Source organism: Pseudomonas sp. (assembly GCF_046581935.1).
Lineage (GTDB): Bacteria > Pseudomonadota > Gammaproteobacteria > Pseudomonadales > Pseudomonadaceae > Aquipseudomonas.
In genome coordinates this window covers 57,180-172,522 of sequence record NZ_JAYGFK010000014.1, presented here as the reverse complement: position 1 = coordinate 172,522, position 115,343 = coordinate 57,180, and the positions used below count along the sequence as shown (strand labels likewise).

Annotated in this window: 104 protein-coding genes, 5 tRNA genes and 1 pseudogene (2 of these 110 cut by a window edge); 40 read left to right on the top strand and 70 right to left on the bottom strand. The window is 58.5% G+C overall.

All coding sequences use genetic code 11. From position 1 onward, the window contains the following. Positions 1-297: the 5' portion of a chemotaxis protein CheV gene (locus VCA57_RS11615; protein ID WP_411185178.1), read on the bottom strand. 639 nt of this gene lie to the left of the window's left edge; only the first 297 of its 936 coding nucleotides appear in the window; its start codon is at positions 295-297; the stop codon falls past the left edge of the window. 104 nt (positions 298-401) lie between these two features. Further along, on the bottom strand, positions 402-1,298 hold the full coding sequence (yegS, locus tag VCA57_RS11610) for a lipid kinase YegS (protein WP_411185177.1): 897 nt from the start codon (positions 1,296-1,298) through the stop codon (positions 402-404). A gap of 188 nt (positions 1,299-1,486) precedes the next feature. On the opposite strand from yegS, the gene VCA57_RS11605 reads away from it, so the two are divergent. Next, positions 1,487-2,185 (top strand): pirin family protein, encoded by a 699-nt coding sequence (locus tag VCA57_RS11605; RefSeq protein WP_411185176.1) that lies wholly within the window; start codon positions 1,487-1,489, stop codon positions 2,183-2,185. A 52-nt stretch (positions 2,186-2,237) separates the two neighbouring features. Here the strand turns inward: VCA57_RS11605 and VCA57_RS11600 are convergent, their stop codons facing one another. The 3 genes from VCA57_RS11600 to VCA57_RS11590 form a co-directional block, all read right to left on the bottom strand. Beyond that, positions 2,238-3,797, bottom strand: coding sequence for an FGGY-family carbohydrate kinase (locus VCA57_RS11600; RefSeq protein ID WP_411185175.1), 1,560 nt, complete (start codon positions 3,795-3,797; stop codon positions 2,238-2,240). Between the two features lie 83 nt (positions 3,798-3,880). Further along, the gene (locus VCA57_RS11595) at positions 3,881-5,464 is read right to left on the bottom strand and encodes an FAD-dependent oxidoreductase (RefSeq protein WP_411185174.1); all 1,584 of its coding nucleotides are present in this window, start codon (positions 5,462-5,464) and stop codon (positions 3,881-3,883) included. Between the two features lie 2 nt (positions 5,465-5,466). Beyond that, entirely contained in the window at positions 5,467-7,062 is a 1,596-nt protein-coding gene (locus VCA57_RS11590; protein ID WP_411185173.1) for an FAD-binding oxidoreductase, read from the bottom strand. A gap of 120 nt (positions 7,063-7,182) precedes the next feature. Between VCA57_RS11590 and VCA57_RS11585 the strand changes: the two genes are divergently transcribed. Beyond that, complete coding sequence (locus VCA57_RS11585) at positions 7,183-8,208, top strand: AraC family transcriptional regulator (protein WP_411185172.1); 1,026 nt, start codon at positions 7,183-7,185, stop codon at positions 8,206-8,208. Between the two features lie 168 nt (positions 8,209-8,376). Here the strand turns inward: VCA57_RS11585 and glp are convergent, their stop codons facing one another. Beyond that, on the bottom strand, positions 8,377-9,591 hold the full coding sequence (gene glp / locus VCA57_RS11580; RefSeq protein WP_411185171.1) for a gephyrin-like molybdotransferase Glp: 1,215 nt from the start codon (positions 9,589-9,591) through the stop codon (positions 8,377-8,379). Next, positions 9,588-10,127, bottom strand: coding sequence for a molybdenum cofactor biosynthesis protein B (gene moaB / locus VCA57_RS11575; RefSeq protein WP_411185170.1), 540 nt, complete (start codon positions 10,125-10,127; stop codon positions 9,588-9,590). The genes glp and moaB overlap by 4 nt, the downstream gene beginning before the upstream one ends. Positions 10,128-10,194: 67 nt before the next feature. Here moaB and mobA point away from each other — a divergent pair, with 67 nt between their 5' ends. Both mobA and VCA57_RS11565 read left to right on the top strand, forming a co-directional pair. Continuing rightward, entirely contained in the window at positions 10,195-10,773 is a 579-nt protein-coding gene (gene mobA / locus VCA57_RS11570; RefSeq protein ID WP_411185169.1) for a molybdenum cofactor guanylyltransferase MobA, read from the top strand. A gap of 79 nt (positions 10,774-10,852) precedes the next feature. Beyond that, the gene (locus VCA57_RS11565) at positions 10,853-11,074 is read left to right on the top strand and encodes a YgdI/YgdR family lipoprotein (protein ID WP_411185168.1); all 222 of its coding nucleotides are present in this window, start codon (positions 10,853-10,855) and stop codon (positions 11,072-11,074) included. 299 nt (positions 11,075-11,373) lie between these two features. Here VCA57_RS11565 and VCA57_RS11560 read toward each other — a convergent pair whose 3' ends face one another. From VCA57_RS11560 to VCA57_RS11545, 4 genes are all read right to left on the bottom strand, one after another. Then, positions 11,374-12,258: a chemotaxis protein CheV gene (locus tag VCA57_RS11560; RefSeq protein WP_411185167.1), complete on the bottom strand. Its 885-nt coding sequence runs from the start codon at positions 12,256-12,258 to the stop codon at positions 11,374-11,376. Positions 12,259-12,307: 49 nt separating this feature from the next. Then, a complete protein-coding gene (locus VCA57_RS11555) occupies positions 12,308-12,550 on the bottom strand; it encodes a glutaredoxin family protein (RefSeq protein ID WP_411185166.1) in 243 nt (80 codons plus the stop codon). Positions 12,551-12,600: 50 nt separating this feature from the next. Continuing rightward, positions 12,601-13,758 (bottom strand): DUF5610 domain-containing protein, encoded by a 1,158-nt coding sequence (locus tag VCA57_RS11550; RefSeq protein WP_411185165.1) that lies wholly within the window; start codon positions 13,756-13,758, stop codon positions 12,601-12,603. Positions 13,759-13,955: 197 nt separating this feature from the next. Beyond that, a complete protein-coding gene (locus VCA57_RS11545; protein WP_411185164.1) occupies positions 13,956-15,164 on the bottom strand; it encodes an ammonium transporter in 1,209 nt (402 codons plus the stop codon). A 367-nt stretch (positions 15,165-15,531) separates the two neighbouring features. Here VCA57_RS11545 and VCA57_RS11540 point away from each other — a divergent pair, with 367 nt between their 5' ends. The 7 genes from VCA57_RS11540 to VCA57_RS11510 all read left to right on the top strand — a co-directional run bounded on the left by VCA57_RS11540 (position 15,532) and on the right by VCA57_RS11510 (position 23,403). Next, positions 15,532-15,849, top strand: a complete 318-nt coding sequence (locus tag VCA57_RS11540; RefSeq protein ID WP_411185163.1) for a YqjD family protein — start codon at positions 15,532-15,534, stop codon at positions 15,847-15,849. A 13-nt stretch (positions 15,850-15,862) separates the two neighbouring features. Continuing rightward, positions 15,863-16,246: a phage holin family protein gene (locus VCA57_RS11535; RefSeq protein WP_411185162.1), complete on the top strand. Its 384-nt coding sequence runs from the start codon at positions 15,863-15,865 to the stop codon at positions 16,244-16,246. A 2-nt stretch (positions 16,247-16,248) separates the two neighbouring features. Further along, positions 16,249-16,575, top strand: a complete 327-nt coding sequence (locus VCA57_RS11530) for a hypothetical protein (protein ID WP_411185515.1) — start codon at positions 16,249-16,251, stop codon at positions 16,573-16,575. Between the two features lie 84 nt (positions 16,576-16,659). Then, positions 16,660-17,823 carry an EAL domain-containing protein gene (locus VCA57_RS11525; protein ID WP_411185161.1) on the top strand — a complete coding sequence of 388 codons (1,164 nt, stop codon included), beginning with the start codon at positions 16,660-16,662 and terminating at the stop codon, positions 17,821-17,823. Positions 17,824-17,918: 95 nt separating this feature from the next. After that, complete coding sequence (locus tag VCA57_RS11520) at positions 17,919-19,250, top strand: deoxyguanosinetriphosphate triphosphohydrolase (RefSeq protein WP_411185160.1); 1,332 nt, start codon at positions 17,919-17,921, stop codon at positions 19,248-19,250. Positions 19,251-19,253: 3 nt separating this feature from the next. Beyond that, complete coding sequence (locus VCA57_RS11515; protein ID WP_411185159.1) at positions 19,254-20,312, top strand: FUSC family protein; 1,059 nt, start codon at positions 19,254-19,256, stop codon at positions 20,310-20,312. A 133-nt stretch (positions 20,313-20,445) separates the two neighbouring features. Further along, positions 20,446-23,403 carry an HD domain-containing phosphohydrolase gene (locus tag VCA57_RS11510; RefSeq protein WP_411185158.1) on the top strand — a complete coding sequence of 986 codons (2,958 nt, stop codon included), beginning with the start codon at positions 20,446-20,448 and terminating at the stop codon, positions 23,401-23,403. Positions 23,404-23,462: 59 nt separating this feature from the next. On the opposite strand, the gene VCA57_RS11505 is transcribed toward VCA57_RS11510, so the two are convergent. Beyond that, a complete protein-coding gene (locus VCA57_RS11505; protein ID WP_411185157.1) occupies positions 23,463-23,804 on the bottom strand; it encodes a YggL family protein in 342 nt (113 codons plus the stop codon). A gap of 234 nt (positions 23,805-24,038) precedes the next feature. Between VCA57_RS11505 and dacB the strand changes: the two genes are divergently transcribed. Next, on the top strand, positions 24,039-25,487 hold the full coding sequence (gene dacB / locus VCA57_RS11500; RefSeq protein ID WP_411185156.1) for a D-alanyl-D-alanine carboxypeptidase/D-alanyl-D-alanine-endopeptidase: 1,449 nt from the start codon (positions 24,039-24,041) through the stop codon (positions 25,485-25,487). A gap of 28 nt (positions 25,488-25,515) precedes the next feature. Here the strand turns inward: dacB and VCA57_RS11495 are convergent, their stop codons facing one another. Further along, positions 25,516-25,989 carry a MarR family winged helix-turn-helix transcriptional regulator gene (locus VCA57_RS11495; protein ID WP_411185155.1) on the bottom strand — a complete coding sequence of 158 codons (474 nt, stop codon included), beginning with the start codon at positions 25,987-25,989 and terminating at the stop codon, positions 25,516-25,518. A 113-nt stretch (positions 25,990-26,102) separates the two neighbouring features. Here VCA57_RS11495 and VCA57_RS11490 point away from each other — a divergent pair, with 113 nt between their 5' ends. From VCA57_RS11490 to VCA57_RS11470, 5 genes are all read left to right on the top strand, one after another. Beyond that, positions 26,103-27,872: an N-acetylglutaminylglutamine amidotransferase gene (locus VCA57_RS11490; RefSeq protein ID WP_411185154.1), complete on the top strand. Its 1,770-nt coding sequence runs from the start codon at positions 26,103-26,105 to the stop codon at positions 27,870-27,872. Positions 27,873-28,023: 151 nt separating this feature from the next. Next, on the top strand, positions 28,024-29,763 hold the full coding sequence (ngg, locus tag VCA57_RS11485) for an N-acetylglutaminylglutamine synthetase (protein ID WP_411185153.1): 1,740 nt from the start codon (positions 28,024-28,026) through the stop codon (positions 29,761-29,763). Positions 29,764-29,860: 97 nt separating this feature from the next. Further along, entirely contained in the window at positions 29,861-31,051 is a 1,191-nt protein-coding gene (locus VCA57_RS11480) for an osmoprotectant NAGGN system M42 family peptidase (RefSeq protein ID WP_411185152.1), read from the top strand. A gap of 80 nt (positions 31,052-31,131) precedes the next feature. Next, positions 31,132-33,885, top strand: a complete 2,754-nt coding sequence (locus VCA57_RS11475; RefSeq protein ID WP_411185151.1) for a 7TM diverse intracellular signaling domain-containing protein — start codon at positions 31,132-31,134, stop codon at positions 33,883-33,885. A gap of 107 nt (positions 33,886-33,992) precedes the next feature. Then, positions 33,993-34,238, top strand: a complete 246-nt coding sequence (locus VCA57_RS11470; protein ID WP_411185150.1) for a YheU family protein — start codon at positions 33,993-33,995, stop codon at positions 34,236-34,238. A 25-nt stretch (positions 34,239-34,263) separates the two neighbouring features. Here VCA57_RS11470 and VCA57_RS11465 read toward each other — a convergent pair whose 3' ends face one another. The 5 genes from VCA57_RS11465 to VCA57_RS11445 form a co-directional block, all read right to left on the bottom strand. After that, on the bottom strand, positions 34,264-34,692 hold the full coding sequence (locus VCA57_RS11465) for a hypothetical protein (RefSeq protein WP_411185149.1): 429 nt from the start codon (positions 34,690-34,692) through the stop codon (positions 34,264-34,266). A gap of 154 nt (positions 34,693-34,846) precedes the next feature. Further along, positions 34,847-36,019 (bottom strand): CynX/NimT family MFS transporter, encoded by a 1,173-nt coding sequence (locus VCA57_RS11460; protein ID WP_411185148.1) that lies wholly within the window; start codon positions 36,017-36,019, stop codon positions 34,847-34,849. A 128-nt stretch (positions 36,020-36,147) separates the two neighbouring features. Beyond that, a complete protein-coding gene (locus VCA57_RS11455; protein WP_411185147.1) occupies positions 36,148-36,954 on the bottom strand; it encodes an SDR family oxidoreductase in 807 nt (268 codons plus the stop codon). 344 nt (positions 36,955-37,298) lie between these two features. Further along, the gene (gdhA, locus tag VCA57_RS11450; RefSeq protein WP_411185146.1) at positions 37,299-38,636 is read right to left on the bottom strand and encodes an NADP-specific glutamate dehydrogenase; all 1,338 of its coding nucleotides are present in this window, start codon (positions 38,634-38,636) and stop codon (positions 37,299-37,301) included. A gap of 338 nt (positions 38,637-38,974) precedes the next feature. Then, positions 38,975-39,049 (bottom strand) — tRNA-Arg (locus tag VCA57_RS11445). Positions 39,050-39,168: 119 nt separating this feature from the next. Between VCA57_RS11445 and VCA57_RS11440 the strand changes: the two genes are divergently transcribed. After that, entirely contained in the window at positions 39,169-39,648 is a 480-nt protein-coding gene (locus tag VCA57_RS11440) for a GNAT family N-acetyltransferase (protein ID WP_411185145.1), read from the top strand. 55 nt (positions 39,649-39,703) lie between these two features. On the opposite strand, the gene VCA57_RS11435 is transcribed toward VCA57_RS11440, so the two are convergent. After that, complete coding sequence (locus VCA57_RS11435) at positions 39,704-43,171, bottom strand: indolepyruvate ferredoxin oxidoreductase family protein (protein WP_411185144.1); 3,468 nt, start codon at positions 43,169-43,171, stop codon at positions 39,704-39,706. A gap of 200 nt (positions 43,172-43,371) precedes the next feature. Between VCA57_RS11435 and VCA57_RS11430 the strand changes: the two genes are divergently transcribed. Continuing rightward, positions 43,372-43,839, top strand: a complete 468-nt coding sequence (locus VCA57_RS11430; protein WP_411185143.1) for an Lrp/AsnC family transcriptional regulator — start codon at positions 43,372-43,374, stop codon at positions 43,837-43,839. A 355-nt stretch (positions 43,840-44,194) separates the two neighbouring features. Here VCA57_RS11430 and VCA57_RS11425 read toward each other — a convergent pair whose 3' ends face one another. From VCA57_RS11425 to phnC, 14 genes are all read right to left on the bottom strand, one after another. Beyond that, on the bottom strand, positions 44,195-45,415 hold the full coding sequence (locus tag VCA57_RS11425) for an MFS transporter (RefSeq protein WP_411185142.1): 1,221 nt from the start codon (positions 45,413-45,415) through the stop codon (positions 44,195-44,197). Between the two features lie 202 nt (positions 45,416-45,617). Further along, complete coding sequence (phnP, locus tag VCA57_RS11420) at positions 45,618-46,367, bottom strand: phosphonate metabolism protein PhnP (RefSeq protein ID WP_411185141.1); 750 nt, start codon at positions 46,365-46,367, stop codon at positions 45,618-45,620. Beyond that, a complete protein-coding gene (phnN, locus tag VCA57_RS11415) occupies positions 46,358-46,921 on the bottom strand; it encodes a phosphonate metabolism protein/1,5-bisphosphokinase (PRPP-forming) PhnN (protein WP_411185140.1) in 564 nt (187 codons plus the stop codon). The genes phnP and phnN overlap by 10 nt, the downstream gene beginning before the upstream one ends. Beyond that, entirely contained in the window at positions 46,921-48,066 is a 1,146-nt protein-coding gene (locus tag VCA57_RS11410; RefSeq protein ID WP_411185139.1) for an alpha-D-ribose 1-methylphosphonate 5-triphosphate diphosphatase, read from the bottom strand. Before VCA57_RS11410 ends, phnN begins: the two co-directional genes overlap by 1 nt. Continuing rightward, positions 48,056-48,775 carry a phosphonate C-P lyase system protein PhnL gene (gene phnL, locus VCA57_RS11405; protein WP_411185138.1) on the bottom strand — a complete coding sequence of 240 codons (720 nt, stop codon included), beginning with the start codon at positions 48,773-48,775 and terminating at the stop codon, positions 48,056-48,058. Before phnL ends, VCA57_RS11410 begins: the two co-directional genes overlap by 11 nt. A gap of 88 nt (positions 48,776-48,863) precedes the next feature. Continuing rightward, the gene (gene phnK / locus VCA57_RS11400; RefSeq protein ID WP_411185137.1) at positions 48,864-49,673 is read right to left on the bottom strand and encodes a phosphonate C-P lyase system protein PhnK; all 810 of its coding nucleotides are present in this window, start codon (positions 49,671-49,673) and stop codon (positions 48,864-48,866) included. Then, a complete protein-coding gene (locus tag VCA57_RS11395; RefSeq protein ID WP_411185136.1) occupies positions 49,670-50,548 on the bottom strand; it encodes an alpha-D-ribose 1-methylphosphonate 5-phosphate C-P-lyase PhnJ in 879 nt (292 codons plus the stop codon). The genes phnK and VCA57_RS11395 overlap by 4 nt, the downstream gene beginning before the upstream one ends. Beyond that, on the bottom strand, positions 50,545-51,636 hold the full coding sequence (locus VCA57_RS11390; RefSeq protein WP_411185135.1) for a carbon-phosphorus lyase complex subunit PhnI: 1,092 nt from the start codon (positions 51,634-51,636) through the stop codon (positions 50,545-50,547). Before VCA57_RS11390 ends, VCA57_RS11395 begins: the two co-directional genes overlap by 4 nt. Further along, positions 51,636-52,247, bottom strand: a complete 612-nt coding sequence (gene phnH, locus VCA57_RS11385) for a phosphonate C-P lyase system protein PhnH (protein WP_411185134.1) — start codon at positions 52,245-52,247, stop codon at positions 51,636-51,638. Before phnH ends, VCA57_RS11390 begins: the two co-directional genes overlap by 1 nt. Further along, a complete protein-coding gene (phnG, locus tag VCA57_RS11380) occupies positions 52,247-52,693 on the bottom strand; it encodes a phosphonate C-P lyase system protein PhnG (RefSeq protein WP_411185514.1) in 447 nt (148 codons plus the stop codon). Before phnG ends, phnH begins: the two co-directional genes overlap by 1 nt. A gap of 43 nt (positions 52,694-52,736) precedes the next feature. Then, positions 52,737-53,441: a phosphonate metabolism transcriptional regulator PhnF gene (phnF, locus tag VCA57_RS11375; protein WP_411185133.1), complete on the bottom strand. Its 705-nt coding sequence runs from the start codon at positions 53,439-53,441 to the stop codon at positions 52,737-52,739. Positions 53,442-53,477: 36 nt separating this feature from the next. Beyond that, positions 53,478-54,272: a phosphonate ABC transporter, permease protein PhnE gene (gene phnE, locus VCA57_RS11370; RefSeq protein ID WP_411185132.1), complete on the bottom strand. Its 795-nt coding sequence runs from the start codon at positions 54,270-54,272 to the stop codon at positions 53,478-53,480. 66 nt (positions 54,273-54,338) lie between these two features. Continuing rightward, positions 54,339-55,343: a phosphonate ABC transporter substrate-binding protein gene (gene phnD, locus VCA57_RS11365; protein WP_411185131.1), complete on the bottom strand. Its 1,005-nt coding sequence runs from the start codon at positions 55,341-55,343 to the stop codon at positions 54,339-54,341. A gap of 57 nt (positions 55,344-55,400) precedes the next feature. Next, positions 55,401-56,237 carry a phosphonate ABC transporter ATP-binding protein gene (gene phnC, locus VCA57_RS11360; RefSeq protein WP_411185130.1) on the bottom strand — a complete coding sequence of 279 codons (837 nt, stop codon included), beginning with the start codon at positions 56,235-56,237 and terminating at the stop codon, positions 55,401-55,403. 394 nt (positions 56,238-56,631) lie between these two features. On the opposite strand from phnC, the gene VCA57_RS11355 reads away from it, so the two are divergent. Continuing rightward, entirely contained in the window at positions 56,632-56,949 is a 318-nt protein-coding gene (locus VCA57_RS11355) for an Arc family DNA-binding protein (protein ID WP_411185129.1), read from the top strand. Positions 56,950-57,115: 166 nt separating this feature from the next. On the opposite strand, the gene VCA57_RS11350 is transcribed toward VCA57_RS11355, so the two are convergent. The 4 genes from VCA57_RS11350 to mgtE form a co-directional block, all read right to left on the bottom strand. Further along, complete coding sequence (locus VCA57_RS11350; RefSeq protein ID WP_411185128.1) at positions 57,116-58,252, bottom strand: sodium ion-translocating decarboxylase subunit beta; 1,137 nt, start codon at positions 58,250-58,252, stop codon at positions 57,116-57,118. 12 nt (positions 58,253-58,264) lie between these two features. Then, positions 58,265-60,040 carry a sodium-extruding oxaloacetate decarboxylase subunit alpha gene (gene oadA / locus VCA57_RS11345; protein ID WP_411185127.1) on the bottom strand — a complete coding sequence of 592 codons (1,776 nt, stop codon included), beginning with the start codon at positions 60,038-60,040 and terminating at the stop codon, positions 58,265-58,267. A 25-nt stretch (positions 60,041-60,065) separates the two neighbouring features. Next, positions 60,066-60,320, bottom strand: coding sequence for an OadG family protein (locus VCA57_RS11340; RefSeq protein WP_411185126.1), 255 nt, complete (start codon positions 60,318-60,320; stop codon positions 60,066-60,068). Positions 60,321-60,544: 224 nt separating this feature from the next. Beyond that, on the bottom strand, positions 60,545-61,987 hold the full coding sequence (gene mgtE, locus VCA57_RS11335) for a magnesium transporter (protein ID WP_411185125.1): 1,443 nt from the start codon (positions 61,985-61,987) through the stop codon (positions 60,545-60,547). A gap of 322 nt (positions 61,988-62,309) precedes the next feature. On the opposite strand from mgtE, the gene VCA57_RS11330 reads away from it, so the two are divergent. Then, complete coding sequence (locus tag VCA57_RS11330; RefSeq protein WP_411185124.1) at positions 62,310-62,810, top strand: DUF4124 domain-containing protein; 501 nt, start codon at positions 62,310-62,312, stop codon at positions 62,808-62,810. An 80-nt stretch (positions 62,811-62,890) separates the two neighbouring features. Here the strand turns inward: VCA57_RS11330 and VCA57_RS11325 are convergent. The 17 genes from VCA57_RS11325 to VCA57_RS11245 form a co-directional block, all read right to left on the bottom strand. Further along, a tRNA-Arg gene (locus tag VCA57_RS11325) sits at positions 62,891-62,967 on the bottom strand. 72 nt (positions 62,968-63,039) lie between these two features. Next, positions 63,040-63,116: transfer RNA gene (locus VCA57_RS11320), tRNA-Arg, on the bottom strand. A gap of 72 nt (positions 63,117-63,188) precedes the next feature. Further along, positions 63,189-63,265 (bottom strand) — tRNA-Arg (locus VCA57_RS11315). A gap of 53 nt (positions 63,266-63,318) precedes the next feature. Then, a tRNA-Ser gene (locus VCA57_RS11310) sits at positions 63,319-63,409 on the bottom strand. A gap of 62 nt (positions 63,410-63,471) precedes the next feature. Then, positions 63,472-63,657, bottom strand: coding sequence for a carbon storage regulator CsrA (csrA, locus tag VCA57_RS11305; RefSeq protein ID WP_025165378.1), 186 nt, complete (start codon positions 63,655-63,657; stop codon positions 63,472-63,474). A 183-nt stretch (positions 63,658-63,840) separates the two neighbouring features. Then, positions 63,841-65,079, bottom strand: coding sequence for an aspartate kinase (locus VCA57_RS11300; protein ID WP_411185123.1), 1,239 nt, complete (start codon positions 65,077-65,079; stop codon positions 63,841-63,843). A 114-nt stretch (positions 65,080-65,193) separates the two neighbouring features. After that, complete coding sequence (alaS, locus tag VCA57_RS11295) at positions 65,194-67,818, bottom strand: alanine--tRNA ligase (RefSeq protein ID WP_411185122.1); 2,625 nt, start codon at positions 67,816-67,818, stop codon at positions 65,194-65,196. 121 nt (positions 67,819-67,939) lie between these two features. Then, entirely contained in the window at positions 67,940-68,944 is a 1,005-nt protein-coding gene (ltaE, locus tag VCA57_RS11290; protein WP_411185121.1) for a low-specificity L-threonine aldolase, read from the bottom strand. 243 nt (positions 68,945-69,187) lie between these two features. After that, the gene (astE, locus tag VCA57_RS11285) at positions 69,188-70,198 is read right to left on the bottom strand and encodes a succinylglutamate desuccinylase (RefSeq protein WP_411185120.1); all 1,011 of its coding nucleotides are present in this window, start codon (positions 70,196-70,198) and stop codon (positions 69,188-69,190) included. 9 nt (positions 70,199-70,207) lie between these two features. Beyond that, complete coding sequence (locus tag VCA57_RS11280) at positions 70,208-70,495, bottom strand: topoisomerase II (protein WP_411185119.1); 288 nt, start codon at positions 70,493-70,495, stop codon at positions 70,208-70,210. A gap of 93 nt (positions 70,496-70,588) precedes the next feature. After that, positions 70,589-71,953, bottom strand: a complete 1,365-nt coding sequence (gene astB, locus VCA57_RS11275; RefSeq protein WP_411185118.1) for an N-succinylarginine dihydrolase — start codon at positions 71,951-71,953, stop codon at positions 70,589-70,591. Next, complete coding sequence (astD, locus tag VCA57_RS11270) at positions 71,950-73,413, bottom strand: succinylglutamate-semialdehyde dehydrogenase (protein WP_411185117.1); 1,464 nt, start codon at positions 73,411-73,413, stop codon at positions 71,950-71,952. Before astD ends, astB begins: the two co-directional genes overlap by 4 nt. Positions 73,414-73,505: 92 nt before the next feature. After that, a complete protein-coding gene (gene astA, locus VCA57_RS11265) occupies positions 73,506-74,522 on the bottom strand; it encodes an arginine N-succinyltransferase (protein ID WP_411185116.1) in 1,017 nt (338 codons plus the stop codon). A gap of 10 nt (positions 74,523-74,532) precedes the next feature. Next, positions 74,533-75,564, bottom strand: coding sequence for an arginine/ornithine succinyltransferase subunit alpha (gene aruF, locus VCA57_RS11260; RefSeq protein WP_411185115.1), 1,032 nt, complete (start codon positions 75,562-75,564; stop codon positions 74,533-74,535). 172 nt (positions 75,565-75,736) lie between these two features. Next, a complete protein-coding gene (locus tag VCA57_RS11255; RefSeq protein ID WP_411185114.1) occupies positions 75,737-76,957 on the bottom strand; it encodes an aspartate aminotransferase family protein in 1,221 nt (406 codons plus the stop codon). Between the two features lie 283 nt (positions 76,958-77,240). Continuing rightward, entirely contained in the window at positions 77,241-78,443 is a 1,203-nt protein-coding gene (locus tag VCA57_RS11250) for a patatin-like phospholipase family protein (RefSeq protein WP_411185113.1), read from the bottom strand. Positions 78,444-78,555: 112 nt separating this feature from the next. Further along, positions 78,556-79,482, bottom strand: coding sequence for a lipid A biosynthesis lauroyl acyltransferase (locus VCA57_RS11245; RefSeq protein WP_411185112.1), 927 nt, complete (start codon positions 79,480-79,482; stop codon positions 78,556-78,558). A gap of 158 nt (positions 79,483-79,640) precedes the next feature. Between VCA57_RS11245 and minC the strand changes: the two genes are divergently transcribed. The 4 genes from minC to VCA57_RS11225 all read left to right on the top strand — a co-directional run bounded on the left by minC (position 79,641) and on the right by VCA57_RS11225 (position 82,225). Beyond that, positions 79,641-80,366 (top strand): septum site-determining protein MinC, encoded by a 726-nt coding sequence (gene minC, locus VCA57_RS11240; RefSeq protein ID WP_411185111.1) that lies wholly within the window; start codon positions 79,641-79,643, stop codon positions 80,364-80,366. Positions 80,367-80,466: 100 nt separating this feature from the next. Next, positions 80,467-81,282: a septum site-determining protein MinD gene (minD, locus tag VCA57_RS11235; protein ID WP_411185110.1), complete on the top strand. Its 816-nt coding sequence runs from the start codon at positions 80,467-80,469 to the stop codon at positions 81,280-81,282. Then, on the top strand, positions 81,279-81,533 hold the full coding sequence (minE, locus tag VCA57_RS11230) for a cell division topological specificity factor MinE (protein ID WP_025165363.1): 255 nt from the start codon (positions 81,279-81,281) through the stop codon (positions 81,531-81,533). The genes minD and minE overlap by 4 nt, the downstream gene beginning before the upstream one ends. Positions 81,534-81,589: 56 nt before the next feature. After that, on the top strand, positions 81,590-82,225 hold the full coding sequence (locus VCA57_RS11225; protein WP_411185109.1) for an RluA family pseudouridine synthase: 636 nt from the start codon (positions 81,590-81,592) through the stop codon (positions 82,223-82,225). Between the two features lie 89 nt (positions 82,226-82,314). Here VCA57_RS11225 and VCA57_RS11220 read toward each other — a convergent pair whose 3' ends face one another. After that, a complete protein-coding gene (locus VCA57_RS11220; RefSeq protein ID WP_411185108.1) occupies positions 82,315-83,916 on the bottom strand; it encodes an ATP-binding protein in 1,602 nt (533 codons plus the stop codon). A 19-nt stretch (positions 83,917-83,935) separates the two neighbouring features. After that, positions 83,936-84,658 (bottom strand): response regulator, encoded by a 723-nt coding sequence (locus tag VCA57_RS11215; protein WP_411185107.1) that lies wholly within the window; start codon positions 84,656-84,658, stop codon positions 83,936-83,938. Between the two features lie 717 nt (positions 84,659-85,375). Between VCA57_RS11215 and VCA57_RS11210 the strand changes: the two genes are divergently transcribed. From VCA57_RS11210 to VCA57_RS11200, 3 genes are all read left to right on the top strand, one after another. Beyond that, complete coding sequence (locus VCA57_RS11210; RefSeq protein ID WP_411185106.1) at positions 85,376-88,282, top strand: ribonucleoside-diphosphate reductase subunit alpha; 2,907 nt, start codon at positions 85,376-85,378, stop codon at positions 88,280-88,282. Between the two features lie 371 nt (positions 88,283-88,653). Then, positions 88,654-89,904: a ribonucleotide-diphosphate reductase subunit beta gene (locus tag VCA57_RS11205; RefSeq protein ID WP_411185105.1), complete on the top strand. Its 1,251-nt coding sequence runs from the start codon at positions 88,654-88,656 to the stop codon at positions 89,902-89,904. 115 nt (positions 89,905-90,019) lie between these two features. Next, the gene (locus VCA57_RS11200) at positions 90,020-91,321 is read left to right on the top strand and encodes a hypothetical protein (protein WP_411185104.1); all 1,302 of its coding nucleotides are present in this window, start codon (positions 90,020-90,022) and stop codon (positions 91,319-91,321) included. A 1,273-nt stretch (positions 91,322-92,594) separates the two neighbouring features. Here VCA57_RS11200 and VCA57_RS11195 read toward each other — a convergent pair. Further along, complete coding sequence (locus VCA57_RS11195) at positions 92,595-92,894, bottom strand: putative quinol monooxygenase (protein WP_269382175.1); 300 nt, start codon at positions 92,892-92,894, stop codon at positions 92,595-92,597. Between the two features lie 407 nt (positions 92,895-93,301). Between VCA57_RS11195 and VCA57_RS11190 the strand changes: the two genes are divergently transcribed. Both VCA57_RS11190 and VCA57_RS11185 read left to right on the top strand, forming a co-directional pair. Then, positions 93,302-93,838, top strand: a complete 537-nt coding sequence (locus VCA57_RS11190) for an REP-associated tyrosine transposase (RefSeq protein ID WP_411185103.1) — start codon at positions 93,302-93,304, stop codon at positions 93,836-93,838. 292 nt (positions 93,839-94,130) lie between these two features. Beyond that, positions 94,131-95,093: a hypothetical protein gene (locus VCA57_RS11185; protein WP_411185102.1), complete on the top strand. Its 963-nt coding sequence runs from the start codon at positions 94,131-94,133 to the stop codon at positions 95,091-95,093. A 386-nt stretch (positions 95,094-95,479) separates the two neighbouring features. On the opposite strand, the gene VCA57_RS11180 is transcribed toward VCA57_RS11185, so the two are convergent. Beyond that, positions 95,480-96,286, bottom strand: coding sequence for a PilZ domain-containing protein (locus VCA57_RS11180; RefSeq protein WP_411185101.1), 807 nt, complete (start codon positions 96,284-96,286; stop codon positions 95,480-95,482). A gap of 503 nt (positions 96,287-96,789) precedes the next feature. On the opposite strand from VCA57_RS11180, the gene VCA57_RS11175 reads away from it, so the two are divergent. Next, positions 96,790-97,536, top strand: a complete 747-nt coding sequence (locus VCA57_RS11175; RefSeq protein ID WP_411185100.1) for a substrate-binding periplasmic protein — start codon at positions 96,790-96,792, stop codon at positions 97,534-97,536. Between the two features lie 49 nt (positions 97,537-97,585). Here VCA57_RS11175 and VCA57_RS11170 read toward each other — a convergent pair whose 3' ends face one another. The 8 genes from VCA57_RS11170 to VCA57_RS11135 all read right to left on the bottom strand — a co-directional run bounded on the left by VCA57_RS11170 (position 97,586) and on the right by VCA57_RS11135 (position 104,937). Then, complete coding sequence (locus VCA57_RS11170; RefSeq protein ID WP_411185099.1) at positions 97,586-97,774, bottom strand: DUF1289 domain-containing protein; 189 nt, start codon at positions 97,772-97,774, stop codon at positions 97,586-97,588. Beyond that, positions 97,758-98,093 (bottom strand): hypothetical protein, encoded by a 336-nt coding sequence (locus VCA57_RS11165; RefSeq protein WP_411185098.1) that lies wholly within the window; start codon positions 98,091-98,093, stop codon positions 97,758-97,760. Before VCA57_RS11165 ends, VCA57_RS11170 begins: the two co-directional genes overlap by 17 nt. A gap of 189 nt (positions 98,094-98,282) precedes the next feature. Further along, entirely contained in the window at positions 98,283-99,275 is a 993-nt protein-coding gene (locus tag VCA57_RS11160; protein WP_411185097.1) for a GGDEF domain-containing protein, read from the bottom strand. A 546-nt stretch (positions 99,276-99,821) separates the two neighbouring features. Next, on the bottom strand, positions 99,822-100,565 hold the full coding sequence (locus tag VCA57_RS11155; protein ID WP_411185096.1) for a class I SAM-dependent DNA methyltransferase: 744 nt from the start codon (positions 100,563-100,565) through the stop codon (positions 99,822-99,824). Between the two features lie 161 nt (positions 100,566-100,726). Then, positions 100,727-102,427, bottom strand: coding sequence for an ABC transporter ATP-binding protein/permease (locus VCA57_RS11150; protein ID WP_411185095.1), 1,701 nt, complete (start codon positions 102,425-102,427; stop codon positions 100,727-100,729). Positions 102,428-102,514: 87 nt separating this feature from the next. Further along, entirely contained in the window at positions 102,515-103,387 is an 873-nt protein-coding gene (locus tag VCA57_RS11145) for a metal ABC transporter substrate-binding protein (RefSeq protein WP_411185094.1), read from the bottom strand. An 11-nt stretch (positions 103,388-103,398) separates the two neighbouring features. Further along, positions 103,399-104,217 (bottom strand): metal ABC transporter permease, encoded by an 819-nt coding sequence (locus VCA57_RS11140; RefSeq protein WP_411185513.1) that lies wholly within the window; start codon positions 104,215-104,217, stop codon positions 103,399-103,401. A gap of 42 nt (positions 104,218-104,259) precedes the next feature. Beyond that, positions 104,260-104,937, bottom strand: a complete 678-nt coding sequence (locus tag VCA57_RS11135; RefSeq protein ID WP_411185093.1) for a metal ABC transporter ATP-binding protein — start codon at positions 104,935-104,937, stop codon at positions 104,260-104,262. A 113-nt stretch (positions 104,938-105,050) separates the two neighbouring features. Here VCA57_RS11135 and VCA57_RS11130 point away from each other — a divergent pair, with 113 nt between their 5' ends. From VCA57_RS11130 to VCA57_RS11120, 3 genes are all read left to right on the top strand, one after another. Then, the gene (locus VCA57_RS11130) at positions 105,051-106,250 is read left to right on the top strand and encodes an N-acetylmuramoyl-L-alanine amidase (RefSeq protein WP_411185092.1); all 1,200 of its coding nucleotides are present in this window, start codon (positions 105,051-105,053) and stop codon (positions 106,248-106,250) included. A gap of 140 nt (positions 106,251-106,390) precedes the next feature. Beyond that, entirely contained in the window at positions 106,391-107,086 is a 696-nt protein-coding gene (locus VCA57_RS11125) for a GNAT family N-acetyltransferase (RefSeq protein ID WP_411185091.1), read from the top strand. A 30-nt stretch (positions 107,087-107,116) separates the two neighbouring features. Further along, positions 107,117-107,518 carry an NUDIX hydrolase gene (locus VCA57_RS11120; protein ID WP_411185090.1) on the top strand — a complete coding sequence of 134 codons (402 nt, stop codon included), beginning with the start codon at positions 107,117-107,119 and terminating at the stop codon, positions 107,516-107,518. A 33-nt stretch (positions 107,519-107,551) separates the two neighbouring features. Here the strand turns inward: VCA57_RS11120 and VCA57_RS11115 are convergent, their stop codons facing one another. Together VCA57_RS11115 and VCA57_RS11110 are read right to left on the bottom strand one after the other, a co-directional pair. Then, the gene (locus VCA57_RS11115) at positions 107,552-108,160 is read right to left on the bottom strand and encodes a DJ-1/PfpI family protein (RefSeq protein WP_411185088.1); all 609 of its coding nucleotides are present in this window, start codon (positions 108,158-108,160) and stop codon (positions 107,552-107,554) included. Between the two features lie 115 nt (positions 108,161-108,275). Continuing rightward, positions 108,276-108,533, bottom strand: a complete 258-nt coding sequence (locus VCA57_RS11110) for a DUF2798 domain-containing protein (protein ID WP_411185512.1) — start codon at positions 108,531-108,533, stop codon at positions 108,276-108,278. A gap of 293 nt (positions 108,534-108,826) precedes the next feature. On the opposite strand from VCA57_RS11110, the pseudogene VCA57_RS11105 reads away from it, so the two are divergent. From VCA57_RS11105 to VCA57_RS11080, 6 genes and pseudogenes are all read left to right on the top strand, one after another. Continuing rightward, positions 108,827-109,387: pseudogene (locus tag VCA57_RS11105) on the top strand (MCP four helix bundle domain-containing protein); the annotation flags it as partial. A 246-nt stretch (positions 109,388-109,633) separates the two neighbouring features. Beyond that, the gene (locus VCA57_RS11100) at positions 109,634-110,473 is read left to right on the top strand and encodes a methyl-accepting chemotaxis protein (RefSeq protein ID WP_411185511.1); all 840 of its coding nucleotides are present in this window, start codon (positions 109,634-109,636) and stop codon (positions 110,471-110,473) included. A 278-nt stretch (positions 110,474-110,751) separates the two neighbouring features. Next, positions 110,752-111,099: an ArsC family reductase gene (locus VCA57_RS11095; protein WP_411185087.1), complete on the top strand. Its 348-nt coding sequence runs from the start codon at positions 110,752-110,754 to the stop codon at positions 111,097-111,099. Positions 111,100-111,138: 39 nt separating this feature from the next. Further along, on the top strand, positions 111,139-112,173 hold the full coding sequence (dapD, locus tag VCA57_RS11090) for a 2,3,4,5-tetrahydropyridine-2,6-dicarboxylate N-succinyltransferase (protein ID WP_411185086.1): 1,035 nt from the start codon (positions 111,139-111,141) through the stop codon (positions 112,171-112,173). 126 nt (positions 112,174-112,299) lie between these two features. Further along, complete coding sequence (locus VCA57_RS11085) at positions 112,300-113,505, top strand: aminotransferase class V-fold PLP-dependent enzyme (protein WP_411185085.1); 1,206 nt, start codon at positions 112,300-112,302, stop codon at positions 113,503-113,505. Continuing rightward, a complete protein-coding gene (locus VCA57_RS11080; protein ID WP_411185084.1) occupies positions 113,502-113,933 on the top strand; it encodes a SufE family protein in 432 nt (143 codons plus the stop codon). Before VCA57_RS11085 ends, VCA57_RS11080 begins: the two co-directional genes overlap by 4 nt. Here VCA57_RS11080 and VCA57_RS11075 read toward each other — a convergent pair. Both VCA57_RS11075 and tcdA read right to left on the bottom strand, forming a co-directional pair. Beyond that, positions 113,912-114,643: a substrate-binding periplasmic protein gene (locus VCA57_RS11075; RefSeq protein WP_411185083.1), complete on the bottom strand. Its 732-nt coding sequence runs from the start codon at positions 114,641-114,643 to the stop codon at positions 113,912-113,914. The two genes, VCA57_RS11080 and VCA57_RS11075, sit on opposite strands and share 22 nt — an antisense overlap. A gap of 139 nt (positions 114,644-114,782) precedes the next feature. After that, on the bottom strand, positions 114,783-115,343 hold the 3' portion of the coding sequence (gene tcdA / locus VCA57_RS11070; RefSeq protein WP_411185082.1) for a tRNA cyclic N6-threonylcarbamoyladenosine(37) synthase TcdA. 249 nt of this gene lie beyond the right edge of the window; only the last 561 of its 810 coding nucleotides appear in the window; its start codon lies beyond the right edge, outside the window — the gene reads right to left on this strand; it ends in the stop codon at positions 114,783-114,785.

The following is a 115,343-nucleotide window of genomic DNA, read 5'->3' as shown; positions in this document are numbered from 1 at the left end:
GCGGTTGTACTCAGTCACGATGATGGTGCTGCGCTCATCTGGCACGATGGGCCGCATGCCTATGGCCTGGGACAGATCAATCACTGGCAAGGTCTGGCCACGCAGGTTAACCACGCCACAAACAAACCGATGACGCTGTGGCATCAAGGTCAGCTTGGGCATTTGCAGGACTTCCTGCACCTTAAACACGTTGATCGCAAACAGCTGCCGCCCCGTCAGGCGAAACATCAAAATTTCCAGGCGATTCTCGCCCACCAGTTGGGTGCGTTGGTTCACCGAGTCGAGAATGCCAGCCATCATGCGCTCCTGTTCACTTATCGATCTAGCCTAGCTCAAATAGCTACGCTTGATATATCGGCCATAAGCCACCCATCTGAAGGCAGCCGGCATCCTTCTACCCGTTATTCTTTTAGAAGCGGTGAGTGCACCGGCAGATGTACACGCAAAGCCGCCGGTAACGCAGTAAAACGCAGCTGCCGACTCGCCAGCGGCTCACCATCAATGTTGACATCTAACCCTGCAGGCGCATCCACCTCCAACCAGGGTAACCGCACGCTCAATGCAGCAGTCTGCAGCCCTTTGATACCACCCGATAACAGCGCGCCCAGGGTGCTCACTACATCGATCGAAGCAGGAACAATACACACATCCAGCAAGCCATCATTAACCCGCGCCTGCGGGCATAATATGTGACCGCCACCGGCTTGACGGCCATTACCGATACCGAGGGCAAGAAACTCACCTTGCCACTCGAAGTCAGGCCCACTGAAACGGCCAAAGGATGAGCGCACTTCGGCGAAACGGCTCAGACCGGTCAGTAAATACGCCGCGCCACCGAGCACACGCTTGAGCTCTTCCGGGGTATTGGCCGTGACATTAGAACCAAAACCGCCCGTGGCCATATTGAGAAATAGCTGGCCATCCACTTCGCCCAGGTCTATCGGCTGCGCTGGCTCATCCAGCAGGCCTAATGCCGCTAAGGGCTCAAGCGGTACTCCGGCAGCATGAGCGAAATCATTGGCGGTGCCCAATGGCAACAACGCCAAACTGGCGCTGGTTTTTGCTAGCGCCATGGCTTCAGCCACATCACGCAAGGTGCCATCTCCGCCGCCGGCGATCAGGGTCGGATAGCCCGCCTGCAGCGCCTCCTTAACCAGGCGCTGCGCGTCACCGCCCTCCCAAGTGAGGCGCACATCCAGTTGCCAACCGTCTTGACGCCGCGTGTTCACGGCATTTCGCACCTCATCATTGAGGGCTTGCTTGCCGTGCAGGATCAATAGCGCTTTACGTTCTTGCATTCCCGACATCCTCGTCACACCTCAGGCAGATATTCGACAGCATGGCCTGCCACGATTAATCATCTATTAATCTGATAATTAAACACAGAAATTACGCATTTTTAATCGTATTGATTTATTAGATCATCTATCCATCGACAACGAGCACACGCCATCAGGCGCTGGTGTTCATCAAAGAGGATACGCAGATGATCGAAGTACGCCCCTTCGCCGAACTCGGCGGTGCCCATCACGGCTGGCTGAATGCCCGTCATCACTTCTCCTTTGCCGAATACTATGATCCGGCACGGATGAACTGGGGCCCGCTGCGCGTTTGGAACGATGATGAAATCGCCCCGCACACCGGCTTTCCGACCCACCCGCACCGCGACATGGAGATCATCACCTATGTACGCCAAGGCGCCATCACCCACAAGGACAACCTGGGTAACCATGGCCGTACCGAAGCCGGTGATGTACAGGTAATGAGCGCCGGCACAGGGATTGCCCACAGTGAATACAACCTGGAAGACGACACCACGAAAATCTTCCAGATCTGGATTCAACCCAACCAGTCAGGCCTGCCGCCATCCTGGGGGGCCAAGCCGTTCCCTAAAGGTGAGCGCACCGGTGCCTTTGTAACACTGGCCAGCGGTTTTGCCGAAGACACGGATGCTCTGCCGATTCGCAGCAACGCACGGATGGCAGCGGCTACCTTGCAGGCGGGACAAAGTGCCGAGTACCCAATTGGCGCAGCACGCAAGGCCTACCTGGTTGCGGCCAGCGGCAGCATCGAGGTGAACGGCATTACCGCTCAGACCCGTGATGGTGTGGCAGTCAGCGATGTTGAAGTAATTCGCATAACAGCCATCGAAGACAGTGAAATAATCCTGGTGGATGTGGCCTGACCGGCAGCAGTGGCTTCGCGGCGTAGCAGTTTATGTGCGCCGCGAAATCGCGTTAAGCCGGGTAACCGGTGATTTTGCGGATGGTCTGGTACAGCGGTTTGAGCTGCTTGTACATGTGTTGATAAACCCGCGTGTAGAGCTGCTGATAGATGCGCTGCGCCTCAGGATTTGGGGTGAATACCTGACCAACCCGGGTCATCGCCGCAAGTGCTGTGGGGTAGTCCGGGTACAGGCCTAGCCCTACCGCACAGTTGATGGCCGCACCCAAACCACTGGTTTCATACAAATGTGGCCGCTCGGCCGGTAGCCCGAAGATATCGGCTGTCAGCTGCATGGCTGCATCGCTTTGCGAGCCACCACCTGAAACCCGCAGGCGAGTGATGCGTGTACCCGAACGTTTCTCGATTTTTTCCCTGCCCTGGCGCAGGGCGTAAGCCAGCCCTTCTAGAATGGCCCGGTAGATGTGCGCGCGGGTGTGTACGTCGCCAAAACCGATGATCGAACCTTTGGCTTCCAACCCTGGTTCGCGTAGCCCCGGCGTCCAATAAGGCTGCAATATTAAGCCCATGGACCCGGCAGGCACGCTGTTGACCAATTCATCGAACAACACTTCGGCCTCAACGCCCAGTTCCTTGGCACGCTGCATCTCACGCAGACCAAACTCCTGCTTGAACCAACTGACCATCCAAAAGCCGCGATAGATCATCACTTCGCTGTTGAAGTGATCGGGAATGACCGACGGATACGCTGGCAACAGTGGCGTTATCTCCAAGTAGCGACTGCGAGTGGTGTTGATCGTCGCTGTCGTGCCATAAGACAGGCAGGCCATATTTTCCGCCTGCCCGCCTGCCCCCAGCACTTCGCAGGCTTTGTCAGCGCCGGCAGCAATCAACGGCAACCCTTCAGGAATGCCGGTGTGGCGGCTGGCCGTCGCACTGATATGGCCCAGCAACGCCCCTGGCTTGCGCAGCTCCGGCAACTGCTCGCGACGCACCGACAGGGCCTGCCATTTCCAATCGCGCGGTTTAGCCCAGCGCAAATGCCTGTAATCAAATGGCAGATAGGCCACACAAGCGGCCAAGGAGTCGACAAATTGTCCGCACAGACGATGTGTAAGAAAGCCCGAGAGCAGCAGCACCTTATGGGTTTTGGCCCAGACCTCTGGCTGGTTTTGCGCGATCCAGTTGACCTCGGCCTGGCCACGAAAATGGTCCACCGCCGCCCGTAGCCCAGTCAGTTTGAACAGCCAACCCCAAGGCCCCTTGATGGGCTCGCGCACATCAGCTTGCCGTTGATCCAGCCAAAGTATTGCCGGGCGTAGCGCTTGGCCTTGCTCATCAACATTGATCACTGTGCCGCGCTGAGTTGTCAGCGATACACCTTTAATCTGCCGACGGTCGATGTCCACCTGCTGCCACAGTTGCGCACAGGCCTGCCCCAGGCTGTTCCAGTAATACTCTGGGTCCTGTTCAGCCCAGCCAGGCTGTTTCGAGTAATAGGCTTCAAGCTCCACCTTGCCCTTGCCAAGCAGATTGCCGTGAAGATCGAACAGCAGCGCCCTGATGCTCTGGGTGCCGTTATCGATGGCCAGCAGGTAGTTTTTATCGCTCAAGGCACAACCCTTTCTGTAAATACACGCTGTAGCCGGATGTAATCCGGGGTAGCCGCTCCCGGATTGCATCCGACTACTGTTAATCAGCTATCTGCTGGCAGGCTGTAGCAACGCTGCCACAACTGCAGGTAAGCCTGCTGCTCCTGCTGCCAGCGCGCGTCATCCCAACCTAAACGGGCTTGGCATAACGCACGAATACGCGGCAATTCGGCTACGCCCCCACACGCCAGTAACAACCCCAAGCGCGTGCGCCGAAGCAGCAAGTCATCCAGGTGCAACACCAGCTCCTGCTCGGCGGCCCAGGCCAGCTCAGCCCAGAGCGTGTTCGTGCCGACCACCGGTTCAGCACCCAGCTGATCGAGCAATACCAGCAACGCCGGCAGCGCCCGGCCATAGCGGCCCAGCAGGCGTTTGTACTGGGCGGGACTTAGTTGTGGATGCGGCTGACAGGAGAGCAAAGCAAAAGTCGCAGCGCCATGATCCTCCACCGTACGCCCGACCATCGGCGCACAAGCCTGCAACACCTCCAGCGCCAGCAAACGGAAAGTCGTCAGCTTGCCCCCGGCCAGCGTGACGCAACCCGGCTCAACCCACAGCGCATGCTCGCGTTTTTCATCAGACGGTTTGCGCCCCTCGCTGCCATCACTGACCACTGGACGCACCCCGGCCCAGCTCGACAACACATCCGCAGCACCAATCGCAGCGGCTGGGAACTGCTGAGCGCAGGCCGTCAGCAGATAATCCACCTCATCGGCACTGATCCGCGCCTCCTCACTCAGCGGCGCGGGGTGATCGAGATCAGTGGTGCCGATGACGGTCGCGCCCTCCCAGGGGAAAACAAACACCGGCCGCTTATCGCTGGCGTGGATAAAGCTAAAGGCATGCGCCACCGGTAACCGCCAGGCCGGAACCAGCAGATGGCTGCCGCGCAACGGGCGAATATGTTCAAGCCCGTTCTTGTTGCGCAGTTGATCAGCCCACGCGCCGGTTGCCTGGGCCACAGCGCGGCTGTTGAAGGTATAACGCCGGCCGGTTTCACGGTCCTCAGCGAGCAAGCCGACAACCCGCCCCTCCTCACGCAGCAAATCGACCACACGCATGCCGTTCAACGCTTCGCCGCCCTCGGCGCGGGCCTCACCGAGCACCCGCTGCACCAGCCGCGCGTCGTCAGTCACCGCATCAAAAAACTGCGTACCGCCTTGCAAGCCTGCGGTTTTCAAACCAGGTGCCAAATACCGTAACTGCTGCAGCGGGTAATACAGGTGGTTGCGCTTACCCGCCAGGGCGTCATACACCGTCAATAGCCCGCCAAAAACCCGTGGGCCAGGAAAGCCGCCCTGGTAATGAGCCATGATAAAACTCAGCGGATCGACCAGCCCCGGCGCTTCGCGCAGCAGGCGCTCGCGCTCACGCACCGAGTCACGGGTCAGGCCAAACTGGCCCTTGGCGATATAGCGCAGCCCACCGTGGACCATCTTCGACGAGCGGCTGGAAGTGCCCCAGGCGAAATCGCGCTGTTCCAAAAGTAGGCATTTCCAGCCGCGCCGCGCCGCTTCACGCAGAATGCCGGCACCGCTGATGCCGCCGCCCACAACGATCAGATCCCAGTCGCGCGCGGCCAGTTCAGGCAGTGCCTGCTCGCGCCAGACGGCGTTCCACTGAGTCATCATCAATCCTGAATCAACACGCCAGGGGCCAGGCGCTGCTCAGGGTCGAAGTGCCCGGCCAACGCCTTGAGCGTGGCCATGCCCAGCTCGCCCTTCTCTACCGGTAGGTAAGGCGCATGATCACGACCCACTCCGTGCTGATGGCTAATGGTGCCACGGTTCTCGGCGATGGTCAGGCAGGCAGCATGTTTGAGCTTCTGCCAGCGCGCCATGGCCTCTGCATAACTGCTGCCAGGGCGAAACACATAGGTGGTGTAGATGCTCGACCCTTCGTTGTAGACATGCGACAGGTGAGTAAACACATGCACCTGCTCGCCCTCTTCACTCAGGCCGTTGCGCAGGCTGGCTTCGAGCTTGTTCAGCAGGCTATCGACGTTGCTCCAGTCGGTGGCGGTTTCCAGGGTATCGACCGCGTAACCAGCAGCCCACAGGCCGTGGCGCAGGTAGGGGAAACGGAAACGGTTTTCTGCCCATTTTTTACCGAGCAGAGTGCCGGTAAACACCCCGCCGAAACCCTTGAGCAGTTGCTTCGCCTGTTTTAACGACGCGGCGTTCTGTGTACGGCTACCGGTGACGCCAAAGGTCAGCATGCATTTGCCATCGCGCGCGCCGCGTAAGGCCAGGTATTTCTCCAACCAGGCGATCTGCTGCGGATGGCCGGCCAGGGCCAGCTGGGTTTTGGTTTCGATGGCATTCGACAGGCGCAGCATCGACAGCGGCACCCGCGCCTGGGCCAGGTTGCGAATAGCGCTCAGCGCCTGCTGCCAGTTGGGCAGGAATACGGCGTAGAAATGCTCCTGTTCGGCCAAGCGAGTGATACGCACCTTGACCTCGGAAATGATGCCGAAGCGCCCTTCCGAGCCCATCAGGATTTCCCGCAGGTCCGGCCCGGCTGCAGATGCCGGGAAGGTCGGAATTTCCAGGGTGCCGGCGAAGGTCTCAACCTTACCACCGGCAAACAGTTGCTCAATGCGCCCGTAACGCAGCGACTGCTGGCCGCTGGAACGGCTGGCTACCCAACCGCCAAGCGTCGATAACTCCCAGGACTGCGGAAAATGCCCAAGGGTATAACCCTGAGCGCGCAACTGGTTTTCCACCTGCGGGCCATTGGCGCCAGGACCGAAGGTGGCGATCAGGCTGTCGTGGTCGATTTCGACCAGCTTGCTCATACGTTCAAGCGACAGGGTCAGCACCGGTTTGCTGCCAGCCTGCGGGTTGATATGCCCAGCCACCGAGGTGCCGCCACCATAGGGAATCACGATCAGGTCCTGCTGGCTGGCCCAGGCCAGCAACTCGCGGATCTGCGCGGCGCTCTCCGGGTAGGCCACACCATCGGGGAATACGCCAAAATCACCCGAGCGCATCGCCAGCCAGTCCGCCAGGCTCTGGCCACGCGCGTGCCGCACACGGTCTTCGGCGTTCAGGCAAATCAGCGGATGCGCCTGCAGTCGCGAGGCCGGCACCTGCGCCAGCACCTGCTCCAGGCTGGCATCGGCAAGCGGCTGACCGGGGCCGATCAGCTCGGCTAGAAAACGCTCGCCATGGGCAGGCAGCTCCACCACGGTCGCCTCATCACCCCAGCCATTCCAACGTCGCATCTGTTGCCCCCGGATATTTCAGTCAACCTCAATGGCTGCCTATACTAGCTGGCCGCTCAAGAGCGTCACTGTCGAATCAAGCCAGGCGCTATCGCTAATCAAGACATTCAGAATAAGAAAATGACCGACAACCTCGGCTACACCTCTGTCCCTGCACTGCTGAAATACCTGCGCCATGCCGAACAGTTGGGCCTAGATACCGAGCAAACACTGACGGCAGCCGGCATCAACGCCAACGACTTAGCCGACAACAGCAAACGCCTCCCCAGCGAAACCCACGAACGCCTGCTCGCGCACTTGCTACGGGTGTCCGGCGACCCGCTGTTCGGCCTGCACAGCGCGCGCTTTGTGCTGCCGGGCTCTTGGAGCGTGCTGGGATATATCACCATGAACTGCGCGACCTTGGGCGAGGCCATGGGCCGCATCGCACCCTATGAAAAGCTGGTGGGCGACATGGGTGTCAGCCGGATCGAGGCGGCGAACGATCACGTCATGATGATCTGGACCTGCCGGCATCAGGCTGAACCGATCCGCCGACATATGGTGGAGGACGTACTGGCCTCATGGCTGCTGTATGCCCGCTGGATCGCCGACATGGACCGCTCGCCCCGGGAAGTCTGGTTCGAGCATGCGCAGCCAGAAGGCGTGGCGCTGGATGAGTATCAAGCAGTGTTCGGCTGCCCAATCCACTTCGAGCAAAGCTGTAATGCGTTGATTGTGCCGCTGGACTACCTCAAGGCGCCGCTGCGTCAGGCCGACGCCAGCCTGCTGCGCACGCTGGAAGAACATGCGCTGACCCTGATGGCCGGATTGGACGACAACGAGCCGCTGCCACAACGGGTGAAGAACGCCCTGCGCTTATTGCTCAAGGACGGCTTGCCACGCAAAGAGCGCGTGGCGGAAAAATTCAATATGACGGTGCGCACCCTGCAGCGTCATCTGCAGTTGGCCGGCACCAGCTACCAGCAGATTCTCGATGAGTTGCGCCAGGAGCTGGCCGAGCACTACCTGCTGCGCAGCGACCTGGCCATTCAGGATATCGCCAGCTACCTGGGCTTTACCGAATCGCGCTCGTTCCACCGCAGCTTCAAGGCCTGGACCGGGCAGACCCCGGGCGAATTCCGCGAGCGCCAACGCAATACGTAGGATGGGTCGGGGCACGCTGGTTGAGCTTGCGATACCCATAGGCGCGATCTGGCAACGTCCGTTGATGGGTATCGCTGTGCTCCATCCATCCATCCTACCTAGCCCATCCTTGAAAACCGTAGGATGGATTAGCAGCGCAGCGGCGTAGCCCATCAATGCTCAGGTGACTTACCCCAGAATTTCGCTCAACGGAATGAACCTCAGGCTATCGCCCTCGGCCAGCGTCGTATCTTCCAATACCTCGGCAAAACCCTCAGCCCAGGCGGCGCTGCGCAGCACCCCGGAGCTCTGGTTCGGATAAGGCACAACCCGGCCATTTTCCAGACGCGCGCGCAGGTACTCGCGGCGCTTGCCCGGTTTGCTCCAGACAAAGCCCGCTGGCATCGGGAAACCCAGCGGCTCAACCCGCTGAACACCCAAACGACGCAACAGATAAGGCCGTGCGAGCAGACCAAAGGTCACCAGGGTCGACGCCGGGTTGCCCGGCAGACCAATAACCGGCACACCACGGAACTGCCCACAGGTCAGTGGTTTGCCCGGTTTAATCGCCAATTTCCACAGCGCCAGCTCGCCCTCTTCACGCAGGGCCATGCCGAGGAAATCCGCCTCCCCCACCGACACACCGCCCGTGGAGAGAATCAGGTCAACGTGGCTCAACGCACCCAGCGCTGCACGCGTCAGCTCTAGGTCATCAAGCAGAATGCCGCCATCAATGACCTCGCAGCCCAAACGCTGCAGCCAGGCGATCAGTAAACGTCGGTTGCTGTTGTAGATCTGTCCAGGGCCCAGCGGCTGACCCGGCTCAACCAGCTCATCACCCGTAGACAGCACAGCCACGCGCGGCCGACGGCGTACCGTCAACTCGGCACAGCCCAGTGAAGCGGCCAAACCCAGCTCAATCGGCCCAAGGCGGGTGCCTACGGGTAATACGCTATCGCCCACACGGGTTTCCTGTCCCTGCGGCCGCACGTTCTGCCCCAGTTTCAGTGGCTCGCTAAAAGACACGCGACCCTCTTCATCAAGTACCGCGTTTTCCTGCATTTCCACCGTGTCGGCACCGGCCGGTAAGGGCGCGCCGGTAAAAATTCGCGCGCAAGTGCCTGGCTGCAATGCTGCCGGCGCGCTGCCAGCCTGAATCCGCTGACTCACGAGCAGCGGCTCGCCGCTCCAATCGCCTAGCCGCAGGGCATAACCGTCCATGGCACTGTTGTGCCAAGGTGGCAGATCCAGGGTGGCAATCAGCGGCGCGGCCAAAACCCGGCCAGCGGCCTCGCTCAAGTTAACCAGCTCGGTTTCAACAATCGCGCTGGCCTCGGCCTGCACCAGCAAACGCGCCAGCGCCGTTTCAACCGGCATCAAACCAGGCTTATCGCAGCCGCTCATCCACGGCTCTCGCAGGCGGCCACAGGCTTCAGGTGCGGGACAAAATTGCACGGCCGATGACGGTTATCCAATTGCTCACTAAGAATGCCATCCCAAGCAGTACGACAGGCATTGGTCGAACCCGGCAGGCAGCACACCAGCGTGCCATTGGCCAAGCCGGCCAATGCGCGCGACTGGATAGTGGAGGTGCCGATATCCGCCACAGAAATCTGCCGGAATAGCTCGCCAAAACCGTCGACGTGTTTGTCCAACAAGCAGGCCACCGCTTCCGGGGTGCTGTCACGGCCGGTAAAACCTGTGCCGCCCGTAACCAGCACCACCTGCACCTGATCTTCGGCAATCCAGGTCGCTACCTGAGCGCGAATCTTGTACAAATCGTCCTTCAGCAAAGCCCGTGCAGCGAGCTGATGGCCAGCGGCCTGCAAACGATCCACCAACAACTGGCCAGAGGTATCGGTAGCTAGACTACGAGTGTCGCTGACGGTCAAAACCGCGATATTCAAGGGCACGAAATGTGCGTCGGCCTTGTGGCTCATGGCAGGCTTCCAGTTATGGGCAATAATGCCCGCCGTTATATCACAGGCCCGCTTTAGGAGGCTCTGCATGCCCGCCCCCAGCAACCCATACAACTGTTCAGTTCTGCTGCTTGCAGGCGGCCGCGGGCAACGCATGGGCGGTGCCGACAAGGGCCTGCTCGACTGGCAAGGGCGACCAATGATTGCCTGGTTGCACGACCTTGTGCGGCCACTGACTGATGATCTGATCATCTCCTGCAACCGCAACGCCGAGTGTTATGCGCCGTTTGCCGATCAACTGGTTGCCGATGATGACGCTGGTTTTCTCGGCCCATTGGCCGGTATCCGTGCAGGCCTACGTGCAGCACGCCGGCCCAACCTGCTAGTCCTGCCGTGTGACGCCCCGCAACTCGACAGCGCACTGTTACACAGCCTGCTGAGCCATGCTGGTGAGCGCGTGGTGGTGATTCGTCAGGGCGAATTTATCGAGCCGCTATTCAGCATTATCCCGAGTGCACTGCAAGCCGATCTGCAACGGGCCTGGCAAGCGGGTGAACGCAGCCCCCAGCGCTGGTTGCGTAGCCTGTCACCACTGACCGTAGAATGTCCGGCCGACGACCCTCGCTTGGCCAACCTCAATACGCCAGAACTGCTTACCCGGCACTGATCAACATTTACCAGGGAACTTGGCAGGCAAAGTTCCGTCACAAGCTGGGTAAAACATCTATTTAATCAAGGAGAACCTTATGAATCAGCGGATCATTCCAGCATTGCTGCTTACCTTGGGCCTGGCTGCGCTGACAGGTTGCGCATCACCAACGGTGATCACTCTCAATGACGGCCGCGAGATCCAGACTACAGACGAGCCAAGCTTTGATGAGGATTCGGGCTTCTACGAGTTCGAACAACTCGATGGCAAGCGCGCCAAGGTCAACAAAGATCAGGTACGCACCGTCAAAGAGCTTTAAGCCAAGCACCAGGCGTCGCCCGTTTTTTTACCGCGCCGCCTGGGTTAAGCCATACGCATTTCTAGCGCCTGGCTGATAGAGATCTGAAGGGTCGAACCTTCGAGCGGTAAAAACTTCAGTACGGAATAAGCCCACTTGCTGTGCAGCACCGCTTGGTAAAGAGCCTCGTTCGGGACGAGAAGGTCGCTGGTTAGCCCCCTGTTTCTCGGCCACTTTCAAGTTCACATTGTTTATGAAAAGCAATCGCAACCCACAAAAAAGCCCGCTAAACGCGGGCTTTTTTGTGGGTATTGCAAAACCTAGTGCAAACTTTCGAATGCGCGCACCAGAGCCTTGCTCAGGTCGACTGTTGAGAACTTGGTCAGCACGTCATTAGCACCCACTGCATTGGCTTTTTCAGTGTTCATGGTGCTGTCGAGCGAAGTGTGCAGAAGTACATAGATCTGCCCGATATCGGGCTTCTTACGCAGCGTGCGAACGAGATCGTAGCCGTCCATTTCCGGCATTTCGATATCCGACACCAGTACCTCAATGGGCTTTCCAGCGTCATGCTGTGCCTGCAGTAATTCAAGTGCACCCGCGGCGCTACGCACCATCTGACAATCCAGCTCGAGCTTGCGCAGAGTAATCATTGTCTGATGCAAGGCCACGTGGGAGTCGTCTACTACTAGCACACGCCGGCCCTTGAGCAGCTCTCGCTCACTCTCAGAGAGCAATTGCTCGTCAAGCTCCTCGACAATCACAGGCGCGAGTTCGTGAAGTACTTTTTCAATATCGAGAATTTGCACGATCTTGCCATCGATCTGCGTTACCCCAGTGATAAAGGCTTTGCTGCCAGAACCTGCCGGCGGCGGACGGACATCACGGGTGTAACACTGCACGATGCGCTCCACGCTTTGTACGTGCAGGCCCTGACGCGAGCGGCTGAGTTCAGTAACGATCAGGCAACCATCATTACTACCAGGCACCCCTTGCTCGCCTATAGCTTTGGCCAGGTCAATAACTGTCAATGCCGAACCACGCAAAGTGGCCACGCCACGTACATGAGGATGACGACTCGGCAGTTTGGTCAGTACTGGGCACGGAATGATTTCCTGAACCTTGAGCAGGTTGATCCCCAGCAAGCGGCCGCTGTGCAAACGAAACAGCAGTAGCGACAAGGCGTCTCCAAGCACCACGCTCATCAATCATCTTCCTTATATAAATCAGTGACCATCGTGCGCCCGCTGAACATCAGGCACTACGCAGGAATTCGACAATTTGTTCGGACTCGAACGGCCAATTCAACTCGGCCCCAGTATCGCTGCGACGCAATACCGGAATACGTAGAGCGTAGTCGTCGACCAAGTGTTCATGCTCGGCAATATCGATCAGTTCGACCAGCAGGCCGTGCTCGACAAAAGGCATCAGCTGCGCCTCTGCCACTTCACACAAGTGGCAGCCGAGCGTACCGAGTAGCTGACATTCCGGGAGCATCTGTGCACCTCCATTGACGACTGGCGATGCAGTTTAGCACTGCCCCCGACTTAGGCGTCGGCCGGCTTGCTGCTATCTAGCGCGGGATTTAGCAGGTTTTGTAGGCCATCAAGCAAGCGACTATTGAGCTGCTCGGCTTTGTCCAAACGGCCACTGTCAAAGCGCTCATCCAGCGAGAAGCCACCCTTGAGTAAATCCAGCAGGCTGCTCTTGGCACTGCCTTCCTCAGTAACTTGATTGGCACTGCGCAAGGCGTCGAGCAACCCCTGGGCGTAGTCGAGCAATGAACTATTGACTGCACTAGCAGCCTGTCCGCCACTCTGCGCCACGGCGCTGTAGGCATCAGTGGCCTGGCGAACGGTGGTTTGCGTCAAGCTCAGGGACATGGACGCCAACTGCTCACCGTCCATGTCCAGAGCCATGGCACGGTCAAAGGCACCGGACAGATCACCGGCATAGAACTTATCGGACAAGTCCTGCACCTGACTGAAGAGTTTCTCTAGCGCACTGCGCTCTTCTTCATCCAACTCACCCTCAACGCTAACCTGCCAGCCAGCAATCTGCAGGCTACCGGATTGGCTACTGGCAGCCACAGAACTGCCGTTCGCATTACTGCTAGCAGCAACGCTTGTTTGCGACCAGTTGGCCGAAGCCTGAGCGATAGAAATTCGCAGGCGATCACCATCACGGGTGGTCACTTCCATATCGAAGGTTTCTGCCTGGGCGGCAAAGCGCTCACTGTAGGCCGCTACCGCCAAGCTGTCGCTGCTGGACGGTGTAGTGGGGTTGAAGCGTTTATCCAACGCATCAAACCCGTCCTGGATTTTCTGGTAGGTGTCGTCTACATCACTTGCCACTTTGCCTTGCAGGACACCCATACCGTCGAGAATTTTACGCGCCTCGGCAAAGCCCTTTTCCACGCCACTACGCGCCTGCTCCAACAACCCCTTCAGTTTCTCTGAATCAGCGCCACCGGCCTGTTCGCTCTGCAGGCGCTGATCAATAAAGTCGAGAATCCGTCCTGCGACTTTCTCAGGGGTGTAATCGTTACTTTTACCCGCCAACGCACCGGGCTCAAGGCCAAGGCGCTCGGCAAGACGATTAGCCAAGGTTGCCTGTGCGTCGGCGGCAGTGTTGCGCGAGGCAGACTGAGCATTCGTGGCAGCCGTGCGGGATGGGGAGGATGACAGCGAGGCCAAAGGATTCATAACAAAGTACCTGGGCGGTGTATCTGATTGGTTGGCGGCTGCTAGTAGAGAAACTTTAATGCTGCGGAAAATTAACTGATCAACGGCGTAGAAAGTCACCTGTTCATTAGTTCTAGCAGGTTGCTGAGCGCGCTTTAGCGGTTGAAATAAAAAAGCCCGAACATTTTGTCCGGGCCTTTTGCATTCACTGCACGCCATCAGTCCTGACTGACAGCACCGATCTTGTGTATCGACAAGTCGGCACCGTAATATTCCTGCTCCTGGCTCAGGCGAATACCGACGGTAACTTTCAGTACGCCATACACCAGCACACCGCCAATCAAGGCCACCACCACGCCGAGCGCCGTGCCGGCAAACTGGCTAGCCAGACTAACGCCGCCCAGGCCGCCCAGTGCCTGCTGGCCGAAGATGCCACAGGCAATCCCACCCCATACGCCACATAGGCCATGCAGCGGCCACACACCGAGCACGTCGTCGATTTTCCACTTCACCTGGGTTGCGGTGAACGCCCAAACAAACAGCGCACCGGCAATCGCCCCAGTAATCAAGGCCCCGACCGGATGCATAAGATCAGAGCCGGCACACACCGCTACCAACCCTGCCAATGGGCCGTTGTGCAAGAAACCTGGGTCGTTACGCCCTACCAGCAACGCAGCCACAGTGCCGCCGACCATCGCCATCAGGGTGTTGACCGCCACCAGACCGCTGACGCTGCCCAGGGTTTGCGCACTCATCACGTTAAAGCCAAACCAGCCAATGATCAGAATCCACGAGCCCAGCGCGAGGAACGGAATATTCGACGGCGCAAAAGCCACCAAACGGCCATCGCGATAACGCCCATTACGCCGCCCCAACAGGATCACCGCGCCGAAGGCCAGCCAGCCACCTACCGCATGCACCACAACAGAGCCGGCAAAATCATGAAAGGCTGCACCAAACTGCGCCTCCAACCAGCCCTGCACACCATAGTTGCCATTCCAGATAATCCCCTCAAAAAACGGATAGACGAACGCAACAATCAGCAGCGTTGCGCATAACTGCGGGCCGAACTTGGCGCGTTCAGCGATACCACCGGAAATAATCGCCGGGATAGCAGCAGCAAAGGTCAGCAGGAAGAAGAACTTCACCAGGGCATAACCATTGCCCTCGGTTAGCACACTGGCTGGTTCAAGGAAGGTCACGCCGTAGGCGATCCAATAACCGACAAAAAAATAAGCCAGGGCCGATACCGCAAAGTCCGAGATGATCTTCGATAAGGCGTTAACCTGATTTTTCTGCCTGACCGTACCCACCTCAAGAAAGGCAAAGCCGGCGTGCATGGCCAGGACCATGACCGCACCGAGCAGGATAAACAGAGTATTGGAGCCGTGAATCAGGGTTTCCACAGCACTGTTGATGTTGTCCATCTGCGAAGAAAACTCCGTCGAGGAAAAAGCACCAAAGCAGACCACAAGGCAACAAAAGCGCACCAATCAGCAGCATTTATCACGATCAGCTTTGCAAGCACTCAGTTCCCAGCACACCAAGGAGGTGCCGCCTTCACCTTGTGCAGAAGCACTAATTCCATAGTTATTAATAAGTTATTGCAACACCACAGCTTCCCGGCCAAGCATCCATTAGCCCCACAAAAGAGCATTTCACCAAAGGCGCGCACCAGCGCAATGCAAGCGCTATACCAGCCATTGCACCCGCTACGCCGTGAAATAAAAGGAACCACCACCCCAATGAGGACTCGAACCCCTACACTGTTGTTATCTACAAAGGAGAGTCACCATGCCCCGCAAAGCCCCAGCACCCGCTAACAAGGATCAGCTACTCGAAGAATTCCAGGCCCTGGTCAGCGATACCGAGCGCCTGCTGCAACACTCCGCCAGCCTGGCCGGCGATCAAGCAGAAGAACTGCGCGAACAAATCCGCAGCAGCCTAGGCCGCGCACGCGGCACCCTGCATAACGCCGAAGAGGCCCTGCATGCACGCGGCAAAGCTGCTATTGATGCCACTGAAGGCTATGTGCAGACTCACCCTTGGCAAACCCTTGGCATTGCTGCGGCCATTGGCATGCTGTTCGGCATACTGATTTCCCGGCGCTAGATAGAGAACCCTAATGGATGCAACACCGCCTAACCCAACGAGTCGCGGTAATTCGCCACAGCGATTTGCCGGCGCCTTGCTGGGCTTATTGCAAGGCCATATCGCACTGTTCGCTGAAGAATTCAAAGAACAGCAAGGACGCACTCTGAGCTTGCTGGTGCTGACCAGTTTGAGCCTGCTATTCGGCCTACTGCTGATCATCGGTTTGTCGGCCGCATTAGTGATTGTCTTCTGGGAAAACCACCGCCTGCTGATCATCAGCGCGCTCTGCGTTTTCTATGCAGTGGGCCTGTTGAGCGCCCTTATCACCTTGCTGCTGCATGTACGCAATGCACCCTCCCCCTTCAGCGCCAGCCTTGAAGAACTGGCCCGCGACCGTGAGCAACTACTGCCATGAGTATGTCCGAGCTACCCGCCAATGCTTCGCGTCGCGAACTGCGCAAAACCCTACTGCGCATGCGCCTGGAAATGCATCGCCAGGAACTGCGCCACGAAACACTGGTAATACTCCAACCGCTGCGCCAGGCACAGCACTGGCGCAAGGAGTTGGGCAACAGCAACGCACCGCTTTGGGTCGCAGGCAGTGCACTGCTATTGGCCACACTGGGTATTCGCAAAGGACATTGGCGGAGCTGGCTGCGTATCGCACTGATTGCCTTCCCATTACTGCGGCGCAACCCGCCCCGCGATGCGGACGTTGCAAGCCCCCCAACAAAAGATACGTAAGCAGGGGATCGATCTGGCCAAAATCTTGCTTAGCCACTTGGCTTAGCCGCCCGCATGGGCGTTGCCTGCCTAAGGAACTGCGCAGTGTTCAATGGCCAACCGCTTGCTGTTTTCCAACCGTTCATCGATACCGCTACCGGACGCATTGCCGGCGTTGAAGCATTGGCGCGCCTGCGCAGTGATGATGGCCAACTGCATTCGGCAGGCCCGCTGTTCAGCGACCCGAAAACCCCACCTACAGCCTTGCGCCGCCTCGACCGCGAGGTCCGTGAACAGGCCCTCACGCGCTTTCATGAAGCGCCAGAGGACTGGTTCCTCAGCCTAAATATTTCCCCGCGCTGGATAAGCCGCCTGCGCCCTGAACAAGCATTGCCCAGCCTCAAGCAACTGCACCACAGCGGCATCGACCCGACACGCATCGTTTTCGAGATCACCGAGCTAGGCGGTGCCAGCACGCGCCTGCCTGGAGTAGTGGAGCGTTACCGGCAGGCTGGCGCACGGATCGCCATTGATGACTTCGGGGCGGGCTATTCACAACTCGACCGCGTACTGGCCTTACAACCGGACATCCTCAAGCTAGACATGCGCCTGTTTCAGCAGGCCGCTCGCGGCGGGCCAAGCAGTGAAGTGGTCAAAGCCCTCGCGCAGATGGCGGAGAAAACCGGCTGCTGGATCATTGCCGAAGGGGTGGAAACCGAGGCTGAGCTGGACTTTGCCCTGGAATGTGGTGCGCGTTATGTTCAGGGTTACTTGTTTGCCAAACCCGAACAGAGTTTTTTCAACAGCGATGCCTTCGTCAAACGCTTTGCCCAGCTGCGTGACCACTATGTGCAACAGAAGCTCGCAGAGCGGGCGCGACTGATGACCCTGCGCCAGCAACTGGGTACGTTGATGAACAGCTTCAAAGCTTGGATTGAAGGCGGCGCGCAGCCCGAACAATTGCCACAACCGCATGCTTACCCCTGGCTACTGCGCATCTTCCTGTGTGACCGCCACGGCACCCAGTTAACCGCTAATTTGGAGTGGCGCGAGCATACCTGGCACAGCGATAGCCGCTATGTCGGGCACAACTGGTCATGGCGACCGTACTTTTACCAGCTACTGGCCGAGGGCTGGGAAGAACGCCGATTGATTCTCTCCAGCACCTACCGCGATGCCACCACCAACCAGTACTGCCTGACTGCCGGGCAATTTATCGACAACGGTAAACAACTGCTGCTGATTGATATCGACGCCGTTGGCTTTTAACACCACGACTTATAGATCCGCCGCTGTACCTTGCATGATCGGCCTATAACCCCGAAGCTAGCCCTAAAATAGCCAGGTAACGGCGAGGACACCCCTTGGATTGGCAAACCCTGCTCAACCGTGAGCGACTTGGTAAGCCGACGCACAGCGTCGCTGAACTGGGCCGCACGCCCTTTCACAAAGACCATGACCGCATCATTTTCTCCGGCGCGTTCCGTCGCCTGGGGCGTAAAACCCAGGTGCATCCGGTTTCCAGCAATGACCATATCCACACGCGCCTGACCCACTCCCTGGAAGTCAGTTGTGTGGGTCGCTCCCTGGGCATGCGCGTTGGCGAAATGATCCGCGACGCCCTACCGGCTTGGTGTGAGCCAAGCGACCTGGGCATGGTCGTGCAGTCCGCCTGCTTGGCCCATGACATCGGCAACCCACCGTTCGGCCACTCTGGTGAAGACGCTATTCGCCACTGGTTCCAGCAAGCAGCGGGACGCGGCTGGCTGGACTCAATGAGCGCCGCCGAACGCAGTGATTTCCTCAGCTTCGAGGGCAATGCGCAGGGCTTTCGCGTACTCACGCAACTGGAATATCACCAGTTCGACGGTGGCACTCGGCTGACCTACGCAACGCTGGGCACCTATCTGAAATACCCCTGGACCGCACGCCATGCCGAGGCGCTTGGCTATAAAAAACACAAATTCGGCTGTTACCAAAGCGAACTGCCCTTACTTGAGCAAATCGCCAGCAAACTGGGCCTGCCACAAATCGAAGAACAACGCTGGGCGCGCCACCCACTGGTCTATCTGATGGAGGCGGCAGACGACATCTGCTACGGCCTGATTGACCTGGAGGACGGCCTGGAGATGGAGCTGCTCGATTACAGCGAAGTCGAGGGGCTACTGCTTGATCTGGTTGGTGAAGACCTACCGGAAACCTACCGCCAGCTCGGTCCACAGGACTCGCGCCGACGCAAACTGGCCATCCTGCGTGGCAAGGCCATCGAACACCTGACCAACGCCGCTGCCGAAGCATTTGTCGAACAGCAGGATGCTCTGCTGGCCGGCACGCTGCAGGGTGATCTGGTCGAGCACATGCACAGCACTGCCAAGCGCTGCGTGCAAAGCGCCAAAGACATGGCTCGGCAGAAAATTTTCCAGGACAAGCGCAAAACCCTGCACGAGATCGGCGCATACACCACGTTGGAAATCCTCCTCAATGCCTTTTGCGGTGCAGCCTTGGAGCAACATGGAGGACGCACGCCATCCTTCAAGAACCGCCGAATTCTTGACCTGCTCGGCAATAGCGCCCCAGACCCGAGCGGGCCACTGTACCGCTCGTTCTTGCGCATGATCGACTTTATAGCAGGCATGACCGACAGCTACGCTACGGAAATGGCCCGCGAGATGACTGGCCGCTCAAGCCCGGTATAAGTGATGAACAACCTGCTGCACAAAACCTTCAGTTGGCACGCCGGCCCTCCTGCCTGGGGCTCGGCTATGGTCGCCGGCCTGGGTTGCGCCCTGCCCCTGCTGCTGGGATTGTTCAGTGGCCATCCGGGGTTTCTGTGGGCCTCGGCAGGTGCGTTCCAGGCCGCCCAGGCGAATCCACTGCATCGCCTTGGCATGTTGCGCATGCTGATGCTCTGTTGCCTCGGCGCCTGCAGCGCCGGCCTGGGCTTTTGGTCAGCCAGCTACCCCTATGCAAGTCTGCTGATCTTCGCCCTGTTCGGTTTTCTCCTGGCCTGGCTACAGCGCTTTGGCAGCGAAACCGGAAAGCTGGGCATTGGCCTGGCAATTTGCCTGTGCCTAGGCCAGGGCCAGCAAGGCCTGGGCACGTTGAATAACCCTTACGCCATAGCCATGTTGTTTATCCTCGGTGGTCTCTGGGTGATGCTGCTGGCCTTTGGCCTGCGCGGCATGCATGGCTTACGCATGTGGCCGTACATGCCGCGCTTTATGAGCATCCTGAAAGTGCTCAGACGCCACGCTAAGCGCCTACCGCAACAGAAATGGCGCCTGCATGCACTGGGTTGCACCCTGGCCTTTGCTCTCTCCGGCTTGATCGTCAACCTCGCCGAACTGCACCGTGGTTACTGGCTGACGCTGACCGTGGTGACCACCTTGCAGCTGGAATTCCAGGGCAGCTTGGTGCGCGCCGTACAATCGATTCTTGCCAGCCTAGGCGCTGCAGCGCTACTGATTTTACTCGGCCATAGCCTGCAAAGCCCGGCACTGATGGTCGCAACACTACTGCCGTTGATCACCCTAAGCCGCGCCCTGCAGGCCAACCATTACGGGCTGTTCGTGATGCAGACCACCGTGTGTTTTGTGCTCTTGGCAGAAAGCCTGGCGCGCGACTGGCAGCTACCACAGGTACGCCTGTTCAACAGCCTGATTGGTGTGGCTCTGGCCCTCTTGGTAGCACTGCTGGTCTATGGCTTGGAGAGCTGGCTACAACATCGGCAACTGCTGCGTAACCCACGTTCCCACTAAACCGCCATGGCGGTGTGATGCGGCACATATCCTGCTAGCAAAAAACCTGAAAAAACCTACCACTCATGCGGGGCAAAGCTTGTCAGGCTTCACTATGCTTGGCGCATGGCTATGGCACTCAAGGATGCGCGGGATGCAGCAGAAATCTGGCTTAAGAGAACGGCGCTTCCCCCTCCATATCCACATCAGTGTGCTATTCACCCTGCTGCTGCTCGGCTCGGGGATCGTGCTGGGGATTTTCAACTACCAACAAACCAGCAAGATTATCCTCACTAGCAGCAATCAGCTATTCACCCAGATGCGCAAAGACGTGCAGGCTGACCTGCGCAATACCTATCAGCCCATTCGCTACATGATCAACCTGCTGGCGCGCAACGAGCAGATCAACGGCCGTAATCGCCATGAACGCATGATCATGTTGCCGATCTTCGCCCAAGCCCTGCATGACAACCCCAAGCTGGCGTCGATCTATGTCGGCTATGGCGATGGCGGTTTTTTCATGGTGCGACCGCTGCGCAGCGAACACCTACGAGAAGTGTTCTTCGCCCCCGCCAATGCGGCGTATCAGGTGTGGAGCATTGACCGCATCAGCGAGCAACGCCTGGACTCCGAATACCAATTCTTCGACGCCCAACTACAACCCATCAACCGCAGGCAAAACCTCAAGGAAACCTACGACCCGCGTAACCGCCCTTGGTACAAGGGCGCACTGCAAAGCCAAGAGCACTTCACCACCGCGCCTTATGCGTTTTTCTCTAGCGGGGAAATCGGCACCACCATTGCGCGAAAAAGTGCAGCGACAACCGTTGTTGCCGCCGACCTGACCCTTAATGATCTCTCAGCCACCCTGGCTGAGCATCGCCTGACGCCTTCCACCGAAGTGGTGCTGTACAGCCCAGACGGCAGCGCCGTTGCCTACCCCGACAGTTCACGCCTGCTTATCCCGGGAGAGTCGCTGCAACTGGCACAGGTGAAAACACTCAGCCCGGTATTGGCGCAATTCCTCGACCTTGGCCTAGAGCATGATCGCCAGGGCGCTGTGCTGCTGAATAAACAACGTTGGCAGATTTCCTATTCCCAGCTGAGTGAAGGCGGCCCCGATGGTTTGCGCCTGGCACTGCTGGCCCCAGAGCAGGAGTTGCTGGCCGATGCCTACCGCATCCGCTGGCAAGGGGCCGTGCTAACGCTGTTTATTCTATTGCTGTGCATTCCCATTGGCTGGCTGCTCTCCAACATTCTGGTCAAGCCGCTGCGCATACTGGTGAGCGAGGCAGAAGCCATCCGCAGTTTCAACTTCGACCACCCAGCCAGCGGGCGCTCGCTGGTCAAAGAAGTCGACCAGTTGGCTGTGTCGATGAACCATATGAAGGAGACCATCTCCAGCTTCCTCGACATCGCGGCCAGTTTGTCGGCAGAAACCCGCTTTGACGCCCTACTGCAACGCGTATTGCGCGAAACCATTGGCCTTAGTGACGCCAACGGCGGCTTACTCTACCTTCGCGACAGCAGCAGCGGACGCCTGGAGCCACACGCCCTGTTTATCAACGAGCAACAGCAGAATCTGCAACAACACCGCATCCCCAGCTTCAATCAGGACGATGCCGCCCTTCCCGACTGGCTCGCGCAAACCGCCACGGGCGGCGGCAGTGTCACCGTGGCCCTCGGCTTCGATCAAGCGCAGGGCTTCCAGGGGCTGCTGCACCACCTCAATAGCCCACGCATACACCTGGTCTGTACCGGCCTGCACAATCGTCAGGGACAAACCCTGGGCGTGCTGTTACTGCTGCACCGCGACACCGGCGACGATGCCGACCTAGCCATGCTCAGCCCGGCGCGGATTGCCTATGTCGAAGCGGTATCTGGCGTCGCGGCACTGTGCATCGAGAGCCAGCGCCTGCTCGATCAACAGAAGAAATTGCTCGATGCCTTTATTCAATTGATCGCGGGGGCCATCGACGCCAAGAGCCCCTATACCGGTGGTCACTGCCAGCGCGTGCCGGAAGCCACCCTGATGCTCGCCCGCGCAGCAGCCGCCAGCGAGGAGGCAGCGTTTCGCAGCTACCAGCCCACCGAGGAAGAGTGGGAAGCCCTGCATATTGCTGCCTGGCTGCACGACTGCGGCAAGGTCACCGTGCCCGAGTACGTGGTCGACAAAGCCACCAAACTGGAAACCATCTGCAACCGTATTCATGAAGTCCGCATGCGTTTCGAAGTACTCAAACGCGATGCATGGATCGCCTACTGGCAGGGGCTGAGTCAGGGCGGTGAGGCCAGCAGCCTCGGCCAGGCGCGCGATGAGCTGCTGAGCACCCTGGATGATGAATTTGCCTTTGTCGCCCGCTGTAACCTGGGCGGCGAAGCCATGGCCGAGGCAGACCTTGAACGGCTACGCAGCATTGCCGGGCGCACCTGGATGCGCACCCTGGATGATCGTTTAGGCGGTTCTTGGGAAGAAAACCTGCGCCAGTCACGCACTCCCGAAGCGACATTACCGGTGCAGGAATCTTTGCTCAGCGACAAACCCGAGCACCTGATCGAACGCCCCGACAGCGAGCTGATTGCCGAAGACAATCCCTGGGGCTTCAAACTGGATGTCCCCACTTACAAATACAACCGTGGCGAGCTGTACAACCTGAGCATTGGCCGCGGCACCCTGACCAACGAGGAGCGTTTCATCATCAACGGTCATATGGTGCAAACCATTCGCATGCTCAGCCACCTGCCCTTCCCGCCGCACCTGGCCAACGTTGCCGAAATAGCCGGCGGCCACCACGAAAAAATGGATGGTAGCGGCTACCCAAAACGCCTGAAGCGCGAAGAAATGAGCCTGCCCGCACGCATGATGGCGATTGCCGACATCTTCGAGGCACTAACGGCCGTAGATCGCCCGTATAAAAAGGGCAAGATGCTCTCTGAGTCGCTGAACATCATGGCGAACATGTGCAAAAACGCGCACATTGACCCAGACCTATTCGGCCTGTTCATACGGGAAAAGATTTACCTGGACTATGCGCAACGGTTTATCCGCAAAGAGCAAATAGACAATGTCGATTTAGCGGCGCTGCTGGCCAAGGCCGGGCTAAGCGAATAAGGCGGGGGCACGCGGGGAACAACAACGGGGCATGCCTGATGCACACCCCGTTTACAGCATTAAGCCTGATTGATCTGATTATCTGGATACCAGACATCAATCAGCGGGCTGGCGGTGAAATCAACCAGCTCATCACGGCCCTTGAGCCAGGCTTCAACAGCAGTGCGCTGCTCTTCGTTGACCGAGCCACGCTTGGACAGGCACACCAGACCGAAGTCATCGCCGCCAACATAGCCCAGGCCATTAGCGGTCATGGCGTCATGCAGAAACGCTTCAAGGAACGAGTCGATGGCTGCATCAGCCAGGCCTTCCTTGAAGTTCAGGTTCAGCTCAAAACCCAGCTCCTGGAATTCATCCACGCAGAGTTTTTTGCGCAGACGGCGGGAACGGTTAGTAGCCATGGAACAATCCTCAAAAGTGATAACGCGCGGCACTCTAGCAGTTTCACCGCCGGCGCGCCCGCTTCGAAGACGACAGGTCAGCCGACACCTCATAGAAAAGCCCAGCAAACGACCTCTGCCGGCACTCAGCCGAGCCTGGAATGAGGCATAATCGCGGCCATCATTTCACGCCGCGACGAGCGCTCATTGCATGTCTCGCTTTATCGTTTCCCCTCAGCTGGAAGGTAGCCGTCCATGATCATATTTTTGCGCCGCCTAGCCCTTGCTGGCCTGCTTCTGCCTGTTTGCCTGCCGCTGGCCGCCGCCAATGCCGGGCTGTCGAACAAAGTTCAACAATCGCTGAAAGCCAACAAGATCAACAGCCAGTCGTTGTCCGTGGTGACCGTGCCGCTCAACGGCCCTGGCAGCAGCACTTATTTCAATGCCGATGTTTCCGTCAACCCGGCTTCCACCATGAAGTTGGTCACCACCTTTGCCGCGCTGGAACTGCTCGGCCCAACCTACCAGTGGAAAACCGAGTTTTTCACCGACGGTCAGCTAAAGGATGGCGTGCTTAACGGCAACCTGTACCTCAAGGGCGGCGGCGACCCCAAGCTCAACATGGAAAAGCTCTGGCTGATGATGCGCGACCTGCGCGCCAACGGAGTACTGCAGGTCAACGGCGACCTGGTGCTCGACCGCAGCCACTTCGTGCAGCCGCAACTGCCGAGCTTTAATGACGACGGTGGTGAGTCCAACAAGCCGTTCCTGGTAACCCCCGACTCGCTGCTGGTCAACCTCAAAGCCCTGCGCTTTATCGCCCGCACCGAAGGCGGCAAGGTACGTATCGCCGCCGAGCCGCCCATTGCCAACATCCGCATCGACAACCAAGTCAAAGCACTGCCGGCGGGCAAATGCCCAAGCTGGCCGGATGTGCGCTACAACCCGGTAACCGAATTTGACGGCACCACGGTGATTGTCACTGGCAAGCTGGCCGAAGGCTGCAGTTCACAAACCTACCTGTCGCTGCTTGATCATCCGAGCTACGCTGCGGGTGCCATCCGCGCCATTTGGAAGGAACTGGGCGGCAGCATCATGGGCAAGGATCGCCTTGCCCCAGTGCCAGACGATGCGCGCCTGCTGGCCCGCGCCTACTCCCCGGACCTGGCAGAGATCATTCGCGACATCAATAAATACAGCAACAACACCATGGCCCGGCAGCTGTTTCTGAGCATCGGTGCGCAATTCCGCACCTCCGCCGATGAGGACGACAGCAAGGCCGCGCAACGCGTAATTCGTAGCTGGCTGGCGCGTAAAGGCATCACCTCACCGCACTTGGTCATGGAGAACGGTTCCGGCCTTTCGCGCGCTGAGCGCGTCAGTGCGCGGGAAATGGCGGCCCTGTTGCAAGCCGCCTGGAAAAGCCCTTACGCCGCTGAATTCATGACCTCACTGCCACTGGTCGCGCTGGACGGCACCATGCGCAAACGCCTGCACCGCACGCCACTGGTGGGCGAGGCGCGGATCAAGACCGGCACCCTGAACAACGTGCGCGCTATCGCTGGGTTTAGCCGCGACAGCAACGGCAACAGCTGGGCAGTGGTGGCAATTCTCAACGACCCGCGCCCCTGGGGCGCATCGTCGATTCTCGACCAGGTGTTGCTGGATTTGTATAAGCAGCCCAAGCCCAGCGTCAAACGCTAACCCGCCGCGCCAACCAGGCACGGCGTTGCTACTCCATCTCGCCACACAACTGCGCCGCGCGTAACAGCGCGGCGGTCAGGTTATGCCGCTCCCACTCCTCCAGCCCGGCAAAGTGCTCGACAAATGCCGGCGGCAACAAGCTCGGTGCCTGTTTTAGCAGTTCGCGCCCCGACTCACTGAGCAGCAACCACTGCTTGCGACGATCCTGATCATCGCGCTGGCGTTGCAATAAACCACGCTCTTCCAGCCGATCAAGCATGCCCGACAGCGTCGCAGCCGTGAGGCTGACACGACCACTGAGGTCGCTGGCCGTCAGGCGCCCTTCCCCAGCCAACACCTGCAAAATCATCAACTGCATTGGCGTCAGGCCACCAAAGCGGCTGAGCCGTTTTGCATGCACCTCACCCGCCTGCTGCAAACGCCGCAAGGCCTGAAAAAGCGGCAATTCGAAGAGCTGAATTGATGACAATTCTATTTCAGTAGAAACCTTTTTATCAGCCATATAAGCCTTTATATTCGATATAAAACTTTGACATGAAAGCATTATTTTGTTTTCGTGTAAAAGGTTCGGAGCATCCGAGCCACTCCCCAACGGCAATACCGGTAAGGAAAACTATGTGCGGAATAGCTGGAGAACTACGCTTTGATCAACGACCAGCCGACCTGGCTGCAGTCGAGCGGATCACCCATCACCTAGCCCCACGCGGCCCAGACGCGCATGGCTTTCACAGCCAAGGGCCGATTGCCCTTGGCCATCGCCGCCTGAAGATCATGGATCTCGCCGAAGCCTCAGGCCAACCGATGATCGACAGCGATCTGGGCCTGTCCATGGTGTTTAACGGCGCCATCTACAACTACCCGGAACTGCGTGAAGAGCTAAAGACTCTGGGCTATCGGTTTTTTTCCGGCGGCGACACCGAGGTGCTGCTCAAGGGCTATCACGCCTGGGGCAAAGACCTGCTGCCCAAGCTCAATGGCATGTTCGCATTTGCCATCTGGGAACGTGACAGCCAGCAGCTGTTTATTGCCCGTGACCGTCTTGGGGTAAAACCGCTGTACTTGTCACGCACGGCTGAACGCCTGCGTTTTGCCTCCAGCCTGCCGGCGCTGATGGCCGGTGGCGATATCGGCAAAACCCTCGACCCCGTCGCCCTCAATCACTACCTGAACTTCCACGCCGTAGTGCCCGCGCCACGCACGCTGCTGGCCGGCGTTGAGAAACTGCCGCCGGCGACCTGGATGCGCATCGACGCCAAAGGTAACTGTGAGCAGAAAACCTGGTGGAGCCTGGAGTTTGGCCCGCAGGGCGAGGAAGTCGGCTTTGGCTTGGACGAATGGCGCGAGCGCGTGCTGGACGGCATGCGTGAAGCCGTGTCGATCCGTCAGCGAGCTGCCGTGGATGTCGGCGTGCTGCTCTCCGGCGGCGTCGACTCAAGCATGCTGGTTGGCCTGTTGCGTGAGGCCGGCGTGGAAAACCTCTCGACCTTCTCGATTGGTTTTCAGGATGCCGGCGGCGAGCGTGGCGACGAATTCCAGTATTCCGACCTGATCGCCGAGCGCTTCGCCACCCAGCATCATCAATTGCGTATCGGCGAGCACGAGATTCTCGAACAGTTGCCCGCCGCCTTCCGCGCCATGAGCGAGCCGATGGTCAGCCACGACTGCATCGCCTTCTACCTGCTGTCGCGTGAAGTGGCCAAGCACTGCAAAGTGGTACAGAGCGGCCAGGGCGCAGACGAACTGTTCGCCGGCTACCACTGGTATCCGCAGGTGGACGCCGCCGACGATGCCTTTGCCGCCTACCGTGCAGCATTCTTTGACCGGGATTACGACGAGTACGCCGCCTGCGTGCAGCCGGCCTGGCTGACCGGCGACGCCGCTGGCGACTTCGTCCGCGAACACTTCGCCCTGCCCGGCGCAACCGCCGCTGTCGACAAAGCGCTGCGCCTGGACAGCACGGTGATGCTGGTCGATGACCCGATTAAGCGCGTCGACAACATGACCATGGCCTGGGGCCTGGAAGCGCGTACGCCATTCCTTGATTACCGCCTGGCCGAACTCTCGGCGCGTATTCCAGGGCGCTTCAAGCTGCCGGACGGCGGTAAGCATGTCCTCAAAGAAGCCGCGCGCCAGGTCATTCCCAGCGCAGTGATTGACCGCCCGAAAGGCTACTTCCCGGTCCCTGGCCTCAAACACCTGGAAGGGGCAACCCTCGGCTGGGTGCGTGATCTGCTGCTCGACCCAAGCCAGGATCGCGGCCTGTTCAACCCGGCCATGCTCGACCGCTTGCTCAGCGATCCACACAACCAACTGACGCCGTTGCGCGGCTCCAAGTTATGGCAGTTGGCGGCGCTCAATCTTTGGCTCAACGAGCACGGCTTATAACAACCTGCAGTGCCTAGGGCGGTCATGCGCAGCACAACCACCCTAGGCCAATCGCCGTACAGTCGTAGCCCGGAGCAATCCGCAGTTTTCACGACTCAACCCACGCCCCGGCACAGAACGGGCGTAGAGATAGAGGACGAGAGACATCCCCATGCGCGCAACTGCCATCAACCAACGCCTGTTACGCGGCCAAACGCCCTCCTACGAGCGCCTGCAAGCCCGCCTTGCCGAAACGCCAGGCAGCCAACCGGGCCAGCCGAAGGCCGTGCACTGTGGCTGGGGCCGCCTGCTGCTCGGGCACACGTATCCAGATGCCAGCGCCCTGGCCAGCGATTTGCTCACCGAGCAATCTGGCGAGCGCGATATCGCCCTGTATGTCGCCGCGCCGCACCAAGTGTTGGCGCAGGCGCCGCAGCAACTGTTCCTTGATCCGTCCGACACCCTGCGCCTCTGGTTCAGCGACTACCGCCAGGCCCGCCGAGGCTTTCGCGGCTATCGGGTGCGGCGCGCGCAAAATGACAAGGATTGGCAGGCCATCAACACCCTGTACCAATTGCGCGGCATGCTGCCAATCGACCCCAGCAAGCTCACCCCGCGCCATCTCGGTGGGCCGGTGTATTGGCTGGCAGAGGACGAGGACAGCGGCGCGGTGATTGGCAGCGTCATGGGCCTCAACCACCACAAAGCCTACAAGGACCCGGACCACGGCAGCAGCCTCTGGTGCCTGGCAGTCGATCCACGCTGCAGCCGGCCAGGGGTTGGTGAGGTGCTGGTACGCCATCTGATCGAGCATTTTATGAGCCGTGGCCTGAGTCATCTCGACCTGTCCGTGCTGCATGACAACGACCAGGCCAAAGGGCTTTACGCCAAGCTGGGCTTTCGCGAATTGCAAACCTTCAGCGTCAAGCGCAAGAACGGCATCAACGAAGCCCTGTTTATCGGCCCAGGCCCGCATACACCGATGAACCCGTACGCGCGGATCATCGTCGATGAGGCCCTGCGGCGCGGCATTGAGGTGCAGGTCGACGACGCCGACGCTGGCTTATTTACCCTGAACCATGGCGGTCGACGCATTCGCTGCCGCGAATCACTGACCGACCTGACCAGCGCTGTGAGCATGACCCTCTGCCAGGACAAACGCCTGACCCACCGCGCCCTGGCCCAAGCTGGCCTGCACTTGCCGGCCCAGCGCCTGGCCGGTAACGCCGAGGAAAATGCGGCATTTCTGGCCGAGCATGGCAGCCTGGTGGTCAAACCGGTCGATGGCGAACAAGGCCAGGGCGTAGCAGTGGACCTGCGCACGTCATTGGACGTGCAAGATGCCATTGAGCGCGCCAGTACCTTCGACAGCCGCGTGTTGCTGGAGAGCTTTCACCCTGGCTGTGACCTGCGCATTCTGGTGATTGGCTTTGCTGTGGTGGCCGCGGCCATTCGCCGCCCAGCCGAAGTGGTCGGCGATGGCCAACACAGCATCGGCGAACTAATTGATGCGCAAAGCCGTCGTCGGCAAGCCGCCACCGAAGGTGAAAGCCGCATCCCGAAAGACGCCGAAACCCTGCGCACCCTGCACGCTGCTGGCGTGGACTACGACAGCGTTCTGCCGGCCGGCCAGCATCTGGCTGTACGCAAAACCGCCAACCTGCACACCGGCGGCAGCCTGGAAGATGTCACCGAGATCCTCCACCCGGTACTCGCTGATGCCGCCGTCAAAGCAGCGCGAGCGCTGGACATCCCAGTGGTCGGCCTTGATCTACTAGTGCCCGCCGCCGATCAGCCTGACTACGTATTTATCGAAGCCAACGAACGCGCCGGGCTGGCCAACCACAAGCCGCAGCCCACCGCCGAACGCTTTATCGACCTGCTTTTCCCACTCAGTCGGGTGTCCGACTGACATCCGCGTTGAACTAGGCGTCGCAGACCAAGTGCCAGCCCAGTTACCGCCTTGGCTGCGCCGCCCAGCCATAAACTGCACGCGCTCAGGAGATTCCATGCAACAACTCCCCGAACTCGACCTCGCCTACATGCAGAAAGTACTTCTGGAAATGCTCGCCATTCCCAGCCCAACCGGCTTCACCGACACCATCGTGCGGTATGTGGCCGAGCGCCTGGAAGAAATCGGCATCCCCTTCGAGATGACCCGCCGTGGCACGATTCGCGGCACCCTCAAAGGCAAACAGAGCAGCCCCGACCGCGCGGTATCAGCACACCTCGACACCATTGGCGCCATTGTCCGCGAACTGCAGGACAACGGCCGCCTGGGCCTGGCCGCAGTCGGCTGCTGGTCAAGCCGCTTCGCCGAAGGCAGTCGCGTCAGCGTATTTACCGACCACGGCGTTATTCGCGGCAGCGTCCTGCCGTTGATGGCCTCCGGTCACGCCTTCAACACCGCCGTGGATGAGCTACCGATTAGCTGGGACCACGTCGAGCTGCGCCTCGACGCCTACTGCAGCACCCGCGCTGACTGCCAATCCCTCGGTATTTCGGTGGGTGACTTCGTGGCCTTCGACCCGCTACCGGAGTTCACCGAAAGCGGCCATATCAGCGCTCGTCACCTGGATGACAAAGCCGGCGTCGCCGCTTTGCTCACGGCACTGAAGGCCATTAAGGAAAGTGGCATCGAACCGGAAATCGACTGCCACCCGCTGTTTACCATTACCGAGGAAGTCGGCTCCGGTGCTGCGGCCGCCCTGCCATGGGACGTCAGCGAGTTCGTTGGCATCGACATCGCCCCGGTTGCACCCGGCCAGCAATCCAGCGAACACACCGTCAGCGTGGCCATGCAGGATTCCGGCGGCCCTTACGACTATCACCTGTCACGCCAGTTGCTGCGCCTGGCCGAAGAGCATGAGGTGCCGGTGCGCCGTGACCTGTTCCGTTACTACCATAGCGACGCACAGTCTGCGGTGACAGCAGGTCACGATATCCGCACCGCCCTACTGGCCTTTGGTTGCGACGCAACCCACGGCTATGAGCGCACCCATATCGACAGCCTAAAAGCTCTTGGTCAATTGCTCACCGCGTACCTGCTGAGCCCCCCCGTATTTGCCAGTGATGCCCAGCCCGCGCAAGGTTCGCTGGAGCGTTTCAGCCACCAACTGGAGCACGATGCGCAGATGGCCAGCGATACTCGCCTGCCAAGCGTCGACAGCTTGTTACGCCCACGTGACAAGGAGGCTTGAAGGCCTGCGCGCATCCGGGCAAAGTGGCAGCACTGCGCAGGAGCTGGATCGGCTCCAGATAAAAACGATGGGGTTAATGGATGCCTCGATTTTGGCTGGCATTGGTACTGTTCTGGCTATGCGGGCCAGCGTGGGCGCTATTGCCTGCCACCCTCGATAGCGACAATTTGCGCCTGTCACTCGGGCCATCGATGGCCTATCTGCAAGACCCCAAGGGCGACATGAGCATCGAGCAGGTCGCTGCCGTGGCCGATGAACGCTTTACCCCCGTACATGGTCCGCACGCCAACCTCGGTAAAAATGATTCGGTCTGGTGGTTCAAAGTCCGCCTGAACAACAGTTTGGCGCAAAACCTGGCGGGCTATCTGGAGGTCAACTACCCACTGCTTGATCACCTGCAGGTGTATCTGGCCGCCGCCGACGGCCACTGGCAGATGCAAGAAAGCGGTGACAGCTATGCCTTCTCCCAACGCCCGGTACAGGTGCGCAATTTCTGGTTTCCGCTAGAACTTAACCCCGGCGAAAGCACGCTGCTGATCCGCGTTAAAACCACCAGCACCATCTTAATGTCCGTGTTCTTCAGCACCTACCAAGCCAGCGCAGCAGCCCAGGAAAACCTCATGGGTTTCAATGGCGCGTTCTACGGCGTGCTGTTCGCGATGTTCTGCTACAACCTGTTCTTGTTCCTGTCACTACGCGAGTACGCCTACCTTTGGTACCTGGCCTACAACCTCAACGTTGGCCTGCTGGCCGCCTGTTTCGATGGCATGCTATTCAAACTACTGCCTGAACATGTGGCATTCCAATCGGTAAGCATCTACATCCTGATGTACCTGCACTGCCTGGCGGCCATCCAGTTCAGCCGGCACTTTCTGCATGCTCCACAGTATTTCCCGCGTTTGGATACCGGCCTGCGCCTGTTGATGCTGGCCTGCGCCGGCTGTCTGCTATCGATGCCACTGATTGGCTTTGCCGCCTGGAACATCCTGGCCAGTGTCACGGTATCGCTGGTTTCCCTGACATTGCTGCTCACCGGTCTGTATATCTGGCGTCGTGGTGTGCGCTACGGCTCTTACTACACCCTGGCCTGGGCCATCCTGCTGTTCGCGTTTATCCAGGCCACTACCGGCTCGCTAGGCGTAGAGGTATTTGGGTTATATGGTGCTACCGCTGTGAAGATCGGTGTGACCATTGAGCTGATCACCCTCTCCATCGGCCTGGCAGACCGTATCAACCTGCTTAAGGAAGAAGGCTTCCAGTCACGTCGCGCCGCCGAGCAAGCAGAAATTGAAAACCTCGCCAAGAGCCGTTTCTTGGCCAAGATGAGCCACGAGATCCGCACACCGCTGAATGGTGTGCTGGGCATGCTGCAACTGCTCAAGGAAACCCCGCTGGACCGCAGCCAACGTTTCTATGTCGATACCATTTCCAGCTCCGGTAGCTCGCTGATGACCGTGATCAACGACATCCTTGATTACGCCCGTATCGAGTCGGGCAAGCTCAGCCTGGAACATATCGAGTACGACCTGGAAGAGCTGATTTCCGATACGCTTAGCCTGTTCACCAGTCAGGCTCTGGGCAAGCGTTTGCGTCTCTATGTCAGCCTCGAAAGCGGCGTACCGCGCCGTATTCAGGGCGACCCAACCCGGCTTAAGCAAGTGCTGATGAACCTGCTGAGCAACGCCCTGAAGTTCACCGCCGAAGGCCACGTGGCACTGAATGTCTGCCGCCGTAATGACTCCCAAGGCAATCCGCATCTAGTCTTCGCCATCAGCGATAGCGGTATCGGCATCAGTGACCAAACGCTGACGAAGCTGTTCGAATCCTTCGCCCAGGGCGACTCCAGCACAACTCGCCGCTATGGTGGCAGCGGCTTGGGCTTGGCAATCAGTAAAGAATTGGTGGAAATGATGGGCGGACGCATCGAAGTACAGAGCACACCAGGGCAAGGCACGCGCTTTGCCTTTGATATTCCGCAAGCGGATGACCCCCTCCCCGTCGATCCGCTGCACGACCTGCTCAAGGGCCGTACTGCATTGCTTACCTCCCTTGATGGCCTAGGCCTGGATGCCCTAAGTCGCCTGCTGGGGCGCTGGGGCATGCGCACTGATCGCTGCCAGGTCCCAGAATCCTTACAGGGTTACCTAGAAGACTTTGCCGCACCACCGCTGCTGATCCTCATGACGCCCTGGCCGGGCAATATTCAGCATTGGCTAGACTCACTACGCCCCCAACTGCAGCCGGGGCAACGCGTACTGCTGCTGTGCACGCCGGAGCAATGCCAGCAACTGCCAGCTGCCACAGGCCTGCGTCTAGTGGCGCTGCCACAGCCGATAGCGATCAACGCCCTACGCAGCGCCCTGCTGGAACTTTATGAAGATCCACGCCCTGCAGAAATCCAACCCTTGCCACAACCGCGCACCGAGACAGGCAGCGCGCCCTGCATTCTGGTAGCCGAAGACAACGCTGTGAACCAACTGGTGGTGCAAGGCTTTCTGAAGAAGCGCGGCTATAACGTGCGTTTAGTAACCAACGGTCTAGCTGCGCTCAACGAATACCAGCGCGATCCAAGTGCTACGCAGCTGATCCTGATGGACTGCGAAATGCCGGAAATGGATGGCTTTGAAGCCACCCGGCAGATCCGCCGCTTGGAGCGCCAGCACAAGCTGCCGGCAGTGCCGATCATCGCCCTGACCGCGCATATCCTCGATGAACACCGGCAACACGGGGTTGAATCGGGGATGAATGACTTCCTTGGCAAACCGCTGGACAGCGGCAAACTGTACAGCACCCTGGAGAGCTACCTGCCACCGGCAAAACCGCCCAGCCAGTAAGCGTGCGGTAACTATGGTCGGCCAGCGCAGCGCGTTGGCAGGCCCGTCCACGTAGGTAGTTTGCCAACAGCCTGCTAGCATTGCCGCTGCGCTCTGGAGGCCCTACCGTGCTGATCCCCTACAACCTGCTCGAAGCTGACACCCTGACCCGCCTGATTGAAGACTTCGTCACCCGCGACGGCACCGACAATGGCGACGAAACCCCGCTACAAACCCGTATTGAACGAGTCCGCCATGCCCTGGCCAAAGGCCAGGCGGTGATTGTTTTCGATGCAGAAAGCCAACAGTGCCAGCTGGCGCTAAAACGCGACGTGCCCAAGGAATGGCTGGATGCACTGGAGCTGGAAGAGTAAGCGCCGGCCTAGATTGAAGCTCGGACTAGCCACGTAAGCCGCCCTCGCGCTCCCAAGCACAGCGCACGCGCAACTCACCTTCCTGCGGGCTATGAAAACCGCTGTCTGACTCCCAACGGAAGGTGTGCGTACCGTTCATCTCGGTTTCCAAATGCACCACCGCACTGGCCCAGTACAGGCGCTTGAGTAACGCCTCGAACTGCTTGATCCACAAGCTCCATTCATACTCAACCGTGCGGTAGCTGGCCCCAAAGTGGATCACCTGAGTCTGGTAAAGACCATCGCCCGGCTGCTCACAACAGGCAAACATCTCCCGCCCGAGGAAGCTCCAGGCATCGCCCGCCGGCAGCTCATCAAGTACCTGCCGGTTGCTTGTACGACGCAAACGGCTTTCCGTCGGACTATCCGATGGCCAGTCTCGGATACAACCATAAACAATGGATTCGGACTCCACGCAGGCACTCCAACAAATCAAGGCTGCCTTCTATCACAGCCTCAGAGACCAAGGAAGGAACTGCCGCTAAATAAGCGCTATCAGCTAGGGTCTGTTGCCGTTTCAATCGCGGCTCGCGATGAAACAGCAACAGACCCTAGCCCGGTACACTCGCTCAGCCTCCGGCGTGGCTACGTGCTGGCCCTTTACGCATCATCCAGGCGAGCAACGTCATCACCAACGCTAGCGCCGTGAGCACCATGAACGGTAACTGATAACTGCCGGCCAAATCCCGCGCCAAGCCAGTCAATACCGGCGTCAGGCAAGCCAGGCTGTAGCCCATACAGAGCATCATCGCCGTCCAGCGGCTGACCGCCAGAGGCGAACCCGCCTCATACAGCGGCAGTACCAATGACAAGGAAAAGGAGCCGCCCAAGCCGAAGCCAATGCAAACCGCCCACAAATCGGGCAATACCGTGGGCTGGAACGTGATCATTGCCAGACTGACCGCTGACAACAACCCACAGCCCATCAACAGCACATAGCGGTTCTGGAAACGCTGCGCCAACCAAGGCAGTAAAAAGGAGCTGGGCAAGCCCATCAGCATCGACACACTGAACAGACTATTGCTGTGCATCAGACTCAACCCGGCCTCGTGATAACGCGCCACGGCCCAGGTCGCCAGGGCATAAAACAATCCAGCCTGAATAGCAAAGAACGCACTGATCAACCAGGCGCGCGGATTGCGCCAAGGCAAGCCTGCACCGGCCACCCCAGTTTCAGCTTCAACGCGGTTAGGCAAACACAGCCAAAGCAGCAACGCCAGCAGCGCTGGCAATGCCCAGATCGCCAGGCCAAATGTCCAGTCATCCCCTAGCCACCTCAAGGCCGGCAAGGTTAATACCGCGCCGCCAGCACCGCCAATGGCCATACTCAGCGAATACCAGCCGACCACACTGCCCATGCGCCCAGCAAAATGGCGCTTGATAAAACCTGAGAGCAGCGGCCCAGCAACCGCAATAGCGGCACCCAGCAACACGGCGCTACCAATCAGAATCACACTGGCATTAGCCAGCACACGCAACAACAGTGCACCGGCGATCAACGCCAGACACAGAGCAATCGTGCGCTCCAACCCCAGCCGTACCGCCAAGCGCGGCGCGAAAGGCGCAAGTAGGCCCATGCACAACACGGGCAAGGCTGTAGTAAGGCTGATCAGGCTACGGCTTAGGGCCAGTTCGGTAGCAATCCGTTCGATCAGCGGAGCGAGGGAAGTGATGCCTGGCCGCAGGTTGATTGCAGCCAGGATCAGGGCCAGCAACAACATGCCCCGGGGGAGAGATTTCACAGTAAATCCATCAGTTCGCGGCAATGCCGGCATGACCGCGAACCTTAGAGCGCAAGCTCATAGCAGGCAAGTCCTAACTGCCATTAAGCTGACCGCTAAATCAACAAACGCTCAGCACCAGCAGGTTATTACTTGCTGCGAGGCGTGCGCATCTTGTCAGCCATGGTGGTCATTTCGTTGTACAACAACTGCGGGTTTTTCTGCTTCAACGCCCAGGCCATACGGCCTTGCTCGTGGGGCAGAATCATAAACTCGCCTTTGTCGATTTCTTGGTAAATGTAATCGGCAATATCCGCGGCGCTGATCGGCGAACTTTCCAGCAGCTTGCCGACCTGCGCCTTCATGGCTGGCGTCGGCCCCCGGAAGGAGTCCAGCAGATTGGTCTGAAAGAACGACGGGCAGACCACATGCACGCCCACTTCAAGCATCTTCAGCTCGATCAACAGGCTTTCCGATAACGCCACCACACCGGCCTTGGCGACGTTGTAGTTGCTCATCGCGGGGCCCTGCATCAACGCGGCCATAGAGGCGACATTAACGATCTTGCCTTTGCTTTTTTCCAGCAGCGGCAGGAAGGCTTTGCAACCCTTGACCACCCCCATCAAGTTGATCGCGATCTGCCAGTCCCAATCCTCCAGCGACAACTCACTGAAAAAACCGCCAGAGGCAACGCCGGCGTTATTAACGATCACATCAATGCCGCCGAGCTTTTCCTCACAGGCCTGAGCCAAAGCAGTGAGTTGGCTGTAGTCGCGTACGTCACAACGCTGGGTGAAACCATCACCCCCCGCCTCGCGAACCAGCTTTAGCGTTTCCACCAGGCCAGGTTCATTGACATCCGACAGCGCTAACTGCCAACCCTCACGCGCCCAACGCAGGGCAATTTCACGCCCCAAACCCGAACCTGCGCCGGTGATCATCATGCGATTTTGCATAGGAAAGCTGCCTTCGGTGCTGTGATTGATGGGGCCAGTGTAGCCGGGGAAATTATCTTGCCTGCGTACCATCATCCTTCTGAATAAGGTCGCCTAAGCCAAACTCACGGCTACCGCCAAAGCAACCAGCGCAAGCGGACATCAATCAATCCACTCACCCGTCAGTCGCCTTGCTAATACTGGTCAGGAACACAGCCCCTCTCACCAGCGTCCCGAGCGAAACAAACCTCGCCTGACAATGTAGTGAGCTCTGCACCCGCTCCGAGCTGTAGATCAGGGTCAAAAAAATGCCCGCATTGCGCGGGTATTTTTTATTGCGGCATAGAACAGTAAACCCGTAAGGGTTAAACCACACCCTGCGCCAACATGGCATCGGCAACTTTGACAAAGCCGGCGATATTGGCACCTTTGACGTAGTTGATCCGGCCGTTCTCTTCACCGTAACGCACACAGGCACTGTGGATGTTTTGCATGATGCTGTGCAGGCGTTCGTCCACTTCACCGGCGCTCCAGTTCAGGCGCATGGCGTTCTGGCTCATTTCCAAGCCGCTAGTAGCAACGCCACCGGCATTCGAGGCTTTACCTGGCGCGAAACAGATACCCGCCTCGATAAACAGGTCCACGGCTTGCAGAGTCGACGGCATATTGGCGCCCTCGGCTACGCAGAAGCAGCCGTTGCTCAGCAAAGCCCGAGCGTCTTCAACATCCAGCTCGTTTTGCGTGGCACACGGCAGAGCGATGTCGCATGGCAAATGCCAAGGACGCTGACCGACGAGGAAGTTCAGGTTGAAGTGCGCGGCCATTTCGCTAAGCCGACCACGGCGCACGTTCTTTAGCTCCATCAGGTGCTGCCATTGTTCCTCGGTCAAGCCATCCGGCGTGTGCAGAGTGCCCTCGGAATCCGACAGAGAAACCACTGTGCCACCCAGCTCCATAACCTTCTGCGCCGCATACTGCGCCACGTTACCCGAGCCAGAGATCGCCACGCGCTGCTTGTCGATGCCGCGCTTAATACACTTGAGCATTTCCTGGGCAAAATACACGCAGCCATAGCCAGTGGCTTCCGGGCGAATCAGGCTGCCGCCGTAGGTAATGCCCTTGCCGGTCAGTACCGAGGTGAACTGATTGGCCAGGCGTTTGTACTGACCAAACATATAACCAATCTCACGGCCGCCCACACCGATATCACCGGCAGGCACGTCCACGTCAGCACCAATATGGCGGTATAACTCGCTCATAAAGGCTTGGCAGAAACGCATCACTTCGTTGTCGCTCTTGCCCTTCGGATCGAAGTCCGAACCACCCTTGCCGCCGCCCATAGGCAGCGAGGTCAACGAGTTCTTAAACACCTGCTCAAAGGCCAAGAACTTGAGCACACCGAGGTTGACCGAAGGATGGAAGCGCAGGCCGCCCTTGTATGGGCCAATAGCGCTGTTCATCTGCACGCGGTAACCACGGTTGACCTGCACACGCCCTGCATCATCGACCCAGGACACACGAAACATCACCACCCGTTCCGGTTCGACCATGCGTTCAACGATGCCAGCCTGCAGATAACGCGGATTGGCCTCAAGGAACGGCCACAACGAACGCAGCACCTCCTCGACAGCCTGATGAAACTCAGGCTGGTGAGGGTCACGCTGTTTTAGGCGGGTAAGGAAAAGCTCGACGGATTCGCTCATATGGGTATCCCTGCAGAGCCCATACACTGGGCAGATCGGCTAAAAAGTGCGCCGCACTTTAGCAGCCACAATCGCACTTAAACAGCGCAAAATGTCGCCTTAACGAATCTTTTTGGTGCATTGATATAAAAATACGGCGGATCACGGCGGATTAACGCCGACATATATCGCCCACATACAGAGCGTTACCGCACAAATTTGAGGCGCTCAACTTTTCCAGAGACACAGAAAGCCCGCTAAAACACTCGTAGCCGAGGCATAGACAGAAGCAATTGCATCAGGGGCTGAGCCGATAAAGAGGCGCGCGGTAGGCGATTGAGCGCCTACGGCAATGAAGATGGCGTTCCCAACTGGATTCGAACCAGTATCTAGCCCTTAGGAGGGGCTTATTCTATCCATTGAACTATGGGAACCAGTGCTGGGTAGGCGGGCCACCCGGCGGGCTGGCATCTTAGCGAGGATGGACCGTTTTGTCATGCGGCTGCCACTATCCCAGCGCCATACTGCAAACGAACTGTCATAGGAGGTCACCATGCGCCCAGCGGCTTCACAGCACCTACCGGACTCACCCTTTGCCGATTTCCATCTGCGGGCGGCCAGCATTAACGATGCGGCACCTCTGGCCACATTACTGCAACAGTTGGCCCCCGAAGAACCTCGCGCGGATGCCAAGCTGCTGGCGTTACGCCTGAGTGAGCTACCGGCCAGTCGAGTAGTACTGGTGGCTGAGCGCGACGGTAAATTGCTTGGCACCTGCACGCTTAACCTGATTGAACATCTAGCGCATAACTTTGCGCGCTCGGCGATTCTTGAGGACGTGGTGGTGGATGCCAACGCGCGCGGCCTAGGCGTTGGCCAGGCACTGACGGGCAAAGCCATCGAACGTGCCCGCGCCTGGGGCTGCTACAAAGTGGCGCTGTCCAGCAGCCAGAGCCGCGAGGCAGCCCATGCGTTCTACGCCGCCTTGGGCTTTAAGCCGCACGGTATTAGCCTGGCGCTGACGCTGGACTAACCCGCCAGCCGCGCCAGCCCCCTGCTACCGCGTTTGCGGGAACAGGGGCTAGGCTTCAGGCGGCGGGTTCGAACAGCTGCACAGCGGTGATTTCCCGCTGCAGCAGGCGCTCACGCAATTGCACCGCCTGCTCGCGCACCTTAGCAACGCTGCGCGCCTTAACGTGACCATAACCACGAATCTGCTCCGGCAACTCAGCCAGCGCCACAGCGCTGCGGTAATTGTCGGCGCTGAGCTGCTTGAGCACATACGCCAGGTTCTGCTCGTAGTCGTCGATCAGCTGCAGCTCCAGCTTGCGTTCGGCGCTGTAGCCGAACAGGTCCAGCGGTGTGCCGCGCAAGAACTTGAACCTGGCCAGCACGCCAAACGCCTTGAGCATCCAAGGACCGAACTGACGCTTACGCGGCTCGCCGCTACTCACTTCCGGCTTGCTCAACCAAGAGGGTGCTAGGTGAAACTCCAGGCGGTAATCGCCGCTGAACTGCGCTTCCAGCTGACGGATAAAACTGCCGTCGCTGTAAAGCCGCGCCACTTCATACTCATCCTTGTAGGCCAGCAACTTGAAGTAGTAGCGCGCCACAGCTTTGCTCAGTGCTTGGTCAGCACTCTTGTCGACCTGTTGCACCCGCGCCACTTGCTCGCGGTAGCGCTCAGCATAGGCGGCATTCTGGTAAGCGGTCAGGCGCACAACGCGGTCAGCGACGATCTCTTGCAAGGTTTGGCAATGCGGCGTTTCGCTCACGTCTGGTTTAGCCAGACGCTCCACGGCGGGCAGATCATGCCCCGCTCGACGCCCCCAAAGAAACGCCTGTTGATTAAGCTGCACAGCCACGCCATTAAGCTCGATGGCGTTGTCGATGGCCTCGGCGGATACCGGCACCAAACCCTTCTGATAGGCAAAACCGAGCATAAACAGGTTGGTGGCGATGCTGTCGCCGAGTAGGCGTGTGGCCAGGCGGCTGGCGTCGACAAAGTGAGTCTTGCTCGCCCCCACGGCTTCGATCAGCGCGTCACACATGGCCGCGCCGGGCACCTGGGCATCGGGGTTACGGGTGAACTCGGCGGTGGCGGACTCATGGCTGTTGACCACCGCATGGGCGATCTTGTCATTCAGTTTGGCCAACGACTCTTCGCTGGCCGACACCACCAAGTCACAGCCCAACAAAAGGTCAGCCTCACCTGCAGCGATACGTACGGCGAAGATATCGTCCTGCTTGGCCGCGATGCGGATGTGGGTGATCACCGGCCCGAACTTCTGCGCCAGGCCGGCCTGATCGAGCACGCTGCAGCCCTTGCCTTCACTGTGCGCAGCCATGCCCAGCAATGCGCCAACCGTGGTCACCCCGCTGCCACCAACACCCGGTAAAAGGATATTCCAGGGACGCGTCAAGCTGGGTTGTTTAGGCTCTGGCAAGGCGACAAACAACGCCCCTTGGCCAACCGCGCCGGGCTTGCGTAACTCACCACCATGCACGGTGACAAAGCTGGGGCAAAAGCCTTCAACACAGCTGAAATCCTTATTGCAGGCATTTTGATCAATCTCGCGCTTGCGCCCCAGCTCGGTTTCCAGCGGCAGCACCGACAGGCAGTTGGATTTCACGCTGCAGTCGCCACAGCCCTCGCACACCGCCGGGTTGATAAAGGCGCGCTTCTGCGGATCGACCAGTTTGCCGCGCTTGCGCCGACGGCGTTTCTCGGTGGCGCAGGTCTGGTCATAGATGATCACCGAGCAACCCTTGAACTCGCGCAACTCACGCTGCACCGCATCCAGATCGCGGCGATGATGGAAAGTAACGATGGGCGCAAAGGTGCTACGAGTCGGGTATTTCTCCGGCTCGTCGGTGACCAGGGCGATGCGTTTCACCCCTTCGGCGTAAACCTGCTGGCTCAACTGATCGACGCGCAGTTCACCGTCGATGGGCTGGCCGCCGGTCATGGCCACGGCGTCGTTGTAGAGAATCTTGTAGGTGATATTCACCCCGGCAGCCACGGCCGCGCGCAGGGCCAACTGACCGGAGTGGAAGTAGGTGCCGTCACCGAGGTTCTGGAAGATATGCGGCGTGTCGGTAAACGGCGCCTGGCCGATCCAGGTTGCTCCCTCGCCACCCATCTGGGTAAAGGTGTCGGTGTTGCGGTCCATCCACTGGGTCATGTAATGGCAACCGATACCGCCTTGCGCGCGGCTGCCTTCCGGCAGTTTGGTCGAGGTATTGTGCGGGCAACCCGAGCAGAAATGCGGGGTGCGCACGGTGGTGTGCTTCGGTGCTGCCAGGGAAGCTTCCTTGGCCGCGAGAAAGGCCAGACGTTCTTCGATCTGCGGGCTGCTGTAGATCGGTGCGAGGCGCTTGGCGATCGCACGGGCGATCATCGCCGGGGTCAGCTCGGACAGGTTCGGCAGCAGAGAATGGCCGGACTCATCGAACTCGCCCACGACTACCGGACGCTTGCCCACCGGCCAGTTGTACAGCTGGCCTGTGAGCTGGTCTTCAATGATGCCGCGCTTTTCCTCGACCACCAGAATCTCGTCCAACCCTTCGGCAAACTCATGCACCGACACCGGCTCCAGCGGCCAGCTCATACCGACCTTGAACACGCGCAGGCCCACTTGGGCGCACAAGGCGTCATCCAGGCCGAGATCATCCAGGGCTTGGCGCACATCCAGATAGGACTTGCCGGTGGTGATAATGCCCAGACGTGGATTGGGCGAATCGAGCTTGATCTGGTTGAGGTTATTGGCCAGCGCAAAGGCGCGGGCGGCGTAGATCTTGTAAGTATTGAGCCGCGCTTCCTGGGCCAGGGGTGGGTCCGGCCAGCGGATATACACGCCGTCTTCCGGCAGCTGGAAATCCTCGGGGGCTTTCACTTGCATGCGTAGCGGGTCGACATCTACCACGGCAGAAGAGTCGACGTTTTCGGCGATGGTTTTCAGCGCCACCCAGCAACCGCTGTAGCGCGACAGCTCCCAGCCGATGATGCCGTAGTCTAGAATTTCCTGAACGTTGGCCGGGTTGAGCACCGGGATCGACGCTGCGATAAACGCGTGTTCGCTCTGGTTGGCGATGCTCGAGGATTTACAGCCATGGTCGTCGCCGGCCAGCAGCAATACGCCGCCATGCTCGGATACCCCGGCCGAGTTGCCGTGTTTGAACACATCACCGCAGCGGTCCACGCCTGGCCCCTTGCCGTACCACATGGCGAACACGCCATCGTAGCGCGCACCGGGAAACAGGCTGGTTTGCTGGCTGCCCCACACCGAGGTAGCGGCCAACTCTTCATTGACGCCCGGTTGGAAGTGAATGTGGTTGTCCTTGAGGTACTGCTTGGCGTCCCACAGGCTCTTGTCGAGGTTGCCCAGCGGCGAGCCACGGTAGCCAGAAATAAAGCACGCGGTATTCAGGCCATGGGCTGCGTCGCGTTGCTTCTGCAGCATCGGCAAGCGGGTCAGCGCCTGGGTGCCGGTCAGGTAGAGGTGACCGGTAGCAAGGCGGTACTTGTCATCCAGGCGGATCTCGGCCAGAGACATTAGGGCGCTCCTTTTATTATTTTGGCGAGCTGAGGTGGCTACGGTTAATGCCACCTCTCTAAGCCTAGCGTGGGATCACCACGCGAGGCGCACGGCTAAGAATATGAACGGAGCGCCTGGATAATTTCTTTCTAATTCGCTGATGAAAAGCCAATATTGCGCATGACCTTTCCAACAAATACAAAAATCCGGAAACAATCATGCAAGAAAAGCTCAGCCCCATCGACCGCAAGATTCTTCGCCTGCTGCAACACAACGCCGACCTCTCAGCGGCCGAGGTCGCCGAGAAGGTTGAGTTGTCGCAATCACCCTGTTGGCGGCGCATTCACCGCATGCAGGAAGAAGGCATCATCGAGCGCAAGGTCGCCCTGCTCAGCCACAAACAACTGGGCTTTAGCATCACGGTGTTTGTCGATATCAAACTCTCGGCCCATGGCCGCAGCAACCTAGAAGAGTTTGAGCAGGCAGTGGTCGGTTACCCCGAGGTGCTGGAGTGTTTCACCATGGCCGGCGGCTCGGATTACCTGCTCAAGGTGGTGGCCAAGGACATCGCCAGCTACGAACGCTTTCTGCGTGACCACCTGCTGCAACGCCCGCACGTACACGAAGCGCACTCGCATATCGCCATGAGCGAGGTTAAGCGCACCACTGAGTTGCCGCTGGATTGAGCAGTGTTGTAGCCCGGATGTAATCCGGGACATGGGAGGCACGACTTCCCCGGATTGCATCCGGGCTACGGGCAATATATCGCGGCTAAAACGCGGGAGAACGATGCCTCGTAGGGTGGGTTAGCGACGCCGAACACCGCTCGATAATCCAACTTCGATAGCAGCGCGGCGCGTAACCCACCAGACAATCGAACACGTTGCACCAATGGTGGGTTACGCCGCGCCTAAACCTCGTGACGCCTAACAAACGCGGTAGGCGGCTAACCCACCCTACGAACTGCACATCGCGGCTAAAGCCCCTCCCACAGCCAGTGCATATCCGTGGGAGGGGCTTTAGCCGCGACAAGATTTGGCGTTATAACGTCTGTGCACGCTGCAACTGGGCACTGTTGGGCTGCGCCCTTCCCGCCCACCAGAGCGCCAACGGCCCGATCAGCAGCAACAGCCCCATCAGCGCAAACGCGGCCCACCAGCCGAGCAGGCTCTTGTCACCCAACATATCCAGACTGATGCCAAACAGCAGCGGGCCGAGAAAGGCGCCGCTAAAGCCGGTGCAGGAATACAGCGCCATGGCCGCGCCGCGATGGCTGGCCGGTGCAACCGCGATCAGACCAGCAGTCAGGGACGACGAGTCGGCCGTCACGGCGATGCTGTAGAGCAGCACCAATACCAGCATCAACCAGAACGGCAAGGCCGCACTAAGGCCTATAAACACAGCCAACGCGGCCGAGCTGAGCATTACCGCAATCAGCCAACGTTGCCGGCCGAAACGCAACGCCAACTCGTTGCCGAAGACGCTCGCGGGCATGCCGATCAGCGTCACCAGCATCCCCACCGAAGTACCCGAAAGCCAAGGATCACTGCCCTGCAACTGCCCGGAAAACACCACAAAGGCCACCACCCAAGCGCGCAGGGCAAACAGTTCAAGGTTATGCATGGCATAGGCCAGGCAATAAGCCACAACCGCACGGCTCTTCAGCGGAGCCAGATCCAGTAATTTGCGCGAGGCATGTTGCACCACTGCCTTGGGCGGCAAGCCCCAATAGACCATGGCCCAAGCCAACAACGCGCACACGCCGCTGAGCAGAGTTGGCAGCTGCCAGCCAGCCAACTTGGCCAGCTCGCCAGCGAGGATAAATGACAGCGCCGTGCCCAGACCAAAACTCGCCGTATAGAAGGCCACTGCGCGGGTCTGCGCCGGCCCCTCGATGCGCTCAGACAATGCCCTGAGCCCCGGCATATAGGTGCCGGCCAAGCCGATGCCCGCCAACACTCGCCAGGCAAGCGCCGAATAGAAGCCATCAGCAAACACGAAACAGGCATTGGCCACCGCGGTTAACAGCATCGCGGCGAGGTAAATCAGCCGTGCATCGTATTTATCAGTCAGCCCGGTAAGGATCGGCACCGCCACCATATAGCCGAGGAAAAAACCGCCACCGATCCAGCCGGCCTGAGTGTTACTCAGCCCCCATAGCGCCTGAAAGTCCGGCAGCAACGCGGCAAACAATGCAAAGCCCGCCATGCCTAAGGCTTCTGCAGCGCACATCAGCAGAGTCAGGCGTTGGGCGCTAGTCATAACACCACCAACACGTAGGGTGGGTTAGCGACGCCGAACACCGTTCGATAAGCCAATTGCGATAACGGAGCGGCGCGTAACCCACCAGGCAATCGAACGTGTTGCGCCGATGGTGGGTTACGCCGCGTGCTGAATCGCACGATGCCTGATAAGCGCGGCAGGCGGCTAACCCACCCTACGCATGCAGCCTGCGCCTGCTTATTCATAACACCTGCCCATCAAAAGCCAGGCTAACCCCAGCCGGCAAGGCATAGGGGTTGTCTAGCAGCCAAGTATCAAAGCTGTGGCCAATATGGGTTAGTACGGTCTGCTGCGGCTGCAGTTGCTCAACCACCTGCAGGGCGCGGGTTAGGTCATTGTGATTGCGTGGCGCGACAGCTTGCGGCGCAGTGGAGCAGTCCAGCACCAGCAGATCCAGCGGTTGTTGGCGCAGCACTGCGGCGCTGGCGTCTGGTACGCCGAGAGTGTCGGTGAGGTAGGCGATGCGTCGGCCGTCACCTTCAATGAGGTAGCCAAAGGTCAGCTTGGAGTGATTGAGCGGCAGCGCCGTGACGCGCAACTCGCCCAACTGCCGCCGCTCGAACGCCGCAAACGGCTGGCTGAAATCAAGAATGCCGGGGTGCTTATACAGGTCGGCAAGCCCTTCAGGGTCATCCGGGCCATGTACCGGGATAATCAGCCCCTGGCCCCAGCGCAAGTGCAGCAAGCCCTGAGCGTGGTCGGCGTGGTAGTGGGTTTGCAGAATGCCGGTCAGGCTATGCGGCGCGAAGCGTTCGCACAGATCGGTCAGGCCCGAGTCGACCAGCCAGCGCTGCGCGCCGCATTCAATCAACGCGCAGCAGGGGCCACGCCGGCGGGCCGGATACACCCGCGCACTGTCGCAGGCTGGGCAACTGCAGTTATACACCGGCACCTGCCGCGCATCGCCGGTGCCCAACAGCGTTAAGCGCATGTGCGACTGGCACCGATCAGCATTAGCAGGTTGTCGCGCGCGTGCTCAATCGATGCCGAGTTATCCAACAGATGCAGGCCATCACATTCGGCGGCTGCAGCGTCGAACTGGGCATTACGTGCCAGACGCTGCTCAATCTGCTCAATGCTTTCACGACCACGCCTGAGCAAGCGCTCACGCAACACCGCTGGCTCGACCGTGAGCAATACGCCAATCAAGTCGGGATAGCGCAGCCGGGCCTCTGGCAAGTAGGCCCGCGAGCCATTAACCAGCACATCCTGCCCCGCCGCCAGCCAGTCATCGATCTGCTGGGGGATGCCATAGGCCAGATCGTTGGCCCGCCAACTCAGGGCGAAGCCACCGGCTGCTTCCTGCTGGTCGAACTCGGCCGAGGTCACGCCAATGGCATCCTCACCGACCGCTTCCGCCGAGCGGGTAATCACCCGTCGGGCGATCAGGCAATCACGCTCAGCCAAGCGCTCACGCGCGGCATCCAACAGGCTGTCCTTGCCCGAGCCCGAAGGCCCCATCAGATAGATCAACCGGCCGCTCATCAGAACACCCTATGTGCTTGTCGCCAGACTTGCTGGATCACCGCCTGCCCCTCATGCAGCTTTGCCTGCAGCAGATCGGCGCGCAGACCAACGCGAATCTCCCCGCGATCATGCAGCCCGGCGGCATGTGCCGGCAGGCGGCTGACGGTAGCAATCGCCCGAGGCAGATCATAGTCGTTGTCTTGCGCTGCCAACATAAAAGCCGCCTGCAGCAGGCTGGCGGGATAGTAGTCGCTGGAGAGAATATCCAACACTTCATGCTGGGCCAGGTCGGCGGCTGCGATATTGCCCGAGTGCGAGCCGCCACGCACGATATTCGGCGCGCCCATCAACACCTTCAAGCCGAGTTCGTGGCTGGCCTTGGCGGCCTCCAGGGTGGTGGGGAACTCGGCGATAGACATGCCATAACCCGCCGACTCCTGCACATGGGCCAAGGTCGCATCATCATGGCTGGCCACCGACAGCCCGCGCATGTGGCAATCCTCGACGATGGCGCGGCGGTGCCGATCACTGAACTCGATGGAGTTGGCCATCTGCTCCTTGATGAACGCATCCATCTCGGCGCTGCTCAAGTGGTACTTGCCCATGTAGTACTCACGGTACTTGTCCTCCTTGGCGAACTGGCGCTGGCCTGGCGAGTGATCCATCACCGAGACCAGTTGTACCAGCGGGTTTTCCACCAGATCACGGAACACCGCTAGGGTATCGGGATGGCACAGCTCGCAGCGCAGGTGCAGGCGGTGATCGGCACGGGCATGCCCGTTTGCTGTGACTTGGGCGATAGCCTCCAACATGGCTGGCAACTGTTGCATGCGCTTGCCGCGCGGGTTGATATCGCCAATCGACAGGGCATCGAACACGGTGGTGATCCCGGCCGACACGATCTGCGCATCGTGGGTTAGCACGGCCGAAGTGGACGGCCAATCCACACCCGGACGCGGGCTCATGTATTTTTCCAGGTTGTCGGTGTGCAGCTCGACCAGGCCGGGCAGCAGGTAATCGCCGGCAAGATCGATGGCCTGCGGCAAACCACTGTTGCCCTCTTCCACCTGGGCAATCAAACCATCACGCAACACCAGGGTGCCGACAAACTCACGTTCGGCCATCACTACCCGCGCATTGGTTAATATCTGTTCAGCCGGCATAGATGTACTCCTGCGTGGATGCTGCATCCGGGGTCATATCGAGGAAACGATCCGCCACCGCCTCGCGCGCGGCACGATCGTGGAAGATGCCGATTAATGCGCTGCCTGCCGCTTTAGCTTCGTTGATCAGCTCCAGCACCACCTGACGGTTGGCGTCATCCAGCGAGGCCGTTGGCTCATCCAATAACATCAGCGGCCAATCGACCATAAAGCCGCGAGCGATATTCACCCGCTGCTGCTCGCCGCCGGAAAAGGTGCCTGGTGCGAGTTGCCACAGGGCTTGCGGGATATTCAGGCGACTCAGCAAACTTTTCGCCCGAGCTTGTGCAGCCGCCTTGCTCCAGCCACGGGCCAGGGCCGGTTCCATCACTACATCCAGGGTCGCGACGCGGGGGATCACTCGGAGAAACTGGCTGACGTAGCCCAGGGTCTGCCGGCGCACCGCCAGCACCTGGCGCGGCTCAGCCCCGACCAGATCAACCCAAGCGCCGTCGTGGCGCATGCGAATGCTGCCGCCAGCGGCCAGGTAGTTGCCGTACAGGGTGCGCAGTAAAGTCGACTTACCCGCCCCGGATTGGCCATGCAGCACCAGGCACTCGCCGGCACACACACTGAAATTCAGCCCGCTCAATACATTCAGCACCACTCCATGCTGCTGATGCAGGGTAAAGGTCTTGCTGAGGCCAGAGACCTCGATAAGCGTATTCATGACTTACCTCATCTTGATTCGTAGCCCGGATGCAATCCGGGGATTTGGCATGTACCGCCCCCGGATTGCATCCGGGCTACAAAGCGCTTTAGGGCTGCAGAACGGACGACACCAGCAACTGCGAATAGGGATGCTGCGGGTCATCAAGAATCTGGTCAGTCAGGCCGGCCTCGACCACGTGGGAGCGGCGCATCACCATCAGCCGGTCGGCCAGCAAGCGCGCCACGGCCAGGTCATGGGTGACGATCACCACCGCCAGATCCAGTTCACGCACCAGGCCGCGCAACAGGTCGAGCAGGCGCGCCTGCACCGACACGTCGAGGCCGCCAGTCGGCTCATCCATGAATATCAGCCGTGGGCTGGAGACCAGGTTGCGGGCGATTTGCAAACGCTGCTGCATGCCACCGGAGAAGGTGCGCGGCAGGTCGTCGATACGCTGCGGATCGATCTCCACCTGCTTCAGCCAGTCGATGCCGGCCGCGCGCAGCTCGCCGTAATGGCGCACGCCTTGGGCCATCAGCCGCTCGCCGATATTGGCGCCGGCCGATACGCCCATACGCAGGCCGTCACGCGGGTTCTGCTCGACAAACCCCCATTCGGTGCGCAACAAGGTGCGCCGTTGCGCTTCGCTGGCGCTGTACAGATCGACCAGACGCCCCTCAGTGTCGCGGTAGCTGACCGTGCCGCGATCCGGCGGGCATCGCCCGGAGAGCAAGCTGAGCAAGGTCGACTTGCCCGAACCGGACTCACCGACAATGCCCAGCACCTCGCCCGGATACAGATCGAACGACACGCCCTGGCAGCCCTTCTCCAGCCCATACAAGCGGGTCAGGTCACGCACGCTGAACAGCGGCTGCGCCGTATCGTTGTGCAGGTGCAACTTCTCAGCAGCATTCATTGCGCGCCCTCCTCTGCAAGGTCTTGGCGTTGCATGCAGTAATCGGTGTCGGAACAGACAAAGCGCTTGCTGCCGGCGTCGTCGACAATCAGCTCGTCCAGGTAGGAATCGTGGCTACCGCAGAAGGCGCAGCATTCGTCCCAACGCTGGATCTCGAACGGGTGATCTGCGAAGTCCAGACTCACCACCCGGGTGTACGGCGGCACGGCATACAGGCGCTTCTCACGGCCGGCACCGAACAGCATCAGCGCCGGGCTCATGTGCAGCTTGGGGTTGTCGAATTTGGGGATCGGCGAAGGGTCCATCACGTAGCGTTCATCCACCGTCACCGGGTAGGCGTAACTGGTGGCGATATGGCCGAAGGTGGCGATGTCCTCGTACAGCTTGACGTGCATCACGCCGTAATCCTCCAGCGCATGCATGGTGCGGGTCTCGGTTTCCGACGGTTCGATAAAGCGCAGCGGCTCAGGAATCGGCACCTGATAGACCATGATCTGATCATTACTCAGCGGCGTTTCCGGAATGCGGTGGCGGGTCTGGATCACCGTCGCTTCGGGCGTGCGGGTGGTGGTTTTCACCCCGGCCGTGCGGGCAAAGAAGCGCCGGATCGACACGGCGTTGGTGGTGTCATCCGCGCCCTGATCAATCACCTTGAGCACATCGTCAGCACCGATAATCGCGGCGGTCAGTTGCATGCCGCCGGTGCCCCAGCCATAGGGCAGCGGCATTTCGCGACCACCGAATGGCATCTGGTAACCGGGGATGGCCACAGCCTTGAGCAGGCCACGGCGGATCATGCGTTTGGTCTGTTCATCGAGGTAGGCAAAGTTATAGCCAACCTCAGTTGCATACTGCGTTTGGGCCTGGGCATTCATGCGCGTTGCTCCTCGGCGGCGGGCTGCTCACCTTGCTGCTTGCGCAGTTTGCGGATCAGCTCCAGCTCGGATTGGAAGTCGACGTAGTGCGGCAATTTCAGGTGCGAGACGAAGCCCGCCGCCTCGACGTTGTCGCAGTGCATCAGCACAAACTCTTCCTGCTGCGCCGGGCCGTCGACTTCTTCAGCGTACTCAGCGGCGCGCAGCGAACGGTCGACCAGCGCCATGCCCATGGCCTTGCGCTCGGCATAACCGAAGGCTAGGCCGTAGCCACGGGTGAACTGCGCATCGAGGCCCTTACCGCCGACGAACTGGTTGACCATCTCGCACTCGGTCACCTCGATATCGCCCAGCGGTACGGCAAAACCGAGTTCTTCCGGCTCTAGCCAAACTTCGACCTCACCAATGCGAATCTCCCCGGCAAACGGGTGATTGCGTCCGTAACCGCGCTGAGTGGAATAGCCCAGCGCAAGGAGGAAGCCTTCATCGCCACGAGCCAGCGCCTGCAAGCGCTGAGCACGGTTAGCGGGAAAATCCAGCGGCTCACGGGTGATATCCGGCACCGCGCCGCCATCGTCCACTTCACGGGTCATCAGGCCTTCGTCAGCGAGAAAGTCCAGCACCCGAGGGCAGGCCGACAGTTCAGCTTGCGAATCAACCTGTGGCCCCGGCTGCTCGCCTTCGGCCAGCAAAGCGAAATCCAGCAGACGATGGCTGTAGTCGAAGGTCGGGCCGAGCAACTGGCCACCGGGCAAATCCTTGAAGGTCGCGGATATACGCCGGCTCAGCTGCATCTGCGTGGTCTCCAGCGCGGCACTGGCACCGAAGCGTGGCAGCGTGGTGCGGTAGGCACGTAGCAGGAATATCGCTTCCATCAAGTCGCCAGCCGCCTGCTTGATCGCCAGCGCCGCCAGTTGCGGGTCGTACAGCGAGCCTTCGCTCATCACCCGAGCCACTGCCAGCGGCATCTGCTCGCGTACTTGCTCAACGCTGAGCTCGGGAATCGCCGTATCGCCACGGCGTTTCTTAGCCAGCAGCAAATGGGCATTGTCGATGGCGCGCTCGCCACCTTTGACGGCAACGTACATTAGGCAGCCTCCTCGGCGTTGAGCAGCACGTGAGTGCTGCGCGGCAGGCCGATGACCTGCTCAGCGAAAGCGAAGAAGGCATCCAGACCACGGGGAAAGGCACTGCGCGCCTGACGCTGCTGCCAGAACACCGCCGGCAACGGTAACTCGACGCAGCGCACGTCCTTGATCCCCGGTCCGCGCCAACGCAAGGACTCACCACCACTCAGCGCCTCAAGCTGAATCAGCAAGGTGCAGGACTGATCCGGGTAGCGCTCGCTGCCATTGTCGAAATCCGACAGGTCGGTCAACTCGTGTTCATCGAGCAGGGCAAACAGCGCCAGCTCGCGCTCGGCGACAATCGGACAGCCACAGTGGAACGACAGGTTGGCGCGAATCGCCGGGGTGTCGAAGCACGGTGCCAGCCACAGCGGTGTATCGCCATCGAGAAAGGCCAGGCACAGGGCGTAAGTCGCCGGGTGCAGGTTTTCCAGGGCCAGGGCGCGGTTCAGCGGTTGCACTAGGCCCGGTTCGGCGAGGGCCTTGAGGGCACTGCGGAAACTGGTCTGCGCATCCAATACCGGGTCGTTAAACGCCGGTTGCAGCCATTGCGAGCTATTCGCCGCGTTCATCAGTCTTCTCCTCTGACCAGGGTGAAAAATTCCACTTGGGTGGTTGCGGTTTCAGCGGCCTTGGCCGCCTGTTGCGCCTGCTGTACGGCCGCCAAGGGTTCGATCAAGCGACTGAGCCAATGTGGTTGCTCGGGACCCTGCAAATGCGCGTCGGCCAGGGCCGCCAGTTCGGCGTGCTGCTTGTCGCGGCCAGCCACGTAGCTGTAACCGGTGCGGCCATCGGCAAGGCGCACCACGCAACGGGTCACGCTCATTTCACCGAGGTTGAACGGGCTGCCAGTACCGCCCATGCGCCCGCGCACTAAGGTCATGCCGATTTCCGGGGCGCGAATCAGGCGATACTCGCTCTCTTTCAAGGCCGACTCATAGGCCGCTAAGCCAGTGCCAGCACGGGCGAGTACGCCCATCCAGCGCTGACGGGTGGCGATGTGCGGATCGCTGTGCAGCAAGTTGCTTTGCGGTATTGCGCGGCTCATCAACAAGCCTCCATCAAAGGGCGAGCTGGTACTGAAAACGGTCGGCGCGGCTGGTCGATAACGACAGCTCCACCGGCCGCCCGGCCAGATCGCAGGAAAGGGTTTGCACGCTGAGTAGCGGCGCATGTCTGGGCATCAACAGCCGGGCGGCTTCCTCACGGCTGGGCAGGCGCGCACCGATCAAGCTAAAGGTGCGAGTCAACGGCAAGCCACTCTGGCTGAGGTACTGGCGCAGCGAGCCGCCCTGATAGTCGGCGAGCAGCTCGCTATGTGCGGTGCTGAAGGCGTGGCGAATCAGGCTGACGGGCTGGCCCTCGATGAGGCGCAAGGTGCTCAGCTCCAGCAACTGCGCACCACTGGCGAGCTGCAAATATTCGCGTTCTTCACAACCGGCCGGGCGCAAGCGGCTCTCCAGCAATTGCGCCTCGACCTTGTGACCGAGCGCCGAGAGCGAAGCGCTATAGGCGCTGCCGGCCTGCATCGGGTAGATCAGCGGTTTGGCCAGCACCCGCGTGCCCTTGCCCTGCTGGCGCAGCAGGCGGCCTTCCAGCACCAACTCATCCACCGCACGACGCAAGGTGTGGCGGTTAACCGCAAAGCGCGCAGCCAACTGCACCTCGGCTGGCAGGTAGTCACCGGGGCTCATGCGCTGCAGCTCATCGCGCAAAACGGCGGCCAGTTCGCGGTACAGCGGCTCGGGTTGTCTAGACAAGTGCATGGTTTAAAACGGGCGCCCGTAGGCACCCGGCTCCAATCAGATAAATTGCTTACGCAAGCGCTGAGAAATGATGTCGAGCACGCTCACCACCATGATGATCACCAACAGCAAGGCGCAGGTTTGGGCGAACTGGAAGCCGCGAATCGCTTCCCAGAGAATCACCCCGATACCGCCCGCCCCGACCATGCCGACCACGGTGGCCGAACGCACGTTGGACTCGAAGCGGTACAGCGAGTAGGAAATCCACAACGGCAGGACTTGCGGGATCACCCCGTAGATCACTTCTTGCAGCGCACTGGCACCCGTGGCGCGCACGCCTTCTACCGGGCCAGGATCAATCGCCTCAACGGCCTCAGCGAACAGCTTGGCCAGCACCCCAGTGGTGCCAATAAACAGCGCCAGCACACCCGCGAATGGCCCCAAACCAACCGCCACCACGAAGAGCATGGCGAAGACCATTTCGTTGATTGAACGGCAGGCATCCATCACCCGGCGAATGGGCTGATAAACCCACCACGGCACGATGTTTTCCGAGCAGAGAATGCCTAAAGGAATCGCGCAGATAATCGCCAGCACGGTGCCCCAGAGGGCGATCTGCACGGTGACGACCATTTCCTTGAGGTACAGCTCCCAGTTACTGAAATCTGGCGGAAAAAAGTCCGCAGCAAAGGTTGCCATGTTGCCGGAGTCGCGGATCAGGCCAAGCGGATTCATCTCCGCGCCGTGCCAGGACCAGGCCAGTACGGCAAGGAACAACCCCCAGCCAATCAGCTGCATCCAGGAACGCTTGGCGGGTAAATCTGCCGGTGGCACGCTAGTCAAAGTGGTCATAACAACATCTCGAATAAAGCGGCAGAACAGAGCGCCCCGCTAAACTGAGCGGGGCGCTGGCGGCAATTAACCAGCGCTTGCCGGGTTGTTCTGGGCGATTTCAGCCAGACGCTTTTCCAACTTGGCCAGCTCGGCATCCAGCTCTTTGAGCTGTGCCTGCTTGTCGGCTGCCTTGAGCTTGTCGTTGTTGGCTACTTCGCTGCGCTTCTTGAACAGTTCCAACTGGCGGATCGGTAGCAGTTGATCGTCATCAGATGCCTTGAACTTGGCCCACTGCAGACCTTCCAGCACCTTCAGCTCAGCCGGCTTGTCGCCGTAGCTCATGAAAAAATCGCGCAGCTTGTTCTTGGTCGCGTCATCCAGGTTCTTGCGCCATACCAGCGGATCAGACGGGATCAGCGGCGAGGTCCAGATCACTTTCAGTTGGGCGGCTTTGTCCGGAGCGGTCACTTCAAGACGCTCCATGCCTTCGCTGTTGAAGGTGCCGACATCGACCTGCTTGTTGGCCACCGACAGCGCGTTGACTTCATGGCTACCGTTAAGCGAACGCTTGAAGATCTTGTTGGCATCCACGTTGTTCTTGGCGAACACGTAATAGCCCGGCACCAGGTAACCCGAGGTGGAGTTTGGGTCGCCGTTGGCGAAGGTCAGATTCTTGGCGTTTTTCAGCATGTCTTCGATCGAATTGATCGGGCTGTCCTTGTGCGCCACCATCAGGCTGTAATAGCCCTGCGCGCCGTTGGCGGCAACAGTCTGGGCAAACACCTCGCCACCGGCACGGTCCACGGCTTCCATGGCTGCCTTGTTGCCATACCAGGCCATGTCGACCTTGTCGAAACGCATGCCCTGGATGATCCCGGCATAGTCAGGCGCGAAGAAGGGCTTGATCTTCAGCCCAGTCTGCTTGCTCATGTCTGCCAGGAAGGGGTCCCACATGGTTTTCAGGTTTTGCGACGACTCGGTGGAGATGATGCCAAAGTTGATTTCCTGCTCAGCGGCCTGAGCAGCGCCCAAAACCGAGCCGGCCAGCAGCGTGGACGCGACGAGAACGCGACTGATACGTTTGAACATGCAAAGCACTCCTAGTGCAGATGGACATACAGGGATTGGCATAACAGAGAGCTCAACTCAGGCCTTGGCCAAAGTCAGCGGTATTTTTGGCGTGCGCGTCCGGCGCGCTGTCTCAACTGGCAGTGGCTCTATTTCAAGCTCGGCACCATAGAGATCGTTAAGGAAGTTGGGGTGCAGCGCGGCGGCGGCGCCATCGAAATGAATACGCCCCGCTTTCAGGGCCACGGCGCGCTGGCAATAACGCATGGCGTAGTCAACTTGATGCAACGTAACCACTACAGTGGTGCCATCTTCGCGGTTGATGTCAGCGAGAATCTGCATAACCTTGCGCGCCGACTCGGGGTCCAGCGAAGCAATTGGCTCATCGGCGAGAATCACCTTGGCCCGCTGGCACAAGGCACGGGCAATTGCCACACGCTGCTGTTGACCGCCAGACAAGGTAGAAGCGCGCTGTTGCGCCAGATCAGCCAGGCCAACACGGGCTAGAGCCTGCAGCGCTTGCTGCTTTTCTTCGGCGCTAAATAGGCCAAAGGTGCCACGCCAGCGCGGAATGCGCCCTAGACAACCGAGCAACACGTTCTGCAACACGCTAATACGACCGACCAGGTTGAACTGCTGGAAGATATAACCAATATCCGCGCGCAGCCGGCGTACCTCACCATTCAGACGACCTTCGGCCTGTACTTCACGGCCCAATACCTGAATGCTGCCGCCGCCGCTACGATTGCAGCAGGCAAGGCCCGCAACATGGCGCAGTAGTGTCGACTTACCAGAGCCCGAAGCACCGATCAGCGCCACCATTTCACCGGGCTCAACGGACAGTGCCAGATCAAACAACGCCTGCTTACGACCGAATGTCTTGTTCAGGTTCTCGACCCGGATCACTGCGCTCATGGAATGCCTCCTTTATATTGGCGCTTACACGACGGCTGGCAGCCGCCTTCTGGTGTAGACCAAGGTAGGCAAATCCTGTGTCAGACCGATTAATGGGCCATGACACTTACGTGACCATTGTTTGAAGTTTTTCGTGCTCACGGCAGCGTTTTAGCTGCTTTTGCACAGCACAGCGCATTTCTGATAATCGGTGCTGGCAAAAAGCCTTTATCCAACGCAAAATGTGACACGTAATTGGCGTCAATTTATCGACCAATACGACTGTAGAGTCACGCAACATCGAAGCGGCTTTCTGGCTGAACGGTTAGTGCTATAGGCGGTCAAACCGGTGACAATCCTATAGCCCATTGCCAGTATCGCTTTCCTAAACTAACCGGTTTAATGTACGCGCCCTATGAAACCAGCACTCTATTCCAGCCGCACCGCTGACAAATTTGTAGTTCGCCTGCCAGATGGCATGCGCGAACGCATTGCGGATGTCGCACGCAACCATCACCGCAGCATGAACTCGGAGATCATTGCTCGCCTTGAGCAAAGCATGCTCCAGGAAAGCGCTTTGGGTGATGACCTCAATATCCATCTGGATAGCCCCGAGCTATCCCTGCATGAGCGTGAGCTGCTGCAGCGTTTTCGTCAGCTGTCGCGCCGCCAGCAAAATGCCCTCGTGGCATTGATTGCTCACGACGCAGAAATGGCTGGCGAAGAAGCCTGATTGCGCAGCACAACGAAAAACCGGCTTAGGCCGGTTTTTTTGCTGCTCGTAAAATACTCGCGATCCGCTTTTGACGACCTGACTAAACAGTCGACGGGCTCAACCCCATAGATTACAGGCCATAAAAAACCGCCCATTCAGGCGGTTTTTTTGTTTTGAAGATTACTCAGCCAACAAAGTTAAGCAGCACACCCGCCGCCACCGCTGAGCCAATCACCCCGGCCACGTTGGGCCCCATGGCATGCATCAGCAAGAAGTTTTGCGGGTTGGACTCAAGCCCAACCTTGTTCGATACCCGCGCCGCCATTGGCACCGCAGACACCCCAGCCGAACCAATCAACGGGTTAATTTTGTTGCTGCTAAACAGGTTCATCAGCTTGGCCATCAACACCCCTGCCGCCGTGCCCGCACAGAACGCCACCATACCCAGACTGAGAATGCCCAGCGTCTTCAATTGCAGGAACGAGTCCGCCGAGAGCTTCGAACCCACCGTCAGGCCAAGGAAGATAGTGACAATGTTGATCAGCGCGTTGCGCGAGGTATCCGCCAGACGCTCGACCACACCGGCCTCACGCAGCAAGTTGCCGAGAGCGAACATTCCGATCAGCGGCGCAGCATCCGGCAGCAGCAAACCAATCAGTAAGCACAGCACGATCGGGAAGATGATCTTCTCAGCCTGCCCAACTGGACGCAGCTGCTGCATGACGATGGCACGCTCGTCTTTGGTGGTCAGCGCACGCATGATCGGCGGCTGAATCAACGGCACCAGCGCCATATAAGCGTATGCCGCCACTGCGATCGGACCGAGCAAGTGCGGAGCCAGCTTGGAGGTTACGAAAATCGAGGTAGGCCCGTCGGCACCGCCGATAATCGCAATGGAGGCGGCTTCCTTAAGGGTGAACTCCAACCCTGGAATACCCAGCGCTGTCAGAGCCAACGCGCCCATAAGCGTACCGAAGATACCGAATTGCGCCGCAGCCCCGAGTAGCAAGGTCTTGGGGTTAGCCAGCATTGGCCCGAAGTCGGTCATCGCCCCGACACCGAGAAAAATCAGCAGTGGGAAGATACTGGTGGGTAAGCCCACCTCATAGATCATGTGTAGAAAGCCGTCACCCTGAGCCATGTTGGCCACTGGAATGTTGGCCAACAGACCGCCAAAACCAATCGGCAGCAGCAGTAAAGGCTCAAAGCCCTTCTTGATCGCCAAGTAGATCAGCAGGATGCACACCGCGATCATAAACAGCTGACCGGCCTCGATGTGATACAGGCCAGTGCTATGCCAAAGTTTGAGGAGCTTTTCCATTACCGCGCTCCCTTAACCGATGGTCAGCAGGCTGTCGCCCACCGCCACTGCATCACCCACCTTGACGTTGACCGCACCGATGGTGCCAGCCTTGAACGCACGGATCTCGGTTTCCATCTTCATCGCTTCAAGGATGATCACCAGCTGCCCTTCTTCCACAGCCAGGCCAGGCTGCACCAGCACTTTGAAGATATTGCCGGCCAGCGGGGCATTCTGCGGTTCGCCAGCACCTACAGGCGCAGCTACCGCCTGCGCAGCGGAAGCTGCGCCGCCGACAGCTTTGAGCCCTTCGATATCGCCACCTTCGTTGACCTGCACCACATAGGACTTGCCAGCCACTTCTACGGTGTAGACTTCGGGCTTGCCGGCTTCACGAACAAGGGTTTCCTTGCCGGTCGGCATCGGCTCGAAGGCCGCCGGATTACCGCGATTCTCTAGAAATTTCAGGCCGATCTGCGGGAACAGTGCGTAGGTCAGTACGTCATCAATCTCATCGACTGCCAGCGTGATGCCTTTCTCTTTGGCAATACTTTTGAGTTCGGCCGTCAGCTTGTCCATCTCTGCTTCAAGCAGATCGGCTGGGCGGCAGGTAATCGCTTCGGCCCCATCCAGCACCCGTGCCTGCAGCTCTTTATTGAAAGGTGCCGGCGCTGCGCCGTATTCGCCTTTCAACACACCGGCGGTTTCCTTAGTGATCGATTTGTAACGCTCACCGGTGAGCACATTGATTACCGCCTGGGTGCCAACGATCTGCGAGGTTGGGGTTACCAGCGGGATAAAGCCGAGGTCTTCGCGCACCCGCGGGATTTCCGCCAGTACTTCGTCGAATTTGTCCTGGGCGCCCTGCTCTTTCAGCTGGCTTTCCATATTGGTCAGCATGCCGCCCGGCACCTGAGCAACCAGGATGCGCGAGTCGACCCCCTTTAGGTTGCCTTCGAATTTCGCGTATTTCTTCCGTACTTCACGGAAGTAAGCGGCGATTTCTTCAAGCAATTCAAGATTCAGTCCCGTATCACGCTCGGTGCCTTGGAACATGGCCACCACCGATTCGGTTGGTGAGTGTCCATAGGTCATCGACAGCGAAGAAATAGCCGTGTCTACGTTATCGATACCGGCCTCGACCGCCTTGAGAATAGCGACAGACGACAGCCCTGCCGTGGCATGGCACTGCATATGAATCGGGATAGACAGACTGGCCTTGAGTCGCGACACCAACTCAAAAGCGGTATACGGGGTAAGGATGCCGGCCATGTCCTTGATGGCAATGGAATCAGCGCCCATGTCCTCAATTTCCTTGGCCAGATCAACCCACATCTCCAGGGTGTGCACCGGACTGGTGGTGTAGGAAATCGTGCCCTGGGCATGTTTACCCAGCTGCTTGACCGCTTTAAGCGCGGTCTGCAGGTTACGCGGATCATTCATCGCGTCGAATACACGGAACACATCAACACCGTTAAACGCAGCGCGCTCAACGAACTTTTCCACCACGTCATCGGCGTAGTGACGGTAACCCAGCAGGTTCTGACCGCGTAAAAGCATCTGTTGACGCGTATTGGGCATGGCCTTTTTCAGCGCGCGAATACGCTGCCAAGGGTCTTCACCCAAGTAACGAATACAGGCATCAAAGGTCGCCCCACCCCATGACTCCACTGACCAGAAGCCCACCTGATCGAGCTTCGGCGCGATTGGCAGCATGTCTTCCAGGCGCACGCGCGTAGCCAAAATCGATTGGTGGGCGTCACGCAGCACCACATCGGTAATCCCGAGTGCTTGTTTTACGGCAGTCATGCAGATACTCCCTGTCGAACCTGGCTCACCCGCGGCGAGCGCGGTGCTGGTGGATAGCGGATTGGATAGCGGCGAGCACATCTGCACTCGGCTCATTGGCAGCGGTCGACTTGACGGCTAATGGTGCCACTGCAGGCGCAGAAGCAGACGCGGCAAACCGCTCGATAACCCACGACATAGCGCGGATCAGCACCACCAACAAAATCAGAAAGAGAAAAACAAAGCCCAGGCCGAATAGCATGAGCTCGACACCCTCGAGCAGGAGTTCACCAGGGGTCATCTTGGCTCCATTACCAGCTGCGTGTGAGCTGCGTTAATTATTAGAAAGGAGCGCCCAAGGTTCTAACCCCGGGCAAAGCTGGCGAACCTTAGCTTGAAACGAGCGTTTGAAGCAAACCCCGAACGGACTAATGAGACATTTTATGTAGAAAAAACGTCATCGCCGCCATCAGTCACCGAGCCTGTGTCAACAGCCAATCGGCAACTTAGGCAGCTCAGGGCTCACTAAAGCAAAAACAGACTGGCCAACCCCAGGAAGATAAAAAAGCCTCCGCTGTCCGTAACAGCCGTGATCATCACACTGGCACCTAATGCCGGATCACGCCCCAGACGCACTAACGTCATAGGGATCAGCACACCCATCATCGCCGCCAGCAACAGGTTCAGAATCATCGCTGCAGTCATCACCACACCCAGCGACCAACTGCCATAAAGCAGGTAGGCCACTACACCGATCACGCCACCCCAGACGATACCGTTGACCAAACCCACACCCAATTCCTTGCGAATCAAGCGCGAGGTATTACCGGTGCTCACCTGATCCAGCGCCATGGCACGCACAATCATGGTGATGGTCTGGTTACCCGAATTGCCACCAATCCCCGCGACAATTGGCATCAGCGCCGCCAAGGCCACCAACTTCGCAATGGAGTCTTCGAAGAGACCAATCACCCGCGACGCCATAAAGGCGGTTATCAGGTTGATTGCCAACCAGGCCCAGCGGTTGCGTAGGGATTTCCATACCGAGGCGAAGATATCTTCTTCCTCACGCAAACCGGCCATATTGAGGACTTCGCTTTCGCTCTCCTCACGGATCAGGTCGACCATTTCATCGATGGTCAAACGACCGATCAGCTTGCCGTTCTTGTCCACCACTGGCGTAGAAATCAGGTCGTAGCGCTCGAACGCCTGAGCGGCGTCGTAGCCATCCTCATCCGGGTGGAAGCTCACCGGGTCAGTGGCCATGACCTCGCTGACGAGTTTTTCCGGGTCATTAACCAAGAGGCGCTTGACCGGCAAAACCCCTTTGAGCACACCGTCGTAATCCACCACGAAAAGCTTGTCGGTGTGCCCTGGCAACTCCTTGAGGCGACGCAGATAGCGCAGCACAACTTCCAAGCTGACATCTTCGCGGATGGTAACCATCTCGAAGTCCATCAGCGCGCCAACCTGATCCTCCTCATACGACAATGCCGAGCGCACCCGCTCACGCTGCTGCGCATCAAGCGTTTCCATCAGCTCATGAACGACATCGCGCGGCAGCTCGGAAGCCAGGTCAGCCAACTCGTCGGCGTCCATGTCCTTGGCTGCGGCAAGAATCTCATGATCGTCCATGTCCGCGAGTAGGGTTTCACGAACCGCATCGGACACTTCAAGGAGGATATCGCCATCGCGCTCAACCTTAACCAACTGCCAAATAGTCAGTCGGTCATCTAGCGGCAAGGCTTCAAGAATGTGGGCAACGTCGGCGGAGTGCAGCTCATCAAGCTTGCGCTGCAACTCTGCCAGGTTCTGCCGATGTACCAGGCTTTCCACCCGGTCGTGATTCAAGCCTTCCTGACGATGCGTCAGGTCTTCGACCAGCTTGTGCCGATGCAACAGCTCAACCACCTGCGCCAGGCGGTCCTGCAGGCTTTCTTGCGGTTTTTTTGCTTCTACTTCAGTCATGGCGCGCTCCACCCCCAGCAGCAGAGCACGCCACAGAGGGTCAATCAGTCAATACGTGATTGCACAATCGAGATTCAGAATAACTACTGGGTAAGTCCATGGTGGTATTCCACAAGCCCCGGCGGGGCTGACGCGGCAAATGATATCACCACCCTGGCGCTTTGCATGTGACAAAAACGATCCTAGAACAGGCGCTTGCAAGACAAACCTAAGTTCGCACGTACATCTGTAGCTGCGACGAGCCATGCACAATCCAAGGCACGCCTGGCGAACACAAAGGCATCGACTAGTCTTCTAAAAGAACCGTCATGGAGGACGTACGATGCGAGGACTGCACTGCGCAGCTTGCTGCGCAATTTTGCTGCTTTATCCATTACAAACAATCGGCTCAACCGTGTTCCGCTGTGAGGACGCCACCGGCCATATCACCTTCACCCGCCAAGGCTGCCCCGATGAGCACAACCAAAGCCTGCAACAGGCCTACAACCCAAAACCAGGCAGCGGCAAACCAGTCCCCCTGGCCAAACCAAGTAAGGAGTCCCGAGAGAGTAAGAAGAGAGATGGGACCGAGCTGACGGTGATTGGCGCCAAGCTGGACGGTTGCGGCAACCACCTGACTAGCAGCGAACGGCGCGCCGCCATTATCAAGCAGCAGATACGCCTAGGTATGAGCCGCGCCGACGTCGAGAGCAGCCTCGGCAAGCCTGACAAGATCACAGAACAGAACGGCCAGGCCCGCTACGTTTATTTGGGCAAGAAAGGCAACAAGCGCAACGTCAACTTTGATGAAACGGGCTGCGTTAAAGGCAAAACCAAACGCTAACCACCCTGCCGCCAACCACAACAAGAAGCCATAAATTCAGCGCATAAAAAAGGCCTGCATCGCTGCAGGCCTTTCTTGTTTGGTGCACTCAGGAGGATTCGAACCTCCGACCGCTCGGTTCGTAGCCGAGTACTCTATCCAGCTGAGCTATGAGTGCAAATGGTGCTTTTTAACCAGATCACCGCTGGCTGAAACAAAATGACCTGAATCACTTCCGGTCATCTTAAGTTGGTGCACTCAGGAGGATTCGAACCTCCGACCGCTCGGTTCGTAGCCGAGTACTCTATCCAGCTGAGCTATGAGTGCAAATGGTGTTTTTTAACCAGATCACCACTGGCTGAAACAAAATGGCTTGCATCGCTGCAAGCCATTCCGATTTGGTGCACTCAGGAGGATTCGAACCTCCGACCGCTCGGTTCGTAGCCGAGTACTCTATCCAGCTGAGCTATGAGTGCATGTAACGCTTGCACTGCAGACTTTAAACACCAACGCCTACAGCACTAAATAATGGCGGAGAAGGGGGGATTCGAACCCCCGACACCCTTTTGAGATGTACTCCCTTAGCAGGGGAGCGCCTTCGGCCACTCGGCCACCTCTCCGCAACACGGGGCGCATAATAACCATGTTTTCCCCGTTTGCAAAGCCAAAATTTCGATAAAAATTAGTGGCTTGGTTCTTCACCTTTCTCTTTCTGGATGCGCTGGTAGATTTCCTCACGATGCACAGCAACTTCTTTAGGCGCATTAACGCCTATGCGCACCTGATTACCTTTAACGCCCAGCACGGTGACAGTGACTTCGTCACCCACCATCAGGGTCTCTCCGACCCGGCGAGTCAGAATCAGCATTCCTTTCTCCTTACGGATATCAGTTCAGGACAACAACAGTCTGCAAAATAAAATGGTGGCAGCCCCAAACAGCACAAACAGAGCCTTCACCCAGTATTGACCAGTGTGAGCAGAAAGAAAGTTCCGCTACACCACCCAAAAAGACAAAAGGCGCGGAATAAACCGCGCCTTTCGGATAATGCCTTAGTCAGCCTTGCGGGCCGGGGCATCCAGTTCAAAAGCAGTGTGCAGGGCGCGCACCGCCAACTCCAGATATTTTTCTTCGATCACCACGGAGACTTTGATTTCCGAGGTAGAGATCATCTGGATATTAATATTTTCTTTCGCCAGGGCCTCAAACATCCGACTGGCCACGCCAGCATGAGAGCGCATACCCACGCCAACGATGGACACCTTGGCAATCTTGATGTCACCAACTACTTCGCGGGCGCCTAGCTCACGAGCGGTATCTTCAAGCACCTGCTGCGCCGCAGCGTAATCGTTACGATGCACGGTAAAGGTGAAATCAGTGGTGTTATCGTGCGCAACGTTCTGCACGATCATGTCCACCTCGATATTCGCGGCACTGATTGGGCCAAGAATTTTGAACGCCACGCCCGGTAGGTCCGGCACGCCACGGATAGTCAGCTTGGCTTCGTCGCGGTTGAAAGCGATGCCGGAGATAATCGGCTGTTCCATGGATTCCTCTTCATCAAGGGTAATGAGGGTGCCAGGACCCTCCTGGAAGCTGTGCAACACGCGCAGCGGGACGTTGTACTTGCCGGCGAACTCCACCGAGCGAATCTGTAGCACCTTGGAACCGAGGCTGGCCATTTCCAGCATCTCTTCAAAGGTGATCTTTTCTAGACGCCGGGCCTGAGGCACCACCCGTGGGTCGGTGGTATAGACGCCATCGACATCGGTATAGATGTGGCACTCATCGGCCTTCAATGCCGCCGCCAGCGCTACGCCGGTTGTATCGGACCCGCCACGCCCCAGGGTGGTGATATTGCCGTGCTCGTCGACACCCTGGAAACCAGCGACCACCACTACACGCCCAGCCTTGAGGTCAGTGCGTAGCTTCTGGTCATCAATTTGCAGAATACGTGCCTTGTTATGCGCGCTATCAGTCAGGATGCGCACCTGGCTTCCGGTATAAGACACTGCCGGTACGCCAATATTGATCAGCGCCATGGCCAGCAGGGCAATCGTCACCTGCTCGCCGGTCGAGACCATCACGTCGAGTTCACGTGGTATCGGCTGACCATCACTGACCTGTTTGGCCAGATCGATCAGGCGATTGGTTTCACCGCTCATGGCGGAAACCACAACCACAATGTCATCGCCGTTTTCGCGGAATTTCTTCACCTTTGCCGCCACCTGCTGAATACGCTCAACAGTGCCGACGGAGGTGCCGCCAAATTTCTGTACGATCAAAGCCATTTCAAAGCCGCCTCAGCCCGTGAAGGGCGCCCATTAAACAGATAACTCAATAGCCTGCCAAGGCCCGCCGGGCGCAGACCGAGCCTTGCAGAGAATATCTACGAAGCCTGGTGCTTAGAGACCTTGTTCAGCGAACGCTACAGCCAACGCCAGCGCACCATCCAATGCCGCAGCATCAACGCCGCCGCCCTGGGCCATGTCTGGACGACCGCCGCCCTTACCGCCCACGGCAGCAGCCGCCTGCTTCATAAGGTCACCCGCTTTCAGCTTGGCGGTCAGGTTCTGCGTCACACCGGCTACCAGTACAACTTTGTCGTCCTGTACGCCGCCGAGCAGGATCACCGCGCTGCCGAGCTTATTCTTCAACTGATCGACCATCGCCAGCAGCGCCTTACCATCCAAGCCATCGAGGCGCGCAGTCAGCACCTTGATGCCTTTGACGTCGACGGCTGAACCTGCAAGGTCATTACCTGCCGCACTAGCAGCCTTGGCCTTGAGCTGTTCCAGCTCTTTTTCCAGCTGACGGTTGCGCTCCAGCACACCGGCGAGCTTATCCAGCAGGTTGTCACGGCTGCCTTTGACCAGAGCCGCAGCTTCTTTCAGCTGCTCTTCCGCGCCATTTAGATAAGCAAAGGCTACTGCACCAGTGACGGCTTCAATACGTCGCACGCCTGCGGCCACGCCGCTTTCGCTGATAATTTTGAACAGACCAATATCACCGGTACGTTTGACGTGGGTACCGCCGCATAGCTCGACAGAGAAGTCACCGCCCATGCTCAGCACGCGCACCTGATCGCCGTACTTCTCACCGAACAGTGCCATGGCACCTTTAGCCTTGGCCGTTTCGATGTCGGTCTCCAGGGTTTCCACTTCGCTGTTAGCGCGCACTTCGCGGTTGACGATGGCTTCCAACTCTCTCAATTGCGCTGGCGTGATGGCCTCAAAGTGGCTGAAGTCAAAGCGCAGGCGCTGACTGTCAACCAGCGAGCCTTTCTGCGTAACGTGATCGCCCAGCACCTGGCGCAAGGCCGCGTGCAGCAAGTGAGTGGCCGAGTGATTGAGCGCAGTCGCCTGGCGTACGCTGGCATCCACTTCGGCTTTGACCGATGTGCCGACGCTCAGCCCGCCTTTAACAGCAACACCGTGGTGCAAGAACGCACCGCCAGCCTTAGTGGTATCACGCACGTCGAAACGCACGCCAGCACCTTCAAGGTAGCCGCAGTCACCCGCCTGACCACCGGACTCGGCGTAGAACGGCGTTTGATCGAGGACCACAACGCCCTCCTCGCCTTCGCCCAAGCTCTCCACTGCCTGGCCAGCCTTGAACAGCGCAACAATCTTGCCGCTGCCGCTGGTGCCTTGATAGCCGAGGAACGTCGTGTCGCTGTCGACCTTGACCAGCGCGTTGTAGTCCATGCCAAACGAGCTGGCAGAACGAGCGCGCTCGCGCTGCGCCTGCATTTCGCGCTCGAAGCCTTCCTCATCTAGAGTCAGCTCACGCTCACGGGCGATATCACCGGTGAGGTCCATCGGAAAGCCGAAGGTGTCATACAGCTTGAAGATCACATCACCAGGGATCACAGAGCCTTTCAGCTCGGCCAGGTCCTGCTCGAGGATTTTCAGCCCCTGTTCCAGAGTCTTGGCGAACTGCTCTTCTTCAGTCTTCAGTACGCGCTCAATGTGCGCCTGCTGTTGTTTCAACTCAGGGAAGGCATCGCCCATCTCGGCCACCAGCGCAGCAACGATTTGGTAGAAGAAGCTGCCCTTGGCACCCAACTTGTTACCGTGGCGGCAAGCGCGACGGATGATGCGGCGCAGCACATAACCACGACCTTCGTTGGATGGGGTCACGCCATCGGCAATCAGGAAGCCGCAGGAGCGAATGTGGTCAGCCACTACTTTCAGCGAAGCCTGACCTTCGTTGGCGCAACCAATAGCCTGAGCAGCAGCGTTGAGCAGGCTCTGGAACAGGTCAATTTCGTAGTTCGAGTTAACGTGCTGCAACACCGCACTAACGCGTTCCAGGCCCATACCGGTGTCCACGCTCGGCGCCGGCAGTGGGTGCAATACGCCATCGGCAGTCCGGTTGAACTGCATAAATACGTTGTTCCAGATTTCGATATAACGGTCGCCGTCTTCTTCTGGCGAACCGGGTGGGCCACCCCAGATGTGCTCGCCGTGGTCGAAGAAAATCTCGGTGCACGGGCCACACGGGCCGGTATCGCCCATCGTCCAAAAGTTGTCGGACGCATATGGCGCGCCCTTGTTGTCGCCAATGCGGATCATCCGCTCAGCCGGCACGCCTACTTCCTTGGCCCAGATATCATAGGCCTCGTCGTCCGTCGCGTAGACGGTCACCCAGAGCTTTTCTTTGGGCAGCTTCAGCCAGTTTTCACCGGTGAGAAACTCCCAAGCAAAGTGAATAGCATCACGCTTGAAATAGTCGCCAAAGCTGAAGTTGCCGAGCATTTCAAAGAACGTGTGGTGACGTGCGGTATAACCGACGTTTTCCAAGTCGTTATGCTTACCGCCGGCGCGCACGCACTTCTGGCTGGTGGCGGCGCGGGTGTAGGCGCGCTTCTCCAGGCCAAGGAAACAATCTTTGAACTGATTCATCCCCGCGTTGGTAAACAACAGGGTCGGGTCATTGCCCGGAATCAGGGAGCTGGAGGCGACACGGGTGTGTCCCTTCTGTTCGAAGAAGCTGAGGAAGGCTTCACGGATTTCTGCGCTTTTCATAGGAATCTTCCAAAAACCAGCGGCCACGACAAAGCCGGCAAAGGGCCGCATTATATCGGGCCTGCGCTAGGGGGCTAGTGCCTTTATTGATAGATAACAGCTATCAGCTGCCCTGCTTCATTCAACTCGCGCGAAATTCTGCAAAGGCGGCGACGACCTGATCGATAGCTGCAGCCGAAATATCCAAGTGCGTGACCATGCGCAGGCGCGCTGCGGCGCTCAGCTTGATGCCGCGCTCGGCGCAGAACGCCTGCAACGCACCGGCCTGTTCAGCAACCTGGACATAGACCATATTGGTCTGCACCGGCTCGACCATATAACCCAGCTCACGCAGACCGCTGGCCAGCCGCTCGGCATTAGTATGATCGTCGGCCAAGCGCGCCACCTGATGCTCCAGGGCATACAAACCGGCCGCCGCCAGCATGCCGGCCTGACGCATGCCACCGCCGACCATTTTGCGCAAACGCCGCGCCCGGCCAATCAGCTCGACTGAACCGCACAGCACCGAGCCAACCGGCGCACCGAGGCCCTTGGACAGACACACCGAGACCGAATCGAAGTATTGCGTAATCGCACGCGCCGGCACGCCCAGCTTGACCGCCGCGTTATATAGCCGTGCACCGTCCAGATGTAGGGCCAGGCCACGCCGCGTGGTCAGTTCGCGCGCTTCCTGCAGATATGCCTGCGGCAGCACCTTGCCCTGCATGGTGTTTTCCAGCGCCAGCAAGCGGGTACGGGCGAAGTGGAAGTCGTCCAGCTTGATTGCAGCTTCGACCTTGGCCAAATCCAGCGATCCGTCAGCTTCGCCCTCAATGGGTTGCGGCTGGATGGAGCCGAGCACCGCCGCTCCGCCGCCTTCATATTTATAGGTGTGCGCCTGCTGACCAACGATGTATTCGTCGCCGCGCGCGCAATGCGCCATCAACCCGAGCAGGTTGCTCATGGTGCCAGTGGGTACGAACAGCGCAGCCGCAAAACCCAGTTCGGCCGCCAGGTACTGCTCAAGACGATTAACGGTTGGATCTTCACCGTATACATCATCGCCCAGCTCGGCGGCCTGCATGGCTGCGCGCATACCTGGCGTCGGTTGGGTGACGGTGTCGCTGCGCAGGTCGATGATGGGCATGGCGGGCGGTCCTTGAACGAGGGAAACGACGATGCTAAAGCCCACCGAGGACGACAAACAAGGTACAGATCAAGCGAGAAAGCGCAGGACAGATTTCGCGTCAGGAGTTGGCGTGGCCCGGATTGTATACGGGCTACAGGCTTCGCTCGCCCATCGGGTCGCGCTAAAGCGCGTTAGCCGCAAACGGCTTGCCGAGCCTGTTTTTAACGCCGCAGGGCCGACGCGCAGCAGACCGTAACTGACTCAAGCCAGCTGCACGTCTTCAGCGGGAACAATCAGGATGCCGGCACGCAGGCCGTTTTTGACTTTTGGATTAGGGAAGATGATCCGCGTGCCTGGCTCATCCACCATCCAGCGGGTGTCACTCAAGTCCTCGGCCAGTAAATAACCAACCGGCAACTCCGTGAAGTTCTCGATATCCGCCGGCAAATGCAGCGTGAAGGCATCGCTGTGCTTGATTACCTCGCGAGCCACGGCAAATAGCTTTAACCCGCCAAGGTCATCGCTTGCCCCTGCAAGCTCACGCCCTTCAATCAGGGCCTGCAGATGCAGTTCAAGTAGATCCAGATTGACCAACTCGTTCTGCCCAAACGGTCTCGCCTTGCCCAATTCCAGAGTTAAAGCCTCTGCACCCAATTGGGTATAGGTATAGGCGCTGAAGGTTACCGAGCTCTTGTTATGCAGTAACACCGCCTCGATCCCGGCAGCGCTCAAGCGCGCCAGTTCACGCAGGCTGCGTGGACGCCCTTGCTGAAACGGGTAAAGGGCAAACTGCTCGATCTTCGAGGCACGAATCGCGGTGTGCAAGTCGTAGTGCAAGCGACTGCGCTCTGGCTTATTGAAAAAGGCCGCAGCCAGGTGCTCCAGGTCACAGGCACGCATGGCCTCAGCACCGGTGTGCTGATCGTGACGGCCGTTAAACAAACGATTGATGTCCTGCTCGACATAACGCTCGCCGCAACGCATGGCGGCGGGGTTACCGAACAGAAAGAGAATGCGGGCGCGCGGCTTCAGCTGATTGCGGGCAATGGCCTGCAACAGACGATCGAGCAACTCGATAGGCGCGGTTTCGTTGCCATGGATGCCTGCCGACAGCAGCAGGTCCTGACCATTGTCACTGGCCACCGGCGGCGTAACTTCTAACGCGCCTTCGGCCAGCCAACGCAAACGCGTACCCTCGGGTGTCAGTTGAATCTTCGCGGCGGGCTCATGGCCGACCAAGGTCAATTCAAGCAGTTTGCCGAGGGCAAGCATGGCGTTTCCTCAGTCGTGAGTGCAGTCTGGGCCGTGTACGTGATCGTCATCATCGCCAGGCTCAGCGGCTTCCATTTCCAACTCCAGGCTGACCAGATTGGTAGCCAGTGGACGCAGCAGCAGGTTGGCGTATTCGGCAGCGCCCTCCTCCACATCCACACCGATCATCAATTGGTTATTGCCAACCTGCTGAAACCAGATTTCCTGGCCTTGCCACATCACGGCAAAACGTGTGCAGGAGGTTTCCAGCTGGGTGCCGTCGGTGTCTTCAAGGATCAGTTGCAGGGCGTCGCTCATAAAATCTCCACAGGTATTGGCGTAGGGTGAATGGCGTTTTTACATCCACCATAAGCACGTCATGGTGGGTCGATAAAGCGTGACCCACGCTACTCAAGCTAATTGGAAGGGATAAACCGCACCCAGTTTAAGGATCTGCGTCAGTTCATCCAAGGCGGTGCGGCATTCGTTAAGCAATTGTGGATCAGCCAAGTCGTTTTCGCTCAGGCGATCACGGTAGTGTTTGTCGACCCAGATGTTGAGCGTGTCGTGCAGCGCCGGGGTCATAATCACCCCCTGATTGACTGCTGCCAGCTCGTACTCCTTGAGCGCCACGCGCAAGCGCAGGCAGGCTGGGCCACCGCCGTTTTGCATACTCTGTTTAAGGTCGAAGACCTGAACCTCACGGATCGGCCCATTGCTATTGGTTAAGCGTTGCAGATAACCCCAAACATTGGCGTTGTGGCGGCACTCTTCCGGCACAATCAGCAACATGCCGCCATCAGCACGACTAAGCAGCTGGCTATTGAACAGGTAGGATTTCACTGCATCCGCCACCGTCACGACCTCACGCGGCACACACACCGCCTGGAAGTTAGTACCACGGCGAGCAAGCTTGTCGCTCAGTTCAGCCAGCACCTTATCGGTATTGAGGAAGGCGTCCTGGTGATAGAACAACACCTCGCCATTGCCCACCGCAATCACATCGTTGTGGAACACGCCCTGATCGATCACCGCCGGGGTCTGCTGGGCGTAGACCACCGCCTCATCACTCAACCCATGCAGGCGAGCCACCGCTTGCGAGGCCTCCAGAGTTTGCCGCGCGGGGTAGCGCTGCGGAGCCGGGAAGCGGTTGTCGAAAGCGCTGCTGCCAAAAACGAAGAACTCCACACCGGCGTCACCATAGCCTTTGCAAAAGCGCGTGTGATTAGCCGCCCCCTCATCACCAAACTGACTAACAGCAGGCAACGCAGGGTGATGGGCAAAGTGCTGCTCGCTGGCGAACATCGCCGCCAACACACGACTGGTAGTGGGATGCTCAATCGAACGGTGAAATTTGCAGTTGAGATTGGCCGCAGTGAAATGCACGCGACCATCAGCGGTGTCAGCACTGGGGCTGACGGTACAGGCGTTGGCCGTCCACATGCTGGATGCCGAGCAACTGGCGACCAGCAACGGCATGGCCTCTTTCGCGGCTTTTTCGATCACCTGCGCGTCTGTCCCGGCAAAACCCAAGCTGCGTAGCACCGCGACGTTTGGGCGCTCCTGCGGGGCGAGCACGCCCTGCTTGAAGCCCATGTCCATCAGCGCCTTCATCTTGGCCAAACCCTGTTTGGCGGCCTCTTTCGGGTTGGACGCGACCTGACAGTTGCTCTGCGACGCGACGTTACCGTAAGACAAACCGCCATAGTTATGCGTCGGCCCGACCAGACCGTCAAAATTCACTTCATATGCAGAGGCATTAGACGCGTGGCTCACAGGCTTACTCCGGGGGTCAGCGTGGCGGGCAAACTCAGGCTGTCGGACTCCAGCGAGGCCACCGGATAAGCGCAATAATCGGCCGCGTAATAGGCGCTGGCGCGGTGATTACCGGAAGCGCCCACACCACCAAATGGTGCCGTACTGGCAGCACCGGTCAGCTGCTTGTTCCAATTGACGATGCCGGCGCGACTGTGCAGCCAGAACTGCTGGTAGCGCGCCTTGGAATCGGACAGCAAGCCAGCAGCCAGGCCGAACTGGGTGTTATTGGCCTCAGCAATGGCCGCCTCGAAATCGGCGTAGCGAATCACCTGCAGCAGCGGGCCGAAGAACTCCTCGTCCGGGCGCTCAGGCACCTCCGTCACATCGATAATCCCCGGGGTTAGCAAAGCCGCGCTCGGCAACAGTTGGGTCATTTCCAGCAACGGCTTGGCACCTTGAGCCAGCAGGTGCTGCTGCGCCTTGAGCAGATGCTGAGCAGCTGCCAAGGAGATCACCGAGCCCATAAAGGGTGCAGGCTGCGCATCGAAGCTGCCGACCTTGATACTCGCGGCAACCTCAACCAGACGCGCCAACAAACTATCGCCCCAAGCGCCCTGCGGCACCAGCAAGCGACGCGCACAGGTACAGCGCTGCCCGGCAGAAATAAAAGCCGACTGAATGATGCTGTACACCGCCGCATTGAGGTCTGTGACCTGATCGACCAGCAGCGGGTTGTTGCCACCCATCTCCAGGGCGAGAATCTTCTCTGGGCGGCCGGCAAATTGGCTGTGCAACAGGTTGCCGGTATGGCTGGAACCGGTAAAGAACAGACCATCGATGCCCTCATGCGCGGCCAGGGCTACACCCGTATTGCGCGCGCCCTGCAGCAGGTTGAGCACGCCTGCCGGCAAGCCGGCCTCAATCCAGCATTTAACCGTCAGCTCGGCGACTTTCGGCGTTAGCTCGCTGGGCTTGAACACCACGCAGTTGCCTGCCAACAGCGCCGGCACAATATGGCCGTTAGGCAGGTGACCGGGAAAATTGTACGGACCGAACACCGCCACCACACCATGCGGTTTGTGCCGCAACACAGCACTGGCGTCGGCCAGTGGCACACTCTTCTCGCCCGTACGCTCGCGGTAACTTTGAATCGAGATAGCAACCTTGTTGACCATGCTGGTGACTTCCGTAGCGGTTTCCCACAACGGTTTGCCGGTTTCCTCACCAATGCAGTAGCCCAGCGCATCAGCATGCTGTTTGAGCGTGGCAGCAAATTGCTCAAGCACGGCAATGCGCTCATCCAGCGAGCGCGAGGCCCAAGCAGGGAATGCGCGGCGAGCGGCCTGAACGGCGGCGTCAACCTGCACAGCGCTAGCCGCCTGACCTTGCCAGATAGCTTCCTGACTGACTGGATTGAGCGATGCCAAGGCCTCACCCTGGCCTGAGTGCCAGACACCGGCAATGTAATGAGTGCTCATTTTGTTTTATCACTCCCAGCAAGGTGTAGACCCGGCTACCCGCCGGACCGGCAATTAGATACAGCGGCGTTGCACTGTAGGGCTCCCGGCCTTCAGCTGCGGACGGCAATGGCTACCGCGCGCACCTGATCGCCTGCCGACATGCGCAAGCGCTTGGCCGTTTGCGCATCAACCACCAAGGTGCCGGCGGCCAAGCGCGCCGGTGCACTGGTAATCCGGCACTCCTCACGTTTGCGGTTGTGGATCAGAAACTGCGGCGCATCGTCGCCCGGAGTGCCAACAGCCAGCACCAGCACCTGACTGTCATGCACGGCACGGATTTTTGCGGTTTGCGCTTCAATGGCCGGACCAGCATCAAAGATGTCGACATAACCCTGATAGCTAAAACCCTCAGCCTTGAGCATGGTCAAGGCTGGCTCAGTATCCGGATGGACGCGACCGATGGTGTTGCGCGCATCTTCAGAGAGAAAGCAGGCATACAGCGGAAACTTGGGCATCAACTCAGCGATGAACGCCTTGTTACCCACACCAGTGAGGTAGTCCGCCTGACTGAACTCCATTTTGAAAAAGTGCCGCCCCAAGCATTCCCAGAAGGGTGAACGGCCCTGCTCATCGGACATGCCGCGCATCTCGGCAATCACTTTGTCGCCGAACAACTCACGGAACTCAGCAATAAACAAAAAGCGCGCCTTGGACAGTAAACGGCCGTTGAGACCGCTGCGCTGATCGCCACGCAAGAACAACGAGCACAGCTCGGAGTTGCCGGTCATGTCATTGGCCAGAAATAACGTAGGAATCTGCCGATGAATATTCAGCTCGCGGGAGGCACTCACCGTCAGGCCGACCCGGTAGTTGTACCAAGGCTCACGCAGGCCCACGGCCCCCGCAATGGCGGATATGCCCACCACCTCACCGTCATCGTCTTCCAGCACGAAGAGGTAATCAGCGTCAGCCCGAGCGACCTCGCCGCGAAAGGTTTTCTCGGCCCAGCCAACGCGGTGCGCCAGGCGTTCCTCGTTGGCAGGCAGCGTGGTCAAACCAGCACCGGTGCTGCGCGCCAGTTGGAACAGGGCCGGGAGATCAGTGTTGCGCACAGGACGAACGATCATGGGTAACTCCTTAAACCGCAACCAGGCGTACGCTGACGCCTTCGCCGACACCCAGGGCTTCGGCGGCCGCAACACTTAGGCTGACCGGCTTGCCAGGCACCCAATCCAGTTCGGCCACAATCGCGCGGAAATCCTGCAACTGACCGCTACAGACCAAATACTCGCGGCCACCCTTAACCGGCTCACGCCCGTCACCGGCAGCAACCTGCACCGGCACCACACGGCTCTGGGCAATCGAGCGCACGCTTGAGGTGCGTGCGTGCAGCGTCGGGCCGCCGTCAAAAATGTCGATGTAATGATCAGTTTCAAAGCCTTCGCGCATCAGAATGTCAAAGCTGACCTGCGCGCGCGGATGCACCTGCCCCATGGCTTCCTGCGCCTCGTCCGGCAACAGCGGCACATAAATCGGGTAATGCGGCATCAGTTCGGCAAGGAAGGTACGGCTCTTCAAACCACACAAGCGCTCTGCCTCGCTGTAATTCATATCAAAGAAGTTACGCCCCACAGCATCCCAAAATGGCGAGTCGCCCGCCTCGTCGCTGTAACCGACGACTTCCACCACTACTGCATCGGCAAAACGCTCTGGGTGGTTGGCCAAAAACAGCAAGCGTCCACGGGAGTTGAGCTCCGACCACGCGGTATTTACCAGCGGTCGCTCAACATAGAAGCTGGTCAGCAGGCTGTTGCCGGTGAGGTCGTGGCACAGCGAGAGCACGTGGATCTTGTTATGGATTTTCAACTCACGGGAGTTGTGCACGAAGGTTTCGTTGCGAAAGCTGTAAAACGGCTCGGAATAACCGGCTGAAGCGACAATCCCCGAGCAGCCGACCAAGCGACCACTTTCGCTGTCTTCAAGGACGAAAAAGTAGCGTTCTTCACCGTTGAAACTTACTTCGGCAGTAAACGAGGCCTCGGAAGCCGCTATTTTTTCGCGCAGCCGATCACTGTCATCCGGCAGTGAAGTCACACCAACCGGGCTGTCCGCGGCAAGACGTTGCACTTCAGCAAGGTCGGCCATTTGCGCGGGGCGCATCACCAGCATGGTGTCACTCCTGTTGAGAAAAGTGCCTGAAACGCTAAGCCGCGCTGCAGAACAAGCCGCAGACAAGGCCTGCGGCACAAACACAAACTGGCTTCCTTGCGGTTAGTTCAACCCGTCCATGGGTCGAGCAAGCACTACCTGATCCGCCCTGACAGGACGACTCAGACATGCATCAGGCTTGGCTCAGCTTGGCCACAGCCCGTTCGAAGCGCGCCAGGCCTTCGTCGATATCCGCATCTTCAACCACCAGGCTCGGGGCAAAACGCACCACATCCGGACCGGCCTGCAACACCATCACACCTTCGGCAGCGGCCGCATCGAAAATCGCCTTGGCCTTACCTTTCCAGGCCTCAGAGAGCACTGCGCCGATCAACAGACCAAGACCGCGTACCTCACTGAACACGCCGTATTGCTGGGCGATCTGCTCCAGTTTGGTTTTGAAGCGCTGATGCTTAGCCTTCACCCCGGCCAATACTTCAGGGGTATTGATGGTATCGATGACTGCCTCGCCCACCGCACACGCCAGCGGGTTGCCGCCGTAGGTGGTGCCGTGCGTACCAACGGCCAGATGCTTGGCCAACTCGTTGGTGGTGAGCATCGCGCCAATCGGGAAACCACCGCCCAGGCTCTTGGCGCTGGAGAGGATGTCTGGAGTCACGCCGTAATGCTGGTAGGCAAACAGCGAACCACTACGGCCCATACCGCTTTGCACTTCATCGAACACCAACAGCGCATTGTGCTTATCACACAGCTCACGCGCCGCTTGCAGATACGCCAAGTCAGCCGGCAACACGCCGCCTTCACCCTGGATCGGCTCTAACACCACGGCACAGGTTTTATCCGATACGGCCGCCTTAAGCGCCTCGATATCGTTATAGGGGATATGGCTGATACCTTGAATCTTCGGCCCGAAACCGTCGGAATACTTCGGCTGACCACCAACACTGACAGTAAACAGGGTGCGACCGTGGAAGCTGTTGGTCGCCGCGATAATCTCGCATTTTTCTGCGCCGAATTTATCGAACGCGACGCGACGGGCCAGCTTGAACGCGGCCTCGTTGGCTTCGGCACCGGAGTTACAGAAGAACACGCGGTCGGCGAAAGTAGCGTCAATGAGTTTCTTGGCCAGGCGCAAAGCAGGCTCGTTGGTGAACACGTTGGACACGTGCCAGAGGTTGCCAGCCTGCTCGGTTAGCGCCTTAACCAGTGCTGGATGGGCGTGCCCCAGCACGTTGACGGCAATGCCGCCGGCAAAGTCGATCAGCTCGCGACCGCTTTGATCCCATACTCGCGAACCAGCGCCGCGCACAGGGATAAAGGCAGCGGGTGCATAGTTGGGCACCATCACCTGGTCGAAATCGGCGCGCTGCACCGGGTCGTGCTGAACGGACATCTGAACTCTCCTGACGAGGAACGCCTGTATCAAAAGCAGGCGGTAAACGGATTGTAGGGACTGGCACCGGGCCGGCATTGCCGCCATGCGACAACTTCTTACAGCGCCAACCCGAGGCCAACCGCTGCTTTCGCAAATGCGACAGAAAGCATCGGGAAGGCGCAGTTTAAATGCAGCCCGCCGCCTTGGCGCGGTTTTATCCGCAGACACAAAGGGATTTTTTATCACCGAGTGCGCCGTCTAGAGCTCGCGGTGCAATAGCCCGAACAGCAAACGGTGATTTTTACGCAGTAACCGGCACGACCATGGGCACTGGCGGGCTGTCCAAGCCAAGAAATTCGACCAACTGAGTCTTTTGCGCCATGGCGTCCTGATACCCCAACTCAATCAACTCGTTGCAGTACCCCGGCTCGAACAACAGGTAACTCAACACCCCCGCGCCGCTGGCCTTGGTCGCACCCGGCCCACGCAGGAAAAGACGTAAAGCCTTGGGCAGCTCATGACGGTGACGCGCGGCAATCAGGTCTAACGGCTGGCTAGGTGCAATCACCATCACATCCACAGGTTTAAGGCCAAGACCGCGCGGCTGAAGCTCAGGCGGGATCAGCCGGCCCATCTGATTGAGCCGCTCCAGCAGCTCAATATCGCTTTCCAGGCTGTCGATAAAGGTGCTGTTGAGCATGTGCCCACTGATCTGCGCCAGGCTAGGCGGCCGGCTCTGCTGCGGACGCGCCACTGGCAGTTGAGCCTGCGAATTTGACGAGTTACCACTCACACCGACTACCAATACGCGACTGGCCCCCAGGTGCAAAGCCGGGCTGATCGGTGCGGACTGGCGCACCGCACCATCACCAAAATATTCACGGTTGATTTTTACCGGCGGAAAAATCAGCGGAATCGAGGCACTGGCCAGCAAATGCTCAAGCGCCAAACGCGTCGGCACACCAACCCGCCGATGGCGAAACCAGGGATCAATGGTGGCACGCCCCTGATAAAAGGTTACCGCCTGCCCTGTTTCATAGCCGAACGCCGTTACTGCCACTGCACGCAACTGACGACGCCGCACTGCAGCAGCGATCCCGCTAAAATCCAGCTCACGCGCCAGCAGTTCAGCCAGCGGTGAGCTATCAAGTAGTGCTACCGGCACCTGCCCACCCAGGCCTAACAAACTGTGGCCAATAAAACGACTGGCCTGACGCAAAACGCCAGGCCAGTCGCTGCGGTACACCTGATGGGTATGAAAGCCCTGCCAAACATTAGTCAGACGGCGCACTGCCTCGGTAAAGTGCAATGCACCGCACGCCAGCCCAACCGCATTGATGGCCCCGGCCGACGTACCGACGATAACCGGAAAGGGATTGTAGGCGGCATCAGGCAGCAGATCGGCAATGGCCGTCAGCACCCCTACCTGATAAGCCGCCCGAGCGCCGCCGCCGGAAAGAATCAGCCCAGTAACCGGCTGACTGGTTGAAGCACGCTGCGGCATAGGCTAATTCTCGTTATTTTTCGCCAGTATAGGAGCCTGGCCAGCGCACACGGAACCACCAACCACCAAGAAAACCCTTGCCCAGCTCACAGCCCACCAATCGGATGGTAGCTCAGCGCTTCTTCTTATAGATCTTCGGCTCACCCTCGGGCCGCGTTTTGAAACGCCGGTGTGCCCACAGATATTGCTCAGGGCACGCGCAGATGGCCTGCTCGATCCACTGATTGACCCGCAGACAATCAGCCTCCTCGCTTTCACCAGGAAAGTCCGCCAGCTGCGGATGAATCACCAACCGATAGCCCTGGCCATTCGGCAAGCGCTGCTGAGTAAAGGGGATAACCTGGGCACGGCCCATGCGGGCGAACTTGCTGGTGGCCGTCACGGTTGCCGCTGGCACACCAAACAGCGGCACAAATACACTGCGCTGTGCGCCGTAATCCTGATCCGGCGCATACCACACCACCCCGCCTGCACGCAGCAGCTTAAGCATGCCACGCACGTCATCACGACCAATCACCCCCAGCAAACGCTGCTCACGGCCGCGGCGCTGCATATAGTCAAACAGCGGATTTTTGTGCGGGCGGTACATGCCGTACATGTTCTGCGCCATACCAAGCAAGCCGCCGCCCATCTCCAGCGTGGTGAAGTGCAGTGCCATAAGGATTACGCCCTGGCCATTAGCCTCCGCCTGGCGTAAATGCTCCAGCCCTTCGATAGAGCCCAGGCGGCGTAACCGCTCGGCTGGCCACCACCACGCAATGGCCATTTCAAAGAAGGTAATCCCGGTCGAGGCGAAGTTTTCCTTTAATAGCGTTTTGCGCTCGGCAACGGTCATCTGTGGGAAGCACAGTTTCAGGTTGCGCGCGGCAATCTTGCGTCGCGAGCTGGCCAGGCGGTACATCCCGGCCCCCAATCCGCGCCCCAGCCACAACAGCACCTTATAAGGCAGCTGGGCAATCAGCCACAGCAATCCCAGGCCCAGCCATAACAGCCAGAAACGCGGATGAAGAAAATAAGCGCGAAATACAGGGCGATCCATAAAACAGGTCCGAGGCACGCAACAAGGCGCGGCATTCTATCAGGACTTTAGCCAAGCCCCGGTTTTGCTGTGCGCAACTTGCGAGCGCGCGGCGTTCTCGCTATAAGTCCCGCTTACTTTCCCCCCAGTTTCTAAATAAGGGCCGTATCAGGCAGACCATGAGCCAAGCTGATCTCCTCGAGCAAGACCCCGTATTCCAGCTAAAAGGCAGCATGCTGGCCATCACCGTGATGGAACTGGCACACAACGACCTCGCCCGCCTTGATCAACAACTCAGTGAAAAGGTCGCCCAAGCGCCCGCCTTCTTCAGTAATACCCCACTGGTATTGGCGCTGGACAAGCTACCGGAAGGCGAAGGGGTTCTCGATCTGGCTGAATTAATGGCCGTCTGTCGCAAGCACGGCTTGCGCACCCTGGCTATCCGCGCCAACCGTGAGGCCGACATCAACGCCGCCGAAGCCCTGGACCTGCCCGTGTTACCGCCTTCCGGCGCACGTGAGCGGCCCATCGACCTGACCCCACCGAAGCCGGAAAAACCTGCTGAGCCCGAGTTCAAACCGACCCGCATCATCACCACGCCAGTGCGTGGCGGCCAGCAGGTATACGCCCAGGGTGGCGACCTCATCGTGCTGGCCCCAGTCAGCGCCGGTGCGGAACTTCTCGCCGATGGCAACATCCATGTTTACGCACCGATGCGCGGCCGGGCACTGGCCGGCATCAAGGGCAATCTCAAGGCACGGATTTTCTGCCAGCAGATGGGCGCAGAACTGCTTTCCATCGCCGGCCAATATAAGGTGTCCGAAGACCTGCGGCGCGACCCACTCTGGGGCCAAGCGGTGCATGTCAGCCTGTCGGGTGATGTGTTGAACATCACCCGCCTTTAACGGATACTGCCGCCACTTTTCAAGGACACAGACAGGGCAGCCGGAAGCCTTAGCTAGGCCACGGCAACCTGCGTTTTTCTACATTTTGGGGTGAATCACCTTGGCCAAGATCCTCGTTGTTACATCCGGCAAAGGTGGCGTTGGTAAAACCACCACCAGCGCCGCTATCGGTACCGGCCTCGCCCTGCGTGGGCACAAGACGGTCATCGTCGACTTCGACGTCGGCCTGCGTAACCTTGACCTGATCATGGGCTGCGAACGCCGCGTGGTGTATGACTTCGTCAACGTGGTCAACGGCGAAGCGACACTCTCCCAGGCACTGATCAAAGACAAGCGCCTGGAAAATCTCTACGTGCTGGCCGCCAGCCAGACCCGTGACAAAGACGCGCTGACCCAGGAAGGCGTTGAAAAAGTCATCAACGAGCTGCGCGAAAACTTCGAATACGTCGTCTGCGACTCACCAGCCGGTATCGAAAAAGGCGCTCACTTGGCCATGTACTTCGCTGATGAAGCGATTGTCGTGACCAACCCTGAAGTGTCCTCGGTACGTGACTCGGACCGCATGCTGGGCCTGTTAGCAAGCAAGTCGCGCCGCGCCGAAAAAGGCGAAGAGCCGATCAAGGAGCACCTGCTGCTGACCCGCTACAACCCGGAGCGCGTGATCAAAGGCGAAATGCTCGGCGTTGAAGACGTCGAAGAAATCCTCGCAATCCGCCTGCTGGGCGTGATTCCTGAGTCGCAAGCCGTACTCAAGGCCTCGAACCAGGGTGTGCCGGTGATCCTCGACGATCAGAGCGATGCGGGCCAGGCTTACAGCGATGCGGTTGACCGCCTGCTGGGCAAGGAAGTGGCACATCGGTTCCTCGACGTGCAGAAGAAGGGATTCATGCAACGCCTGTTTGGAGGTCGTGAATGAACATTTTTGACTTCTTTCGTGAACGCAAGAAAGAAACCACCGCGTCCATTGCGAAAGAGCGTCTGCAAATTATCGTCGCCCACGAGCGCGGCCAGCGCAGCCAGCCGGATTACCTACCGGCCCTGCAGCAAGAGCTGGTCGAGGTGATCCGCAAGTACGTGAATATCGATTCGGACCAAGTACAAGTTGCCCTGGAAAACCAGGGCAGCTGTTCCATTCTGGAACTTAACATCACGCTCCCTGACCGTTAATTGGTTGAGAGCATGCAACGGCGGCCCTGGCCGCCGTTTCTATTTGTGGAAAGCCCATGCCGCTGTCGAATGTCGAAATCCTCCACCAGGACGCCGCCCTGCTGGTGATCAACAAACCTACCCTGCTACTCTCGGTCCCCGGCCGCGCCGAGGATAACCGCGATTGCCTGGTAACTCGCCTGCAGGAAAACGGCTACCCGGAAGCGCGTATCGTCCATCGCCTGGACTGGGAAACCTCAGGAATCATCGTCCTCGCGCGCGACGCTGACAGCCATCGCGAGCTGTCGCGCCAGTTCCACGACCGCGAAACCGAGAAGGCCTATACCGCGCTGTGCTGGGGCCAGCCCGAGCTGGACAGCGGCAGCATCGATTTGCCGCTGCGCTACGACCCGCCGACCAAGCCGCGCCACGTGGTCGACCATGAGCAAGGCAAACATGCGCTGACCTACTGGAAAGTGCTGGAACGCCACGCCGAGCATTGCCGCGTCGAGCTGACGCCGATTACCGGTCGCTCGCACCAGTTGCGCGTACACATGCTATCCATCGGCCACCCGCTACTCGGTGACGGCCTGTACGCCCACGAACAAGCCCTGGCCGCCTACCCGCGCCTGTGCCTGCACGCCAGCATGCTCAGCCTGACTCACCCGCAAAGCGGCGAACGCATGCGCTTCGAATGCCCGGCACCGTTCTGATCATCGACTGGTTAACCGTGTAGCCCGGATGAAATCCGGGGCATCTGTTACAGACAAAGCACTGCTCCCGGATTACATCCGGGCTACTTTCAGCCCTGCTTGCGCGGCCAGATCAGGCTAAAGCACGCGCCACCCAACGCTTCGCTACGACTGACTTGCGCACGGCCACCATGCCAATAGGTGATACGCCGCACGATAGATAACCCCAGCCCATGCCCGCCCGAGGCGCGCGTACGGCTGTCGTCCAGGCGCAGGAAAGGCGTAAAGATATGCTCCCAGGCCTCTTCCGGTACGCCCGGGCCATCATCTTCCACATCAAGGCGACAACGCGTCCGCCCCACCTGATAACTCACCCTGACCCGTGATTCGGCATGGCGCATGGCATTGCTCACCAGGTTCTGCAGCGCGCGATGCAGGTAGCGCAGTTCGGCCTCAACGCAGGCACCGCCGTCGTCCAGCGCGTTGCGCGATGGGCCGTGCTCGACGTGCACACTGGCGCGCAGTGGTGCCAATTCGGTAATCACTTGATCAATCAGCTCGCGCAGATCGACCTGCTGGAAGTTCAGCGCCGGTGAGCCTTGCTCCAGGCGTGCGTAGGTCAACATCTCGTCGACCAGCTTATCGAGGTCCTGGATATCGCTGTCCATGCCCTCCATATATTTGTGCCGCGCCGCATCGGTTTGCGCATCGCCAATCATTTCCAGACCGAAACGCAGGCGAGCGACCGGCGTACGCAGCTCATGGGATACCGCACGGACCATTTCCCGCTGAATACTCAAAGAGCGCTGCAAGTGCTCAGCCATGGCATTAAAGGCAGCAGCCAAACGCCCCACCGAATCACTGCCGCGCGTCGGTACGCGCGCATCCAAACGACCGCTGGCAATCCGCGTGGCGGCTCCCGCCAAATCACTCAGGCGCTGCTCCAGCGGCCGCACCAGCAGGTAGACCATCAGCCCAATAAGGCTCAGGCCCAGCGCACCAATCAGCACCAACCACTGCACGGGATAAGGGTTCATCTGATACAGCGGGCCAATTTCCAGCACCCAGGGCGTGTCGACGATCCCGGAGAACACATAAATGCTGTCACCCCCACGCCCAAGGGCCATTACCGTATCGCCTTCATCTACGCGGCGACGTTGGTCAGAGTCGAGATCGGCCTGCTCAAGACGCACCAGACGCAAATCGAAGCCGAATTGTTTGTCGCGTTTTAACGCGGCCAAGCGCTGTGGCTGCTCATCCCAGGGATAACGCACCAACTCATCAATCAACAAAAAACTGGTGGCGCGCGCCAACTGCTCGCTGACCTGCTGCACATTAGCAACCAGCAGCAGCGGTTGTTCGCCCAACTGACTGTAAATGCGCACCTCGTGGGTGGCGGCCTGTTGCACTAATACTTGGCCGCGCCGCAAATTATTGCGCATGCCGCTGTCCAGACCGGCATCACCCAGCGCCTCAATTTGCAATGGCGTACCGAGCAAGCGCGCCCACACCGCAACCGCGCGTCGCCGCTCAACATCCTCCATTGGCGCGAGGTTATCGGCCATTAGTCGGAACGTGCCCTGAGCCAGCCGCTCGCGGTATTGATCCACACGGGTATCGTTGAGCAACTTCAGCGCGCCGACGCCGAGCAGCGCCACCAGCACCAGCACTGCCAGCATGCCGCCATAGATGCGCAGAAAGATCGAGTTCATAAGCGAGCCACGACGCGACTCATGCCATGGCCTCGGCCGCCTCGGCAACAAACAGATAGCCCTTGCTGCGCACGGTTTTGATCAACCGCGGGTGCATCGGGTCGTCGCCGATTTTCGGGCGGATGCGCGAAATCCGCACATCGATGGAACGGTCTTGGCCGTCATATTCAATACCGCGCAAGGCATTGAAAATTTCCTCGCGGGAGAGAATTCGCCCTGCGTTAGCGGTCAGCAGCCACAACAAATCAAATTCAGCACTGGTCAGCTCGATGCTTTGCTCACCCAGCCAAGCCTCGCGCATGGCGCTGTCGATCACCAGCTGACCGAACTGCAAACGCCGACGCTCGCTCGGGGCCGGCGTTTCGCTGCCTTCATGGCGGCGCAACAGCGCCCTAATGCGAGCCAGCAACACCCTCGGGCGCACCGGCTTGCACACATAGTCATCAGCGCCCATCTCCAAGCCCAGCACCTGATCCATATCATCGGTGCGCGCGGTGAGCATCAAGATCGGCCCATCGTACTGCCCACGTACCTTGCGGCAAATCGACAGGCCATCCTCGCCAGGCAGCATCAGGTCAAGAATCACCAGGTCCGGCTGCTCCTGAAGAATCCGTGCGACGGCCAGCGCACCGTCCATTTCGATAGACACATTTAGGCCATTGCCCTGCAGGTACTCACGGGTCAGCTCGGCCAGACGCTGGTCGTCCTCAACAATAAGAATGTGCCACGACTGCTGTTCCACAACGGACTCCCAGACAAGACCAAAACGGTCGGCATTGTATCAATGCGCCGAGCACTGCATAGCGCATGCCAGGCGCTTGCAAAAACACTAGATGTAGTATCCATCTGTGAGGCAGGCCACGCTTGTACAAACTGCGGAAAAAGCCTGTTTAGCACCGACGAACGGCACACCCCAGTAAGCATGCGGGCTAGCCGCCAACCAGACGCGTTAACCCACAATTCACCCACAACTTATCCACAGGTTGTTCTTGCTCTCTCGCCTTGCAATACCCCTAATAGCGCATTATCTTGTATGCCAATCGCGCGACACCCACCACATGTTGGGTTTAGCCTGGCAATCGGACACAAGAAGAATGATCCGCACACGGCCTGATCCCAGCCCGTTACCGGTCGCCTGAAACGCCCTATACAGTAAGCCAACCCCATTTGGGAAGGCCTGGTTACAGATGCCGCACCTAGCGCACCTGAGCCGTGAAAACAAGACGACCGCCCACGCGGTAAACCACTAGATGTAGTAGTTGAGGCGCTAAAAACGCCTTAGCGTGTGACTTTTGAGCCAGGAAGGCGCTCTAGTCGTTCCTTCTCTGCCCAATTTGCAAGTCCCTTGTGCCCGGCCCTTGGCTGTGTACATGGCGTTGTTGAAATGGAATGAATGGCGATAGCCACAGTGATCGACGGCAAAGCGCCTGACTTATAAATACAGAACATGGAGACTTTCATGCACACCGACACCTCCCGCGAGAACTCGCCGGCCAACGCGCCGCAAGCCAGCGATGACAACCAGAACCTGAGCGCCACCGCGCCAGGTCAACTGCGTGTGATCAAACGTAACGGCACCGTCGTGCCTTACACCGATGACAAAATCACCGTTGCCATCACCAAGGCCTTTCTCGCTGTTGAAGGTGGCACTGCAGCCGCCTCGTCGCGTATTCATGAAACCGTTGAGCGCCTGACCGAACAAGTCAGCGCCACCTTCAAACGCCGCATGCCATCCGGCGGCACCATCCATATCGAAGAAATCCAGGACCAAGTCGAACTGGCCCTGATGCGTGCCGGCGAGCAGAAAGTGGCCCGCGACTACGTGATCTACCGCAACGAGCGCTCCAAGGAGCGTGCCACGCGCAGCAGCAGCGAAATCGCCCAGCCGCACCCAAGCATACGCGTCACCCACCTCGACGGCAGCGTTGCACCGTTGGACATGGGCCGCCTCAACACCATCGTTACCGAAGCTTGCGAAGGCCTGGCTGAAGTCGACGGCGCACTGATCCAGAAAGAAACCCTGAAGAACCTCTACGACGGCGTAGCCCAGAGCGACGTCAGCACCGCCCTGGTGATGACCGCACGCACCCTGGTTGAGCGCGAGCCAAACTACAGCTACGTCACCGCCCGTCTGCTGATGGACAACATCCGCGCTGAAGGCCTGGGCTTCCTCGGTGTCGCCACCAGCGCCACGCACCACGAAATGAGCGAGTTGTACGCCAAGGCACTGCCGGCTTACATCGCCAAAGGTGTTGAGTTCGAATTGCTCAACCCCGTGCTGCTCGACTTCGACCTGGAAAAACTCGGCAAAGCGATCAACCACGAGCGCGACCAGCAGTTCACTTACCTGGGCCTGCAGACGCTTTACGACCGCTACTTCATCCATAAAGACGGCGTGCGTTTTGAGCTGCCGCAAGTGTTCTTCATGCGCGTGGCCATGGGCCTGGCGATTGAAGAGAAACACAAAGAAGACCGCGCCATCGAGTTCTACAACCTGCTGTCGTCCTTCGACTACATGTCGTCCACACCGACCCTGTTCAACGCCGGCACCCTGCGTGCACAGCTGAGCTCGTGCTACCTGACCACCGTGCCGGACGACTTGGGCGGCATCTACGACGCCATCCGCGACAACGCTCTGCTCTCCAAATTTGCCGGCGGTCTGGGCAACGACTGGACCCCAGTACGCTCGCTGGGCGCTTACATCAAAGGCACCAACGGCAAGTCGCAAGGCGTTGTGCCGTTCCTTAAAGTAGTCAACGACACCGCAGTTGCAGTGAACCAGGGCGGCAAGCGCAAAGGCGCGGTCTGCGCCTACCTGGAAACCTGGCACATGGACATCGAAGAGTTCATCGAGCTGCGTAAAAACACCGGTGACGACCGTCGCCGCACCCACGACATGAACACCGCCAACTGGATTCCAGACCTGTTCATGAAGCGCGTCTTCGACGACGGTAAGTGGACCCTGTTCAGCCCGTCCGAAGTGCCAGACCTGCACGACCTCACCGGTAAAGCCTTCGAAGAGCGCTACGAGTACTACGAAGCCCTGATCGAATACGGCAAGATCAAGCTGCACAAAACCATTCAGGCTAAAGACCTGTGGCGCAAAATGCTCTCCATGCTGTTTGAAACCGGCCACCCATGGCTGACCTTCAAAGACCCATGCAACCTGCGCAGCCCGCAGCAGCACGTGGGCGTGGTGCACAGTTCGAACCTGTGCACCGAAATCACCCTGAACACCAACGCCGACGAAATCGCCGTGTGCAACCTGGGCTCCGTCAACCTGCCGAACCACATCGTTGACGGCAAGCTGGACACCGCCAAGCTGCAGAAGACCATCAAGGTCGCCGTGCGCATGCTCGATAACGTGATCGACATCAACTACTACTCGGTGCCGCAGGCGCGTAACTCCAACTTCAAGCACCGTCCGGTGGGTCTGGGCATCATGGGCTTCCAGGACGCGCTGTACCTGCAGCACATCCCGTACGGCTCCGAGGCTGCCGTCGAGTTCGCGGACAAGTCCATGGAAGCGGTCAGCTACTACGCCATCCAGGCCTCCTGTGACCTGGCCGACGAGCGTGGCGCTTACGAAACCTTCCAGGGTTCGCTGTGGAGCAAAGGCGTACTGCCGCTGGATTCACAACAGATCCTTATCGAGCAGCGCGGCCAGAAGTACATCGACGTCGACCTGACCGAGTCCCTGGACTGGGCGCCGATCCGTGCCCGTGTGCAGAAAGGCATCCGTAACTCGAACATCATGGCCATCGCACCGACCGCCACCATCGCCAACATCACCGGCGTATCGCAGTCAATCGAACCGACCTACCAGAACCTCTACGTGAAATCGAACCTCTCGGGCGAATTCACCGTGATCAACCCGTACCTGGTGCGCGACTTGAAAGCCCGTGGCCTGTGGGACTCGGTCATGATCAACGACCTGAAGTACTACGACGGCTCCGTGCAGCAGATCGAGCGCATCCCACAAGAGCTGAAAGACCTCTACGCCACCGCGTTTGAAGTCGACACCAAGTGGATCGTTGACGCCGCCAGCCGCCGCCAGAAGTGGATCGACCAGGCGCAGTCGCTGAACCTGTACATCGCCGGCGCTTCGGGCAAGAAGCTCGACGTGACCTACCGCATGGCTTGGTACCGTGGCCTGAAAACCACCTACTACCTCCGTGCCCTGGCCGCGACCAGCACCGAGAAGTCCACCATCAGCACCAGCAAACTCAACGCCGTGTCCAGCGGTGGCAACGACGGCCTGAGCGCAGCACCGGCCAAGGCTCCGGAAGTGGAAATGAGCGCCGGTCCAGCTCCAGTGCCGAAGGCCTGTGCCATCGACGAGCCAGACTGCGAGGCGTGCCAGTAAGTGTTCGGCAGCGCGTGGATCTGAGCGGCGTGCGCGTTGTTGCCTGATCGGTCGGCCCCCATCACATACAGTCGTATGCTCAGGGGTTCCAACCGACCAGGCGCCTAGCGCTCACTCGCTCAGCTACACGCTTGAATGTCGAGCAAAAAGCCGAAGCACAGATCAAAGCAATACCTCGGGAGAGGGCTAAGTAACACCGCCCTCCCCACTTATTACCCGCTGCGCTGGAGTAGAGGACAGACCCGACAGGGCCGCCCGCCCCGACCAGTGGTAGCCGTTTTGCCCTTGCGCGCTGTACGCAACGGAACACAATCAGACTGTATATCCACACAGGTCGGTTATTTCACCGACCCGCAAGCAGGAGCCAAGCCATGCTGAGCTGGGATGAATTTGACAAGGATGACGACGCCGAAGTCGCCGTAGCAAGCAAAGCCTCTGCCCAAACGGCAGACATGAGCATCGACAAACTCGATCAGGTTGGCGGTGCCGCCGCCGTTGAAGCCCGCGCCGTAGCCAGCGATGACAGCGACGCCGTCGCCCGCGCCAAAGCCTCGCTCGACCAACTCGACATCGCCGAAGGCCTGGCCGAACTGGAAGGCACCGCCGCGCGTGTTGCCGTCGACGAAAAACGCATGATCAACTGCCGCGCCGACCTCAACCAACTTGTACCCTTCAAGTACGACTGGGCCTGGCAGAAGTATCTGGATGGTTGCGCCAACCACTGGATGCCGCAAGAAGTGAACATGAACGCGGACATCGCGTTGTGGAAAACCCCGGACGGCCTGACCGACGACGAGCGCCGCATTGTCATGCGCAACCTCGGCTTCTTCTCCACCGCCGACAGCCTGGTTGCCAACAACCTCGCCCTGGCCGTGTACCGCCTGATCACCAACCCGGAGTGCCGCCAGTACATCCTGCGCCAAACCTTCGAAGAGGCGATCCACACCCACGCCTACCAGTACTGCATCGAATCGCTGGGCATGGATGAAGGCGCGATCTTCAACATGTACCACGAGATTCCATCGGTCGCGAAGAAAGCCAGCTGGGGCCTCAAGTACACCCGTTCGATCTCCGACCCGACCTTCAACACCGGCACCGTTGAGACCGACAAAGAACTGCTGCGCAACCTGATCGCCTACTACTGCGTACTGGAAGGCATCTTCTTCTATTGCGGCTTCACCCAGATCCTCTCCATGGGTCGCCGCAACAAGATGACCGGCGTCGCCGAGCAGTTCCAGTACATCCTGCGTGACGAGTCCATGCACTTGAACTTCGGCATCGACGTGATCAACCAGATCAAGATCGAAAACCCGCACCTGTGGGATGCCCAGCTGAAAGACGAAGCCACCCAGATGATTCTCCAAGGCACCCAGCTGGAAATCGAATACGCACGCGACACCATGCCGCGCGGCGTACTGGGCATGAACGCCGCGATGATGGAGGACTACCTCAAATTTATCGCCAACCGTCGTCTGACCCAGATTGGTTTGAAGGAAGAGTACCCAGGTACCACTAACCCGTTCCCATGGATGTCGGAAATCATGGACCTGAAGAAGGAGAAGAACTTCTTCGAGACGCGAGTTATTGAGTATCAGACGGGTGGGGCATTGAGCTGGGATTGATTTATAGCTGCCGCTAGCCACATCACATAAAGCTGTGCCTTACATGGATGTCGGGGTGGCTAGATAGACTAAAAGCCCCGCTATATGCGGGGCTTTTTAATAGCAAGGAAAAAACATGCACGAAGCTCTAAGCGACCTCTGCGACTCCCTTGATGATCTTGCCAATACGCTCTTGAATGCCTGGAGTGATAACAGAACGCTTAAAGATGCGCATGGTTGGCATCACCCACCATTAACCAGGCAAGACATCGCTGAAATCCCTCAATCCCTTATTAGCAAGCTTGAAAAATTTGACATCGACGAAATAAGCAAAGAAATAGAAGATAAAATCAAGCTATTCCCTAACAAAGTAGAACAACTTAAACGAGATACCATAGCTTATATATTTAATGGAAATGCTCACCAAGCGCTCCCAGCCTACATGACCACAATGAACTGGATCAACCTCGTTCTCGAACCTCTATTTTCATGGGAAAACCTGAAAGACACAAAAGCCATGCCGCATCAAATGGCAAAACGGCTTCGCACAATAAAAGCGGAAATTGATCAACTAACTCCAAACAAAGATGAAATCACCAATCAAATTCGTCTAATCCAAGACGCTACTGCGGCTGCGGAATCGCTACCAACCGACTTACAAGCATTAATAGATGCACGAGCTAAAATTGAACGACTCTCAGATGACTCTGTTAAATTCCATAGCGCAATAGAGCAGCGCAACATTGCGACGACCAGCTATGAACAAGCAATAACCAATAGAGCTAGCGCAGCTGAGAGACTTGTTACACAGTGCGAAGAAGCATACAGAATTACAACAACAAAAGGTTTAGCTGCAGGATTTGACCAAAGAGCGGGAAAGCTTGGAGCATCCATGTGGGTATGGGTAGCAGGCCTAATCATGTCCTTAGGGATAGGTGCATTTCTGGGATCAGAAAGAATATCAAGCCTCACAAAGTCATTATCTAATCCCGACCCAAGATGGGAAATAATTCTTGCGCAGGTAATTCTATCAGCACTCAGCGTAGGAGCTCCGCTTTGGTTCGCGTGGGTTTCAACAAAACAAATCAGTCAAAGATTCCGACTAGCTGAAGATTATGCGTTCAAAGCATCGGTTGCCAAAGCATATGAAGGTTATAGAAAAGAAGCCGCTAGAATTGACGAAGCATTTGAAGCTCGACTATTTAGCTCCGCTTTGACTCGATTAGAAGAAGCACCATTAAGGCTAGTCGAAACAGATCACCACAACAGCCCTTGGAGTGAGTTATTTAGTTCACCTCACTTCCAAAAAGCACTAGATACAATTCCAGAACTCCGGGATAAATTTATTTCCCTTTCAAAATCCGGATTCGAGTCACTCGCACAAGACCGCCGACATACAAAGGTAAAAGATCAATCGACCGCATTAGACGGCGAGTAGCCTTTGATAAAACTAATCTATTCATTTCCTCCGTTGTACGCCGCTACTGGTTTCGCCCTTACGGCGAGTTACTTTGTTTGGGCGATTTATTGATCGTTCCCACGCTCCGCGTGGGAATGCATACCCCGACGCTCCAGCGTCCACCAGCAGGCAGTTACACATCTGAGCCCAGTAGCGACGCAGAGCGTTGATCGTTCCCACGCTCTGCGTGGGAATGCAGCCCTCGACGCTCTGCGTCGATCACTACCAGGCTCTACACCTCAGCTAGTCGCTATCACGGAACAGAAAGCAGGACGCGGAGCGTCCTCAAATGCGTGCCCACGCGGAGCGTGGGTACGATCAGATAATTATGTTCTACGCCGCCCTTTTCTACTGATTTCGCCTTTATGGCGAGTCACTTTCTCTTTACTCGCTTCGCTCGCCCTTCGGGCCAGCCTGCGGCTGTTACTACGCTTCGCTCCGTATGCTCGCGCGAAAGAGAAAGTAACCAAAGAGAAAGCGCGCCCGGCATCCGGGTTTCGCTGCGCTCAACTCCCCTCGCTCCGGTGCTGTTCCGAGGGTCGTCACGGTGGGCCATCCCTGGCCCATCGTTCCTCGTTTGGCATCCATGCCAAACGCCCCTCTCCACAACACCTCCACTCGGCCTCCTGACGGGATTCGGGGACCGCGTTGTTTGGGCGATTTGTGGAAGGCAGAGCGAAAGGCAAAAGCAGAGCGACAGCAGAAGCATCGCGGGCAAGCCCGCTCCTACAGGTAAGGTTGGCATTCGTAAGATGGGTGGAGCGCAGCGATACCCATCAAAAAGCTGTGGTTCTGCTTTTGGTCATCAAACCGCAATGGCACAGACGACGCCAAACGCCCCATCAGGAGGCCGAGTGGAATCGTTGCGGAAGGGGTTGAGCGGCATGGATGCCGCGAGAGCCGCGATGGGCCAGGGATGGCCCTTCGCGGCGGGCCCCTGGAGCAATGATGGAACGAGGGAAGTCGAGCGCAGCGAGACCCGGATGCAAGGGGCAAGACCTCTTGGTTACTTCTGGGGCGTCTGCCAGAAGTGACCCGCCGTAAGGGCGGAACCATTCGACCGGACAATAAATAAGCGGCGTATGTACGCAAGGCAGAGCGCAACGAGCAAGTTGATCGTTCTCACGCTCCGCGTGGGAATGCATACCCCGACGCTCCAGCGTCCACCAGCAGGCAGTTACACATCTGAGCCCAGTAGCGACGCAGAGCGTCGCAAGATTGCTACCACGCAGGAGCGTGGGAGCTATCGGGATCAGTTCGAAACCTGCTCCAAGAAAATCAGCTGCAATGGCTCACTGAGCAAATCATCAGCCGTGGCGGCAAACCGCTGAAAATACGGCGTCGCAAAATGCGCATCCAGCGCCGCCTGGTCCTTGAACGCTTCACGCATATAGAACGTGCCAGGCTCATCCCGTCGTTCAAACAACACGTAATCAAGGTTGCCCGGCTCGGCCCGCGTCGGTTCGATCAGGGTCAACAAGCCCGCTTTAAGCGCCTCCTGTTTACCGGGTTTGGCTTTGAGTACGGCAAGGGATACCAGTGGTTTGGTCATGGTGTTGGCTCTTTCAGGGGGTTGGCTTGCACATCCGGCGACGGCAGTGAACATTAGCGCACACAGCCAATAGCCTAAGTGCTTGATCGGAGGTTTCATCGTTATCACTCGCTGTGGACTGGGCTTATCCTTGTCGATCCAGCCACGAAGAAACACCGACAAACTGCGCTAACACTTTCTTCAGCGGATTGAAAATGAAGCGCCTTGAATCACCATTACCTTGTTAGATCGTTCCCATGCTCCGCGTGGGAATGCAGCCCTCGACGCTCTGCGTCGAAGACTACCCAAATCAACACGTCAGCTAATATCTATCGTGGGTCAAAAAGCAGGACGCGGTGCGTCCAAGAAGACGTACCCACGCGGAGCGTGGGTACGATCAGATAGCACTCGATTCAAGGATGAATCCAATGGGCCGTAGCCGCTACGTCATCATCGAACCGGGAAAACCACATTTCCTTACCTGCACGGTGATGGAATGGCTGCCGCTGTTCACCCGCCCCGCGCTAGTCGACATCCTGCTCGACTGCTGGCGCTATCAACAGGCAAACCAAGGCTTACGCCTCTACGGTTACGTCATTCTGGAAAACCATCTGCACTTCGTCGCCCAAGCGCCTGACTTAGGCAAATGTGTCAGCAGTTTCAAGTCATTCACCGCAAGGCAAATCATTGATCATCTGCAAGCACGAGGGGCAGAGCGTTTGCTGGAGCGACTGCGCTTCGCCAAGCGTGCGCACAAGGCTGACCGTGTGTATCAACTCTGGCAGGAGGGCTCACATGCGGAGTTGGTATACAGCGATGCTGTGATGCAGGAAAAGCTCGACTACATCCATCACAACCCAATCAAACGTGGCTATGTAGACCGAGCGGAGCATTGGCGTTACTCCAGTGCCAGAAACTATGCAGGGCAGCCGGGGTTAATTGAGATAAACCAATGGGCTTCGTGACGCGGAGCGTCACTGACTACATTCCCACGCAGAGTGTGAGAACGATCATCAAATGGGTTATCGCATCCACTTTCCGAATGGGGGGGCGCTCGGAATGCATTCACGCAGCGCGTGGACGATCGGAAGAAGAATCAGCGTTACAGATTTAGCCTCTGTACACTTTCGCTTTTAAACCGACGCCAGGGACGATGAAATGCAACAGAAATGGATTGATCGTCCGGCAGCGGACACGGATTGGATTGATCTGGCGCTTGAGCTATCTAACGGCTTTTTTCGCCGGCACTTTTCCTTGGTGGCCAAGGTCGCCCCGCCGCTCTTCGGCTTTGCCATATTCGTCTTCTATTTCTACCGCAACCATTTCTACCCCAGCTTCGATCTGTTCCAGTTCTCCTCTTTGCTGCTTGCTGCTGCGGCCATTGGCTTCGCCATCATTGGCGTTCTGGTAGTGCCGCTGTTCCTACCGGGCCCGTGGATTTTCAGCCAATTTCTTGAGCACAAGACGATCAAGGACGAGCTGCGGTACTCGCGCCCCTATGTCGATGACCAACGCGTCTGGTGGGTATTGAAACTGGGCAGCCTGGTGTACTGGCTGCCCTTCTTGGCCTGTACGGCCGGGCTGCTGGCGGTCGCAGCCCTTGCTCCGAAACTCTTTGTGCTGTCGATCATTTTGCTGCCCATTCTAGTCAGCCTGATCACCGGCCTAATCGTCCAAGCCGCTTTTGGCTTGCCGCCGTTCAGCTTCCTTCGCTATCTATGGGCCGCAGATGTAGCAGTCATGACAGTAGGTGGGTTTATCACCTTCATCCTGGTGCAAACCGCGCCGGTCATCGAAGGGTTCGATATTGGTGCCTGGAAGTGGCTGGTTTATATCGCTGTCATGCTGGCCGTCTCATTTATAGCGGCGATGTGCTCGTTTCTCTTTATCGCAGGCTGGAATGTCGCACTGCACTTTTCCGTATTTTTCGCCCTAGGGATTGCCGGCTACAGCGGCCTACTCACCACCCTGCCAGACAAAACAGTGCGTGCCCTGGGGCTCGGGAATTATCAAGCCGAGACACTCTTGCTGGAGCAGAGCTACTGCGACGGGGCGGTGCCAGAACAACTACAGCTGGACGAAAGCTGCGCACAGAAAAAGATCCACGTCGTTTGGTCACTGGGTGAAAACCTGATGCTTCGCACCAATGATGAACGCATCATACAAATCCCATCTAAATTCATTCGGGCCATTGTGAAGTCAGGCGAAAATAGCGAGTAGCCCGGACAACCGCCGCACTAAATGATGGATGAAAAGAGCGCCATCCCCCCTACACCGTGATGGGCCAGGGATGGCACTTCGTCGGTGGGCCGCATCCGGTCGGGCCCCTGGAGCAATGATGGAGCGAGGGAGTCCGACGCAGTCTGGCCGGATGCAAGGGGCAAGACTTCTTGCTTACTTTTGGCGGGGCCGGCCATCCGGGTACCTGCCAAAAGTGAACCGCCGCAAGGGCGGAACTGTTAAGCCGAGCAATGGAAATGCGGCGGATAACCACCAATCCAACATCCCAAACTTGATCGTTCCCGCGTGGGAGCGTGGGAGCTATCGGTGTGGTAAATAGCTGTTTTAAAAATCAGCAAGGGCTGAAGGCGACCGGCAATACAGCGCTACTGCAGAGCATCCTTCGTAGAGTTCAAGCGCACGCCCAGACCGCCGCTGGTAACGCGCACCGCCACTCCGCTTACAATTTTCGATTCAACAGGTAGGCCGCTGACCTGCACGGTAAGCAACTCACCTTCGGTGAAGGTTTTGTCGGCATCTTTTAACACCACAAACACACCTGTGTCGGAGATGTCTCTGGTCACACCCGTCAACGTGCCGCGCTGGCCTTCGATTGTGACTGTCAGTTCAAGGTTAGAGCGCAATGCCTTGCGGTCGGCTTTGGTTTGAGTGGCTTCTTTACGCCGCGCCTCTAACTGAATACGTTCATCAAGCAGTTGGTTTTGCAGTTGCTCTTCTACCCAGGCGGATCGCACACTGTTATTGCTGGCTTTGGCTAAGCGTACAGCTTTATCGTTTTGCGCTATTGCTGCGAGCAACTTTGAACTGGTGTTGGGTGAGGAGGCTTTAGCTCCTGGACTGTTAAGTAAAATTTCATCTTTCAGCGTTTCGATGCGCTCACTAATTATCGATAGTTGTTGCGCTGCTGCCGACATACTTGCAGCCGAAAAAGGAATCCCAAGTTTAAAGCGAAGCTTGTCAACGACAGTCAGTTTGGCTTTGGCTTCTTGCTCCAGCAGTTGCTGGCTCACAAGTTCACTACGCAGCTGTTCACAGTGTTCCACGGCGTCTTTGAGCGCAGAGAGGAAATCCTCGTTAACGCGCTCGAGCTCCTGCTCAAGCCAGCGTTGATTCAGTTCAACTCTGATCTGTTCAAGTCGCACAGCTTTTGCTGTGGAGCGGTCGGTGGTCATCGATTCAGCACCATACATTCAGTCCATGTTTTTCGAGTATATCTTTTTGATCGTTGCCGCGATCCGCGTGGGGATGCAGACCTCAACGCTCCAGCGTCCACCAGCAGGCAGCTTCACAACTTAGCCCAGTAGCGCCGCAGAGCGTCGCAAGATTACTCCCAATCAAGCGCATGCAAGCCATCAACGATTAATTAGTCACGCTGCGGACGATTGCAGAGCTGGAGGTGTGATGCAACCCGCATGGTACTCATCCAACAGCTGCTGCCAACTTCTGTTTACCGGACAATGCCCGCCCAACTGGAACCACACCTCGGCCGAGAGCAGCTTATGCTGATGAAGACCGTTGCGCGGCCGCTGCATGCTTATCGCTTCACCGAGCCACACTCCGCGTGAAAAGGCACGGCTCGGAATCCATTTGGTAGGCATCAACCTCACGCATCAAATTAACCAGGCGAACCTCAGAATGTTCGCGTCACGATAATCAAGGTCACAAGGAGTTGCCCATGCTTAACAAAATAATCTGCCGCATAGCATTCGCACTACTGCCGCTGTTCGCTGGCACCACCCAGGCAGCCGATATGGTTCAAATCCTGACGCAGAATTATCCGCCATTCAGCATGTCGGCCAGCGGCAAGAACTTCGAGCGCGAAGGCGGTATTAACGGGATCGACAAGGAGGTAGTGGTCGAGATGTTCAAGCGTGCCGAGGTGCCCTACCAGATGACACTGCGGTTCCCTTGGAGCCGCTTGCAAGAGATGGCCGAAAAACAACCCAGCTTTGCCGTGTATTCGCTCAGCCGCACGGTAGACCGCGAGTCACGCTTCAAGTGGGTCGGGCCATTGAGTGAAATTCAACTGGTGCTCCTGAAGACTCCCGGTAACCCGATCGTATTGAACAGCCTCGACGACGCCCGCAAGTACAGCATTGGTTCGGTCGAAGGCACCAGTGTCAGCCAGTATCTGGCAAAGCAAAACTTCACCGTGAAAAACGTCTTGAGCAATGCGCCAGCCAAGCTGCAAACCGGTGAATTTGACCTGTGGGCGACCACCAACCCGGCAGGCAACTACGAGGCTGGAAAGGCAGGTATCGGCAAGCTGGAAGTGGCCTTTGCCATAAGCAGCACGCAACTGTATCTGGCGCTGAACAAGGAAACGCCGGATGAAGTCGTACAGAAACTGCAAAGCGCTCTGGATCAGTTGCGTAAGGAAGGCTTCATTGATCAGGTGGCCGCCCGCTACCTGAACAACTGATCGACACTTGTTCGTTCCCCCACACTGCGAGGGAACGATCAACCTCTCGCTAGCCTTTGCTCTTCTTCTTAGCTATCGCCTTCACCCGCGCTGTAGCCCTCTGCACGGTAGCCATCTTCTCCGGCCGTTTCATGCCCCGCCATTTACGGATTTCCTCACGCGTACGCCCACAACTTACGCACAATTCGCTGTTGAGCTGGCACAGCGACACGCAGGGGTTTTCAATGTCCTTGGCCACGTCTGCCCCTTGCCGGTTGCTCGACTGCAAACGCCACGTGTTCAGCAATGCTGGAAACGCTGATACCCACCTCATCGAAGGCAGCCAGGGTCAGTGCCAACATCCTCGCCTTGTCCGAACCGGCGAGTGCGTGCGCCTTATGCGCCTCACTATCGAACATCCAGGTCACGCGCAGGCTCTGCGGGAAACACTCGTAGTCCACCTCATGGGTCAGCCACTGGAAGCCGACGATTTCGCTTTTTGCCGTTTCACAGGCCAGGGTCAGGGTACGGATCAGCTCACGCTCCGTACCTGAGTATTTTCGTTTCGGCGATGGCATAAGGCTCTTCCGGGTCTGCGTTCAGTACGCCGCCATATTACCCGAGACGCACCACGGCCAGAGGGAACAGGTTGATCTGCGGCGACCACTGCGGCACGCGCCAAAGGACGCAGCCGCGTACGACATGGTTGCAGCCACTCCCTCTTGATCGTGCCCACGCTCGGCGCAGGTACGATCATCAAAAATGCGCTAGCCGATTACCGCAGAATCGTCACTGAACACTGCACAGTCACGGCCACCCGCCTTGGCTAAATAAAGTGCTTCATCAGCGCGCTTCAGCCAGGTATCAGCCGTAGTCCCCGGCACCCAGGCAGACACGCCAAATGACACTGTTACTTGCTTACCATCCGGCGTTTTCAGATTATTCCTGATTGCCTCTCTAAGGTTGTTGATACACGCCTGTTGCTGCTCAAGGCTGACCTCAGAAATAAGCAGGACAAACTCCTCTCCGCCGAACCGGTAAAGCCGATCATATTTGCGAATATTGGCCATAGTAATGGCGACAAAATCTCTCAACACTTGATCGCCAACAGCATGACCATAATTATCATTCACCACCTTAAAGTGGTCGACATCCACAATAGCTAATAACTGTTGAGTGCCATTACGTTGCGCACTGGATAATGCCGCCGCCATATCTGAGCGCAACGAGCGACGATTAAAAGCTCCCGTCAAAGGATCAATAGTATTCAAGGTCTCCAGCAGATTGAACTGCTTCAAACTATGACTAGCATACACATAAGCACTCATTGACAACATCAAGCTCGTGATAACAAAAGAATCCAGCGAGACAATCTTGAACACATCCGCCAAGGCCACCACCACAGCACCCGCAACAAAATTTATCAGCAGGGCTTCAACAGGCCTTACTAGAATAAACGTGCTAGCGCACACCGGGTAAACCCACAAAACACCATCCACTCCATTATTAATAGCAACGGTCACTGCGCCAGCGTTAATAAATACGGCAGCTATCGCACTGACAATTCGAGTTTTTTTGAATAAATACGCGCAAGCCACAATGCTTATGAGGCCCATAATAAGCAGCATATCAACGAGCATTGCGATGAAGTTACCTTCCTGATAACGGATAACCACAAAGGGAGCAACACCCAATACCGCAACTGCACCGAGCAACGCCAACATCGAGAGCTGATATTTTTCACGCAGTTGATTTATCATAATTCTCTCAAAATAAAAATGACCACTACTAAAATCTAAAACTACTTAGCCAAGCTAAAAAAACACTGCACCCATGTATTTTCTCGTCACTCATAAACCATGGCTTACTTATGCAAGAAATCCCAAACAGCACTTCACACTGATTGTTACGAATTTACAGCTTTCCACAATTTGAATACTGCCCACAAAATCAGGCAACAGCTAAAATCTAAAAAACATCAGACTTTTCTCGTCAAACAATTGATAACGAAAATACTGAAGGAAAACTCTGAAATTATCTTCTGAGGGGGCTTCAAAACTTAAGAGTAAACACTGGACCAGCTGTGCCCGCTCCCTCTTCGGCCGGTGCAGGGCTTCATACCCAATATTCTGCAGCTCCATGGCAAAACCTCTCGTTTATCTGCCGATAAATCTTGGCACGGATGATTAGCAGGTGCCATGGTTCGGTGCTTGCGTTTTACACATAGCAACCCAGCAAACACCTACCTCGACACGCTACTGGCATCGCCCAGCCGACGCAAAGCACCCCACGTTGTGACTCACGCGCTAAATCTTCACGCAGGCAAACAGTGCATTACCAGACTCGCCATCCCACGGGATGAGCTTCTGGTAATCATGCTCTAGCACATGCACCTCAAAGTACGGTTGCAACAGCGCCTGTAACTGCACAAAACTCACCGCTACCATCGGATGCTCGTCGTGCCACACCTCGGTTTGCCCTGCGGTGGACTTCTCAATGCGCAAGCGCAACGTCTGCCGCTCACCCTCGCCCGCATAGCTCCAGCCGGAACTAAAGGTGAACTGGCTGTCGCCATACTGGGCGTTGTGTGCGGTAAATAAGCGGTTGTCGATTTTGTCCTTATCCACCGCGTTAAAGCAGAACAGGCCATTGGCATCGAGCGCGGCATGCACGCTGGCGATGCAGGCTTGCAGCCGCTCAAGCGTGCCGCTGTAGTGGATGGAATAGAGAAAGCAGGTGATCAAGTCCTGCGGTTCAGTCACGCTGAAACTGCACATATCCTGCAGCGAAAAGTGCGCCTGCGGGCAGCGAATGGCGGCTTTGTCCAACATCGGCTGATTGATATCCAGCCCACTGCTGCTGTAACCGGCATCGAGAAAATGGCGCACGTGCGGCCCCGTCCCGCAGGCCACATCCAGATGGCGGCTGCCGTCGTTGCCAAACAACTGCTGCAACCGATGAATGCAGTGGCTTTGCGCCTGGTAGTCGATATCGGCGCACATCAGATCGTAGTAATCGGACAGATCACTATAGAGAGCATTAATGGACATAGTGACCTGATGATTGATGCGCGGCTTTTTCGGTGGCGCATCATAGCCGAAGCCAGACCACAGAGAAGCGGTCGTTGCGGCGCAACTGCCGAGGCCAAGGACGGGTCTGCTCAACAAGAGCCAGCGGCGGGCTAAACGCCTGAACGTTTAGCCCAAGGGATTCAGCCTGCCACCACCTCACCGGCGCGGATAAGTAGATGGCGCTGATGCAGGGCATACAAGCTGCGACGATGGCCGACGCTGATCAGCGTGGTCTCCGGTAATGCCTCGACGAGCACACGGTAAAGCAGGCTTTCGTCGGCCTCGTCCAATGCGGAGGTGGCTTCATCAAGAAACAGCCAGGCGGGTGCCAGCAACAACGCTCGGGCGATGGCTAGACGTTGCTGTTCACCGGGCGAGAGGGTTTGTTGCCAATGGGCAGTCTCGTCTAGCCGCGCCAACAAGCCATCGAGCCGGCAGCGTTGCAGCGCGTGCTGCATGGCCTCAGATGTATAGTCGCTGGGGCTGTCCGGGTAGCACAGCACGGCGGCCAGGGTATCTACTGGCAAGTACGGTTTTTGCGGCAAGAACAGGGTTGTCGCGGCTGGCATCGACAGTTGCCCGCTGCCCTTGTCGAGCAGCCCGGCCATGGCACGCAACAAGGTGCTTTTGCCGGTACCGGAGCTACCGCCCAACAGCACGTGCTCACCGGGCAACAAGGACAAGCGCGGCACCGCCAGCTCGCGGCCATCGCCCAGCGGCAAACACAGGTTATCGATCTCGATGCTGCCACCCTGGCCCACCACGCTCAGGGGCTTTTGCGCGGCATTGCCGGCCATCGCCTGATCAAAGCTCAATAGCCGATCACAGGTTGCCCGCCAACTGGCAAGGCTGGCGTAGGCATCGATAAACCAGCTCATGCTTGACTGCACATTGCCGAACGCCGAGTTAATTTGCATCAGCTCGCCCAGTTCGATCTTGCCGGCGAAATAGCGCGGCGCGGCAATCAGCAACGGGAAGATGGCCGCTGCCTGGCCATAGCCCGAGGTGAAAAAGGTCAGGCGCTTCTGCACCTTCATCAGGTTCCAGTAGTTACTCCAGACCTTACCGAAGCGGGCCATCAAGCGTTGCTGCTCATTAGTCTCGCCGTGGTACAGGGCGATGCTCTCGGCGTTTTCGCGCACGCGTACCAGGCCAAAACGCATATCGGCTTCGTAACGCTGCTGCTGGTTGTTAAGCGAAATCAGGCGGCGTGCAATGTAATGGGTGATCACGCTGCCGATGCTGGCATAGAGCAACGCCACCCAAAACATGTAACCCGAAATCTGTATACCCAACAGCTCAAAGGAGCCGGACAGCCCCCAGAGGATCACCGAGAACGACGCGAGGCTGACCAGGTTACGCAACAAGCCAAGGCTGAGACCCAGGGTCGAGCTGGTGAAACCATCGATGTCGTCAGCCAGTCGCTGGTCAGGGTTGTCGGTGTAACCGCCGCGTTCAAGCCGGTAGTAGTTCTTATCGCGCAGCCAAGTCGCAAAGTACTTTTCACTCAGCCAGCGCCGCCAGCCGATGGTCAGCATCTGTGTGAGGTAGAGTCGATACACTGCCATCAGGATTGCCACCGCAGCGATCGCACAGAAGATCAGCACCAGCCTGATGAAAGCACTCAAATCATGGTTTTGCAGGGCGTTGTAGAAGTAGCGATACCACTGGTTTAGCCCGACCGAAACGCCAACATCCGCAAGTTCAAGGGCGAAGACGACGGCTAACAGCAGCCAGGCTTTGGAGCGCTCCGCGCTGCGCCAGTAAGGCGTAACCATCGCCCATACCTGGCGTAGGAAATGCTCATGTTCAGTGCGGGGTACGACGTAGTTTTCCGACATCTGCCGACAGCTCCACAAGGCTACGGGACCGCAATTGCAACGGCGCTCTGATCAGAGCGCCGCGCACGCAATTGGTTCAGCAGGCAATCAACGACGCAGGGCTTTATCCAGGGTGTCTACGTTGGATTTGTAGAGCCCCAAATAGGTACTGGCCGGGCCTTCGGCGGCCAGTGCATCCGAGTACAGCGTGCCGCCAATATGGGCACCGCTCTCCTCGGCAATCTGCTTGAGCAGCCGGGCATCCTTGATGTTCTCGACAAACACGGCCTTGATTTTATCCTGGCGGATTTGCCGAATCAGCGCAGCCACTTCAGCTGCCGAGGGTTCGCGCTCGGTCGACAGGCCTTGCGGGGCAATAAACTGAATGCCGTAGGCTTGGCCCATATAGCCGAATGCATCGTGAGAAGTAACGATGCGCCGGTTACCCGCTGGCAGGTTGTGGAAGGTTTTATCCACGTGCACCAGCAGGGCCTTGATCTTCTTCAGGTAGACATCGTGGTTATGTTGGTATTGAGCCGCATGAGCACGGTCGGCTTCCATCAGTGCTTTGGTGATGTTCGCTGCATAAATAGTGGCGTTGGCCAAGTTGTTCCAGGCGTGCGGATCAGGGATCGTTTCGCCGTCTTCCTCAAGGCTGCGCGGGATCACCCCGTTGCTTGCCTTAATCACTGTAGCTGCGGTCTCAGTGCTCGCCACCAAGCGATCCAGCCAGGGCTCAAAATGCAGGCCGTTCTCGATAATCAGGTTGGCGTCCTGCACTTTTCGCGCATCTTTTGGCGTTACCTCATAAACGTGGGCGTCACCATCGGGGCCGACAATGTTGCTCAGTTCAATGTAGTCGCCACCTATATTGCGCGTGATATCAGCCAGGATGCTGAAGCTGGTCACCACTTTTATGCGCTCAGCAGCAGATACCGAGAACGACAGCAACAGCGTGCAAAAAACCAATAGCTTACGCATAACGGAACACCTCAAATGGGGATGGGAGAAAAGTTGCGCCGCAGCAGCCCACGCACAGGGCCGAACACCACGGAGAAGAAATAGAAAGCGCCAGCCGTGGCGACAATCGCCGGGCCGCTGGGCAGCGCGACATAGTAGGAAAGCAACAACCCCAACCAGACGGACAGCATGCCCAACAGCGCCGCGATGGCGATGTGCATGGGCAGGCGCTGGCTCCAGAAGCGCGCCGCTACGGCGGGAAGAATCATCAGGCCGACCATCATCAAGGCACCAATGGCCTGAAAGCCGACAACCAGATTGAGCACCACCAAACCAAGAAAAAGCGCATAGGCCGCTGGCCCAAGACGGCTGACGGTGCGCAGAAAAATAGGGTCCAGGCTGTCCAACAACAGCGTTTGGTAGATCAGCACAAAGGTGCTCAGGCTAACGACAGAGACGCCAATCATGGCCTCCAGCGTGTCACGGTCAACCGCCAATGCTGAGCCAAACAGCAGGCCGAGCAGATCCAAGCGCCGCCCAGCCAAACCCAGCAGCAAGATCCCTGAGGCCAGTGAAATAGGATAGAGCGCGGCCAGGCTGGCATCCTCGCGCAAGCCGGTATGCCGGCTGACCAGCGCGCCGATTCCGGCCATCACCAAACCTGCGGTTAATCCGCCAAGGGTCATGGCCGGCAGTGACAGACCCGCGATCCAGAAGCCAATGGCAGCCCCCGGCAGAATACCGTGCGCCATTGCGTCGCCCATCAGGCTCATCCGCCGCAGCATAAGAAAGACGCCCAACGGTGCCGCACTCACGGCCAGCAGCAAACCACCCAACAAGGCGCGGCGCATAAAAGCGAATTCAACAAAGGGTTGCCACAGTACGGCGATCACTCAAGCCACCTCAGCTGACGCCAGCGGTGCCAGCCAGTCGCCTGGCGTATAACGGCAACCCTGTGGGTCGATGTGCAGACATGTCTGTGCCTGCTGGCGGATTGTTGGCAGGTCGTGACTGACGATCAGCACGCTCCTGCCCTCCTCACGCCAATCGTTGACGCGTTGCCAGAGCAATTGCTGCCCGGTTTCGTCCAAGGAGGCTTCCGGCTCGTCGAGCAGCAGCAGTTTTGCCGAGGTCAGGCCCATGCGGGCCAGCAGCGCGCGTTGCAACTCACCGCCAGACAGCGCCAGTAGCGAACGCTCAGCCAACGCGTCGAGCTGCCAGTCACTAAGCGCACGTTGCAGGCGCATGTCTCGCTCGCGTGCAGACAACTTCATGCCCCAAAAACCGGCACTGACCAGCGCCCGCACATCAATCGGAAACTGCCGATCCAATTGCGGCTGTTGCACCAGGTAGCCCAGCCCACCCACACGCCCGCCACTCAACTGCACGCGGCCAGCCAGTGGTTTTTGCAGGCCGGCAATGACTTTCAGCAGGCTACTTTTCCCGCAGCCATTGGTACCTACGATGGCCATAACGCCAGGCTCGCTGAGTTGCAGATCAAGGGGTGGAGTCAGGGCGCGTCCGGCAACGCCCCATTGCAAACCATGGCATTGCAGAATCATCGGGGGCATTGAGCGGTCCAGGGGAAGTGAATACAACAAAGCGAAGACATCGAAGGCAATACGCCAGAAATGATATGTTGTAACATTACTTTTATTCGCCACCACCCTGCAATAGAGAAGCGATGAAGAGACGTCATTTGCTCAATTTCCTCCTCGCCGGAATGGTCATGCCAACCGCCGGCCCTATTTATGCTGCTGAGCGCGTTATTGCCTCACGAAGCTGGAATGACAACGGCAACATCCGCATCGTCTTTGACCTGAGCGGGCCAGTGCACTTTCAAACCTTCCAGCTCGATGCCCCGCCACGCTTGATCATTGATCTCAGTGACGCCGAACTAGCCCAATCACTGAGTGGCTTAATCACCGCGAATGACCTGATAACAGGCGCGCGCAGCGGGCGTAGCGGTCATGGCACACGCGTGGTCCTCGAACTCACGCATCCAGTGAACGCACATGCATTTGCGCTAACGCCCAGTGGCAACAAAGGCCATCGGCTGGTGATTGATCTAACCCATGCGCCAAGCGTTACTGCGGCATTAGCCGCCACCACGGCAACGCCAGCGCAAAGGCCAACCGGCGCGGCGCGCGACCTGATAGTGGTGATCGACGCCGGGCATGGCGGCAAGGACCCGGGAGCCTTAGGTGCCGCCGGCGAACAGGAAAAGCTCGTGGCACTGTCGATTGCGCAACTGCTGGCCAAACGCGTCAATGCGCAAAAGGGTTACACCGCCAAACTGGTGCGCAATGAGGATGTGTTCATCCCTCTGCGCAAACGCGTGGAGATCGCCCGTGCACGCAACGCCGACATGTTTATCTCGGTACACGCCGATGCCGCGCCGCGCCGTAGCGCATCCGGTGCCTCAGTTTTTGCGCTGTCAGAAGGCGGCGCAACATCAACCATGGCACGCTGGATGGCCCGCCAAGAGAACAAGGCCGACCTGATGGGCGCGGCGGACCTGCTGCCTCTTAAAGATAAAGATCCCGTGCTTGCTGGGGTGATTCTCGACATGTCGATGACCTCGACCGTCAGCACCAGCCTCGACCTTGGCCACAGCGTTTTGCAGAGCATCGGCAAAGTGGCCGGTACGCACCAAAAACGCGTCGAACAAGCCGGTTTTGCGGTGCTTAAATCACCGGACATTCCGTCAATCTTGGTTGAAACAGGCTTTATGTCCAACCTCCGGGACTGTCGGCGGTTGGTTGAACCGCGCCATCAGCAGAAAGTCGCCGCGGCCATTTTTGCCGGCGTGCAAAGCTACTTCGCCAACAAACCGCCAGAAGGGACTTATCTTGCCCACCTGAAAGCCCAGCAACTGGGCTAAGCACACAACGGATGCCCGGCGGCAGTGCAGCACCGCCAGCATTCCACTCGACTCCACGCATGAACCGCGTCAAGCACATGGGCGTTACAATGCCGCCCACGCTAACGCCACAACCGTGCACGCCCGGAGCCAGACTGACGATGTTCACCCTTGCACACCTGGACACCCCGCCACCCGAGTCGCTGAAAAGCCAGGTTCTACAAATGGTGGTGGACTACCTCAGCGACATCAGCCCGATGTCGCTAACGCCGAGCAACCCGCTCTACCAGCTGTATCAATACGTCATCGGCTACGAGATGCACCTGTACCTGCAAGCCATGGACAGTGAACTGGAGAGCAGCGCGCGCTTGATCCTCGCGCTGGACGACCAAGACCCATCGCAAGTGCTGGGCTTTGCCCTGTATCTGCCGGCTAAAGATGACCCCGATGCCTGCACCCTGGCGTATATGGCCGTGCAGGCCAACCAGCGCCGGTGCGGTGTTGCCCGCGCCATGCTGCAGCAGATAATCAGCCGCCACCCGCATACCGAATTGGCCTGCGTGGCGAGCAAAGTGCCGACCTTCGAGGCCATGGGCTTTCAGCTGTTGGCAGCGCACGGCCCGCAAGTGCTGATGAGCACCCGCGCCTATCGCTCGGACGGCCTGGTGGCGGTGCAGGACTTGGCGCCCATCTTCGAATCCACGGAAGTGCGGCAAATCCACGCCTATTTGCTCAAGCAACATGGCAAGAAGGCCATGAGCGAGGCGGAGAAACAACGCGACCGCCAGCTCGACCAAATGACCCAGCGCGCATTGGCGCTGGTACACGAACGCCGCGCCTCAGGCTCTGTGCACTGAAGCGCCACACACATCGCAAAGCGAAAGCCCATGACTACCCTGACCATTTCCGCCGCCTGCCTGTTCGACGACGCCGGCCGCGTACTACTGGTACGCAAACGCAACACACTGGGCTTTATGCTGCCCGGCGGCAAAGCCGAGCCCGGCGAAGATGCCATCACCGCGCTAACCCGCGAACTAGAAGAAGAACTCAACCTCAGCCTGCCGGCCCACGCACTTCAGCCACTCGGCCAGTTCCACGCCGCAGCGGCCAATGAGCCCGATACCTGGATTGATGCCAGCGTCTTCCAGGCCCGCCTACACCATGACGTTAGCCCTGCCGCCGAACTGGAAGAGTTGCGTTGGCTCGCACCCGATGACGTACCGCCAGCAAGTCTAGCGCCGCTGCTGCGCGAGCATGTGCTGCCGCTGCTCTGGCCGGCCGCTTACTAACCTCAAGCAGGGTTAAACGGCGCAAGCGTTAGATCAGTCGCAATCCAGATAGGGTTCAATATTGCCGAGCGCACGCGCAACGTACTCCGCCTTCTCACCTACCGGTGCAACGTAGTGCAGTGCCTCGGCAGCCGCATCACGGCCAACCAAGCGCACCAACGTCCAAGCAGCAAGATAAATGGAGGCCAGGCAACCGCCGGCAGTGGCCAGGTTGCCACGGGCGAAGAACGGTTGTTCCAGCACGTCGATACCCGCCTCTTGCACCCAGGGTTTAGTGGTGAGGTCAGTGCAACCGGGAATGCCATTGAGCAATCCTGCCTTCGCCAACAGCAAGGTGCCGGAACATTGCGCGCCGATCAGCTGACGCGCAGGATCAAGCCGCGCTAGCACCTGCATGATGGCGGCATCCTGAGCGATTTCACGAGTTTTGATGCCGCTACCGACGAGTACCGCATCACATGATTCGATCTCATCCAAACGGGCCTGACGATGCAGCGTTACGCCGTTCATCGAGGTAACCGTTTCACTCGGCGACGCCAGCGACACGCGCCAGCCCGGTTGCTTGATGCGATTAAGGATGCCCAAAGCAATCAGCGAATCCAGTTCGTTGAAGCCGTCAAAGGTGAGGATGGCGATATGCATGGCGAGCCCTGCGCAATGGAGTCCTGGCATTCTCAAGACAGCGGGACTCAACGAATAGACACAGTCGTGCACCATGATGACCATACAGCCATCGAAGGGTGAAAAGCCGCAGCCGTTACGGCCCTGAGCGCACCGTCATACGCACCAGCAGCATGACCAGCGGCCTAACGAAGAGCACACAACAGAACGCCACCGGCATCGCCAGTTGGTAAGCCGTGAGCACGCGCACGAGGTAGCCTTCGGTAAACCCGGTGTTGGCTGCGGTGATTACCAGGCACATGAGAAACGCCATGATGCTTGACATAAAAAACGCAAAGGCCAACGGGGTAAAACGTACAGGCAGCTTCCAGCTACCCGGGTTAGGTGGGGATATGTCAGACACAAAAACTCCAGTAGGACGATAAGCGGAACGCCACTGTAGAGACCTGACAAGCCTAACGGTAGCCACTGACGAGATTATTGAACGTTCATTTGCCCGAACGCTTCATGGCAAAACGCCGCTTAACCCACAGTTCAAGGACACACTCATGATCTGCCACAACTTGCCGATAGCCTGATCAGCCATAAATCCCACAGCAACCAGGCCGGCACGAACAGATCACAACACCTACTCTGTAGTTTGTGCCCCACCACTCTGTTTTCTCCTGACTTTAAGGACTGGCCGCAATGCGCCTCGATTCCCTGACCCTGAAAACCCGCCTGATCGTCGCCGTCGCCATCCCCTGTATTGCCCTGATTCTGGTGGCGGTGACCAGCCTGAACAGCATGTCCACCATGCAGCAGCAGGCCAGTGCGCTGTACCTGAATACCTCCGCCCCGATGCGCGCGATGGCCGAGGCCGCCTCACGCATCCCACGCATGCGCGTGGGTATCGACATGATGCTGCTGCAAGACACCGCTCTGCGCGACGAGCGCGGCGTCAAAACCCGTGTTCAGGAAGCGCTCAACGAAGACATTCCCGGCATGCGCGAGGCCATGCGCAACGCGGTCGACGCACAGGTCAACCCAGAGCGCAAAGTACAGGCACAGCGCTTGCTGGAGCAGTTTGAAAACATGGTGAGCAATGAGCTAACACCACTGCTTCAAGCTCTCGACGCCGGCAATATGGCCAGCGCCCAGCAGCTCTACCGTGATCGCTACGCCAAGAGCTATGGGGTTATGCGCCAAGGCGCCAACGACCTGCTAGACGGCCTGCTGCAACAGGCGGAACAGCAGAACCAACTCAGCAATGAGAGCTATGCCAGTGGTCGCAACCGTCAATTGCTGATTATTGCCCTTGGCTTGCTGGTGTCCTTTATCGCCGCCTGGCTGATCGTCACCAACCTGCGCCGCCGTGTATCCATCCTGCAAGAGAAGCTGGGTAACGCGGCAGAAAACCTGGCACTGAACACCCGCATCGAACTGCCCGGCCAAGACGAACTGAGCGACATCGCCAACAGTTTCGACAGCTTTATTGCCAAGGTTCACGCCTCCATGCAGCAGTTGGCAGGTAACTCACGCCAACTGTCTGCGATGGCCCGCGAGGTGGCTGAGCGAGCCCGCCTGACCCAGAGCAACTGTGCTTCGCAGAGCGATCGCACCGTCCAGGTCGCCACGGCAATCCATGAGCTAGGCTCAACCGTTAATGAGATTGCCGGCAATGCCGAAAATGCCGCCACCTTGGCCAGTGAAGCCAGCCAATATGCGAGCGAAGGCCGCGATGTAGTGGCCCAGGCACATCAGCAGATCGATACCCTCAGTGGTGAACTGGTAAAAGCCACCCACGTGGTCGAGAAATTGGCCGAACAGATCAACGCGATCAGTTCAACGCTCAACACCATCCGCAGTATTTCCGAACAGACCAATCTACTGGCACTCAACGCCGCGATTGAAGCGGCTCGCGCTGGCGAGCAGGGTCGTGGGTTTGCCGTGGTGGCCGACGAGGTGCGTACCTTGGCCAGCCGTTCGGGCGCTTCGACCGAAGAAATCCAGCAGGTGATCGACCGCCTGCAAACCGAATCGCGCGCAGCAGTTGAGGTCATGTCCCGAGGCCGTCAGCAGAGCGAACGCGTGGTGGAGTACGCCGGCAAGGCCTCCGCCTCACTTGAGCAAATCAACACCCATATTGGTCAGATCAGCGACCAAAACATTCAAGTTGCCACCGCCACTGAGGAGCAATCCAGCGTGGTCGAAGAGATCAACCGCAACGTCGAAGAGATCAACAACCTCACCCAGGAAACCACAGGCATCGCTGACCAACTCAACCAGTCCAGCACCAGCCTGCAAAGCCTGTCGACACAACTGGATGAGCTGGTTGGCAACTTCAAGCTGTAAGCCGCTAACGTGGTAGATGCATCGGCTGCGCAGCCTGAGCTGCAGCCGATGCTGGCCCGCCCGCAAAATCAGAGCAACCCCGCCTTAAAACATCGCAGTGCAGCCAAGCGGCCATAAGCCTCTACAGCAGAGAGCAGCCGCGTGATCGCGACGCCCGCCAGCAACACGTTGTTCCGTAACATCGGCGGCGTAGAGTTGATCGACGTGGCATAATCCGCCCCTTCGGCTGTCACGAAACAGTAGGGATTCGGCCTACTGGGTCCTTCAGAGGTAAATCAATGAGTTACGTGCTGTATGGCATCAAAGCCTGCGACACCATGAAAAAAGCACGCACGTGGCTCGATGAGCACGGCGTTGACTACAGCTTCCATGACTATAAGAGCGCCGGTATTGATCGCGTCAATCTGGACAAGTGGTGCAACGAGCATGGCTGGGAAACCATCCTGAACCGTGCAGGCACCACCTTCCGTAAGCTGGACGAAGCGCAGAAAAGCGACCTCGACCAGCACAAGGCGATCGAACTGATGCTCGCCCAACCGTCGATGATCAAACGCCCAGTGCTGGATCTCGGCAACAAAACCCTGGTTGGCTTCAAGGCCGACCGTTATGCCACCGACGTGGCGTGAACCACTCGGCCCACACGAATTTGCGGTAAGGAAAACAATATGAGCGCTACCCTCTTCAGCCTAGCCTTTGGCGTTGGCACCCAGAATCGCCAGAATACTTGGCTGGAAGTCTTTTATGCCCAGCCTCTACTCAACCCGGCCAGCGACCTGGTCGCTAAAGTCGTGGAAAAAATTGGCTATGAGGGCGGTAACCAAGCCATCGCCATCAGCAACAACCAAGCGGCTGATCTGGCCGAAGCCTTGAAGAATGTAGATACTGCACAAGCCGCACTGCTGACCCGCCTAGCCGAAAGCCAAAAGCCGCTGGTAGTCACACTGCTCGCTGAAGACGCCGCACTGACCAGCACCCCTGAGGCTTACCTCAAGCTGCACCTGTTGTCGCACCGTTTGATTAAGCCGCACGGCCTGAACCTGACCGGGATCTTCCCGCTGCTGCCAAACGTGGCCTGGACCAGCCAGGGCGCGATTGACCTCGCCGAGCTGGCCGAGCGCCAACTGGAAGCACGCCTGAAAGGCGAACTGCTGGAAGTGTTCTCGGTAGACAAGTTCCCGAAAATGACCGACTACGTCGTACCCGCCGGCGTGCGTATCGCTGACAGCGCGCGTATTCGTCTGGGTGCTTATGTCGGTGAAGGCACCACCGTAATGCACGAAGGCTTCGTCAACTTCAATGCTGGCACCGCAGGCCCTGGCATGATCGAAGGCCGCGTTTCTGCTGGCGTATTCGTCGGCAAGGGTTCCGACCTGGGCGGCGGCTGCTCGACCATGGGCACCTTGTCCGGTGGCGGTAATATCGTCATTTCCGTGGGTGAAGGCTGCCTGATCGGCGCTAACGCCGGTATCGGCATTCCGTTGGGCGACCGCAATACCGTGGAGTCAGGCCTGTACATCACCGCCGGCACCAAAGTGAACCTGCTGGATGCCGACAACAACCTGGTCAAAGTGCTCAAAGCGCGCGACCTGGCCAGCCAGCCAGACCTGCTGTTCCGCCGCAATTCGCAAAGTGGTGCCGTGGAGTGCAAAACCCACAAGTCGGCGATTGAGCTGAATGAGGCTCTGCACGCCCACAATTGATCATGGCGACAAACTGCAAGCCGAACGCTTGCAGTTTTGTAGGATGGGTTGAGCATCGCGATACCCATCACGCTCATTATGGGTATCGCGATGCTCAACCCATCCTACGGTCTCGATTGCCTGCTCATGCCTATCCATTCCCCCTGGCGCGCCGATTTTCCCGGCATTTTGGCACTTGCAGCCGAAGGTCAGACCTATCTCGATAGCGCCGCTACCGCGCAAAAACCGCAGGCCATGCTTGACGCCCTGCTCAGTTACTACGCTGGCGGCGCTGCCAATGTGCACCGTGCCCAACACCTACCCGGCGAGCGCGCCACCCGCGCCTTCGAGGCGACACGGGAGAAAGCCGCACGCTGGCTGAATGCGCCCGACGCGCAACAGATCATCTTCACCCGCAGCGCCACCGAGGCCTTCAATCTGCTGGCCTATGGCCTGGAGCAGCGCTTGCAGCCCGGTGACGAGATCGTTATCAGCACTCTGGAACACCACGCCAACCTGCTGCCCTGGCAACAGCTGGCACTGCGCCGCCAACTCAAGCTGGTGGTATTGCCGCTAGAGGCAAGCGGCCAGATTGATCTAGACCAAGCCGCCCAATTGATCGGCCCGCGCACTCGCCTGCTGGCGGTCAGCCAGCTCTCTAACGTGCTGGGTTGCTGGCAGCCGCTGCAGCCATTGCTCGCTCTGGCACAAGCTCAAGGCGCACTAACGGTGGTAGATGGTAGCCAAGGCGTCGTGCACGGTCGCCATGATGTGCAGGCCATGGGCTGCGACTTCTATGTCTGCTCCAGCCATAAACTCTATGGCCCGGATGGCGTTGGCCTGCTTTACGGCCGCCCGCACGCCTTGCAGCAGTTGGCGCATTGGCAGTTCGGCGGCGAGATGTTGCTACAGACTGACTATGCCAACGCCAGCTTTCGCCCGGCCCCCTTGGGTTTTGAAGCAGGCACACCGCCGATTGCCTCCGTGATCGCCCTCGGCGCCAGCCTGGATTACTTGGCCAGCCTTGATAGCAGTGCTATCAGCGTCCATGAAGTCGCGCTGCACAGCGAGCTGTGCCAAGGCCTGCAACAGCGTCAGGGCGTGCGCCTGCTTGGCACACCGAACGTCGCCCTGGCCAGCTTTGTCGTCGATGGTGTGCACCATGCCGATCTTGCCCACCTGCTCACCGAGCAAGGCATTGCCGTGCGCGCCGGCCACCACTGCGCCATGCCCTTGCTACACAGCCTCAATCTGAGCGGGGCAATTCGCGTATCCCTGGGTTTATACAACGATGCCGGCGATCTGCAGCGCTTCTTCAGCGCCCTGGATCAAGCCCTGGAATTGTTGCAATGAACTTGCCGGCCAACGCCCAAGCCGCCCTACAAGCCTTTAGTGCCTGCGCTGGCTGGGAACAACGCGCGCGCCTGCTGATGCAGTGGGGTGACCAGCTGGCCCCGCTCAACGATGACGAACGTTGTGAAGCCAACCGGGTTGAGGGGTGTGAGAGTCAGGTGTGGCTGCTGGCCGAAGCAACCGCGGCGCACTGGCAGTTCCGTGCCAGCAGCGATGCGCGCCTGCTGCGCGGTTTGTTGGCGCTACTGCTGGTAAGGGTCAACGGTCTGACACAGGCCGAATTGACGCAGCTGGATCTACCGGGCTGGTTTACTCAGCTAGGCCTCGCACGCCATCTGTCGCCGTCACGCAGTAATGGCCTGCTGGCCGTGCTTGCGCGTATGCAACAACTGCTGGCGACGGCCAATCAGGGCCGCACCAGCCACTGATCAGCAGTGCCGGAATTTAACGCCTGCTGCAAACGCTTCAACTCGCCGCGACCCGCAAGGCGCTGCAAACCAGCGTTAAACACCTCACGCAAGCGATCCGCCTGAGCGTCGTTCTTACGGAACAACAGGTGCAGTTCTGCCCGATCCAATACACGCGGGTTATGGGTAATCGCTGCACGCTCTTGCGCGGAGAACAGCCGATACAGCATGGCATAACCAACCGCCCGATCCTGCGGATAAAAGTCCGCACGCCCCAGGCTCAGCAACCGTAAGCCGGTTTCTTCCTTACCACTCTGCAGCACATTTAACTGGCCAGTCTGCAGCGCCGTATCGAACGCCTGACCATAGGAATAACCAAGCGTAGTGGCAATACGAAAATGCTTGAGGTCTTCAATACGCGACCAAGTCAATTGCTGGCCGACACGCTGAAATAGCACAATATCTCCAGTCGCCACCACATCACTACAAGTACTAATGCGCTGGCGCGCTGGCGTACAAACATAGGGCATCACCGCATCCAGATGACCCTGTTCGAGCATCAACAAGTTACGGTCCCAGGGATAGTAGACAAACTCGACCTGGTAACCCGCCGCGTGAAATATCTCGCGTGTCAACCGCGCCAGCGCGCCACCATCCACCCGTTGCTGGTCAACATAAGGCACCCAATTACCAGTACCAATACGCACAACAGGCTGCGCGTTGACACCCATGCAGGTAGCCAAGGCGACAAGCAGCGCGTAACAAGGTGAATGATTTAGCACGCGACGCAGCAGGGACAACACAACACACCTCAAGAAAAAACAGCACATCCCTGCTGAAAATCGAACCTTCTTTATATAGAAGCCAACATCACGCTCCGGCCTGACGATCCGCCGGCCGCCGTGTACCGGCGACCAACTTGTCGACAATTCGCGCAGCAGCCACCATGCCGAAAGTCGCGGTAACCATCATCACAGCACCAAAGCCACCGGCACAGTCGAGCTTGACCCCATCACCAACAAACGCCTTGTACTGGCAAACGCTGCCATCCGGCTTGGGATAGCGCAGCTGCTCGCTGGAGTACACGCACGGCACGCTGTAATTACGCCCTGGCGTGCGCGAAAAACCGTAATCACGCCGCAAGGTGGAACGCACCTTAGACGCTAGCGGATCATTCCAAGTCTTGTTCAAATCTCCGACCTGAATCTGCGTCGGGTCAATCTGCCCGCCTGCGCCGCCCGTAGTGATCACCTGAATCTTGCGCCGCTTGCACCAGGAGATTAGCGCGGCCTTGGCGTTAACACTGTCGATGCAGTCAATCACCGCATCCAGGTGTTCAGTAATGTGCTCAGCCATGGTCTCGCGGGTCACGAAATCCGCCACGGCATGCACCACGCAGGCCGGATTAATCGCCCGGATACGCGCCGCCAT

Coding starts and splice junctions, on each gene's coding strand:
- yegS (WP_411185177.1), bottom strand. CDS start 1,298: ATGCAAGAACGTAAAGCGCTATTGATCCTGCACGGCAAGCAAGCCCTC.
- VCA57_RS11605 (WP_411185176.1), top strand. CDS start 1,487: ATGATCGAAGTACGCCCCTTCGCCGAACTCGGCGGTGCCCATCACGGC.
- VCA57_RS11595 (WP_411185174.1), bottom strand. CDS start 5,464: ATGACTCAGTGGAACGCCGTCTGGCGCGAGCAGGCACTGCCTGAACTG.
- VCA57_RS11590 (WP_411185173.1), bottom strand. CDS start 7,062: ATGCGACGTTGGAATGGCTGGGGTGATGAGGCGACCGTGGTGGAGCTG.
- VCA57_RS11585 (WP_411185172.1), top strand. CDS start 7,183: ATGACCGACAACCTCGGCTACACCTCTGTCCCTGCACTGCTGAAATAC.
- glp (WP_411185171.1), bottom strand. CDS start 9,591: ATGAGCGGCTGCGATAAGCCTGGTTTGATGCCGGTTGAAACGGCGCTG.
- moaB (WP_411185170.1), bottom strand. CDS start 10,127: ATGAGCCACAAGGCCGACGCACATTTCGTGCCCTTGAATATCGCGGTT.
- mobA (WP_411185169.1), top strand. CDS start 10,195: ATGCCCGCCCCCAGCAACCCATACAACTGTTCAGTTCTGCTGCTTGCA.
- VCA57_RS11565 (WP_411185168.1), top strand. CDS start 10,853: ATGAATCAGCGGATCATTCCAGCATTGCTGCTTACCTTGGGCCTGGCT.
- VCA57_RS11560 (WP_411185167.1), bottom strand. CDS start 12,258: ATGAGCGTGGTGCTTGGAGACGCCTTGTCGCTACTGCTGTTTCGTTTG.
- VCA57_RS11555 (WP_411185166.1), bottom strand. CDS start 12,550: ATGCTCCCGGAATGTCAGCTACTCGGTACGCTCGGCTGCCACTTGTGT.
- VCA57_RS11550 (WP_411185165.1), bottom strand. CDS start 13,758: ATGAATCCTTTGGCCTCGCTGTCATCCTCCCCATCCCGCACGGCTGCC.
- VCA57_RS11545 (WP_411185164.1), bottom strand. CDS start 15,164: ATGGACAACATCAACAGTGCTGTGGAAACCCTGATTCACGGCTCCAAT.
- VCA57_RS11540 (WP_411185163.1), top strand. CDS start 15,532: ATGCCCCGCAAAGCCCCAGCACCCGCTAACAAGGATCAGCTACTCGAA.
- VCA57_RS11535 (WP_411185162.1), top strand. CDS start 15,863: ATGGATGCAACACCGCCTAACCCAACGAGTCGCGGTAATTCGCCACAG.
- VCA57_RS11530 (WP_411185515.1), top strand. CDS start 16,249: ATGTCCGAGCTACCCGCCAATGCTTCGCGTCGCGAACTGCGCAAAACC.
- VCA57_RS11515 (WP_411185159.1), top strand. CDS start 19,254: ATGAACAACCTGCTGCACAAAACCTTCAGTTGGCACGCCGGCCCTCCT.
- VCA57_RS11510 (WP_411185158.1), top strand. CDS start 20,446: ATGCAGCAGAAATCTGGCTTAAGAGAACGGCGCTTCCCCCTCCATATC.
- VCA57_RS11505 (WP_411185157.1), bottom strand. CDS start 23,804: ATGGCTACTAACCGTTCCCGCCGTCTGCGCAAAAAACTCTGCGTGGAT.
- dacB (WP_411185156.1), top strand. CDS start 24,039: ATGATCATATTTTTGCGCCGCCTAGCCCTTGCTGGCCTGCTTCTGCCT.
- VCA57_RS11495 (WP_411185155.1), bottom strand. CDS start 25,989: ATGGCTGATAAAAAGGTTTCTACTGAAATAGAATTGTCATCAATTCAG.
- VCA57_RS11490 (WP_411185154.1), top strand. CDS start 26,103: ATGTGCGGAATAGCTGGAGAACTACGCTTTGATCAACGACCAGCCGAC.
- ngg (WP_411185153.1), top strand. CDS start 28,024: ATGCGCGCAACTGCCATCAACCAACGCCTGTTACGCGGCCAAACGCCC.
- VCA57_RS11480 (WP_411185152.1), top strand. CDS start 29,861: ATGCAACAACTCCCCGAACTCGACCTCGCCTACATGCAGAAAGTACTT.
- VCA57_RS11475 (WP_411185151.1), top strand. CDS start 31,132: ATGCCTCGATTTTGGCTGGCATTGGTACTGTTCTGGCTATGCGGGCCA.
- VCA57_RS11455 (WP_411185147.1), bottom strand. CDS start 36,954: ATGCAAAATCGCATGATGATCACCGGCGCAGGTTCGGGTTTGGGGCGT.
- gdhA (WP_411185146.1), bottom strand. CDS start 38,636: ATGAGCGAATCCGTCGAGCTTTTCCTTACCCGCCTAAAACAGCGTGAC.
- VCA57_RS11440 (WP_411185145.1), top strand. CDS start 39,169: ATGCGCCCAGCGGCTTCACAGCACCTACCGGACTCACCCTTTGCCGAT.
- VCA57_RS11435 (WP_411185144.1), bottom strand. CDS start 43,171: ATGTCTCTGGCCGAGATCCGCCTGGATGACAAGTACCGCCTTGCTACC.
- VCA57_RS11430 (WP_411185143.1), top strand. CDS start 43,372: ATGCAAGAAAAGCTCAGCCCCATCGACCGCAAGATTCTTCGCCTGCTG.
- VCA57_RS11425 (WP_411185142.1), bottom strand. CDS start 45,415: ATGACTAGCGCCCAACGCCTGACTCTGCTGATGTGCGCTGCAGAAGCC.
- phnP (WP_411185141.1), bottom strand. CDS start 46,367: ATGCGCTTAACGCTGTTGGGCACCGGCGATGCGCGGCAGGTGCCGGTG.
- phnN (WP_411185140.1), bottom strand. CDS start 46,921: ATGAGCGGCCGGTTGATCTATCTGATGGGGCCTTCGGGCTCGGGCAAG.
- VCA57_RS11410 (WP_411185139.1), bottom strand. CDS start 48,066: ATGCCGGCTGAACAGATATTAACCAATGCGCGGGTAGTGATGGCCGAA.
- phnL (WP_411185138.1), bottom strand. CDS start 48,775: ATGAATACGCTTATCGAGGTCTCTGGCCTCAGCAAGACCTTTACCCTG.
- phnK (WP_411185137.1), bottom strand. CDS start 49,673: ATGAATGCTGCTGAGAAGTTGCACCTGCACAACGATACGGCGCAGCCG.
- VCA57_RS11395 (WP_411185136.1), bottom strand. CDS start 50,548: ATGAATGCCCAGGCCCAAACGCAGTATGCAACTGAGGTTGGCTATAAC.
- VCA57_RS11390 (WP_411185135.1), bottom strand. CDS start 51,636: ATGTACGTTGCCGTCAAAGGTGGCGAGCGCGCCATCGACAATGCCCAT.
- phnH (WP_411185134.1), bottom strand. CDS start 52,247: ATGAACGCGGCGAATAGCTCGCAATGGCTGCAACCGGCGTTTAACGAC.
- phnF (WP_411185133.1), bottom strand. CDS start 53,441: ATGCACTTGTCTAGACAACCCGAGCCGCTGTACCGCGAACTGGCCGCC.
- phnE (WP_411185132.1), bottom strand. CDS start 54,272: ATGACCACTTTGACTAGCGTGCCACCGGCAGATTTACCCGCCAAGCGT.
- phnD (WP_411185131.1), bottom strand. CDS start 55,343: ATGTTCAAACGTATCAGTCGCGTTCTCGTCGCGTCCACGCTGCTGGCC.
- phnC (WP_411185130.1), bottom strand. CDS start 56,237: ATGAGCGCAGTGATCCGGGTCGAGAACCTGAACAAGACATTCGGTCGT.
- VCA57_RS11355 (WP_411185129.1), top strand. CDS start 56,632: ATGAAACCAGCACTCTATTCCAGCCGCACCGCTGACAAATTTGTAGTT.
- VCA57_RS11350 (WP_411185128.1), bottom strand. CDS start 58,252: ATGGAAAAGCTCCTCAAACTTTGGCATAGCACTGGCCTGTATCACATC.
- oadA (WP_411185127.1), bottom strand. CDS start 60,040: ATGACTGCCGTAAAACAAGCACTCGGGATTACCGATGTGGTGCTGCGT.
- VCA57_RS11340 (WP_411185126.1), bottom strand. CDS start 60,320: ATGACCCCTGGTGAACTCCTGCTCGAGGGTGTCGAGCTCATGCTATTC.
- mgtE (WP_411185125.1), bottom strand. CDS start 61,987: ATGACTGAAGTAGAAGCAAAAAAACCGCAAGAAAGCCTGCAGGACCGC.
- VCA57_RS11330 (WP_411185124.1), top strand. CDS start 62,310: ATGCGAGGACTGCACTGCGCAGCTTGCTGCGCAATTTTGCTGCTTTAT.
- csrA (WP_025165378.1), bottom strand. CDS start 63,657: ATGCTGATTCTGACTCGCCGGGTCGGAGAGACCCTGATGGTGGGTGAC.
- VCA57_RS11300 (WP_411185123.1), bottom strand. CDS start 65,079: ATGGCTTTGATCGTACAGAAATTTGGCGGCACCTCCGTCGGCACTGTT.
- alaS (WP_411185122.1), bottom strand. CDS start 67,818: ATGAAAAGCGCAGAAATCCGTGAAGCCTTCCTCAGCTTCTTCGAACAG.
- ltaE (WP_411185121.1), bottom strand. CDS start 68,944: ATGCCCATCATCGACCTGCGCAGCGACACCGTCACCCAACCGACGCCA.
- astE (WP_411185120.1), bottom strand. CDS start 70,198: ATGCTTGCCCTCGGCAAACTGCTTGAATTGACCTTGGTCGGCCATGAG.
- VCA57_RS11280 (WP_411185119.1), bottom strand. CDS start 70,495: ATGAGCGACGCCCTGCAACTGATCCTTGAAGACACCGACGGCACCCAG.
- astD (WP_411185117.1), bottom strand. CDS start 73,413: ATGAGCACTCATTACATTGCCGGTGTCTGGCACTCAGGCCAGGGTGAG.
- astA (WP_411185116.1), bottom strand. CDS start 74,522: ATGATCGTTCGTCCTGTGCGCAACACTGATCTCCCGGCCCTGTTCCAA.
- aruF (WP_411185115.1), bottom strand. CDS start 75,564: ATGCTGGTGATGCGCCCCGCGCAAATGGCCGACCTTGCTGAAGTGCAA.
- VCA57_RS11255 (WP_411185114.1), bottom strand. CDS start 76,957: ATGTCCGTTCAGCACGACCCGGTGCAGCGCGCCGATTTCGACCAGGTG.
- VCA57_RS11250 (WP_411185113.1), bottom strand. CDS start 78,443: ATGCCGCAGCGTGCTTCAACCAGTCAGCCGGTTACTGGGCTGATTCTT.
- VCA57_RS11245 (WP_411185112.1), bottom strand. CDS start 79,482: ATGGATCGCCCTGTATTTCGCGCTTATTTTCTTCATCCGCGTTTCTGG.
- minC (WP_411185111.1), top strand. CDS start 79,641: ATGAGCCAAGCTGATCTCCTCGAGCAAGACCCCGTATTCCAGCTAAAA.
- minE (WP_025165363.1), top strand. CDS start 81,279: ATGAACATTTTTGACTTCTTTCGTGAACGCAAGAAAGAAACCACCGCG.
- VCA57_RS11225 (WP_411185109.1), top strand. CDS start 81,590: ATGCCGCTGTCGAATGTCGAAATCCTCCACCAGGACGCCGCCCTGCTG.
- VCA57_RS11220 (WP_411185108.1), bottom strand. CDS start 83,916: ATGAACTCGATCTTTCTGCGCATCTATGGCGGCATGCTGGCAGTGCTG.
- VCA57_RS11210 (WP_411185106.1), top strand. CDS start 85,376: ATGCACACCGACACCTCCCGCGAGAACTCGCCGGCCAACGCGCCGCAA.
- VCA57_RS11205 (WP_411185105.1), top strand. CDS start 88,654: ATGCTGAGCTGGGATGAATTTGACAAGGATGACGACGCCGAAGTCGCC.
- VCA57_RS11200 (WP_411185104.1), top strand. CDS start 90,020: ATGCACGAAGCTCTAAGCGACCTCTGCGACTCCCTTGATGATCTTGCC.
- VCA57_RS11195 (WP_269382175.1), bottom strand. CDS start 92,894: ATGACCAAACCACTGGTATCCCTTGCCGTACTCAAAGCCAAACCCGGT.
- VCA57_RS11190 (WP_411185103.1), top strand. CDS start 93,302: ATGGGCCGTAGCCGCTACGTCATCATCGAACCGGGAAAACCACATTTC.
- VCA57_RS11180 (WP_411185101.1), bottom strand. CDS start 96,286: ATGACCACCGACCGCTCCACAGCAAAAGCTGTGCGACTTGAACAGATC.
- VCA57_RS11175 (WP_411185100.1), top strand. CDS start 96,790: ATGCTTAACAAAATAATCTGCCGCATAGCATTCGCACTACTGCCGCTG.
- VCA57_RS11165 (WP_411185098.1), bottom strand. CDS start 98,093: ATGCCATCGCCGAAACGAAAATACTCAGGTACGGAGCGTGAGCTGATC.
- VCA57_RS11160 (WP_411185097.1), bottom strand. CDS start 99,275: ATGATAAATCAACTGCGTGAAAAATATCAGCTCTCGATGTTGGCGTTG.
- VCA57_RS11155 (WP_411185096.1), bottom strand. CDS start 100,565: ATGTCCATTAATGCTCTCTATAGTGATCTGTCCGATTACTACGATCTG.
- VCA57_RS11150 (WP_411185095.1), bottom strand. CDS start 102,427: ATGTCGGAAAACTACGTCGTACCCCGCACTGAACATGAGCATTTCCTA.
- VCA57_RS11145 (WP_411185094.1), bottom strand. CDS start 103,387: ATGCGTAAGCTATTGGTTTTTTGCACGCTGTTGCTGTCGTTCTCGGTA.
- VCA57_RS11140 (WP_411185513.1), bottom strand. CDS start 104,217: ATGCGCCGCGCCTTGTTGGGTGGTTTGCTGCTGGCCGTGAGTGCGGCA.
- VCA57_RS11135 (WP_411185093.1), bottom strand. CDS start 104,937: ATGCCCCCGATGATTCTGCAATGCCATGGTTTGCAATGGGGCGTTGCC.
- VCA57_RS11130 (WP_411185092.1), top strand. CDS start 105,051: ATGAAGAGACGTCATTTGCTCAATTTCCTCCTCGCCGGAATGGTCATG.
- VCA57_RS11125 (WP_411185091.1), top strand. CDS start 106,391: ATGTTCACCCTTGCACACCTGGACACCCCGCCACCCGAGTCGCTGAAA.
- VCA57_RS11120 (WP_411185090.1), top strand. CDS start 107,117: ATGACTACCCTGACCATTTCCGCCGCCTGCCTGTTCGACGACGCCGGC.
- VCA57_RS11115 (WP_411185088.1), bottom strand. CDS start 108,160: ATGCATATCGCCATCCTCACCTTTGACGGCTTCAACGAACTGGATTCG.
- VCA57_RS11100 (WP_411185511.1), top strand. CDS start 109,634: ATGCAGCAGTTGGCAGGTAACTCACGCCAACTGTCTGCGATGGCCCGC.
- VCA57_RS11095 (WP_411185087.1), top strand. CDS start 110,752: ATGAGTTACGTGCTGTATGGCATCAAAGCCTGCGACACCATGAAAAAA.
- dapD (WP_411185086.1), top strand. CDS start 111,139: ATGAGCGCTACCCTCTTCAGCCTAGCCTTTGGCGTTGGCACCCAGAAT.
- VCA57_RS11085 (WP_411185085.1), top strand. CDS start 112,300: ATGCCTATCCATTCCCCCTGGCGCGCCGATTTTCCCGGCATTTTGGCA.
- VCA57_RS11080 (WP_411185084.1), top strand. CDS start 113,502: ATGAACTTGCCGGCCAACGCCCAAGCCGCCCTACAAGCCTTTAGTGCC.
- VCA57_RS11075 (WP_411185083.1), bottom strand. CDS start 114,643: ATGGGTGTCAACGCGCAGCCTGTTGTGCGTATTGGTACTGGTAATTGG.